The 112,156-nt window shown below is 63.8% G+C and carries 101 protein-coding genes, 4 tRNA genes and 3 pseudogenes (1 of these 108 cut by a window edge); 59 read left to right on the top strand and 49 right to left on the bottom strand.

Annotation, left to right across the window (positions count from 1 at the left end):
- The 4 genes in view from ACIGKL_RS21125 to ACIGKL_RS21110 are tightly spaced (at most 43 nt apart) and all read left to right on the top strand, a layout consistent with a single transcriptional unit that may run on beyond the window.
- On the top strand, window positions 1-1,094 hold the 3' portion of the coding sequence (locus ACIGKL_RS21125; RefSeq protein ID WP_397488386.1) for an MFS transporter. Its footprint begins 70 nt before the window's first position; 1,094 of the gene's 1,164 nt are visible here — the last part of the coding sequence; its start codon lies off the left edge, out of view; it ends in the stop codon at window positions 1,092-1,094.
- Window positions 1,091-1,630, top strand: a complete 540-nt coding sequence (locus tag ACIGKL_RS21120; protein ID WP_397488385.1) for an acireductone dioxygenase — start codon at window positions 1,091-1,093, stop codon at window positions 1,628-1,630. Before ACIGKL_RS21125 ends, ACIGKL_RS21120 begins: the two co-directional genes overlap by 4 nt.
- A 43-nt stretch (window positions 1,631-1,673) precedes the next feature.
- Window positions 1,674-1,865: a PLDc N-terminal domain-containing protein gene (locus tag ACIGKL_RS21115; protein ID WP_397488384.1), complete on the top strand. Its 192-nt coding sequence runs from the start codon at window positions 1,674-1,676 to the stop codon at window positions 1,863-1,865.
- Entirely contained in the window at window positions 1,862-2,425 is a 564-nt protein-coding gene (locus tag ACIGKL_RS21110; RefSeq protein WP_397488383.1) for a histidine phosphatase family protein, read from the top strand. The genes ACIGKL_RS21115 and ACIGKL_RS21110 overlap by 4 nt, the downstream gene beginning before the upstream one ends.
- A gap of 41 nt (window positions 2,426-2,466) precedes the next feature.
- Here the strand turns inward: ACIGKL_RS21110 and ACIGKL_RS21105 are convergent, their stop codons facing one another.
- From ACIGKL_RS21105 to ACIGKL_RS21095, 3 genes are all read right to left on the bottom strand, one after another.
- On the bottom strand, window positions 2,467-2,964 hold the full coding sequence (locus ACIGKL_RS21105; RefSeq protein WP_397488382.1) for a methylated-DNA--[protein]-cysteine S-methyltransferase: 498 nt from the start codon (window positions 2,962-2,964) through the stop codon (window positions 2,467-2,469).
- A 5-nt stretch (window positions 2,965-2,969) separates the two neighbouring features.
- Window positions 2,970-3,848, bottom strand: coding sequence for a DNA-3-methyladenine glycosylase family protein (locus tag ACIGKL_RS21100; RefSeq protein WP_397488381.1), 879 nt, complete (start codon window positions 3,846-3,848; stop codon window positions 2,970-2,972).
- Window positions 3,849-4,060: 212 nt separating this feature from the next.
- Window positions 4,061-5,101 carry an AraC family transcriptional regulator gene (locus ACIGKL_RS21095; protein WP_397488380.1) on the bottom strand — a complete coding sequence of 347 codons (1,041 nt, stop codon included), beginning with the start codon at window positions 5,099-5,101 and terminating at the stop codon, window positions 4,061-4,063.
- 104 nt (window positions 5,102-5,205) lie between these two features.
- Between ACIGKL_RS21095 and ACIGKL_RS21090 the strand changes: the two genes are divergently transcribed.
- The 5 genes from ACIGKL_RS21090 to ACIGKL_RS21070 all read left to right on the top strand — a co-directional run bounded on the left by ACIGKL_RS21090 (window position 5,206) and on the right by ACIGKL_RS21070 (window position 9,875).
- On the top strand, window positions 5,206-6,681 hold the full coding sequence (locus ACIGKL_RS21090; RefSeq protein WP_397488379.1) for a flavin-containing monooxygenase: 1,476 nt from the start codon (window positions 5,206-5,208) through the stop codon (window positions 6,679-6,681).
- A complete protein-coding gene (locus ACIGKL_RS21085) occupies window positions 6,665-7,594 on the top strand; it encodes an alpha/beta hydrolase (RefSeq protein ID WP_397488378.1) in 930 nt (309 codons plus the stop codon). The genes ACIGKL_RS21090 and ACIGKL_RS21085 overlap by 17 nt, the downstream gene beginning before the upstream one ends.
- Window positions 7,594-8,355, top strand: coding sequence for an SDR family oxidoreductase (locus ACIGKL_RS21080; protein ID WP_397488377.1), 762 nt, complete (start codon window positions 7,594-7,596; stop codon window positions 8,353-8,355). Before ACIGKL_RS21085 ends, ACIGKL_RS21080 begins: the two co-directional genes overlap by 1 nt.
- 364 nt (window positions 8,356-8,719) lie before the next feature.
- Window positions 8,720-9,064, top strand: a complete 345-nt coding sequence (locus tag ACIGKL_RS21075) for a ribonuclease E inhibitor RraB (RefSeq protein ID WP_397488376.1) — start codon at window positions 8,720-8,722, stop codon at window positions 9,062-9,064.
- A gap of 103 nt (window positions 9,065-9,167) precedes the next feature.
- A complete protein-coding gene (locus tag ACIGKL_RS21070) occupies window positions 9,168-9,875 on the top strand; it encodes a type 1 glutamine amidotransferase (RefSeq protein WP_397488375.1) in 708 nt (235 codons plus the stop codon).
- Between the two features lie 294 nt (window positions 9,876-10,169).
- Here ACIGKL_RS21070 and ACIGKL_RS21065 read toward each other — a convergent pair.
- A pseudogene (locus ACIGKL_RS21065) lies at window positions 10,170-10,334 on the bottom strand (DinB family protein); the annotation flags it as partial.
- 86 nt (window positions 10,335-10,420) lie between these two features.
- Here ACIGKL_RS21065 and ACIGKL_RS21060 point away from each other — a divergent pair.
- On the top strand, window positions 10,421-10,726 hold the full coding sequence (locus tag ACIGKL_RS21060) for a hypothetical protein (protein WP_397488374.1): 306 nt from the start codon (window positions 10,421-10,423) through the stop codon (window positions 10,724-10,726).
- A gap of 448 nt (window positions 10,727-11,174) precedes the next feature.
- Here ACIGKL_RS21060 and ACIGKL_RS21055 read toward each other — a convergent pair whose 3' ends face one another.
- Together ACIGKL_RS21055 and acnA are read right to left on the bottom strand one after the other, a co-directional pair.
- On the bottom strand, window positions 11,175-12,740 hold the full coding sequence (locus ACIGKL_RS21055; protein ID WP_397488373.1) for a methyl-accepting chemotaxis protein: 1,566 nt from the start codon (window positions 12,738-12,740) through the stop codon (window positions 11,175-11,177).
- A gap of 143 nt (window positions 12,741-12,883) precedes the next feature.
- Window positions 12,884-15,625 carry an aconitate hydratase AcnA gene (gene acnA / locus ACIGKL_RS21050; protein WP_397488372.1) on the bottom strand — a complete coding sequence of 914 codons (2,742 nt, stop codon included), beginning with the start codon at window positions 15,623-15,625 and terminating at the stop codon, window positions 12,884-12,886.
- 192 nt (window positions 15,626-15,817) lie between these two features.
- Between acnA and rlmM the strand changes: the two genes are divergently transcribed.
- Entirely contained in the window at window positions 15,818-16,873 is a 1,056-nt protein-coding gene (gene rlmM / locus ACIGKL_RS21045; protein WP_397488371.1) for a 23S rRNA (cytidine(2498)-2'-O)-methyltransferase RlmM, read from the top strand.
- 110 nt (window positions 16,874-16,983) lie between these two features.
- Here the strand turns inward: rlmM and ACIGKL_RS21040 are convergent, their stop codons facing one another.
- Complete coding sequence (locus ACIGKL_RS21040) at window positions 16,984-17,181, bottom strand: hypothetical protein (RefSeq protein WP_397488370.1); 198 nt, start codon at window positions 17,179-17,181, stop codon at window positions 16,984-16,986.
- Window positions 17,182-17,462: 281 nt separating this feature from the next.
- On the opposite strand from ACIGKL_RS21040, the gene tusA reads away from it, so the two are divergent.
- The gene (gene tusA, locus ACIGKL_RS21035; RefSeq protein ID WP_397488540.1) at window positions 17,463-17,702 is read left to right on the top strand and encodes a sulfurtransferase TusA; all 240 of its coding nucleotides are present in this window, start codon (window positions 17,463-17,465) and stop codon (window positions 17,700-17,702) included.
- 110 nt (window positions 17,703-17,812) lie between these two features.
- Here tusA and ACIGKL_RS21030 read toward each other — a convergent pair whose 3' ends face one another.
- Both ACIGKL_RS21030 and ACIGKL_RS21025 read right to left on the bottom strand, forming a co-directional pair.
- Complete coding sequence (locus ACIGKL_RS21030; protein ID WP_397488369.1) at window positions 17,813-18,880, bottom strand: DUF3080 domain-containing protein; 1,068 nt, start codon at window positions 18,878-18,880, stop codon at window positions 17,813-17,815.
- A gap of 36 nt (window positions 18,881-18,916) precedes the next feature.
- The gene (locus tag ACIGKL_RS21025; protein WP_397488368.1) at window positions 18,917-20,290 is read right to left on the bottom strand and encodes an MATE family efflux transporter; all 1,374 of its coding nucleotides are present in this window, start codon (window positions 20,288-20,290) and stop codon (window positions 18,917-18,919) included.
- 149 nt (window positions 20,291-20,439) lie between these two features.
- Here ACIGKL_RS21025 and pdxB point away from each other — a divergent pair, with 149 nt between their 5' ends.
- The 3 genes from pdxB (at window position 20,440) to ACIGKL_RS21010 (ending at window position 22,955) form a co-directional block, all read left to right on the top strand.
- Entirely contained in the window at window positions 20,440-21,573 is a 1,134-nt protein-coding gene (gene pdxB / locus ACIGKL_RS21020) for a 4-phosphoerythronate dehydrogenase PdxB (RefSeq protein WP_397488367.1), read from the top strand.
- 441 nt (window positions 21,574-22,014) lie between these two features.
- A complete protein-coding gene (locus tag ACIGKL_RS21015; RefSeq protein ID WP_397488366.1) occupies window positions 22,015-22,500 on the top strand; it encodes a glutathione peroxidase in 486 nt (161 codons plus the stop codon).
- Entirely contained in the window at window positions 22,497-22,955 is a 459-nt protein-coding gene (locus ACIGKL_RS21010) for a MarR family winged helix-turn-helix transcriptional regulator (protein WP_021444510.1), read from the top strand. The genes ACIGKL_RS21015 and ACIGKL_RS21010 overlap by 4 nt, the downstream gene beginning before the upstream one ends.
- A 205-nt stretch (window positions 22,956-23,160) precedes the next feature.
- On the opposite strand, the gene ACIGKL_RS21005 is transcribed toward ACIGKL_RS21010, so the two are convergent.
- Complete coding sequence (locus ACIGKL_RS21005) at window positions 23,161-25,482, bottom strand: response regulator (RefSeq protein ID WP_397488365.1); 2,322 nt, start codon at window positions 25,480-25,482, stop codon at window positions 23,161-23,163.
- Window positions 25,483-25,588: 106 nt separating this feature from the next.
- Here ACIGKL_RS21005 and ACIGKL_RS21000 point away from each other — a divergent pair, with 106 nt between their 5' ends.
- Window positions 25,589-26,479: an ATP-binding protein gene (locus tag ACIGKL_RS21000; RefSeq protein WP_397488364.1), complete on the top strand. Its 891-nt coding sequence runs from the start codon at window positions 25,589-25,591 to the stop codon at window positions 26,477-26,479.
- Window positions 26,476-26,958: a GAF domain-containing protein gene (locus ACIGKL_RS20995; RefSeq protein WP_397488363.1), complete on the top strand. Its 483-nt coding sequence runs from the start codon at window positions 26,476-26,478 to the stop codon at window positions 26,956-26,958. The genes ACIGKL_RS21000 and ACIGKL_RS20995 overlap by 4 nt, the downstream gene beginning before the upstream one ends.
- A 158-nt stretch (window positions 26,959-27,116) precedes the next feature.
- Here ACIGKL_RS20995 and ACIGKL_RS20990 read toward each other — a convergent pair whose 3' ends face one another.
- Together ACIGKL_RS20990 and ACIGKL_RS20985 are read right to left on the bottom strand one after the other, a co-directional pair.
- On the bottom strand, window positions 27,117-27,776 hold the full coding sequence (locus ACIGKL_RS20990; RefSeq protein WP_397488362.1) for a glutathione S-transferase family protein: 660 nt from the start codon (window positions 27,774-27,776) through the stop codon (window positions 27,117-27,119).
- Between the two features lie 40 nt (window positions 27,777-27,816).
- On the bottom strand, window positions 27,817-28,584 hold the full coding sequence (locus ACIGKL_RS20985; RefSeq protein ID WP_397488360.1) for a hypothetical protein: 768 nt from the start codon (window positions 28,582-28,584) through the stop codon (window positions 27,817-27,819).
- Window positions 28,585-28,806: 222 nt separating this feature from the next.
- Here ACIGKL_RS20985 and ACIGKL_RS20980 point away from each other — a divergent pair.
- The 5 genes from ACIGKL_RS20980 (at window position 28,807) to ACIGKL_RS20960 (ending at window position 31,264) form a co-directional block, all read left to right on the top strand.
- Window positions 28,807-28,882: transfer RNA gene (locus tag ACIGKL_RS20980), tRNA-Glu, on the top strand.
- 26 nt (window positions 28,883-28,908) lie between these two features.
- Window positions 28,909-28,984 (top strand) — tRNA-Gly (locus ACIGKL_RS20975).
- 43 nt (window positions 28,985-29,027) lie between these two features.
- A tRNA-Glu gene (locus ACIGKL_RS20970) sits at window positions 29,028-29,103 on the top strand.
- 21 nt (window positions 29,104-29,124) lie between these two features.
- Window positions 29,125-29,200 (top strand) — tRNA-Gly (locus tag ACIGKL_RS20965).
- Between the two features lie 225 nt (window positions 29,201-29,425).
- Window positions 29,426-31,264 carry a tyrosine-type recombinase/integrase gene (locus tag ACIGKL_RS20960; protein WP_397488359.1) on the top strand — a complete coding sequence of 613 codons (1,839 nt, stop codon included), beginning with the start codon at window positions 29,426-29,428 and terminating at the stop codon, window positions 31,262-31,264.
- Window positions 31,265-31,423: 159 nt separating this feature from the next.
- On the opposite strand, the gene ACIGKL_RS20955 is transcribed toward ACIGKL_RS20960, so the two are convergent.
- Window positions 31,424-31,903 carry a hypothetical protein gene (locus ACIGKL_RS20955; RefSeq protein ID WP_397488358.1) on the bottom strand — a complete coding sequence of 160 codons (480 nt, stop codon included), beginning with the start codon at window positions 31,901-31,903 and terminating at the stop codon, window positions 31,424-31,426.
- A gap of 432 nt (window positions 31,904-32,335) precedes the next feature.
- On the opposite strand from ACIGKL_RS20955, the gene ACIGKL_RS20950 reads away from it, so the two are divergent.
- On the top strand, window positions 32,336-32,530 hold the full coding sequence (locus ACIGKL_RS20950) for a hypothetical protein (RefSeq protein WP_397488357.1): 195 nt from the start codon (window positions 32,336-32,338) through the stop codon (window positions 32,528-32,530).
- Between the two features lie 56 nt (window positions 32,531-32,586).
- Here the strand turns inward: ACIGKL_RS20950 and ACIGKL_RS20945 are convergent.
- The 12 genes and pseudogenes from ACIGKL_RS20945 to ACIGKL_RS20890 all read right to left on the bottom strand — a co-directional run.
- Window positions 32,587-32,733, bottom strand: a pseudogene (locus tag ACIGKL_RS20945) (conjugal transfer nickase/helicase domain-containing protein); the annotation flags it as partial.
- Window positions 32,734-32,859: 126 nt separating this feature from the next.
- Window positions 32,860-34,296 (bottom strand): NAD(P)(+) transhydrogenase (Re/Si-specific) subunit beta, encoded by a 1,437-nt coding sequence (locus ACIGKL_RS20940; protein ID WP_397488356.1) that lies wholly within the window; start codon window positions 34,294-34,296, stop codon window positions 32,860-32,862.
- A 1-nt stretch (window position 34,297) separates the two neighbouring features.
- On the bottom strand, window positions 34,298-34,612 hold the full coding sequence (locus ACIGKL_RS20935; RefSeq protein ID WP_397488355.1) for an NAD(P) transhydrogenase subunit alpha: 315 nt from the start codon (window positions 34,610-34,612) through the stop codon (window positions 34,298-34,300).
- A 14-nt stretch (window positions 34,613-34,626) separates the two neighbouring features.
- Window positions 34,627-35,748, bottom strand: a complete 1,122-nt coding sequence (locus tag ACIGKL_RS20930) for a Re/Si-specific NAD(P)(+) transhydrogenase subunit alpha (protein ID WP_397488354.1) — start codon at window positions 35,746-35,748, stop codon at window positions 34,627-34,629.
- A gap of 112 nt (window positions 35,749-35,860) precedes the next feature.
- Entirely contained in the window at window positions 35,861-36,790 is a 930-nt protein-coding gene (locus tag ACIGKL_RS20925) for an electron transfer flavoprotein subunit alpha/FixB family protein (RefSeq protein WP_397488353.1), read from the bottom strand.
- On the bottom strand, window positions 36,791-37,540 hold the full coding sequence (locus ACIGKL_RS20920) for an electron transfer flavoprotein subunit beta/FixA family protein (RefSeq protein WP_397488352.1): 750 nt from the start codon (window positions 37,538-37,540) through the stop codon (window positions 36,791-36,793).
- Window positions 37,541-37,568: 28 nt separating this feature from the next.
- Complete coding sequence (locus ACIGKL_RS20915; protein ID WP_397488351.1) at window positions 37,569-38,720, bottom strand: acyl-CoA dehydrogenase; 1,152 nt, start codon at window positions 38,718-38,720, stop codon at window positions 37,569-37,571.
- Between the two features lie 30 nt (window positions 38,721-38,750).
- Window positions 38,751-39,848 carry an enoyl-CoA hydratase/isomerase family protein gene (locus ACIGKL_RS20910; protein WP_397488350.1) on the bottom strand — a complete coding sequence of 366 codons (1,098 nt, stop codon included), beginning with the start codon at window positions 39,846-39,848 and terminating at the stop codon, window positions 38,751-38,753.
- A gap of 2 nt (window positions 39,849-39,850) precedes the next feature.
- Window positions 39,851-40,744 (bottom strand): 3-hydroxyisobutyrate dehydrogenase, encoded by an 894-nt coding sequence (gene mmsB, locus ACIGKL_RS20905; RefSeq protein WP_397488349.1) that lies wholly within the window; start codon window positions 40,742-40,744, stop codon window positions 39,851-39,853.
- Between the two features lie 28 nt (window positions 40,745-40,772).
- Window positions 40,773-41,546, bottom strand: coding sequence for an enoyl-CoA hydratase (locus tag ACIGKL_RS20900; protein ID WP_397488348.1), 774 nt, complete (start codon window positions 41,544-41,546; stop codon window positions 40,773-40,775).
- A gap of 50 nt (window positions 41,547-41,596) precedes the next feature.
- Window positions 41,597-43,120: a CoA-acylating methylmalonate-semialdehyde dehydrogenase gene (locus ACIGKL_RS20895; protein ID WP_397488347.1), complete on the bottom strand. Its 1,524-nt coding sequence runs from the start codon at window positions 43,118-43,120 to the stop codon at window positions 41,597-41,599.
- A gap of 86 nt (window positions 43,121-43,206) precedes the next feature.
- A complete protein-coding gene (locus ACIGKL_RS20890) occupies window positions 43,207-44,850 on the bottom strand; it encodes an electron transfer flavoprotein-ubiquinone oxidoreductase (RefSeq protein ID WP_397488346.1) in 1,644 nt (547 codons plus the stop codon).
- A 372-nt stretch (window positions 44,851-45,222) separates the two neighbouring features.
- Here ACIGKL_RS20890 and ACIGKL_RS20885 point away from each other — a divergent pair, with 372 nt between their 5' ends.
- The 6 genes from ACIGKL_RS20885 to ACIGKL_RS20860 all read left to right on the top strand — a co-directional run bounded on the left by ACIGKL_RS20885 (window position 45,223) and on the right by ACIGKL_RS20860 (window position 53,764).
- Window positions 45,223-46,002: a tyrosine-protein phosphatase gene (locus tag ACIGKL_RS20885; protein WP_397488345.1), complete on the top strand. Its 780-nt coding sequence runs from the start codon at window positions 45,223-45,225 to the stop codon at window positions 46,000-46,002.
- Window positions 46,003-46,264: 262 nt separating this feature from the next.
- Window positions 46,265-48,103 carry a DUF1302 domain-containing protein gene (locus tag ACIGKL_RS20880; protein WP_397488344.1) on the top strand — a complete coding sequence of 613 codons (1,839 nt, stop codon included), beginning with the start codon at window positions 46,265-46,267 and terminating at the stop codon, window positions 48,101-48,103.
- Between the two features lie 54 nt (window positions 48,104-48,157).
- On the top strand, window positions 48,158-49,498 hold the full coding sequence (locus tag ACIGKL_RS20875) for a DUF1329 domain-containing protein (RefSeq protein WP_397488343.1): 1,341 nt from the start codon (window positions 48,158-48,160) through the stop codon (window positions 49,496-49,498).
- Between the two features lie 147 nt (window positions 49,499-49,645).
- The gene (locus ACIGKL_RS20870; protein WP_397488342.1) at window positions 49,646-50,797 is read left to right on the top strand and encodes a WD40/YVTN/BNR-like repeat-containing protein; all 1,152 of its coding nucleotides are present in this window, start codon (window positions 49,646-49,648) and stop codon (window positions 50,795-50,797) included.
- A gap of 1 nt (window position 50,798) precedes the next feature.
- Window positions 50,799-53,210: an RND family transporter gene (locus ACIGKL_RS20865; RefSeq protein ID WP_397488341.1), complete on the top strand. Its 2,412-nt coding sequence runs from the start codon at window positions 50,799-50,801 to the stop codon at window positions 53,208-53,210.
- Window positions 53,211-53,299: 89 nt separating this feature from the next.
- A complete protein-coding gene (locus ACIGKL_RS20860) occupies window positions 53,300-53,764 on the top strand; it encodes a VOC family protein (protein WP_397488340.1) in 465 nt (154 codons plus the stop codon).
- A 198-nt stretch (window positions 53,765-53,962) separates the two neighbouring features.
- Here ACIGKL_RS20860 and ACIGKL_RS20855 read toward each other — a convergent pair whose 3' ends face one another.
- The 7 genes from ACIGKL_RS20855 to ACIGKL_RS20825 form a co-directional block, all read right to left on the bottom strand.
- Window positions 53,963-54,412 carry a DUF3237 domain-containing protein gene (locus ACIGKL_RS20855; protein WP_397488339.1) on the bottom strand — a complete coding sequence of 150 codons (450 nt, stop codon included), beginning with the start codon at window positions 54,410-54,412 and terminating at the stop codon, window positions 53,963-53,965.
- Between the two features lie 24 nt (window positions 54,413-54,436).
- On the bottom strand, window positions 54,437-55,615 hold the full coding sequence (locus ACIGKL_RS20850; RefSeq protein WP_397488338.1) for an acetyl-CoA C-acetyltransferase: 1,179 nt from the start codon (window positions 55,613-55,615) through the stop codon (window positions 54,437-54,439).
- Window positions 55,616-55,659: 44 nt separating this feature from the next.
- Complete coding sequence (locus tag ACIGKL_RS20845; protein WP_397488337.1) at window positions 55,660-56,442, bottom strand: SDR family NAD(P)-dependent oxidoreductase; 783 nt, start codon at window positions 56,440-56,442, stop codon at window positions 55,660-55,662.
- A 41-nt stretch (window positions 56,443-56,483) separates the two neighbouring features.
- A complete protein-coding gene (gene fadB, locus ACIGKL_RS20840; RefSeq protein WP_397488336.1) occupies window positions 56,484-58,634 on the bottom strand; it encodes a fatty acid oxidation complex subunit alpha FadB in 2,151 nt (716 codons plus the stop codon).
- A gap of 93 nt (window positions 58,635-58,727) precedes the next feature.
- Window positions 58,728-59,984 carry an acetyl-CoA hydrolase/transferase family protein gene (locus ACIGKL_RS20835; RefSeq protein ID WP_397488334.1) on the bottom strand — a complete coding sequence of 419 codons (1,257 nt, stop codon included), beginning with the start codon at window positions 59,982-59,984 and terminating at the stop codon, window positions 58,728-58,730.
- A 28-nt stretch (window positions 59,985-60,012) separates the two neighbouring features.
- Window positions 60,013-61,218, bottom strand: coding sequence for an acetyl-CoA acetyltransferase (locus ACIGKL_RS20830; RefSeq protein ID WP_058171422.1), 1,206 nt, complete (start codon window positions 61,216-61,218; stop codon window positions 60,013-60,015).
- 12 nt (window positions 61,219-61,230) lie between these two features.
- The gene (locus tag ACIGKL_RS20825; protein ID WP_058171423.1) at window positions 61,231-62,688 is read right to left on the bottom strand and encodes a 3-oxoacyl-[acyl-carrier-protein] synthase III C-terminal domain-containing protein; all 1,458 of its coding nucleotides are present in this window, start codon (window positions 62,686-62,688) and stop codon (window positions 61,231-61,233) included.
- Here ACIGKL_RS20825 and ACIGKL_RS20820 point away from each other — a divergent pair.
- From ACIGKL_RS20820 to ACIGKL_RS20705, 24 genes and pseudogenes are all read left to right on the top strand, one after another.
- Window positions 62,670-63,344 (top strand): annotated as a pseudogene (locus tag ACIGKL_RS20820) (Tar ligand binding domain-containing protein); the annotation flags it as partial. The gene ACIGKL_RS20825 and the pseudogene ACIGKL_RS20820 overlap by 19 nt on opposite strands.
- A gap of 252 nt (window positions 63,345-63,596) precedes the next feature.
- Window positions 63,597-64,652: a methyl-accepting chemotaxis protein gene (locus ACIGKL_RS20815; RefSeq protein WP_375139537.1), complete on the top strand. Its 1,056-nt coding sequence runs from the start codon at window positions 63,597-63,599 to the stop codon at window positions 64,650-64,652.
- Between the two features lie 263 nt (window positions 64,653-64,915).
- Complete coding sequence (locus ACIGKL_RS20810) at window positions 64,916-65,665, top strand: SDR family NAD(P)-dependent oxidoreductase (RefSeq protein ID WP_058171425.1); 750 nt, start codon at window positions 64,916-64,918, stop codon at window positions 65,663-65,665.
- A gap of 19 nt (window positions 65,666-65,684) precedes the next feature.
- Window positions 65,685-66,494, top strand: a complete 810-nt coding sequence (locus tag ACIGKL_RS20805; RefSeq protein WP_058171426.1) for an enoyl-CoA hydratase/isomerase family protein — start codon at window positions 65,685-65,687, stop codon at window positions 66,492-66,494.
- A gap of 159 nt (window positions 66,495-66,653) precedes the next feature.
- On the top strand, window positions 66,654-67,538 hold the full coding sequence (locus ACIGKL_RS20800) for an SDR family oxidoreductase (RefSeq protein ID WP_058171427.1): 885 nt from the start codon (window positions 66,654-66,656) through the stop codon (window positions 67,536-67,538).
- A 31-nt stretch (window positions 67,539-67,569) separates the two neighbouring features.
- Complete coding sequence (locus tag ACIGKL_RS20795; protein ID WP_058171428.1) at window positions 67,570-68,343, top strand: SDR family NAD(P)-dependent oxidoreductase; 774 nt, start codon at window positions 67,570-67,572, stop codon at window positions 68,341-68,343.
- A 13-nt stretch (window positions 68,344-68,356) separates the two neighbouring features.
- Window positions 68,357-69,208: a MaoC/PaaZ C-terminal domain-containing protein gene (locus tag ACIGKL_RS20790; RefSeq protein ID WP_227788646.1), complete on the top strand. Its 852-nt coding sequence runs from the start codon at window positions 68,357-68,359 to the stop codon at window positions 69,206-69,208.
- A gap of 36 nt (window positions 69,209-69,244) precedes the next feature.
- Window positions 69,245-71,050, top strand: coding sequence for an acyclic terpene utilization AtuA family protein (locus ACIGKL_RS20785; RefSeq protein ID WP_397488333.1), 1,806 nt, complete (start codon window positions 69,245-69,247; stop codon window positions 71,048-71,050).
- Window positions 71,051-71,091: 41 nt separating this feature from the next.
- On the top strand, window positions 71,092-72,252 hold the full coding sequence (locus ACIGKL_RS20780) for an acyl-CoA dehydrogenase family protein (RefSeq protein ID WP_058171431.1): 1,161 nt from the start codon (window positions 71,092-71,094) through the stop codon (window positions 72,250-72,252).
- A gap of 25 nt (window positions 72,253-72,277) precedes the next feature.
- The gene (locus tag ACIGKL_RS20775) at window positions 72,278-72,844 is read left to right on the top strand and encodes a DUF2889 domain-containing protein (protein WP_071557744.1); all 567 of its coding nucleotides are present in this window, start codon (window positions 72,278-72,280) and stop codon (window positions 72,842-72,844) included.
- Window positions 72,845-72,968: 124 nt separating this feature from the next.
- A complete protein-coding gene (locus ACIGKL_RS20770; RefSeq protein WP_397488332.1) occupies window positions 72,969-73,757 on the top strand; it encodes a crotonase/enoyl-CoA hydratase family protein in 789 nt (262 codons plus the stop codon).
- 2 nt (window positions 73,758-73,759) lie between these two features.
- Entirely contained in the window at window positions 73,760-74,932 is a 1,173-nt protein-coding gene (locus ACIGKL_RS20765) for an acyl-CoA dehydrogenase family protein (RefSeq protein ID WP_058171433.1), read from the top strand.
- Between the two features lie 12 nt (window positions 74,933-74,944).
- Window positions 74,945-76,024, top strand: a complete 1,080-nt coding sequence (locus ACIGKL_RS20760) for an acyl-CoA dehydrogenase family protein (protein ID WP_058171434.1) — start codon at window positions 74,945-74,947, stop codon at window positions 76,022-76,024.
- A 75-nt stretch (window positions 76,025-76,099) separates the two neighbouring features.
- Window positions 76,100-76,900, top strand: coding sequence for an enoyl-CoA hydratase-related protein (locus tag ACIGKL_RS20755; RefSeq protein ID WP_058171435.1), 801 nt, complete (start codon window positions 76,100-76,102; stop codon window positions 76,898-76,900).
- A gap of 126 nt (window positions 76,901-77,026) precedes the next feature.
- Window positions 77,027-78,853 carry an AMP-dependent synthetase/ligase gene (locus tag ACIGKL_RS20750; protein WP_397488331.1) on the top strand — a complete coding sequence of 609 codons (1,827 nt, stop codon included), beginning with the start codon at window positions 77,027-77,029 and terminating at the stop codon, window positions 78,851-78,853.
- The gene (locus ACIGKL_RS20745; RefSeq protein WP_397488330.1) at window positions 78,854-80,032 is read left to right on the top strand and encodes an acyl-CoA dehydrogenase family protein; all 1,179 of its coding nucleotides are present in this window, start codon (window positions 78,854-78,856) and stop codon (window positions 80,030-80,032) included.
- Window positions 80,033-80,109: 77 nt separating this feature from the next.
- Window positions 80,110-81,126: an NADP-dependent oxidoreductase gene (locus tag ACIGKL_RS20740; RefSeq protein WP_397488329.1), complete on the top strand. Its 1,017-nt coding sequence runs from the start codon at window positions 80,110-80,112 to the stop codon at window positions 81,124-81,126.
- A 54-nt stretch (window positions 81,127-81,180) separates the two neighbouring features.
- Window positions 81,181-82,593 carry an MmgE/PrpD family protein gene (locus tag ACIGKL_RS20735; protein WP_397488328.1) on the top strand — a complete coding sequence of 471 codons (1,413 nt, stop codon included), beginning with the start codon at window positions 81,181-81,183 and terminating at the stop codon, window positions 82,591-82,593.
- Between the two features lie 28 nt (window positions 82,594-82,621).
- On the top strand, window positions 82,622-83,236 hold the full coding sequence (locus ACIGKL_RS20730) for an enoyl-CoA hydratase-related protein (protein ID WP_397488327.1): 615 nt from the start codon (window positions 82,622-82,624) through the stop codon (window positions 83,234-83,236).
- A 220-nt stretch (window positions 83,237-83,456) separates the two neighbouring features.
- Window positions 83,457-84,347: an SDR family oxidoreductase gene (locus ACIGKL_RS20725; protein ID WP_397488326.1), complete on the top strand. Its 891-nt coding sequence runs from the start codon at window positions 83,457-83,459 to the stop codon at window positions 84,345-84,347.
- A gap of 29 nt (window positions 84,348-84,376) precedes the next feature.
- Window positions 84,377-85,177 carry an enoyl-CoA hydratase/isomerase family protein gene (locus ACIGKL_RS20720; RefSeq protein WP_397488325.1) on the top strand — a complete coding sequence of 267 codons (801 nt, stop codon included), beginning with the start codon at window positions 84,377-84,379 and terminating at the stop codon, window positions 85,175-85,177.
- Between the two features lie 30 nt (window positions 85,178-85,207).
- Complete coding sequence (locus tag ACIGKL_RS20715; protein ID WP_397488324.1) at window positions 85,208-86,227, top strand: VOC family protein; 1,020 nt, start codon at window positions 85,208-85,210, stop codon at window positions 86,225-86,227.
- On the top strand, window positions 86,209-86,664 hold the full coding sequence (locus ACIGKL_RS20710; protein ID WP_397488323.1) for a MaoC family dehydratase N-terminal domain-containing protein: 456 nt from the start codon (window positions 86,209-86,211) through the stop codon (window positions 86,662-86,664). The genes ACIGKL_RS20715 and ACIGKL_RS20710 overlap by 19 nt, the downstream gene beginning before the upstream one ends.
- 59 nt (window positions 86,665-86,723) lie before the next feature.
- The gene (locus tag ACIGKL_RS20705) at window positions 86,724-87,089 is read left to right on the top strand and encodes a MaoC/PaaZ C-terminal domain-containing protein (RefSeq protein ID WP_235583925.1); all 366 of its coding nucleotides are present in this window, start codon (window positions 86,724-86,726) and stop codon (window positions 87,087-87,089) included.
- A 3-nt stretch (window positions 87,090-87,092) separates the two neighbouring features.
- Here the strand turns inward: ACIGKL_RS20705 and ACIGKL_RS20700 are convergent, their stop codons facing one another.
- From ACIGKL_RS20700 to ACIGKL_RS20640, 13 genes are all read right to left on the bottom strand, one after another.
- Window positions 87,093-87,869, bottom strand: coding sequence for a hypothetical protein (locus tag ACIGKL_RS20700; protein ID WP_058171446.1), 777 nt, complete (start codon window positions 87,867-87,869; stop codon window positions 87,093-87,095).
- A 70-nt stretch (window positions 87,870-87,939) separates the two neighbouring features.
- Window positions 87,940-88,638, bottom strand: coding sequence for a nitroreductase (locus ACIGKL_RS20695; protein ID WP_397488322.1), 699 nt, complete (start codon window positions 88,636-88,638; stop codon window positions 87,940-87,942).
- A gap of 40 nt (window positions 88,639-88,678) precedes the next feature.
- Complete coding sequence (locus tag ACIGKL_RS20690; protein WP_397488321.1) at window positions 88,679-89,737, bottom strand: phosphotransferase family protein; 1,059 nt, start codon at window positions 89,735-89,737, stop codon at window positions 88,679-88,681.
- A 38-nt stretch (window positions 89,738-89,775) separates the two neighbouring features.
- The gene (locus ACIGKL_RS20685; RefSeq protein ID WP_058171448.1) at window positions 89,776-90,936 is read right to left on the bottom strand and encodes a CaiB/BaiF CoA-transferase family protein; all 1,161 of its coding nucleotides are present in this window, start codon (window positions 90,934-90,936) and stop codon (window positions 89,776-89,778) included.
- Window positions 90,933-92,201, bottom strand: coding sequence for an acyl-CoA dehydrogenase family protein (locus ACIGKL_RS20680; protein ID WP_058171449.1), 1,269 nt, complete (start codon window positions 92,199-92,201; stop codon window positions 90,933-90,935). Before ACIGKL_RS20680 ends, ACIGKL_RS20685 begins: the two co-directional genes overlap by 4 nt.
- A 41-nt stretch (window positions 92,202-92,242) precedes the next feature.
- Window positions 92,243-93,028 (bottom strand): SDR family NAD(P)-dependent oxidoreductase, encoded by a 786-nt coding sequence (locus ACIGKL_RS20675; protein WP_058171450.1) that lies wholly within the window; start codon window positions 93,026-93,028, stop codon window positions 92,243-92,245.
- Window positions 93,029-93,057: 29 nt separating this feature from the next.
- On the bottom strand, window positions 93,058-93,828 hold the full coding sequence (locus tag ACIGKL_RS20670) for an SDR family NAD(P)-dependent oxidoreductase (RefSeq protein WP_058171451.1): 771 nt from the start codon (window positions 93,826-93,828) through the stop codon (window positions 93,058-93,060).
- A gap of 12 nt (window positions 93,829-93,840) precedes the next feature.
- Window positions 93,841-95,121 (bottom strand): MFS transporter, encoded by a 1,281-nt coding sequence (locus ACIGKL_RS20665; protein ID WP_058171452.1) that lies wholly within the window; start codon window positions 95,119-95,121, stop codon window positions 93,841-93,843.
- 85 nt (window positions 95,122-95,206) lie between these two features.
- Window positions 95,207-96,082 carry an enoyl-CoA hydratase/isomerase family protein gene (locus ACIGKL_RS20660; RefSeq protein ID WP_058171453.1) on the bottom strand — a complete coding sequence of 292 codons (876 nt, stop codon included), beginning with the start codon at window positions 96,080-96,082 and terminating at the stop codon, window positions 95,207-95,209.
- Window positions 96,083-96,160: 78 nt separating this feature from the next.
- Window positions 96,161-97,381: an acyl-CoA dehydrogenase family protein gene (locus ACIGKL_RS20655; protein ID WP_058171454.1), complete on the bottom strand. Its 1,221-nt coding sequence runs from the start codon at window positions 97,379-97,381 to the stop codon at window positions 96,161-96,163.
- Window positions 97,382-97,419: 38 nt separating this feature from the next.
- Window positions 97,420-98,463: an alcohol dehydrogenase catalytic domain-containing protein gene (locus ACIGKL_RS20650; RefSeq protein WP_058171455.1), complete on the bottom strand. Its 1,044-nt coding sequence runs from the start codon at window positions 98,461-98,463 to the stop codon at window positions 97,420-97,422.
- 45 nt (window positions 98,464-98,508) lie between these two features.
- Window positions 98,509-99,558 (bottom strand): phosphotransferase family protein, encoded by a 1,050-nt coding sequence (locus ACIGKL_RS20645; protein WP_397488320.1) that lies wholly within the window; start codon window positions 99,556-99,558, stop codon window positions 98,509-98,511.
- Window positions 99,559-99,575: 17 nt separating this feature from the next.
- Window positions 99,576-100,316 carry an SDR family NAD(P)-dependent oxidoreductase gene (locus ACIGKL_RS20640; protein WP_058171521.1) on the bottom strand — a complete coding sequence of 247 codons (741 nt, stop codon included), beginning with the start codon at window positions 100,314-100,316 and terminating at the stop codon, window positions 99,576-99,578.
- A gap of 354 nt (window positions 100,317-100,670) precedes the next feature.
- On the opposite strand from ACIGKL_RS20640, the gene ACIGKL_RS20635 reads away from it, so the two are divergent.
- Window positions 100,671-103,427, top strand: a complete 2,757-nt coding sequence (locus ACIGKL_RS20635; protein ID WP_397488319.1) for a LuxR C-terminal-related transcriptional regulator — start codon at window positions 100,671-100,673, stop codon at window positions 103,425-103,427.
- Window positions 103,428-103,523: 96 nt separating this feature from the next.
- Here ACIGKL_RS20635 and ACIGKL_RS20630 read toward each other — a convergent pair whose 3' ends face one another.
- Both ACIGKL_RS20630 and ACIGKL_RS20625 read right to left on the bottom strand, forming a co-directional pair.
- Window positions 103,524-104,399, bottom strand: coding sequence for an SDR family NAD(P)-dependent oxidoreductase (locus ACIGKL_RS20630; RefSeq protein WP_397488318.1), 876 nt, complete (start codon window positions 104,397-104,399; stop codon window positions 103,524-103,526).
- Window positions 104,400-104,467: 68 nt separating this feature from the next.
- Window positions 104,468-105,610, bottom strand: coding sequence for a CaiB/BaiF CoA-transferase family protein (locus tag ACIGKL_RS20625; protein WP_058171459.1), 1,143 nt, complete (start codon window positions 105,608-105,610; stop codon window positions 104,468-104,470).
- 426 nt (window positions 105,611-106,036) lie between these two features.
- Between ACIGKL_RS20625 and ACIGKL_RS20620 the strand changes: the two genes are divergently transcribed.
- Window positions 106,037-107,815, top strand: a complete 1,779-nt coding sequence (locus tag ACIGKL_RS20620; protein WP_058171460.1) for an acyl-CoA dehydrogenase C-terminal domain-containing protein — start codon at window positions 106,037-106,039, stop codon at window positions 107,813-107,815.
- A 271-nt stretch (window positions 107,816-108,086) separates the two neighbouring features.
- Window positions 108,087-108,248 (top strand): hypothetical protein, encoded by a 162-nt coding sequence (locus ACIGKL_RS20615; protein WP_181128918.1) that lies wholly within the window; start codon window positions 108,087-108,089, stop codon window positions 108,246-108,248.
- 97 nt (window positions 108,249-108,345) lie between these two features.
- Here ACIGKL_RS20615 and mobH read toward each other — a convergent pair whose 3' ends face one another.
- Window positions 108,346-110,142 carry a MobH family relaxase gene (gene mobH / locus ACIGKL_RS20610; RefSeq protein ID WP_058171461.1) on the bottom strand — a complete coding sequence of 599 codons (1,797 nt, stop codon included), beginning with the start codon at window positions 110,140-110,142 and terminating at the stop codon, window positions 108,346-108,348.
- Window positions 110,143-110,453: 311 nt separating this feature from the next.
- Here mobH and ACIGKL_RS20605 point away from each other — a divergent pair, with 311 nt between their 5' ends.
- From ACIGKL_RS20605 to ACIGKL_RS20595, 3 genes are all read left to right on the top strand, one after another.
- Window positions 110,454-110,771 carry a type II toxin-antitoxin system PrlF family antitoxin gene (locus tag ACIGKL_RS20605; RefSeq protein ID WP_058171523.1) on the top strand — a complete coding sequence of 106 codons (318 nt, stop codon included), beginning with the start codon at window positions 110,454-110,456 and terminating at the stop codon, window positions 110,769-110,771.
- Window positions 110,771-111,226, top strand: coding sequence for a type II toxin-antitoxin system YhaV family toxin (locus ACIGKL_RS20600; protein ID WP_103091622.1), 456 nt, complete (start codon window positions 110,771-110,773; stop codon window positions 111,224-111,226). The genes ACIGKL_RS20605 and ACIGKL_RS20600 overlap by 1 nt, the downstream gene beginning before the upstream one ends.
- Before the next feature lie 215 nt (window positions 111,227-111,441).
- Window positions 111,442-111,822, top strand: coding sequence for a DUF3742 family protein (locus ACIGKL_RS20595; protein ID WP_058171463.1), 381 nt, complete (start codon window positions 111,442-111,444; stop codon window positions 111,820-111,822).
- Window positions 111,823-111,847: 25 nt separating this feature from the next.
- On the opposite strand, the gene ACIGKL_RS20590 is transcribed toward ACIGKL_RS20595, so the two are convergent.
- The coding region (locus ACIGKL_RS20590; protein WP_397488317.1) for a conjugal transfer protein TraG N-terminal domain-containing protein at window positions 111,848-112,156 on the bottom strand (309 nt) is incomplete at its 5' end.

Raw genomic sequence — 112,156 nt, 5'->3', positions numbered from 1 at the left:
CGGCGCCGTTCCTGGCGCTGTACTTCGACCACCTGGGCTTCTCGTCGGCACGTATCGGCGAGCTGATCGCCATCCCCATGCTGATGCGCTGCCTGGCGCCGAACCTGTGGGGCTGGCTGGGTGACCATACTGGCCAGCGTCTGCTGATCGTGCGCCTCGGCGCGCTGTGCACCCTGGTCTGCTTCGCCGGCATCTTCGTCAGCCACAGCTACGCCTGGCTGGCGCTGATCATGGCCGCGCACGCCTTCTTCTGGCATGCGGTGCTGCCGCAGTTCGAGGTCATCACTCTGGCCCACCTGCGCGAACAGGCCGCGCGCTACAGCCAGATCCGCCTGTGGGGCAGCATCGGTTTCATCGTCGCGGTGGTCGGCTTGGGCCGCCTGTTCGAGTGGCTGAGCCTGGACGCCTATCCCTGGGCGCTGGTGCTGATCATGGCCGGCATAGTCGCCGGCAGCTTCTGGGTGCCCAACGCCCAGCCGCTAGCGCGACCCGGCAGCGCCGAGCAGGGCGGGTTCCTGCGCCAACTGCGTCGCCCCGGCATCCTCGCCTTCTACGCCAGCGTCGGTCTGATGCAACTGAGCAACGGGCCCTACTACACCTTTTTGACCCTGCACCTGGAGGCGCTCGGCTACGGCCGCGGTGTCATCGGCATGCTCTGGGCCCTGGGCGTGGTGGCGGAGATTCTGCTGTTTCTGGTCATGGCGCGCCTGCTGCAGCGCTACTCGCTGCGCGCGGTGCTGCTGGCCAGCTTCCTGATCACCGCGGTGCGCTGGCTGCTGCTGGGCAACCTGGCCGACCAGCTGGTTATCCTGCTGCTGGCGCAGTGCATGCACGCCGCCACCTTCGGCGCCTTCCACGCCGCCAGCATCCACTTCATCCAGCGCAGTTTTGCCGACCGCCAGCAGGGCCAGGGCCAGGCGCTGTACGCCACCCTGGCCGGCATCGGCGGCGCCCTTGGCGCGCTGTATGCCGGCTACAGCTGGAACAGCATCGGCCCGGCCTGGACCTTCGCCCTGGCCAGCCTGGCGGCGCTGGCCGCAGCCGTTATCATTGCCACCCGTCTGCCCCCGGAGTCCGAGCGAGAATCCCCATGACCAGCCTCAGCGTTCACCTGCAAACCTCCCCGCAGCTGCCGAACAAGGTGCTGACCCACGCCGAGGACATCGCCAGCACCCTGGCCGAGGTCGGCGTGCGCTATCGCCAGTGCCCGCCGCCGGCGGCGCTGCGCCCCGGCTCCAGCGAGCAGGAGTTCGACGCCGCCTGCGGCGCCTGGCTGCAGGATTTGCGTGGCGAGGGTGGCTACTCTCATCACGAACTGCTCAGCCTGGAGCGCAACCACCCGCGCAAGCTCGAGCTGCGCGCGCGCCACCTCGACGAGCAGACGCAGCCGGCCGCCTGCGCCTGGCTGTTCGTCGGCGGCTTCGCCCAGCTCAGCCTGCACCTGGGCGAGTACGTCTATGTGCTGCAGGGCGAGCGCGGCGATCTGCTGGAGCTGCCGGCGGATACCCGTCACTGGTTCGACCTGGGCGAGGAGCCGCACCTGCTGCTGGTGCGCCTGAGCGCCACGGCGGAGGCGCCAAGCCTGACCGGCGACGAGATCGCCAGCCGTTTTCCGCGTCTGGGCGACTGAGTGGCTATCCTCTGAGGGCAACCCTTCACACAGGAGTGTCGTCATGGGTTCCACCCTCAATGGGCTGATCGGCCTGATCATTCTGGCCCTGGATATCTGGGCCATCGTCAACGTGGTGAAAAGCAGCGCCGAAACCGGGATCAAGATTCTCTGGGTGTTGCTGATCATCTTCCTGCCCGTGCTGGGGCTGATCATCTGGGCGCTGGCCGGGCCGCGCGGCAACGTCAGGTTGTGAGGCGCATCTGGCTGCTGGTGCTGCTGGTGCTGCTGGCGCCGCTGTGGGCCTCGGCAGCGCAGCCGGCCGACGCCTGGCAGGCGCTGCGCGAGGGGCGGGCGCTGCTGATCCTGCGCCATGCCACGGCGCCGGGCGTCGGCGATCCGGCGCATTTCCAGCTGGGCAACTGCAGCAGCCAGCGCAACCTCAGCCAGCAGGGTCGCGAGGAGTCGCGGCGTTGGGGCGAACTGCTGCGCCGCCAGGGCATCGAGCGGCCGCGGCTGCTCAGCAGCCGCTGGTGCAGGGCACTGGATACTGCCAGGGGCATGGGCCTGGGGCCGGTGCAGCCGCTGCCGGCGCTGGACTCCTTCTTCGCGCAACGCGACGCCGCCGAGGCGCAGACTGCCGAACTGATTCGCGCGGTCAACCTGCTGCCGCCCGGCGAGCCGCTGGTGCTGGTCTCGCACCAGGTCAATATCACCGCGCTGGCGCGGGTGTATACGGCCTCCGGCGAGGGCCTGATCCTGGCCTTGCCGCTGCGCGCGGCGCCGCAAGTGCTGGCGCGTATCGCGCCGCCCTGAGCGTCGGTGCGCACGGCGCACCCTACCTGCGCGTGCCGCGCCTAAAGCGCCAGCTGCGCCTGTTGCGACGGCAGCGCGCCTTCCAGTTCCAGCAGCAGTTGCTTGCGCGGCAGGCCGCCGGCGTAGCCGGTAAGGCTGCCGTCGCGGCCGATCACCCGGTGGCAGGGGATGACAATGGACAGCGGGTTGGCGCCGTTGGCGGTGCCCACCGCGCGCACCGCCTGCGGCCGCGCGATGGCGGCGGCCAGGTCGCTGTAGCTGCAGGTGCGACCGTAGGGAATGCGTTGCAGGGCCTGCCATACCGCCTGCTGGAAGGGCGTGCCGCGTGGCGCCAGGCGCAGCTCGAACTGGCGGCGACGGCCGGCGAAATACTCGTCCAGCTGCCGACACACTTCATCCAGCTCGCCGTCGGCCTGTCGCCAGTCTTCGCCGATGTGCCAGGGGCGGCTGTCGAGCTCCATCAGCAGCAGCTGCAAGCCGCTTGCGTCGCCGGCGAGCAACAGCGGGCCGAGGGGGCTGTCGTGGTAGCGGTAGTGCATGGCGTTCAGCCTCCCGAATAGTTGTGCCACAGGTGCGCGGCGGCGTAGGCGCGCCAGGGCCGCCAGGCCTCGGCGCGGGCCTTGAGGCGGCGCGCGTCGATGCCGCCGGCGCCCCACAGCGGCGCCTTGAGCAGGCCCAGGTCGCTGGCGGGGAAGGCGTCGGCCTCGCCGAAGGCGCGCAGGGCGATGTACTCGGCGGTCCAGGGGCCGATGCCGGGCAGGGCGCACAGGCGCTCGATCAGCGCCGCGCTGCCGTCGTCGAGATTCAGCTGCAAGCTGCCGTCGGCGATGCGCGCGGCGAACTGCTGCAGGCTCTGCACCCGCTTGCCGGGCATGCCGATGCCGCTCAGGTCGGCGGTGGCGATGGCCTGCGGGTTGGGGAACAGTGCGGCGACGCCGGGGCAGCCGGGCAGGTGCAACGGCGTGCCGAGGCGCTGCACCAGGCGGCCGACTATAGTCACCGCCGCCTTGACCGTGACCTGCTGGCCGACGATGGCGCGCACCGCCTGCTCGAACGGGTCGAAGGCCACCGGCAGGCGCAGGCCGGGGTTGCGCTGCAGCAGCGGCGCGAGCAGGGCGTCGCCGCTGAGGTGCGCGGCAATCGCCTGTGGCTCGGCGTCGAGATCGAACATGCGCCGCACGCGCTGCTGCAAGGTCTCCAGGGCGACGGGCGCGGCGCTGCAGCAGCGCAGTTCGAGGGCGTTCTGCCCGGGCAGCGGTGTCACCCGCAGCCAGCCGCTGGCGCCGGCCAGCTGGAAGCTGCGGCTGTAGCTGTCCGGCGTCAGGCACTCCAGCCCCGGCACCGCGCGCAGGGCGAAGTGGGCGTGGAATTGCGGCCAGTGCCAGGGCGGCAGGTAGGGCAGGAGCAGGCTGATATTGTGCATGGGGTGCACCTTAGCCCCGCAGCAGGCCTGCTGTCAGCGTGAAGATGACTTTCAAATTGCGGCAGCCTGGCCTGTGTGCGGAGGGTGGTGCGCGCGGCGCACCCTAGGTGATTCGCGAAGGCTCAGGCACAACGCGTACGGGCGGGCTTCTCGTAGGGTGCGCCGCGCGCACCAGGGAACCCAAAGGCGATACGCGTGGCAGTCGGGGGGCGTCAATTGGTGCGCACAGCGTACGGAGCGATTTCGCCGCGCTGGTAGCGCCCCGGCGTGGTGCCTTTCCAGCGCTTGAAGGCATGGATGAAGTTGGACAGCTCGCCATAACCCAGGCGTTCGGCGATTTCCTCCAGACTCAGGCCGCCGGCGGCCAGCAGTTCTTCGGCCAGAGCCTGGCGCACCTCGTCCTGCAGGGCGCGGAAACTGGTGCCTTCGTCGATCAGGCGGCGGCGCAGGGTGCGGCTGCTCAGGTGCATGCGGGCGGCGACTCTTTCCATGTCGCTCATCTGCCCCGGCGCCTGCAGCAGCAACTGGCGCACGCGGCCGGCCAGGCCCTGGTGCCACTGGTGGCGGGCGAGGATCGCCTGGCATTGCTGCTCGCAGGCACTGACCAGCTGCGAATTGGCTCGCGGCAGCGGAATATCCAGCTGCCCGGCGGCCAGGCCGATGCGGTTGGCGCTGGCGGCGAACTGCGGTGTCAGGCCGAAGGTTTCGACGAAGGGCGCGAGCTCGGCCGGCGGCTGTTGACGCAGTTCGAGGCAGGTCAGCGGCAGCGGGGCGCCGAGCAGTTCGCGCACGATCAGCTGGGCACCGAGCATATCGCGCTGGACGATAAAGGGCCGCAGCTCCTCGGGCAGCGCGCCGTCGTCGAAGCGCAGGCTGGCGCTGACGCCGTCCTCGTCCAGGCCGATGCGGGTGAAGGCGTAGGTCAGACCCTGGTAGCGCAGGCCCAACGCGGCCGCCTGGCGCACGCTGGCGCTGCTGAGTATGGCGTAGCCCCAGGCGCCGTAGCTGGTCAGGTGGTAGCGGCGGCCGGCCTGCAGGCCGAGGTCGGCTACGTCGGGCAGGGCCTGCACCAGGTTGGCGATCAGCTGCAGTTCGCGGCCGGCGTCGATCTCGCCGTGCGGAACGGCGAGCTGCATCGCGCTGAGGCCGGTATCGCGCAGGCAGGTGTCCAGGTCCAGGCCGAGTTCGAGCCCCAGCTGGGTGAGCAACTGCATGCTGAGGATGCTGCGGCGCGCGGGCCAGGGTGGCGACATGGGTTTGTCCGAAAATCACAATCGATTGACCGACTATGCCATAACCGGCGGTGCTCGGCGCAAGTAGCATCCATTCATCGCCATCACTGGTCGGGGAGACCACAATGCATAACAACCCCCGTACGAACGCGCCCTGGCGCGTGCTGATTATCGGCAGCGGTTTCGCCGGCCTGGGCCTGGCCATGCAGCTGCGCAAGGCCGGCCAGGACGACTTCCTGATCCTGGAAAAGGCCGAGGAGGTCGGCGGCACCTGGCGCGACAACCATTACCCCGGCGCCGCCTGCGACGTGCCTTCGCACCTCTATTCCTTTTCCTTCGAGGCCAAGCACGACTGGTCGCGCAAGTACCCGCCGCAGGCGGAAATCCATGCCTATATCCTGCAGTGCGTGGACAAGTACCGGCTGCGCCCGCAGATCCGCCTCAACGCCGAGGTGCAGGGCGCCGAGTTCGACGCCGCGCGCGGGCTGTGGCGGGTCGAGCTGGTCGGCGGCGAATGCCTGGAGACCCAGGCGCTGGTCAGCGCCTGCGGCCAGCTCAACCGCCCGGCCTATCCGCAGTTGCCGGGGCTGGAGCGCTTTCGCGGCGAGTCCTTCCATTCGGCGCGCTGGCGGCATGACCTGGACCTGACCGGCAAGCGCGTGGCGGTGATCGGCACCGGCGCCTCGGCGATCCAGTTCGTCCCGCAGATCCAGCCGCAAGTGGCGCAGCTGAGCCTGTTCCAGCGCTCGGCGGCCTACGTGCTGGCCAAGCCGGATCGCGCCTACCGCGCCTGGGAAATCGCCCTGATGCGCCGCGTGCCGCTGCTGCAGCGGGTCGACCGCCTGCTCAAGTACCTGCACCACGAGGTGCGCGCGTTGGCTTTCGTCAGCCTGCCCTGGCTGATGCGCCTGCTGCGCGGCCGCTTCACCCGCCACCTGGCGCGGCAGATGCCCGATGCCGGCAAGCGCGCGCAGTTGCAGCCGGACTACCCCATGGGCTGCAAGCGCATCCTGATCAGCAACGACTACTACCCGGCGCTGGCCCAGGCCAACGTCGAGATCGTCGACTCGCCGATCCGCGCGGTGCGCGAGCATGCGCTGGTCAGCGCCGATGGCCGCGAGCATCCCTGCGACGTGCTGATCTACGGCACCGGCTTCACCGCCAGCGATTTCCTCGCGCCGATGCGCATTCGCGGCCTGGGCGGGGTGGAGCTGAACCAGGTCTGGAAGGATGGCGCCGAGGCCTACAAGGGCATCAGCGTCAGCGGCTTTCCCAACCTGTTCCTGCTCTACGGGCCCAATACCAACCTGGGGCACAACTCCATCCTCTATATGCTGGAGAGCCAGTACCCCTACGTGCTCGGTTGCCTGCAGGCGCTGCGCGAGCAGGGGCTACGCTACCTGGACCTGCGGCCCGAGGTGCAGCGGCGCTATAACCAGCGCCTGCAGCACCTCACCCGCCGAACGATATGGGCGCAGGGCTGCAGCAGCTGGTATCAGAACGCCTCCGGCAAGCACACCAACAACTGGCCGGGCTACACCTTCACCTACCGCCACCTGACCCGCACCCCGGAGCTTGCCGACTATGACTGCGTCCGCTGATTTCACCGCACCAGCCGCCGAGCAGATAATTTTGCGCCGCGTGCTGCGCGGCTTCCTGCGCCTGCTGTTTCGCGGCCTGGTGCGCCCGCCGATGCCGATAGCCGGGCAGCGCCTGGTGTTGCGCCTGCTCACCGCCACCACCCTGACCCCGCGCGGAGTCACGCGCAGCGCCGCGACCCTCGGCGGGCGGCCCTGCGAATGGCATCGGCCGCCGGCCAGCAGCGGCAACGTGCTGCTCTACCTGCACGGCGGCGCCTTCATGATCGGCGGGCCGGCGACCCATCGCGGCATCTGCGCGAGCCTGGCCAAGCGCGGCGGCCTGGACGTCTGCGCGCTGGACTACCGCCTGGCGCCGGAGCATCCCTATCCGGCGGCGCGCGACGACGTGGTGGCGGCCTACCGCGCGTTGCTGGACGCCGGTTACCGGCCCGAGCAGGTCGCCATCGGCGGCGATTCGGCCGGCGGTAACCTGAGCCTGGTCGGCAGCCTGCGCATCGATGAGCTGGGCCTGCCGGCGCCGGCGGCGCTGGTGTGCTTCTCGCCGGCCACCGATTTCACCGGCGAACGGATGCACCAGCCGCCGGCCGGCGACCCGCTGATCCATCCCCGCTGGATCGAACAGGCCGCCGAGCTGTATTGCCCGGCCGATCTGCCGCGCGGCGACCCCGGCCTGTCGCCGCTGTTCGCCGATCTCAGCCGCCTGCCGCCGACGCTGATCCAGGTCGGCGAGGACGAGCTGTTGCTGGGTGACAGCCTGCGCCTGGCCGAGCGCGCCCAGGCCGCCGGCGCCAGTGTGCGCCTGGAGCGTTATCCGGGGCTGTGGCACGTGTTCCAGGCCCATGTCGGCATGCTGCGCGCGGCGGACTACGCCATCGCCCGGGTGGCGGCCTTCCTCCGCGAACGGGGGCTGTGATGGATAACATCCTCATCAGCGGCGCCGCCTCGGGCATCGGCGCGGCCACCGCGCGGCTGTTCCACGCCCGCGGCTGGCGGGTCGGCCTGATCGACGTCGACGCCAAGGCCCTGGCCGCGCTGGCGGCCGAACTGGGCGGGGTCTGGCACGCCGAGCTGGACGTGGTCGACGCCGGCGCGGTCAAGGCCGCCCTGGCCGACTTCTGCGCCCTGCACGACGGCCAGCTGCGCCTGCTGTTCAACGGCGCCGGCATCCTGCGTACCGGCGCCTTCGAGACCATCGAACTGGAGCAGCACACGCGCCTGCTGCAGATCAACCTGCTCGGCGTGCTCAACCTCAGCCATGCCGCCTTCGCCTACCTCAAGGCCACGCCCGGCGCGCAGGTGATCAACATGGGCTCGGCCTCGGCGGTGTACGGCGTGCCGCAGCTGGCCAGCTACTCGGCCAGCAAGTTCGCCGTGCGCGGCCTGACCGAGGCGCTGGAGCTGGAATGGCGCGCCCATGGCATCCGCGTCGGCGACCTGATGCCGCCGTTCGTCAACACGCCGATGGTCGCCAGCCAGGGCGAACCGCCGCCGGTGATGCGCCGCCTCGGCGTGCGTCTGCAGGCCGAGCAGATCGCCGAGGCGGCCTGGCAACAAGCCCAGGGCGCCGCGGTGCACCGCCCGGTGGGCCTGCAGTTCCGCCTGCTCTACGCATTGGGGCAGATCACCCCGGGCTGGATCAATAGAGCGATCATGGCCTGGCTCAGCCGTTCTTAGCGCAGAATCATTGGCGCTCTAGCGGGCGCCGTGCGCACCGCCAGCGTTGACAATGGTGCGCACGGCGGGCCAGCCGCCGCTTGAGACGGCTCGCCGACGCCCGGGCTGGCCAATGGCCGCCGGTCGCCGGCTTTGTCACAAGGCCTTTCCGTTGCAGGCGAATCCGGCGGCCAGCGGCTACCCTGCAAAGGACGGTTTTCAGCCTGGTGTCCTGCCGGGCAGTCGTCGATGCGCGTCAACAGACACATCAAGCAGCCTGCTTGATTCTCGGGGCGGCGCCGCCAAGGTGCCGCGACACCGCCGCAGTTGGGCGGTCGCAATGGGAAAGCGGTCAATCCATCCATCGCCTGAGAGGAGGTCGTTTATGAGCACAGCCTTCCACGAAGACGCCAGCACCTCGGTGCTGCGCCGGATGAAAGAAGGGGGGTTCGACTTCGCCCAGTTTCACCCGATCGAGTTCTACGCCATCTTTCCCGATGAGGAGCGGGCCCGCATGGCAGCCAGGAATTTTCGCGGCGAGTCGCTCAACGCCCAGGTTTCCGCCCGCGAGGACGGCGCCTGGCACCTGCAGATCAGCAAAGTGATGTACGCCACCCATGCCGGTATCGGCGCGTTCGAACATGACCTGGAGTCCATCGTCCTGCCCCTGGGCGGCACGCTGGACGGCTGGGGCGTTACCCAGGAGGTGAAGGCGTCCGCTGCCCGTTAGGGCATTGTCTCGACAGTCCATCGGCCGGCCCGCGTGGCCGGTCGATGGCGCCAACCGTCAGCGCGCCTCGACTTGCCCGAGGCCATCGCGCAGACTGCGCGGCATGGCCGACATCCTGATCCTCACCCATATCGACTATTGCCCGCCTGCTCACCTGGCGCGGGTGCTGCAAGCGCGTGGCTGCGCCTTCGAGGTGCTGCGCGCCGACCTCGGCGAGCTGCGTGGCTACGACCTGGAGCGGCCCAGGGCGGTCGCGGTGATGGGCGGGCCGATGAGCGTCAACGACCCGCTGCCCTGGATCGCCGAGGAAGTGGCGGCGCTGCAGCGCTTTATCGCCCGCGACATTCCCATCGTCGGCCACTGCCTGGGCGGCCAACTGCTGGCCAAGGCCCTGGGCGCCGGTATCAGCCGCATGCCTTACACCGAAGCCGGCTGGCAGGCCATGCAGCGCCGCAGCGCGGCGGCGGACAGCCCCTGGCTGGCGCACCTACCCGAGCACTTCAGCATCTTCCAGTGGCACGGCGACACCTTTGCCCTGCCAGCGGGGGCGCAACCGCTGCTGGGCAGCCGCTGGTGCGACAACCAGGCCTTCGCCTGGGGCGACAAGGTGCTGGCCCTGCAGGGCCACCCGGAAATGACCGAAGAGCTGGTCGAGCTCTGGCTCGACGACTGGGCCCACCTGCTCGACGCCAGCCAGCCCAGCCAGCAGAGCATCGCCGCGATGCGCGACAACCTGGGCGACAAGGTGCGGGCGCTGAACCAGGTGGCCGAGGGCTTCTACGCGCACTGGCTGAAGCTGGCCGGGCTCTGAGTTCGAACCCTCTGCAGAGCGGATCGCGAGCCGCTGGGCGATGCTCCGATCCCGCTGGTGTAGGTGCGAATTTATTGGCTATGTCTGCGTTAAGTGCAAAGGCTCGTAGGGTGGGCTTTAGCCCACCAATGGCGGAAAAGCGGATCGCCGCCCGGCCCACCTTGCAAGGCGCCCGAGCCTTGCCTGGCGCACCTGGCCACAGCTAACAGGGACATGGCCAATTTGTTCGCGATAAATCGACTTGCCCTCCGCTGCTCATCGCGTGCGAACGACCGTTGAGCCCAGACAAGATCTCTATTCCGGCTCATCTGCAATCAAGGCCAGCAGATCGGTCACCCCGATATCCACGCCCGCCTGCGACAGCAGCGTGCTGGCCTGGCAGCGGTGGTGGGGCTGGTGGTTGAACAGGTGCATCAGCAGGGCGAAGAACTTCTTCCGCGACTCGACGCCCTTCATATGCACGCCAGGTGCATTCGGCGAGGTCGTGCTATACCCAACGACTGGGTGACATCCTATGGACCTGCCTGTCAGAGGGAGCGACGCAAATGCCATATTTCGTATACAACTTGGACGGTACTTCATCGCGAAAGTGTCAGTGCTCAAGCCTGCCAAAGACCTGGCTCGGTCACTGGCAGAGAGGAACCAACAAACCACTGCCGGCCAAGTGCGTGGCCAAGGGCTGCGGAAGGCTCGTCGAGGTCGGGGCGCATGTTCGCGATGACGATGACAAGCGCATCGTCTGGATCGTGCCGTTCTGCCAATACCACAACAAACGCCCAAGCAGCGAGCCCATCGAACTTAAAGATGATGTAACGCTTTGTGGCGGCTCGATGTCGATCGATTGCGCATAGCCCGGATATGCAAGGCGTCGGCTGGGGCGATTCAATATCGATTGTTCGGCCCCCGCTGCGCGAGTTACAGAATGGCCAGGACAAGGCCCGACGCAAGGCCGGACAGGGACACGCTGAGATAGTCGTCATTCCCGCGCAGGCGGGACAGCAGCTTTATCGCTGAACAGCGTTTGCGCTGGCCCGAAGGGGGATAATCCAGTACCTCCGTCGCACCTGGGCTCCCGCCTTCGCGGGAGTGACGGTAAATGCTCTGTGCAGAACTTCCACAGATGAATGCGGCCGCGCTGGCGGCGGGATTGAAAAAGCTATTGCTCACTACTTGTGGGGCGATTCAGGGCGCGGGAAGCAGGGAGGCGAGGCGGGGAGGATCGCGAGCAAGCTCGCTTCTACGGGGGGCGGCGGGACGGCAAGGAAGGCGCAACGGTTGGCCCGCCGCGCCTTTTGCGTTTTAGCGGTTGAAGCGTTCGACCAGGGCGTACTGGCCCTGGGCGGTGCCGGTGAGGGCTTCGCTGAGTTTGGCGGTGCTTTGCGCTTCGCCCGCGGTCTGGTCGGCCAGTTGGGCGATGGTGGTGATGTTCTGGTTGATCTCGTCGGCCACGGCGCTCTGTTCCTCGGCGGCGGCGGCGATCTGGTTGGCCATGTCGGCGATATTGGCCACCGCGTCGCTGATGCCGGCCAGGGCCTGGTCGGCCTGGAGCACGCGCTCGACGCCTTCGTCGGCCTGTTTGCGGCCGATTTCCATGGTCATCACCGCTTCTTCGGCGGTGCGCTGCAGTTTGGCGATCAGGGCGTGGATCTGACCGGTGGATTCGGCGGTGCGCTGGGCCAGCGAGCGTACTTCGTCGGCCACCACGGCGAAGCCGCGGCCCATTTCGCCGGCGCGGGCGGCTTCGATGGCGGCGTTGAGGGCGAGCAGGTTGGTCTGGTCGGCGATGCCCTTGATCACGTCGACCACGCCGCCGATCTCGTTGCTGTCCTGGGCCAGGCGGGTGACGGTTTCGCCGGTGTCGCCCACCGATTGCGACAGGCGCTGGATGGCTTCGCGGGTTTCCGCGGCGATGCCGCGGCCTTCGCCGGTGAGGCGGTTGGCCTCTTGGGTGGCGATGGCGGTGCGCGCCACGTTGCTGGCCACCTCCAGGGTGGTGGCGGCCATTTCGTTGACCGCGGTGGCGACCTGTTCGGTTTCCTGGCGCTGGCGCTCCAGGCCGGCGGAGCTGTTGTGCGCCAGCTTGTCGGCCTCGCGGGCCTGCTGGGTGAGCTGTTCGGCGGTGTCCTGCAGGCGCGTCAGGCAGGTCTTCAGGCGCGCTTCCTGGCTGAGCATGGCCATTTCCAGGCGCGCTTCGGCGCCGCGGCTGTCGGTGTACATCTGCGCGATCAGTGGGTCGGAGGTGGTCTGCTCGGCCAGGCGCAGCAGGCGCTTGACGCCGCGGGTCTGCCAGGCGATGCCGGCCAGGCCCAGGGGGATGGAGAGCAGGGCGGCGAGGGCGAAGCCCCAACCGCTGCCGAGCCAGTGACCGATCAGGAAACCGATCTGGCTGACCAGGATGAACGGCAGCCAGGCCTGCATCACCGGCAGCCAGGCATCGCGTTTGGGAATGGCGGTCTTGCCGGCATTGACCCGCGCGTAGAGGGCTTCGGCGCGGCGCACCTGTTCGGCGCTGGGTTTGACCCGCACCGATTCGTAGCCGACCACCTGGTTGTTCTCGGTCATCGGCGTGACGTAGGCGTTGACCCAGTAATGGTCGCCGTTCTTGCTGCGGTTCTTGACGATGCCCATCCACGGCCGGCCCTTTTTCAGGGTGCTCCACATGTGCTCGAACACCGCCGACGGCACGTCGGGGTGGCGCACGATGTTGTGCGGCGCGCGCAGCAGTTCCTCGCGGGAGAAACCGCTGATCTCGACGAAGGCGTCGTTGCAGTAGGTGATCTGGCCCTTGAGGTCGGTGGTGGAGATCAGGCGCTGCTGCGCAGGAAAGGTGCGCTCGCGCTGAGTGACCGGTTGGTTATTACGCATGGCAGGTATCCGTCGTTGTAATGCCCTCTGCATCGGCCGCGAAGCGGCGAAGTTGAGGGAGAAAACCGTGGCGCGCAGTGTAAACGGATTTTGCCTGGCGTCACGGTTTCGTCGCGACTCGGGCCGTCCCTGGCCCGCTCGTTTCAGTTGGCGATCATCTGCCGCAGCACATGATGCAGGATGCCGCCGGCCTTGAAGTATTCCACCTCGTTCAAGGTGTCGATGCGGCACAGCAGTTCGACCTCCTCGCGCTGGCCGTTTTCGCGGACGATGGCCAGCGACAGCGGCATGTGCGGGTGCAGTTCGACGCCGTCGAGGCCGTGGATACCGAGCTTTTCGCGGCCGGTCAGGCCCAGGGTCTTGCGGTCGCAGCCGGGCTTGAACTGCAGCGGCAGCACGCCCATGCCCACCAGGTTGGAGCGGTGGATGCGCTCGAAGCTTTCGGCGATCACCGCCTTGACCCCTAGCAGGTTGGTGCCCTTGGCCGCCCAGTCGCGGCTCGAGCCGGTGCCGTATTCCTTGCCGGCGATCACCACCAGCGGGGTGCCCGCTTCCTGGTAGCGCATGGCCGCGTCATAGATCGACAGCTTGTCGCCACTGGGAATATGCAGGGTGTTGCCGCCTTCCTCGCCACCGAGCATCTCGTTCCTGATGCGGATATTGGCGAAGGTGCCGCGCATCATCACCTCATGGTTGCCGCGGCGCGAGCCGTAGGAGTTGAAGTCCGCGGGCGCCACGCCTTGTTCGCGCAGGTAGCGCCCGGCCGGGCTGTCGGCCTTGATGTTGCCGGCCGGCGAGATGTGGTCGGTGGTCACCGAGTCGCCGAGCAGGGCGAGGATGCGCGCCTCATGGATATCGCCGATATGCGGCGGATCGCCGGCGATGTCCTCGAAGAACGGCGGGTGCTGGATATAGGTGGAGTCCGCCTGCCAGACATAGGTGTCGGCCTGCGGCACCTCGATGGCCTGCCACTGCGCGTCGCCGGCGAACACCTCGGCGTATTCCTTGCGGAACATGGCGGTGTCGACCTTGGCGATGGCCTCGGCGATCTCGGCCTGGCTCGGCCAGATGTCCCTGAGGTAGACCGGCGCGCCGTCTTTGCCGGTGCCCAGCGGCTCCTGGCTGAGGTCGAGACGCACGCTGCCGGCCAGGGCGTAGGCCACCACCAGCGGCGGCGAGGCCAGCCAGTTGGTCTTCACCAGCGGGTGCACGCGGCCCTCGAAGTTGCGGTTGCCGGACAGCACCGAGGCGACGCTCAGGTCGGCCTGGGCGATGGCCTGTTCGATCGGCTCGCGCAGCGGCCCGGAGTTGCCGATGCAGGTGGTGCAGCCATAGCCGACCAGGTCGAAGCCGAGTTTTTCCAGATAGGGCGTCAGGCCCGCGGCGGCGAAGTATTCGGTGACCACCTTGGAGCCGGGTGCCAGCGAACTCTTGACCCAGGGCTTGCGCTGCAGGCCTTTGTCCACGGCCTTCTTGGCCAGCAGGCCGGCGGCCATCATCACGCTGGGGTTGGAGGTGTTGGTGCAGGAGGTGATGGCGGCGATCACCACCGCGCCGTTCTTCAGGCGGTAGGTCTGGCCGTCGTCTTCATAATCCACCTCGTCGCCGTGCTGGCCACTGCCGACGGCCGTGCCGCCACCGCCTTCGTTGAGTAGGCGGCCGTTCTCCTTGGCCGTGGGTTTGAGCTGTAGGCCGAGGAAATCGTCGAAGGCCTGGGCGACCTGACCGAGGGCGACGCGGTCCTGCGGGCGTTTCGGCCCGGCCAGACTGGCTTCGACGCTGCCCAGATCCAGGCTCAGGCTGCCTGAGAACAGCGGCTCGGCGCCGGGCTCGCGCCACAGACCCTGGGCCTTGCAGTAGGCCTCCACCAGTTGCACGGTGGCCTCCGGGCGGCCGGACAGGCGCAGGTAGCCGAGGGTGATGGCGTCCACCGGGAAGAAACCGCAGGTCGCGCCGTATTCCGGCGCCATGTTGGCGATGGTGGCGCGGTCGGCCAGCGGCAGGTCGGCCAGGCCGTCGCCGTAGAACTCGACGAATTTGCCCACCACGCCCTTGCTGCGCAGCATCTGGGTGACGGTGAGCACCAGATCGGTGGCGGTGATGCCTTCCTTGAGCTTGCCGCTGAGCTTGAAGCCGATCACCTCGGGAATCAGCATCGACACCGGCTGGCCGAGCATGGCGGCTTCCGCCTCGATGCCGCCGACGCCCCAGCCGAGCACGCCGAGGCCGTTGATCATGGTGGTGTGCGAGTCGGTGCCGACCAGGGTGTCGGGGAAGGCGAGGGTGACGCCGTCTTCCTCCTTGGTCCATACGGTGCGCGCCAGGTATTCGAGGTTGACCTGGTGGCAGATGCCGGTGCCCGGCGGCACCACGCTGAAGTTGGCGAAGGCGTGCTGGCCCCAGCGCAGGAAGGCGTAGCGCTCGCCGTTGCGCTGCATCTCCAGCTCGACGTTGGCGTGGAAGGCGCTGGCGGAGGCGTAGCGGTCGACCATCACCGAGTGGTCGATGACCAGGTCCACCGGCGACAGCGGGTTGATCCGTTGCGGGTTGCCGCCGGCCTTGGCCATGGCGTCGCGCATGGCGGCGAGGTCGACCACCGCCGGCACGCCGGTGAAGTCCTGCATCAGCACCCGCGCCGGGCGGAACTGGATCTCGCGCTCGGAGCCGCGCTTGTCCAGCCAGTCGGCCATCGCCTGCAGGTCGGCGGCGCTGACGGTGTGGCCGTCTTCGCAGCGCAGCAGGTTTTCCAGCAGCACCTTGAGCGACTTGGGCAGGCGGTCGATGTTGCCGAGGCGCTGGGCCGCCTCGGGCAGGCTGAAGTAGTGGTAGGTGGCGCCGCCGACTTTCAGTTCGCGGCGGCAGTTCAGGCTGTCGAGGGAGGGCATTGCACTTCTCCTTGAGGCCCGCACGGTCGGGCCGTTTCTGATGACTGCAGAGGGTTCAAGCTAGTTGCGCTTGGGCGGTCTGGCCAGCGCCGTTGGGGGATTGGCTGCTGGCGATCTGCCTAGCACTGGACAGGAAGGTGGCGTCCGCGGTTCCCGCCTCGGGTATCATGCGCGGCCCAAGGAGACGTCCCGATGAATACCCTGTTTTTCCATTGCCGCCCCGGTTTCGAAGGCGAGGTCTGCGCCGAGATCGCCGAGCTGGCCGCGCGTCTGGACGTGGCCGGCTACTCCAAGGCCAAGCCCGGCGGCGCCTGCGCCGAATTTATCTGCCACGAGGCGCAAGACAGCGCGCGCTTGATGCGCAGCGTGCGCTTCAACAGCCTGATCTTTCCGCGCCAGTGGGCCCGCGGCGCCTTCGTCAGCCTGCCGGAGAGCGAGCGCATCGGCGTGCTGCTCAAGGCCCTGGCCGACTACCCGCAGTGCGGCAGCCTGTGGCTGGAAGTGGTGGACACCAACGAGGGCAAGGAGCTGTCGACCTTCTGCAAGAAGTTCGAGGCGCCGCTGCGCAAGGCCCTGCGGGGCGCCGGCAAGCTGGTGGACGACGCCAGCAAGCCGCGCCTGCTGCTGACCTTCAAGAGCGGCCGCGAGGTGTTCGCCGGCATCGCCGAGGCGGACAACCAGGCGATGTGGCCGATGGGTATTCCGCGGCTTAAGTTCCCCCGCGAGGCACCGAGCCGCTCGACGCTCAAACTGGAGGAGGCCTGGCACCACTTCATCCCGCGCCAGCAGTGGGATCAGCGCCTGGCCCCGGGCATGACCGCGGTGGACCTGGGTGCCGCGCCGGGAGGCTGGACCTGGCAGCTGGTCAACCGGGAAATCCGTGTCACCGCGGTGGACAACGGGCCGATGGCCGAGAGCTTGATGTATTCGGGGTTCGTCGTGCACCAGCGCGCCGATGGTTTCCTGTTCCGCCCGCGCCATCCGGTGCACTGGATGGTCTGCGACATAGTCGAGAAGCCGGCGCGCACGGCGGCGTTGATCGAGACCTGGCTGGGCGAGGGGCTGTGCCGCGAGGCGGTGGTCAACCTCAAGTTGCCGATGAAGCAGCGCTACGCCGAGGTGCGCCGCCTGCTCGAGCGCATCGAGGCGGGGCTGGCGGAGCGCGGCATGAAGGTCGGCATCGGTTGCAAGCAGCTGTATCACGATCGCGAGGAAGTCACCTGCCATCTGCGCCGGTTGGGCAAGTAGCGGCGGTATCCCGCTGGGCCTCGTAGGCTGCGCCCTGCGTACCAGGGGCGCGCGACCTGGGCAGCCCTGCGGCATCCTTGGATCAGGCGGTGATTCCCAGGCTGCAGCCATCACTCGGCTTCCGGGGGCTTTTCGGCCTCCGGCCCTTGCGCCCTGATCCAGTAGCTCTGCTTGTGCCCGCGTGCCTCGAAGGTGCGCGCCAGCGCTTCGGCAGCGGCGCGCTCGAGGCCGTCGCGGACGACGAACTCGTTGCCGTTGTCGTCCAGGCGGATCAGACACCAGAGCTGCGACAGTTGGCGATCGGGCATGGGCGGGGCCTCGGCTGCTTCCCCATAGGTTAGCCCGGCGCCGCGGCGTCGGGCCGGTATTCAACCGAGCCCGGGCAAACGCCCGGCTCGGGCTCCCGCGGCGCTCCGGGCTCCGCCCGGAACTGGCGTGCGGGCTGTCCCTAACCCGCCGGAGCGCAGGCACTGTGCCGCAGATGCCGGGCAGGCGCCGCCCATCCAAGGTTGTGCGGGCAAGGTGACCTGGAGGTCAGCTTTGCGCGACAATGCGCGCCTACCAGTGGAGCCCCCTTATGTCCGATGCCTTGACCCTGTCCCACGACGATCTGCTCGATGCCAGCGGCTTGAACTGCCCCGAGCCGGTGATGATGCTGCACAACAAGGTGCGCGACCTGCAACCCGGCGGCCTGCTCAAGGTGGTGGCCACCGACCCCTCGACCCGTCGCGACATTCCCAAGTTCTGCGTGTTCCTCGGCCACGAGCTGCTCGGCCAGGCCGAGGAGGACGGCACCTACCTGTACTGGATCCGCAAGAAGGCGCAATAGCTAGCGTCCGCGGACATTCGTAGGTGTCGCGGGGCCGTCCAGGCCGTACACAGCATCTGTTGCCCGGGTTTGTGATCGGTGATCCTCGGTGCGCACGGCGTACGAAGCCGCTACCTGTCGTCTGGCGTTCCGCTCCAGCCCGCTTGCCCCGGCGCCAGTCCGCAGCTGTTCAGCAGCGTCTGCCAGGCCTTGACGTGTCGCGTGGTGGCGGCGCGGAAATCCATCCACAGCGAGTCCCGTTCGCCGGCCAGGCGCTCCAGATAGGTGCCTGTCGCCGGCGGTATGCCTTCGATGCCCTGCAACTGGCGCAGCGCCGCCTGCCATTGCTGGCCGCGCTGGTCGACGGCGGCCAGGTAGGGCTGCAGGCCGCCGGCGTAGAACTTGACGAAGATGTTCTGCAGGATGCGCCCGCGCGGCGTCGCCTGGCCCAGCGGGCATAGCGGCCGGCGTTGCTGGCGTTGCTCGAGCAGCTCGCTGGCGGCGTCGAGGCTGTGGCGCAGGCTGGCCAGGCTGGTGATCAGCTGGCCGCCCTGGTCGCTGGCGTAGAGCGCGAAGAACAGCGGCTCCAGCCGTTCGGCAGGCGGCGGCAGGCGCTGCGGCAGGCCGGCGCCGATGACCGCCAGTTGCTCCAGGGCATCCAGCGCGGCGCCGTCCTCGGCGAAGGCGACGGGCAGCGCCTGGTCGGCGAAGCGCAGGTAGCGTTCGACCTCGCGGCTGCCGTTGAGGGCATTCCAGAATACCGCCGGCAGTTGGCCGCGCTTGTCGGCGGCCAGGCGCTGCAGGGTGGTCTTCAGGCCGGCGTCGTCTTGCAGGTGCGGCAGGCAGTCGTCGATGGCGCGCAGCAGGTCACCCTCGTAACCCAGGCGCTGGCTGGGCACCAGCTGCTTGCCCAGGCTGCTGTTGCGCTGGCTGATCAGCTGCTGCAGGTGCGGGCAGCGCCGCGCGTCGAGCACCAGATCGAGCAGGCCGATACGCAGCTCGGGCAGCGCCAGCAGGCGTTCGCGTCGCGGCGGCAGGCGGTACTGGCTGGCGCTGCGGCTGTCGAAGGCGACGAAACCGTCGCTCTCCAGCGCCCGATCCAGGCGCTGGAGGTAGTCGGCCTGCAGCGCCAGGCCGTTATCGGCCGGACCGCAGGCGGCGAGCAGCAGTGGGCAGAGGAGCAGGGCGAGTCGCTTCATGCCGCCAGTGTATGGCCTCGGCGCGCCGGGTTCGACTCAGGCCGTCGCACGAATCCGTTTGCGCGCGCTGCGTGCCAGGCGCACCGCCAGCATCAGCGCGGCGCAGGTCAGGCCGACCACCAGGCCCTGCCACAGCCCGCTGGGACCGCTGGGTTCGCCCAGCCAGTCGGAGAGCCCCAGCGCATAGCCCACCGGCAGGCCGATGCCCCAGTAGGCGAACAGCGTCAGCAACATGGTGATGCGCGTGTCCTGGTAGCCGCGCAGGGCGCCGGCGGCGGTGACCTGAATGGCGTCGGAGAACTGGAACAGCGCCGAATAGACGATCAGCGTCGCCGCCACCGCGATCACCGCCTGGTCCGGGGTGTAGATCTGCGCGATCTGCTCGCGTAGCAGGAGCATCAGGCTGGCCGACAGGCAGGCATAGCCCAGCGCCGCGCCCATGCTCACCCCGGCGGTGAAGCGCGCCTCGCGCGGCTGGCCGCGGCCCAGCGCCTGGCCGACCCGCACGGTGGCGGCCATGCCCAGCGAGTAGGGGATCATGAACACCATGGAGCTGAAGTTCAGGGCGATCTGGTGGCCGGCGACCACGGTGGCGCCGAGGCCGCCGATCAGCAGGGCGATCACCGCGAAGATGCTCGATTCGGCGAATACCGCCACGCCGATCGGCACGCCGATGGCCAGCAGGCGCTTGATCACCGCCCACTGCGGCCGCTCGAAGCGGGCGAACAGCGCGCTGGGGCGGTAGTAGGGCGCCCACTTCACCCAGACCAGCATGCCGATCAGCATAAAGCCCATCACCAGCGCCGTGGCCCAGCCGCAGCCGACGCCGCCCATGGCCGGCAGGCCGAACTTGCCGTAGATGAAGATGTAGTTGGCCGGGATGTTCAGCAGCAGGCCGAGGATGCCCAGCACCATGCTCGGCCGGGTGTGGCCGAGGCCGTCGCTGAAGCAGCGCAGCACGTGGTACAGCGCCACCGCCGGGAAACCGCAGGCCACCGCGCGCAGGTAGCCCATGGCCGGGGTGATCAGCGCCGGCTCGATGCCCATGTAGCGCAGGATGAACTCGGCGTTCCACAACAGCGCCGCGGCGCCGCCGCCGACCACCAGGGCCAGCCATAGCGCCTGGCGCACCAGCGGGCCGATGGCTGCCTCCTCGCCGGCACCGAAGCGCTGCGCCACCTTGGGCGTGGTGGCCAGGAGGATGCCGGTCATCAGCAGGAACACCGGTACCCAGATGGAGTTGCCCAGCGCCACGGCGGCCAGGTCCTGCGGGCTGACCCGCCCGGCCATCAGGGTGTCGACGAAGCCCATGGCGGTGTGCGCCAGCTGGGCGATGATGATCGGCGTGGCCAGGACGAGCAGGCTGCGCAGCTCCGTGCGCACGCGCCCCAGGCGGTTCTCGGCAGACATGAGGGTTCTTCGGTTGGGCGGAAAACCGCGTAGTCTACGCCCTGACGCCTTGGTCAGGAAAGCGCGCCGTGCCGCTCTGCGCGGCGGCATGCGGGGCGACGCTGGCGCCGCGCTGGCATAGAATGGCGGCCTGACCCGCGGAGCCCGCCATGCATATAGTCGCCGACGAAAACATCCCCCTGCTCGACGAGTTCTTCGCCGCCTTCGGCAGCATCCGCCGGCTGCCCGGCCGGGCCATCGCGGCGGCCGATGTGCGCGACGCCGACCTGCTGCTGGTGCGCTCGGTGACCCGCGTCGACCGCGCGCTGCTGGAAGGCAGTCGCGTGCGTTTCGTCGGTACCTGCACCATCGGCACCGATCACCTGGATCTCGACTACTTCGCCGCAGCCGGCATCGCCTGGAGCAGCGCGCCGGGCTGCAACGCCCGCGGCGTGGTGGACTACGTGCTGGGCAGCGTGCTGTGCCTGGCCGAGCGCGAAGGCGTCGACCCGGCCGCGCGGGTCTATGGCGTGGTTGGCGCCGGGCAGGTCGGCGGGCGCCTGGTCGAGCTGCTGCGCGGCCTGGGCTGGCAGGTGTTGGTGTGCGACCCGCCGCGGCAGGCCGCCGAGGGCGGCGATTTCGTCGACCTCGAGCGGATCGTCGCCGAGTGCGAGGTGATCAGCCTGCATACGCCGCTGGACGCCGGCACCCGCCATCTGTTCGATGCCGCGCGTCTGGCGGCGCTCAAGCCCGGCGCCTGGCTGATCAACGCCAGCCGCGGCGCGGTGGTGGACAACGCCGCGCTGCGTCAGCTGCTGCCGCAGCGGCCGGATCTCAAGGCGGTGCTCGACGTCTGGGAAGGCGAGCCGCAGGCCGACGTCGAACTGGCCGCGCTGTGTCAGCTGGCCACCCCGCATATCGCCGGCTACAGCCTGGACGGCAAGCTGCGCGGCACGGCGCAGATCTACCAGGCCTGCTGCCGCGCCCTCGGCCTGCCCGAACAGGTGCGTCTGGCCGACTTGCTGCCGGCGCCCTGGCTGAGCGAGGTGACGCTGGACGGCACTGCCGACCCGGCCTGGGCGCTGGCTGCCCTGTGCCGCGCGGTGTACGACCCGCGCCGCGACGATGCGGATTTCCGCCGCAGCCTTATCGGCGACGCCGAGGCACGCCGCGCCGGCTTCGACCGCCTGCGCAAGCACTACCCGATGCGCCGCGAACTCGACGGCCTGCGCGTACGCCTGCAGGGGGCTGAAGCCCCGCAGTTGGCCGGATTGGTGCGGGCGTTGGGGGCGACGGTGGCGTAGGGTGGGTGAGCCGCCTGACGCGTTTGTGGATCAGTCATCTGTGCTTGATGCGGCGTAACCCACCATTGGAGTAACGCGATCCATCGCCCGGTGGGCTACGCGGCGCGCTGAGTTCATCTGCGTATGGCAGTCTGGCATTCGGCGCCGCTAACCCACCCTACGGGATTGCGTGTATCCCTCTACCTTTGTGCGCATCGACGCCACCGTCTTGTAGGGTGGGTTAGCCGCTTGTCACACTTGTCGATCAGTTCGCTAAGCCAGGTGCGGCGTAACCCAGCATCGATCCAGCGCAACCCATCGCCTGTTGGGTTACGCGGCGCCGCTAGCCGCCTTACGGATAGTGCGATATCTGCATGACTTATTCTTCGTCAATTGAATTGCATGCAATTTAATTGCTCGCTACTTTGTTCGTCACTTCAAGCCCATTCAGGACGATTCCCCATGAGCAACGCGCTTTTCGATATCCCGGTCACCACCATCAAGGGCGAGCAGAAGACCCTGGCCGATTTCGGCGGCAAGGCCGTGCTGGTGGTCAACACCGCCAGCAAGTGCGGCTTCACCCCGCAGTACAAGGGCCTGGAAAGCATCTGGCAGCAGTACAAGGACCAGGGCCTGGTGGTGCTGGGCTTTCCCTGCAACCAGTTCGGCAAGCAGGAGCCGGGCGACGAGGGGGCGATCTCCGAGTTCTGCGAGCTGAACTTCGGCGTCAGCTTCCCGCTGTTCAAGAAGGTCGACGTCAATGGCGCCGATGCCCATCCGCTGTTCGTCCAGCTGAAGCAGCGTGCCCCCGGCCTGCTCGGCAGTCAGGGCATCAAGTGGAACTTCACCAAGTTCCTGATCGGCCAGGACGGTCAGGTGATCAAGCGCTTCGCCCCGACCACCAAGCCGGAGGAGCTCTCCAGCGAAATCGAAGCCCTGCTCAAATGACCGCTTTCGATAGCGCCCAACTGCAGCTGGACAACCAGCTGTGCTTCAAGCTCTACGCCGCCTCGCGTGCGGTGATCCGCGCCTACAAGCCGATGCTCGACGCGCTGGGCCTGACCTACCCGCAGTACCTGGCGATGCTGGTGCTCTGGGAATGGCAGGCGCAGGCGCCCGAGCAGCCGACGCTGAAGGCCCTGGGCCAGCGCCTGCAGCTGGACTCCGGCACCCTCACGCCGCTGCTCAAGCGTCTGGAGCAGATGGGCCTGGTGCAGCGCCGCCGCGCTGCACACGACGAGCGCGAGGTGCACCTGGCGTTGAGCGAGGCGGGCAGGGCGTTGCAGGCGCGGGTGGCGCCGCTCAAGGCGCAGCTGCTGTGCCAGTTCGGCGGCGAGGAGCTGGCCGAGCTGGACGGCTTGCGCCAGCGCCTGGATCGTCTGCTGAGCCGGCTCGGCACCTAGGGTGTGGCGGGGCCTCCCAGGTCGTGCGCACCGGGATTGCCCCGGTTTCGGCGGTGCGCGCGGCGCACCCTACGGGATGTCGGCGCGTCCTCGTGTAGGGTGCGCCGTGCGCACCGGGATTGCCTCGGTTTCGGCGGTGCGCGCGGCGCACCCTACGGGATGTCGGCGCGTCCTCGTGTAGGGTGCGCCGTGCGCACCAGCCGGTTTAACGGCTGACCGCGGCCGGCAACCAGGTATCGAGCAGGGCGGCCAGCTCCTCGCGGCGGAAGGGCTTGGCCAGGTAGTCGCTCATGCCGGCGGCGCGGCAGCGTTCGCGCTCGTCGGACAGCGCATTGGCGGTCAGCGCGACGATCGGCAGGTCCGGCCAGCGGCCGTTGCGGCGAATCCGCCGGCTGGCCTCATAGCCGTCCATCACCGGCATGTTGCAGTCCATCAGCACCAGGTCGACGGCCTCGCGCTCCAATAGGTCCAGCGCTTCGCCGCCATGCCCGGCGACCAGCACCTGGCAGCCCAGCTTGGCCAGCATGCCCTTGGCCACCAGCTGGTTGACCGGGTTGTCCTCCACCAGCAGCACCCGCGCCGAGCGCTCGCTCGGCGCCTGGATATGGGGCGTATCACCGACGTTCGGCGCATCGCTGTGGAGGATATGGCGGAGCATCTGCAGCAGGCCGGCGCGCGCCAGCGGGCGGGCGATCTGCTGCAGTGGGGCGAGGCGCTGGGCCTGATCGCCGGGCAGGAAGTTGCCGTAGGCGGTGACCAGCAGCACCGGGGTGTTCACGGCCTGACGCAGGCCGAGCAGGCATTCCGGGCAGTCGCTGATCAGCAGGTCGGCGTCCTCGCCGAGCAGGCTGGCGTCGGTGTCCAGACGCCGGTAGTGCAGGCCCCAGACCGGCAGCCACTGGGCGAGCAGCTGCTGCAGGCCGCTGCTGGCCGGGGTCAGGGCGACGATGCGGCCACGCAGGGGCGGTGACGCCGCCGCCTCGGCATGCGCCGGCAGCGGCAGCTCGGCGCAGAACTCGCTGCCGAAACCTTCCTTCGATTGCAGGTCGAGGCTGCCGTGCATGGCCTCGCACAGGCGGCGGGTCAGCGCCAGGCCGAGGCCGGTGCCGCCGTATTCGCGGGTGATGCCCACTTCGGCCTGGGCGAAGGGCTGGAAGATGCGCGCCTGGGCGTCCTCGGCGATGCCGATGCCGGTGTCGCGCACGCGGATGCGCACGCCGTCCATAGTGCGCGCCACCTGCAGGTCGACGCGGCCGAAGCGGGTGAACTTCAGCGCGTTGGACAGCAGGTTGCTGACGATCTGCCGTACCCGGGTCGGGTCGCCGATGACCTGGGCGGGCAGTGCGGGATCGATCAGGCAGGTCAGCTCCACCGCGCCGGCGGCGTTCTGCGACAGCAGGCTGGCGGTCTCCTCGACCAGCACGCCGAGGTCGAAGGGAATCTGCTCCAGTTCAAGCTGGCCGGCCTCGAACTTGGACAGGTCGAGGATGTCGTTGAGCAGTTCCACCAGCACCTTGCCGGAATCGTGGGCGATGCCCAGCTGCTGGCGCTGCTCGGCGCTGAGCGGGCCGTCCAGGGCCAGGGCGAGCATGCCCAGCAGGCCGTTGAGCGGGGTGCGGATCTCGTGGCTCATGTTGGCGAGGAAGGCCGAGCGGGCCTGGGCCATGTTCAGCGCGGTGGTGCGCGCCTGCTCCAGCTCGCGGTTGGACTGGCTGAGGCGGGCGTTGGTGGCCTTGAGCTCGGCGGTGCGCGCCGAGACGATGTTCTCCAGTTCGGCCAGGTACTGGGTCAGACGGTCCTCGGCGTTGCGTCGCTGCTCGATCTCCTGGGCGATGCTCGACAGCTGGCGGTTGGTCACCTCGACCAGGGTGCCGATCTCGTCGCGTTCGTGGCCCTTGGGGCAGGGCACCGGTCGATGCTGCGGGGCCTGCGGGTTGCGCTCGCTGAGCGCGCGGATGACCCCCACCAGCGGTTTGGTCAACATGAAGTAGAACAGCACCAGGAGGATCAGCGACAGCAGCAGGCTGCGGGCGAAGCCGGTCAGCAGGGTCAGCAGCGAGCGACGCAGGAAGTGGCTGCCGAAGGCGTAGGTGTCCACTTCCAGGCGCAGCACGCCGAGTGCTTCGTTGGGCGCGTGGGCGACATGGAGCGGATCCTGGAACTGGCGCTGGGCGCCGAACAGGCTGTCGCTGAACACCCGGTAGCGGCTCTCGCTGCGCGGACGGCTGACGCTGGCCAGCACCAGGCCGCTGTTGTCGATCAGTTCGGCGCGGGTCACCGCCGGCGAGCGCAGCAGGCCGAGTACCAGTTCCTGGGCCAGTTCGGCGTCGATGTTGTAGGCAATACGGGCGGCGGGGTTGTGGCTGATTTCCAGCAGTGCGCGAATCTCGCGGTTGATGGAGGCGTCTTCGCTGGCATAATCGATCGCCACCTGGGTGACGCTGAGCAACGTGCCGAGGATAAACGCCACCAGCACGGTCAGGCCGGCCTGTCGGAACGACAGGCGATGGGTGAGCGAGATATCCATGGCGGCGGGCGTGGTCTCTGATCCGTGGCGCCTGCCAAGCATAGCCGATAGCGGCACCGGACCGGCAGAGCCCGCAGCGTGCGGCCCTGCGCAAAAGGAGTAGAGCGTGGATTCCCGATTGCAGAGCTTTCTGGCGCGTGCCGAGCAGGTACTGGCGCGCCTCGAACCGCTGTTGCCCGCGGTGCGGGCGGAACTGGACTGGAACCGGAGCCTGGCCGCGCGCTGGCAGCGCGACGGCCGCAGCGGTTTCCTGCAGCCCCTCGCGGTCAGCCTCGACCTCGGCCTGCACGACCTGATCGGCATCGACGCCCAGCGCGAGCAGCTGGCGCGCAACACTCGCCAGTTCGTCGCCGGCCTGCCGGCCAACCACGCGCTGCTGTGGGGCGCGCGCGGCACCGGCAAGTCGTCGCTGGTGCGCGCGCTGCTGGCCGAGCACGCGGCGGCCGGCCTGCGCCTGATCGAGATTGAGCGCGATCACCTGGCCGACCTGCCGCGGGTGGTGGAGCAGCTGGCACGCCTGCCGCAGCGTTTCGTGCTGTTCTGCGACGACCTCTCGTTCGAGGCCGGCGAGGGCGATTACCGGGTGCTCAAGAGCGTGCTCGACGGCTCGCTGGAGCGCGCGCCGGACAACGTGCTGCTGTACGCCACCTCCAACCGCCGGCACCTGATGCCGGAGAAGCAGAGCGACAACGAGAACTGGCAGATGGTCGACGGCGAGCTGCACCCCAACGAGGCGGTGGAGGACAAGATCGCCCTGTCCGACCGTTTCGGCCTGTGGCTGTCGTTCTACCCCTTCAGCCAGGAACACTACTTAGGCGTGGTGCGCCACTGGGTCGAAGTGCAGGCGGCGTCGGCCGGCCTGCGCTGGCAATGGAGCGAGGCGCTGGAGAAGGCTGCGATCCGCTGGGCCCTGGGTCGCGGCAACCGCAACGGCCGCTGCGCCTTTCAATTCGCCCGGCATTGGGTCGGGCTGCAACTCTTGGAGCAAGACGCATGATCGACCTTTCCCAGACCGGCTCCGGACTGGACGGCTACCCCCTGTTGGCGGCGCAGCTCGAAGCGCTGCTCGCCGGCGAGCGCGACTTCATCGCCAACGCCGCGCAGTTTTCCGCCTTCCTGTTCCACGAACTGGCCGACCTGAACTGGGCCGGGTTCTACCTGGCCCAGGGCGAGCAACTGGTGCTTGGCCCCTTCCAGGGCAAGGTGGCCTGCGTGCGCATTCCCTTCGGGCGCGGCGTGTGCGGCGCGGCGGCGGCGAGCCGGCAGACCCAGCGGGTGGAGGACGTGCACGCCTTCGCCGGGCATATCGCCTGCGACAGCGCGTCGAACAGCGAGTTGGTGGTGCCGCTGCTCAAGGACGGCCGGCTGATCGGCGTGCTGGATCTGGACAGCCCGCTGACCGGGCGTTTCAGCGAGGTCGATCAGGCCGGCATCGAGGCGCTGGCGGCGATCTTTCTGGCGGCGAGCGACTGCTGAGCCGTTCGTCCGTCGTCTCGTAATTGTCGGCGATAGCGGTGCGCACGGCGTACGGGTCTTGCGAATCTCGATAGTCGTGCGGCGTAGGGTGCGCCGTGCGCACCAGCGATAGACCTTGCGGGAGTCGTAGGGTGGACAAGGCGAAGCTTCTTCGCCGATCAACGAGCGCCGATCTTCTCCAGGGTGCGCAGTTCACGCGGCAGCAGCTGCTGCACCGAGGCGCGCGCCTTGATCCGTGCGTAGTGCGCCGCCAGGTGCGGCCAGCGCGCGGCATCCAGCGTCTCGCCGCCGTGCTGCATATTGATCAGCTGGCAGGCGAGGGCGAGGTCGGCCATCGACAGGCGCTCGCCGACGAAGAACTCGGCCTTGCCCAGAACCCCTTCCAGGTAGTCGAAATGCCCCGGCAACTTGTCGTGCAGCGCGGCCTGCACCTTGGCCTCGTCGCAGGGCTGGCCCAGGCTGGGTTTCAGCGTGCGGTTGCGGAACACGCCGAAGGTGCACTGCGGGGCGAGTTCGTAGTCGGCGTACTTTTCCAGCCAGCGCACCTGGGCGCGCTGCGCCGCGCCTTCGCCGTACAGAGCCAGGCGTTCGGGGTAACGCTCCTCCAGGTACTGGCAGATCACGCTGGAGTCGGCCAGGGTCAGCTCGCCGTCGCGAAACGCCGGGATGCGCCCCAGTGGATTGAGTTCGCGGTACCAGTCGGGCTGGCCGAACGGGGTGACGATCTCCAGCTGGTAGTCCAGGCCCTTTTCCAGCAGGCACAGGCAGAGTTTGCGGACGAAGGGGGAGAGCGGCGCTCCGTAGACGGTCAGGCTCATCGAAGTTCCTTATGGGCTGTGGCGGATCGCTTGGCGGACGCTAGTCGTAGATATTCTTCTTCTTCCAGTCGTCGTCATCCAGGCTCTTCAACCCTTCGGTCAGCTCGCTGGGCGCATCGGCCGAGGGCTGCACCTTGTCCAGCACCAGGGCGTTGGCGCTCGCCAGTTGCTGCTCGAAGTGCTTGAGCTGGGTCTGGTACAGCGCCGGTTCCGGTTGTTTGCGCAGGTACTGCACGCCGCGCTCGAAGGCCAGGCGCGCCTGGCCGGGCTGGTTCTGTTGCAGGGCCTGCTGGCCGAGGTTGCCGAAGAACTCGATATGCAGCTGCACCAGCATCTGGCGGATCTGCTGGAGCCAGTGCTTGCCTTCATTGGCCGGTAGCAGACCGATCTGCGCCGAGCCGGTGATCAGGGCGTGCAGGTTTTCCAGAAGGTAACGCACGTCCTTGGCCTTGGCTTCGTTGAGGATGGGTTGCGGGGCGTTGTTCACCGGGATCGACTCGCCCCGGGCCACCAGCGCCTTGAGTTCGTCGATGCTGCCCTTGAGGCCGGCGTTGCCCTTGTCCAGCGGCAGCAGGCGTTCGCTCAGTTGCAGTTGCAGGCGGCTGAGCAGCAGTTTCAGCGCTGCGCTCATCAACTGGCCGGGCATCTTTTCCGAGACATCCAGGCAGCGGCGGATACGGTCGTTGAGATCGGCTTTCTGCCGGGCTTTTTCCAGCTTGCTGTTTTCGACCATGTGATTGACGTAGGCGATCACGATCAGCAGCGCGATGCCTCCGACTATCAGCAGGGTAATCACGAGTGGGGACACTGCTTGAACCTCTCGAGTGCTGGTTTTTCGTCCGAGTGTAGTGGCTTGGCTGCGAGGCTCCTAGTGCCACGTCAATTTATGGCCTGAAGTCTTTGATTTTGAAAAATTTTTAGAGAGAGGTTGACGACCTCCGAAAGCCTCCCTAGAATGCGCGCCACTTCCAGCGCAATGCTCGAAACAGAGCGAGGGAAGCCGGAAAAGCTGTTGTAAGTTCCGGGCTGCGTCCCCTTCGTCTAGTGGCCTAGGACACCGCCCTTTCACGGCGGTAACAGGGGTTCGAGTCCCCTAGGGGACGCCACTTTATTTATGAAGTGGGTTGTATTTGCGGGAATAGCTCAGTTGGTAGAGCACGACCTTGCCAAGGTCGGGGTCGCGAGTTCGAGTCTCGTTTCCCGCTCCAGATCTTGAAGTGACGCTCAGGCGGCGCTTCGCAAAGTTCCAAGGTCCCCTTCGTCTAGTGGCCTAGGACACCGCCCTTTCACGGCGGTAACAGGGGTTCGAGTCCCCTAGGGGACGCCATTTTAAGTACCAAGTTGTATTGCGGGAATAGCTCAGTTGGTAGAGCACGACCTTGCCAAGGTCGGGGTCGCGAGTTCGAGTCTCGTTTCCCGCTCCAGATTATGATCTATAGACGTCCACTGAAGTCTGTAATTCATTGAAATAAGGGCCGCAAGGCCTTTTTTTCGTTCCAGTGAAATCCACTGGAAACCACTCCAAGCCAGGACTTTTAAGTCCATTTTTAAGTCCATCTTTACGGGTGGTGTGGTTACCGGATTGTTGCTGGAGGAGCGTGGCCTGCGAGATAAGCATCTAGCCCTGACCCATGTTCAGGAGCTATACCATGGCACTCACAGACCTCTCCGTCCGGCGGGCCCGAACCACTGGCAAAGACTATACCCTCCCTGACTTCAATAGCCTCTCGCTGGCGGTTTCCGCCACGGGTGGCAAGTCCTGGCACTTCAGATACTACTGGGCTGCCAAACAGAAACGGATGTCCTTGGGCTCCTATCCGGAGGTCAGCCTTCGCGACGCGCGTGCGTTGCGTGATGAAGCCCGCGCTCTGTTAGCGAAGGGTATCAACCCCAAGATCGACCGCAAGCAGAAGCTGCGAGCTGTGCGTTTGGCGACGGAGCACAGTTTCAAGGCGGTCTATCTGCAGTGGCTCGCTCACCGCAGGCTTGAACTCAAGGAGGGGCGGCAGAGCACGCTCTCGCAGATCCAGCGCATCTTCGATAAAGACGTACTGCCTACCTTGGGCACCATGTCTGTCTATGACATCCGTCGTCTCGATCTACTAGCAGTGCTTGATCGTATCGAGCAGCGTAGGGCATTCACGACTGCGGAGAAGGTGCGCACCTGGTTCAAGCAGTTGTTCCGCTATGCCATGGTGAAAGTCGAAGGGTTGGTGGGCAATCCAGCATCGGATCTGGATGTAGTGGCTGTTCCCAAGCCGCCTGTGGCCAATAATCCCTTCTTGCGCCTACCTGAACTACCCGACCTGCTGCACAAGCTGCGCCGTTATAGGGGGCTGATTACCACGCAACTCGGTATTCGCCTGTTGTTACTGACGGGTGTGCGCACGGGTGAGCTGCGCTTGGCGACCCCTGATCAGTTCGATCTTGAGCGCGGTTTGTGGGTCATTCCTCCCGAGGTGGTCAAGCAACTGCAGGATGGCATGCGCAAGCGCGGGCAGCGCCCACAGGATATTCCGCCCTACATTGTGCCGTTATCGGTCCAAGCCATCGAGGTCGTTCGCTACCTGCTGGAGCAGGTCAAGCCTGCACAGCGTTACCTGTTGGCTCACCGTAGCGAACTCAAGAAACGCATCAGCGAGAACACGCTGAATGAAGCACTCAAGCGCATGGGCTACAAAGACCTGCTCACCGGTCATGGCATCCGTGGCACGCTCTCCACAGCGCTTAACGAAGTCGGATACCTCAAGATTTGGGTAGATGCCCAGCTCTCGCACGCAGACCCCAACAAGGTCAGTGCCACCTACAACCATGCCCTGTATGTGGAGCCCCGCCGGAAAATGATGCAGGACTGGGCTGATCGCCTCGATCTCTTGGAGCAGGGTGAGGTAGAGGCTGCGAGTGCGCACCTGACTATCCGCATTGATGGCGTGCCGATGTTGGACGAAGGTGCAGGGGTATCTGTGGATTTGATGGGATCAGGGGAGGCACCTTCAATCCCCCTGCCGCCGGTACTGGCGACGCCTGTCAAACGCCTGTCGGCAGTATCTGTGCCGCCTGAACTGGAGTTACCAGCACAGGTGGTGGTTTCGGACTTCCAGCGTGAGCGGATGGACATGCTCGAAACCTACGAGGCTCCCCACAATCTGCCGGTGACTCAGTTCGCCAGGCTGGCAGGCAAATCCCGCGACCAGATCAATCGGGAGATCAAGGCTGGCAAGCTGCTGACGCTGAGCATGGGCAACCGTGGTCAGCGGATTCCAGAATGGCAACTTGATCCACTCAAGAGCGAGCTGGTGCAGGCGGTGTTACAGCAGGTGAAGGACATCGATTCGTGGCAGCTTTACCGCTCGCTATTGCAGTCCCGCGAAGCGTTGGGTGGGCAGTCCGCCATCGACGCTATCTCGCCCACCAATCTCCATGAGGTGGCCAGAATGGTTGGCGGTGATCTCACAAGCGGTGAGGCGTGTGTCGGGGAGGTGGCGTAGTTGCCCGGCATGCAGGGCCGATCCGACGGAGTGTCCCTGCATGCCGGGTGCGGGAATGTAGCTATATGGCCATGTATTGATCAATCAGAGGACGCAGTTCGTGACTGCGTTCCCCATGGACCTAAACCTCTTCGCTGATCAGTCGTGATAAGCGCCCGTTCACTGGGGCGCGGGACAGCTTTTAGCCGCGTTCTGGAGTGCCTTGGCGTAGTCCACATAGGTTGCCGGGTCGTAAGGCTCGACAGTTATCTTGAAACTCGACTCGCCCCGGTAGCCAAGCCTTTGCCGAACTTTCAATGCCCACTGCCGGCCATCATGCTTGGCGAGCAAATCAAAAACGTGTGAGTTGAGATCGCTAGATTCATTCAGACTTGAGTAGCGATAACGTAGGTTTCTGTACCAGCCGTCAATTCCGGTCACAGCTCTGATCGCCGCCTTTGCCTGCTCTCTGTCGGCATCTTTCACCGAGTACATATCGCCAATAGCAAGCCTGCCGGTTCCTTCAAGCTCCGATATAGGCGCTGCCAGTGGCTCGCGGCTGATCAGGCGCGAGTTGTTGCAGTCGAACACCCATTTACCGGTCTTCACAAAATCGTCTGCATAGACAACCACGCCATTGCCAAAGTCTTGCTTATACAATTGGAATCATGCCATTCCTTGGTATTGGTAATTCTGACCTTGCGATGCTAACCGAACGAAATTGTGCAATATCTTGCGCAGTTGGCCTCTAGCCCAGGAGTGGTGCGGTTTAGAAAATTTTCATGGCATCCAGAAATGGATGAGGTTCTTTTCACAATTGCTTCGGTGTTTACTGAAAATCTCGGCTGCGCACATTCAGGTCGGGCAGCAGTGGAGTTAGGTCGCTCAACTGCAGCGCTGCCCAACTTGTGGCAGATACTGAGAGCAATCTGAAGAATCTACGGCAGCAGGTCGATTCAACTTCTGTCCCCGGACAATTAACTTAGAAGGTCTGGCCATCACCCTGTTTGCGATCCATTTCAGGGACTTTCGTAGTGCATCGATGGCGGTAGTGGCAGTAAACTGCAGGCGTTATTTACCTTAGATCCTTTCATGACTCTCTCTGATGCCACGCTCGCGTTGTTGTTGTCGGCGCGGATACATGGAACCGATGCCGCAGTCAGGGCGACGGCGAAGCGTTGCGTGAAATTGTTGCCGCGCAGCAAACGCGACCTGCTTTACAAGGTGATCGAGAGTCGGAGCCCGCTCGAGTTTGTGGATCTCATGGCCTGTGGCCTTGATCTGTAACTGCCTGAAACTGATATCTCTAGATCCACGTTCCCAGAGCGCGAATTACTGTGGTGCTAATAGGGGTTATTTGGTGGCAGGACGTCGAATAGATGTCTCGAGGTAGTCAGCAAATAGCCATGCAGCCGCCGCGACTTATGCGGCCCCGTCACCTAACACGTCCAGATGTTCAGGCCGTTGTCTTGCTTGCGGTGTAGTTGCAGCGTTTACAGGGCTAGGGCGCATCTTCGGTAGAATAGCGCCCGGCTGGCTCCTTGAACGCCGTACTTCTCGCTTCCAGAACCTGGGGCCCCCGGATGAACAATCTACCGAGAGCTCATAATCAGGGGTTAGTCGACGGCCTTGACCATATCCTCGATGACCTTCTTGGCGTCGCCGAAGACCATCATGGTCTTGTCCAGGTAGAACAGTTCGTTGTCCAGGCCGGCGTAGCCGCTGGCCATCGAGCGCTTGTTGACGATCACGGTCTTGGCCTTGTAGGCCTCGAGGATCGGCATGCCGGCGATCGGCGACTTCGGGTCGTTCTTCGCCGCCGGGTTGACCACGTCGTTGGCGCCGAGCACCAGCACCACGTCGGCCTGGCCGAACTCGGAGTTGATGTCTTCCATCTCGAACACCTGCTCGTACGGCACTTCGGCCTCGGCCAGCAGGACGTTCATGTGGCCCGGCATACGCCCGGCAACCGGGTGGATCGCGTACTTCACGGTCACCCCGCGATGGCTCAGCTTCTCGGCCAGTTCCATCAGCGCGTGCTGGGCACGGGCCACCGCCAGGCCGTAGCCCGGGACGATGATCACGGTGTCGGCGTTGGTCAGCAGGAAGGCGGCGTCGTCGCTCGAGCCGGATTTCACCGGACGGGCTTCCTTGGCGCCAGCCGGGCCGGCGTCTTCAGCCGCGCCACCGAAACCACCGAGGATGACGTTGAAGAACGAGCGGTTCATCGCCTTGCACATGATGTAGGAGAGGATCGCGCCCGAAGAACCCACCAGGGAACCGGCGATGATCAGCATCGAGTTGTTCAGCGAGAAGCCGATACCGGCCGCCGCCCAGCCCGAGTAGCTGTTGAGCATCGACACCACGACCGGCATGTCCGCGCCGCCGATCGGGATGATGATCAGCACGCCGATGATGAAGGCCAGGGCCACCAGCAGGGCGAAGGCGCGGATGTCACCGGTGAGGGTGAAATACAGGCCGAGGCCGATGATGGCCAGGCCTACCACCAGGTTGACCAGGTGCTGGCCCTTGAACTGCACGGGCGCGCCCTGGAACAGGCGGAACTTGTACTTGCCCGAGAGCTTGCCGAAGGCGATCACCGAACCGGAGAAGGTGATGGCGCCGATGGCCGCACCGAGGAACAGCTCCAGGCGGTTGCCGGCCGGGATCGCATCGCCCAGGGCGGCGACGATGCCCAGCGATTGCGGCTCGACGACGGCGGCGATGGCGATGAACACCGCGGCCAGGCCGATCATGCTGTGCATGAAGGCGACCAGTTCCGGCATCTTGGTCATCTCGACGCGCTTGGCCATGATCGAACCGGCGGTACCACCGACCAGCAGGCCGACGATGACGTAGCCGATGCCTTGCAGGGCCAGTTCGCTGCCGAGCTTGTGGATCAGGCCCAGGGTGGTCAGTACGGCGATGGCCATGCCGATCATGCCGAAGGCGTTGCCACGACGGGAGGTGGTCGGGTGCGACAGACCCTTGAGTGCCTGGATGAAGCAGATCGAGGCAACGAGGTAGAGAACAGTGATCAGGTTCATGCTCATGTTAGTGCTTCTCCACCGAAGCCTTCGGGGCCTTCTTCTTGAACATTTCCAGCATGCGTCGGGTGACCAGGAAGCCACCGAACACGTTGACCGCGGCCAGGGCCACGGCCAGGGTGCCCATGGCCTTGCCCAGCGGGGTCACGGTCAGGGCGGCGGCCAGCATGGCGCCAACGATGACGATCGCGGAAATCGCGTTGGTCACCGCCATCAGCGGGGTGTGCAGGGCCGGGGTGACGTTCCATACCACGTGGTAACCCACGTAGATGGCCAGTGCGAAGATGATCAGGTTGTAGATGCCGTCGGAAATCATATCCATGTCCGGTACTCCCCTTAGCCGTTGGTGCGGACGACTTGACCGTCGCGGCACATCAGGCACGCGGCGACGATGTCGTCTTCGAGGTTGAGGTGGAACTTGCCTTCGCTGTCGATGACCAGCTTGAGGAAGTCGAGCAGGTTGCGCGCATACAGGGCCGAGGCGTCTGCCGGCACCAGGGCCGCCAGGTTGCTGTGGCCGACGATGGTCACGCCGTGCTTGACCACCACCTGCTCGGCTTCGGTCAGCGGGCAGTTGCCGCCTTGTGCCGCGGCGAGGTCGATGACCACCGAGCCCGGCTTCATCTCGGCGACGGTCGCTTCATGCAGCAGGGTCGGCGCCTTGCGGCCCGGGATCAGCGCGGTGGTGATGACGATGTCGGCCTGCTTGGCCTTCTCGTGCACCGCCTTGGCCTGGCGCTCCATCCACGAGGCCGGCATCGGCCGGGCGTAACCGCCGACACCCTGGGCGCACTCGCGCTCTTCGTCGGTCTCGAACGGCACGTCGACGAACTTGGCGCCGAGCGACTCGATCTGTTCTTTAACCGCCGGACGCACGTCGGAGGCTTCGATCACCGCACCCAGGCGCTTGGCCGTGGCGATGGCCTGCAGGCCGGCGACACCGGCGCCGAGGATCAGCACGCGGGCAGCCTTCACGGTACCGGCGGCGGTCATCAGCATCGGCATGAAGCGCGGATAGTGGTGGGCGGCCAGCAGCACGGCCTTGTAGCCGGCGATGTTGGCCTGCGACGACAGCACGTCCAGGCTCTGCGCACGGGAGGTACGCGGCGCGGCCTCCAGAGCGAAGGCGGTGACGCCACGGGCATTCATGCGCGCGATGGTGTCGTTGCTGAACGGGTTGAGCATGCCCACCAGCACGGCGCCGGTCTGCATATGGGCCAGTTCGGCCTCGCTCGGGGCGAGCACTTTCAGCACCAGGTCGGCAGCGAAGGCGGCGGCCTCGTTGCCGATGCTGGCGCCGACAGTTTCATAAGCGCTGTCCGGGATGCTGGCGCTGACGCCCGCACCGCTCTGCACGGTGACCTGGTGGCCCTGGCCGATCAGCTTCTTGATGGTTTCGGGAGTCGCGGCAACCCGCGTCTCACCGGCATGAGTCTCGAGAGGAACACCGATGTGCACTTGTTGTTCTCCGGTGAAGTCTGCCTAGGCAAACCGCTTCCCGCGGATGAGCAAAAACGCATCCGCTGGGAAGGTTGGGGACTTGTGCCTGGCTACTCCACCAGGCCTTGTTTCAGAGGGCTTGTTCCAGTTCCGGAACGAGTTCGAAGAGGTCGCCTACCAGGCCATAGTCGGCCACCTGGAAGATCGGCGCCTCCTCGTCCTTGTTGATCGCCACGATCACCTTGGAGTCCTTCATACCGGCCAGGTGCTGGATCGCGCCGGAGATACCGACGGCGATGTACAGCTGCGGTGCAACGATCTTGCCGGTCTGGCCGACCTGCATGTCGTTCGGCACGAAACCGGCATCGACCGCGGCTCGCGAGGCACCGACAGCAGCGCCCAGCTTGTCGGCCAGGGCGTAGAGGATCTTGAAGTTGTCACCGTTCTGCATGCCGCGACCGCCGGAAACGACGATCTTGGCAGCGGTCAGCTCGGGACGATCGGACTTGGCCAGTTCCTCACCCACGAAGGCGGACTTGCCCGCATCGGTCGGGCCACTGACGGCTTCAACGGCAGCGGAACCACCTTCGGCGGCAACCGGGTCGAAACCGGTGGCACGCACGGTGATGACCTTGACCGCAGCCGAGGACTGCACGGTAGCGATGGCGTTACCGGCATAGATCGGGCGCTTGAAGGTATCGGCACTCTCGACGGCGATGATCTCGGAGATCTGGTCGACGTCCAACTGAGCGGCTACGCGCGGCAGGATGTTCTTGCCGTTGCTGGTGGCGGCAGCCAGGATGTGGCTGTAACCCTTGCCCAGCTCGGCTACCAGCGGCGCGACGTTTTCCGGCAGTTGGTTGGCATAGGCCGCGTTGTCGGCGACCAGCACCTTGCTGACACCGGCGATCTTGGCGGCGGCTTCAGCAACGGTACCCGCGTTCTGGCCAGCGACCAGGACGTGAATGTCGCCACCGATCTTCGCGGCAGCGGCAACGGTGTTCAGGGTGGCAGGCGCCAAAGCGGCATTGGTGTGTTCAGCGATAACCAGGATAGTCATTTAGATTACCTTCGCCTCGTTCTTCAGTTTCTCGACCAGTTCAGCCACGGACTTGACCTTGATGCCGGCGCTGCGGGCAGCAGGCGCTTCGACTTTCAGGGTCTTGACGGTGGAGGCGGTGGAAACGCCCAGCGCGTCCGGAGTCACAGTCTCCAGCGGCTTCTTCTTGGCCTTCATGATGTTCGGCAGCGACGCGTAACGCGGCTCGTTCAGGCGCAGGTCGGTGGTCACGATGGCCGGCAGGCTGAGTTCGACGGTTTGCGAACCGCCATCGATCTCACGGGCAACCTGAACCTTGTCACCGGACACTTCGACCTTGGAGGCGAAGGTGCCCTGGGCGTAGCCGCAAAGCGCCGCCAGCATCTGGCCGGTCTGGTTGTTGTCGCTGTCGATAGCCTGCTTGCCGAGGATCACCAGTTGTGGCTGTTCCTTATCGACAACGGCCTTGAGCAGCTTGGCAACCGCCAGGGAATTCAGCTCGTCGGCGGACTCGACCAGGATGGCACGGTCGGCGCCCAGGGCCAGGGCGGTGCGTAGTTGTTCCTGGGCAGCGGCCGGGCCGACGGTAACGGCGACGATCTCGGTGGCGACGCCCTTTTCCTTCAGGCGTACGGCTTCTTCCACGGCGATTTCGCAGAAGGGGTTCATGGACATCTTGACGTTGGCGAGGTCGACGCCGGAGTTGTCCGCTTTGACGCGAACCTTGACGTTGTAGTCGACCACTCGTTTGATCGGAACCAGTACTTTCATGGGGTTCTCTCTTCGGGCAATAAAAAGGTTAGAGGTCGTAGTGGGCCAGTTCGCGGGCGATCAGCAGGCGCTGGATTTCGCTGGAGCCTTCGTAGATCTGGGTGATGCGGGCGTCGCGGTAGTATTTTTCCACCGGGTAGTCCTCCAGGTAGCCGTAGCCGCCGTGGATCTGCACGGCGTGGGAGCAGACGCGCTCGGCCATTTCCGAGGCGAACAGCTTGGCTTGCGAGGCTTCCGACAGGCAGGGCAGGCCGGCACTCTTCAGCCGAGCCGCGTGGAGGACCAGTAGGCGTGTGGCGTTGAGCCGGGTGTGCATGTCGGCGAGCATGTTGGCCACGCTTTGGTGCTCGATGATCGGCTTGCCGAACTGGATGCGTTCGCGGGCATAGCCGAGGGCTGCTTCGAACGCCGCACGGGCGATGCCCAGGGCCTGAGCGGCTATGCCGATACGGCCGCCTTCGAGATTGGACAGGGCGATGGCTAGGCCCTTGCCGCGCTCGCCGAGCAGGTTGGCCTCAGGGATCACACAGTCGTTCAGGGTTACCGCACAGGTGTCGGAAGCCTTGATACCCATCTTGTGTTCGCTGCGGTCGACCACGAAACCGGGGTTGTCGGTGGGCACCAGGAATGCCGACAGGCCCTTCTTGCCCAGTTCCGGGTCGGTAACGGCAAAGACGATGGCCAGTTGCGCGCGCCTGCCGTTGCTGACGAACTGCTTGGCGCCGTTGAGCACCCAGTGCTCGCCGTCCAGCACCGCGCGGGTGCGCAGGTTGTGCGCCTCGGAGCCGGCGTGTGGTTCGGTCAGGCAGAAGCAGCCAATGGCCTGACCGCTGGCTAGGCTGGGCAGCCACCGTTCCTTCTGCTTCTGGCTGCCGTAGCGCAGGATCGGTCCGCAGCCCACCGAGTTGTGGATGCTCATCAGCGCGCCGGTGGCACCGTCGCCGGCGGAGACTTCTTCCACCGCCAGGGCGTAGGCCACGTAGTCGATGTAGGAGCCGCCCCATTCCTCGGGAACCACCATGCCAAGCAGGCCCAGCTCGCCCATCTGTGTAACCAGGGTGTCATCGATCCAGCCGGCTTTTTCCCAGGACTGGGCCTTGGGCGCGATCTCGCGGCGGGCGAAATCGCGGGCCATGTCGCGGATCATGCGTTGTTCTTCGCTCAATTCGAGGTCATGCATTGGGGGCTCTCTTGTACCTGTGGCATCCGTTCATGCGGAAACGCTGCTGTCGCGGGGCTTGCCCCTGACAAGCCGGAATCCGGCGAAGAATGCCTGCACCCGCTCGGGGACAAGTTCTGCCAGAGTGGACGGGTTCCAGTGCGGCGTCTTGTCCTTGTCGACGATCAGTGCGCGCACGCCTTCCATGATGTCGCCCTTGGCAAACCATTGGCGATCCAGATGCAGTTCCAGCTCGAAGCATTCGCCCAGCGCCATGGCGCGGCCTCGACGCAGCAATTCCAGGGTGACCCCCATGGCCAGCGGAGAACGACTGTCGATCAGCTTGACGGTTTCTTCAGCCCAGTCCTGATATTCCGGGCGGCTTTCCGCCATAAGCGAGGCGCGGATCGCCGGCAGGTCGGGCAGGGCGAAGTACTCGTCGATGGCTGGACGCAGCGCCTTGAGTTCGGCCCCCGGAAGCCTGTTGCTGGCCAGGGTGGAGAGGAGGTCACGCAGGTCTTCGTGTGGATGACTGGTCCAGTCTATCCGCTCAAGGCCTTGATCAAACTCGGCGATCCGTTCGCTGGGCAGGCACCAGTCGGCCAGACGAGCGTAAAGTGCGTCAGCAGCACGAACCTGACTGCCGGTAATACCGAGGTAGAGGCCCAGCTCACCTGGCAGACGCGGAAGGAAATAGCTACCGCCGACGTCCGGGAAATAGCCGATGCCGGTTTCCGGCATGCCCATCTTCACCCGCTCGGTGACCACCCGTAGTGCCGCACCCTGGACCAGGCCCATGCCGCCGCCGAGGACGAAGCCGTCCATCAGTGCGACGATGGGTTTGGGGTAGCCGTGTATGTACTGGTCGAGGGCGTATTCTTCCTCGAAGAAGATGCGGTGCAGGTCGTCTCCGGCCCGGTAGCTGTCATACAGCGCGCGGATATCACCTCCGGCGCAGAAGGCCTTTTCGCCGTTGGCGCGCAGCACCACGGCGAGGATCGCGGGGTCGTCCTCCCAGACCTGTAGCTGTTGCCACATGATCCTGATCATCGGCAGGGTCAGGGCATTCAGGCCGGTCGGGCGGTTCAGCGTCAGATGGCCGACTCGGTTGCGTACTTCGGCCAATACGGGCGCTTCGGCGTCGCTCATGCTCAGGCCTCCTGCTTGCGATACAGGTTGATGATGGCGGAGAAGTCCAAGGTGCCGTTCCCTTGCTGGCTGAGGCTCTGGTAAAGCTGCTGAGCCACCGCACCGAGCAGCACCGGCTGGCGAGCCTGTTTGGCCGCCTCGGTGGCGAGACCCAGATCCTTGAGCATCAGATTGGTACCGAAACCACCGCTGTAGCCGCGCGCAGATGGCACATTGTCCATCACGCCGGGAAAGGGATTGTAGGTATCCGAGCTCCAGCAGCGGCCGCTGGAGGTGTTGATCACTCCGGCCAGCACGCTGGCATCCATACCCAGCGCAACGCCGAGGGCCATGGCCTCGGCGACGCCGATCATCGAGATGCCGAGCAGCATGTTGTTGGCAACCTTGGCCACCTGGCCATTACCGGTGCCGCCGCAGTGGACGATGTTCTTGCCCATGGCGGCAAGGATTAGCTGGGCACGCTCGAAGGCGCTTGGAGCGCCGCCGACCATGAAGGTCAGGGTACCGGCCGATGCGCCACCGGTGCCGCCGGACACCGGCGCATCGAGCATCGGGTTGCCTTGGGCGAGGGCGGCCTTGGCCACTTCGCGGGCACTGTGCGGATCAATGGTCGAGGAGTCGATCAGCAGCACATCGGGACGGACGTTGGCCAGCAGGCCATCGGCACCGAGGTAGACTCCCTTCACATGAGGGGCTGCCGGCAGCATGGTGATGATTACCTCGACATCGGTTTGCGCCAGCGCGGCGGGAGAGGCGACGGCTGTGGCGCCAGCCTCGACCAGACCGGCGACGGCAGCGGCGGACAGGTCGAACACGCTCAGCCTGTGGCCGGCCTTGAGCAGGTTGCAGGCCATGGGCGCGCCCATGTTGCCGAGACCGAGAAAACCGATATGCATGGTGGAGACCTCTTGCTCATGTGGGGTTTCAGTGGTGCTGGAACTGCGCCGGGCGTTTCTCGACGAAAGCGGCCATGCCTTCCTTCTGGTCGGTCGTGGCGAACAATGCATGGAACGCGCGGCGTTCGAAGCGTAGACCTTCGCTTAGGCTGCCCTCGAAGGCGCGGTTGACGCACTCCTTGACCAGCATGGTGGCCGGTAGAGATTTGGCGGCGATACCCTGGGCGACCTTGAGTGTTTCCTCCAGCAGGCTGTCCAGCGGCAGGACGCGCGCCACCAAGCCGGCGCGCTCGGCTTCCTGAGCGTCCATCTGGCGTCCGGTCAGGCACAGTTCCATGGCCTTGGCTTTGCCCAGGGCCTGGGTCAGCCGTTGGGTACCGCCAAGAGCCGGTAGTACGCCGAGACCGAGCTCCGGTAGGCCGAAACGGGCATTGTCGGCGGCGTAGATGAAGTCGCACATCAGCGCCAGTTCGCAACCACCGCCCAGGGCATAGCCGGCCACTGCAGCGATGATCGGCTTGCGCCGGTTGCCGATGCGGTCGGCGGCGGCGAAGAAGTCGTCCAAGTAGATCTGCGGGAAGCTCAGATCGGCCATTTCCTTGATGTCTGCGCCGGCGGCGAACGCTTTTGCCGAACCTGTGATGACGATGCAGCCGATGGCCGGATCTTGTTCAAAATGATCCAGCGCTTTGTTCAGTTTGCTGATCAGTTGTTCGTTCAGCGCGTTGAGCGCCTTGGGACGATTGAGTGTGATCACTCCCACACGTCCTTGAGTGTCGAGCAACAGAGTTTCATGTTCCATGGCAATACCTCCTGCGCAATAACCGACGCAATGGCGCCGGCCCGACTGGGTCATTTCAGGGTGATGGTGGTGTTCACCGGGCTGTCGACTTCGTCCTCGTCGAACCAGCGCTGGGTGACGGTCTTGGTCTGGGTGTAGAACAGGATCACCTGCTTGCCGTAGGGACCGAGGTCACCCAGCTTGGATGCACGCGCGCCGGAGAAGGAGAACAGCGGCACCGGTACCGGGATCGGCACGTTGATGCCCACCTGGCCGACATCAATCTCTTCTTGGAAGTGGCGGGCGGCGGCACCGGAACGGGTGAAGATGGCGGTACCGTTGCCGTTGGGGTTGCTGTTGATCAGCTTGATGGCGTCGTCCAGGGTCGCCGCATTGAGGATGCACAGCACCGGGCCGAAGATTTCTTCGCGGTAGATGGTCATCTCGGTGGTGACGTCGGTGAAGATGGTCGGGCCGACGAAGTTGCCTTTCTCGTAGCCGGCGACCTGCGGGTTGCGGCCGTCGAGCACCAGGCGTGCGCCTTCCGATTCGCCCTTGGCGATCAGGCCGCTGATGCGATCCAGCGCGGCGCAGGACACTACCGGGCCGATGTCCGCACCGGCTTCGGTGCCGCCGCTGATTTTCAGGGTCTTGGTCTTTTCGACCAGCTCCGGCAGCCACTGTTGAGCTTCACCGACCAGGATCACCACCGGCAGCGCCATGCAGCGCTGGCCGGCGGCGCCGAACGAGGCGCCGAGCAGGTTGTTGAGGGTCTGCTGCTTGTTGGCGTCGGGCAGGACGATGGCGTGGTTCTTCGCGCCCATCATGCATTGCGCGCGCTTGCCGTTTTGCGTGGCGCGGTTGTAGACGTGGGTGCCGACCTTGGTCGAACCGACGAAGGACACCGCCTTGATGTCCGGGTGATCGCAGATCAGGTTGACCGCGTCTACCCCGCCGTGGATGACGTTGAGCACGCCCGGCGGCACGCCAGCTTCCAGGGCCAGTTCTACCAGGCGCATGGTTACCATCGGGTCCTGTTCGGAGGGCTTGAGGACGAAGGTGTTGCCGGTGGCGATGGCCATCGGGAACATCCACAGCGGGATCATCGCCGGGAAGTTGAACGGGGTGATGCCGGCGCACACGCCCAGCGGTTGCAGCAGGGTGTAGGTGTCGACGCCGTTGGCTACGTTGTTGGCCAACTCGCCCAGTTGCAGGTTGCCGATGCTGGCCGCATGTTCGACCACTTCCAGGCCACGGAACACGTCACCTTCAGCATCCGGCAGGGTCTTGCCTTGCTCGGCGGTGAGGATGGCGGCAAGCTCCTTGATGTTTTCACGGATCAGTTGCTGGTACTTGAGGAATATCCGTGCGCGGGCACCGATCGGGGTCTTGCGCCAGGTCTTGAAGGCTTCCTTGGCGCTGGCCACGGCGGCGTTCATTTCCTCGGTGGTGGCGAAGGGCACGCGGGCAAGAACTTCCTGGGTGGCCGGGTTGACGACGTCGCGCCACTGGTCGGTCTTCGATTCAACGAACTCGCCGTTGATCAGCAGCTTGACGGCAGGGATGGCGCTTTGTTGGGAGGTTTGGACTGTCATTGTGGACACCAGACTTTAAGTGCTAATGAGAGGAACGCTCTCGACGCCCGGGCATCGAGTCGCATGTTTAATCACAGGCCAGGCTGTCACAGGCCTTGATAGATCGGACCTTCGCCACCCTGGGGAGTCACCCAGTCGATGTTCTGGGTCGGATCTTTGATATCGCAGGTCTTACAATGCACGCAGTTCTGCGCGTTGATCTGCAGCCGGGGGGCGTTGGCTTCCTCATCCCGGACGATCTCGTACACTCCGGCCGGGCAGTAGCGCTGCTCGGGGGCGTCGTAGATAGCCAGGTTCACCGTAATCGGTACGGCCTGATCCTTCAGGGTCAGATGGCAAGGCTGCTCTTCTTCGTGGTTGGTATTCGACAGGAACACCGACGAGAGACGGTCGAAGCTGATCTTGCCATCCGGCTTGGGGTAGTCGATTTTTGGGCAGTCAGCGGCAGGTTTGAGTTTGTCGTGATCGGCGCTGTTGTGCAGTGTCCACGGTGCTTTACCGCCGAAGAGCTTCTGGTCGATACCGAAAAGCAGCGAGCCCAACCATAGGCCGCGTTTCATATAGGGTTTGAAGTTGCGTGTCTTGTGCAACTCCGCGTACAGCCAGGACTCTCGAAAAGCCACTGGGAAGGACGTGAGCGTGTCGCGCTGGCGCCCGGCGACCAGGGCGTCGAAGGTGGCCTCGGCGGCGAGCATGCCGGACTTGATCGCGGCATGGCTGCCTTTGATCCGCGCGGCGTTGAGGAAGCCGGCGTCGTCACCGATCAGCGCGCCACCGGGAAAGACCAGACGAGGCTGGCTCTGCAAGCCGCCAGCGGTGATGGCGCGGGCACCGTAGGCGAGGCGTTTGCCGCCTTCGAGATACGTCCGTATCTCCGGGTGCGTCTTGTAGCGTTGGAACTCTTCGAACGGCGACAGGTGAGGGTTGGTGTAGTTGAGGCCGACCACGTAGCCGACCGAGACCAGATTGTCTTCCAGGTGATAGACGAAGCCTCCCCCGTAAGTGCTGCTGTCCATCGGCCAGCCGGCGGTGTGTACCACCAGGCCGGGGTGGTGGTTCTCGACCGGTACTTCCCACAGTTCCTTGATACCGATGCCGTAGGTCTGTGGATCGACCCCGTCGCGCAGGTTGTATCTGGCCTCGAGTCGCTTGCCGAGATGGCCTCGGCAGCCTTCGGCGAACAGCGTGTATTTGGCGTGCAACTCCATGCCTAGCTGGTGGTTGGGACCTGGCTTGCCTGCTCGGGTAAGTCCCATGTCGCCAGTGACTACGCCCTTCACCGCCCCCGATTCGTCGTACAGGATCTCGTTGGCGGCGAAGCCGGGATAGATTTCCACACCCAGTGCTTCGGCCTGCTCGCCCAGCCACCTGGCGACGTTGCCCAGGCGGACGATGTAGTTGCCGTGGTTGATGAAACACTCCGGCAGCAGGTTGTTCGGGATGGTGGTACCTCCGCTCTCGCTAAGAAAGACAACACGGTCTGCGGTGACGGCGGTATCGAGTGGTGCGCCGCGCTCCTTCCAATCGGGAAAGAGTTCGGTCAACGCCCGTGGGTCCATCACCGCGCCGGACAGGATATGGGCACCAATTTCTCCACCTTTTTCGATCAGGCACACCGAAACGTCGTGGTTGTTTTTGGCAGCGAGTTGCTTCACGCGTATCGCCGCTGCCAATCCGGCCGGTCCACCGCCCACGATCAGCACGTCAAACACCATGAATTCTCGCTCCATTTCCCCTCCTTTCTTTGGTAGCAGAGCAACCTTCCTAGGACTTGAGGCCTGAGAGGTGCATCAGGTAGCAGTCCGCTTGCAGGTGTTTGCAGCGGTTATGAGATGGGCCCCCAGGCGCTTCGATGCATCGACTGATTCCCGTCCGGAATTCTGTGGCTGTTTTCTTCGCTCGGCATCAGCGGAAAAGACGATTTTGAGGAGGTATGGGCTTTGTGTGGGAAGGCGTTCAAACATAGGGCTGATGTCGTTTACGACGTCGGAGGATATGGCTCGTTCCTATTAGGCTGTGCTCATGGTGGCGGGGCATAACGTGGTTTTGCTGCCTGCGGATCAATTTCAGTCAAGACACCAGAGTGCGTCGAAGTAGGTCTTATGAGTACTTTCGAGGAGCTGCCCAATTTTCGTGATCTGGGCGGCATTGCCAGCGCCGATGGGCGTGTCGTCGAGTGGGGGCGGTTGTTTCGCTCGGGCCTTATTTCGCGGACGACGCCGAGCGTTGGTAATTGGGCGGAGAAACTGGAGGTGGTGTTTGACTTGCGCAGCGCTTCGGAGCGCGCGGGGGATGCGGGCATATTTTCCGCGTTGGGCCGTATCCGTAAGGTGGCGCCCGAAAGCCAGGTGGGATTGCAGGATGCCAAGCCCATCGACTGGGTGCAGCGCCTGCAGGCGCCGGACTTCGATGATGAGCGTGCGCGGCGGATGATGCATGGCGTCTACAGGCAAATGCCTCGCACCCTGGCTGGGGTATTCCCGGCCCTGTTCGAGCACTGTCTTTCAGCGAGCGCGGGGCGATTGCTCATTCATTGCCAGGCAGGCAAGGATCGCACCGGATTCGTCTGTGCAATCTTGCTGTGGGCGCTGGGTGTGCCAATGGCAGAAATTCGCCGGGACTACTTGCGGAGCTCGGGGGAATTCGTCCGGACGGGGTACATGGCAGCCATGCTGCGGCAGGCTTTTCACGACGGCATACCTGCTCGGGTGGCGGATGCCGCCGCTGTCCTGGGTGATGTCAGTGCCGAGTTTCTGGATGCCTCCTTCGATCAGATCGTGCGTGATCACGGTTCTCTCGACGCCTATCTGGTCGCGGTTGCGGGGCTGGACGAGAGGCGCAGACAGCAACTGCGGCAGGTGCTGCTTTCGGATGCTGGGTAAGCGCCGAATCGACCCCGGAGTGCGCGGAGCTGACTGAGGGCTTATCCTGCGTCGCGGTACCTCTCCCAGAACTGTCGTTTCGGACGATGACCCGGTGGATAGCCTGGCGTTTCATGTGAGCGGCTTCTGCCGAAACGACAGTGTCTGCCTTCAAGCTCGTCAGGTATGAAGTGACCCAGTGGATTGTGAAGTGGGCGATTCGCAGGCTGCACTCAAGAGCGAGCCGGCTTGAACAGAACAACAATAAAAGAGGTGCTATGTGATGTCAGTGAAATCCGAACTGAGGTGGGTTGCGCCATATCGACAACTCAAGTTGTGTGTCGCCATAGTGGCTACAGCATGCGCATCGGAGGGCGTGCAGGCAGGTCCATTCGAGTTTGACAATGGTGTGACCGGGCGCTGGGGGCTCGATATGTCGCTTGGTTCATCCTGGCGCACCCGGGATGCGGATACGGCGCTAATCGGCAGGCAGAATGGTGGGTCGATGCCGTCCTCATCCACCGACGACGGTAATCTGAACTACAAGAACAAGGGCGACAACTTCTCGACTATTGCCAAGGTCATTGGCGAACTCCAGGTCGAAAAGAATGGTTTCGGTGTATTCCTGCGCGGGAAGGGCTGGTACGACTATACCCAGAAGGATCGCAAGGTTTCCCATGGCAGCAATGCCAATGGTTACGCTGCCGACAGCCGTCTTGAAGACAGCGAGTACAATGACCGCCTGTCCAAGTTCAGTGGTATCGAACTGCTGGATTGGTACGGCTTTGGCGGTTTTGCGCCAACGGACAATTCCTATTTGAGCTTCAAACTCGGCAGCCATGCGGTGAACTGGGGCGAGAGCCTGTTCATTAGCGGCGGCATCAACCAGTACAACCCGGTCGATGTTTCAGCGGCGCGCCGCGCTGGGGCGCAAGTGAAGGAAATCATTCTGCCGACGCAACAGATTTCACTCAACCTGGGGGTAGGGGAGTGGAGTTTCGAAACCTTCTATAAATTGAAGGTTCAGCGCACTGTGCTGGAGGGCTGCGGTACCTACTGGAGCGTCAGCGACAGCATGAACTGCCAGGACTCGACCTATGCACTGGTGAATCTGACCGGCATGCCCGATGGCGATGCCCTGGCCGCCAACCTGGGGAGAATCACGGGGGTCAACCAGTACCCAAGGGATTCCGGCTCCTATGGATTCTCGGTCAAGAGAATGATCGGGGACGTCGATGTGGGGGCCTATTTCGTCAACTACACGACAACTTCGCCACGCATCAGCCTGCGCAATAGCCCTTCCACGGCAGGAGGTCCGCTGTCCAGTGGCCCAACTGCAATACAGGGCTTCTGGGACTGGAGCGCTAACAACATCAAGGTCTACGGACTCAGTGCCGCCACTGAACTGGGCGGCTGGTCGGTGTTTGGCGAAATCAGTCATACCAAGGATTTCCCGGTACAGATCAACGGGGCTGATCTGGTTGGCGGCTACGGCATCCAGAAGGGGGGCATTCTTGGCCAGACCAAGGGACCGTTCGCCAATATCCCGGTTGGCGGGATATTCCGCGGCTACGATGTCAAGGACAAGACTCAGATCCAGGTTTCGACGATCCAGTCGTTTGCCTACCTCGGGCGGATGGTCGGTGCGGACACTCTCTCGCTGATGGGTGAAGTGGCCTATCAGCATTGGAGCGGCATTGGTGACCCCTTGTCATCGACCCGTTACGGTCGTGGCTTCGAGTATGGCTCGGCACGCTGGGCGGCCAATGGACTGGCAGGCAACTGTGTCTCCAATGGTTCTTCCTCGCAAAACGCAGGCTGTGATACCGATGGTTTCGCGACTAGCAACGCCTGGGGTTATCGGGCACAGGCAACTCTGCAATACAACAACGTTCTCGGCGTCAACCTGACCCCCCGGGCATTCTTCTCCCATGACGTGAAGGGCTACTCTGCCGACAATATTTTCCTCGAAGGGCGCAAGAGCCTGGGCCTGGGTGTACGTGCCGACTATCGGCAGCGCTATTACGCGGATCTCAGCTACACGACCTACGATCACGACACCAAGTACGACTCATTTCGCGATCGTGACTTCATTTCCTTGGTCATTGGTATGAACCTGTAGGGCAACAGGTTAAAAACCAGATGCATTTTTTGAATAAGAATTCGAGGAAAATTCATGAGACTTACTAAATCCATCATGATGTGTGAGCTGTTCACTGTCTTTGCTCTAACTGGGGCGGTAGCTGTTGCCGATGACTTTTCACAACTTGGCAAGGAACTTACTCCCTGGGGCGCTCCCAAGGCTGGAAATGCCGATGGCAGTATTCCTGCCTGGGATGGCGGCATCACGTCCCCGCCCGCAGGTTTTGACCCGAAGAGCGGCTATATATCGCCGTTCCCCGATGAAAAGCCGCTGTATACCATCACGGCGGGTAATTACAGCCAATATGCGTCGCGCCTGCCTGAGGGCAGTATCGAACTGTTGAAACGGAATGCGGATTACAAGATCAATGTATATCCCAGTCATCGTACCCATGCATTGACCCAGGCCCAGTACGATGCAATTACCAAGGAGGCGCCTGGAGTAAAATTAACGCAAGATGGAAACGGCTATAGCGGTACGACGAAATCTGTTGTGCCTTTCCCGCTGCCCAAGGTTGGTCTGGAAATCTACCATAATGTCTTGGTGCGTTCCCGGGGTGGGAGCTACAAGCGGCGCCTGGCGAGCTTTCCGGTACAGGCCGATGGTAATTTCACCCCTTCCGTCTGGCAGGAAGACCTTCAGTTCTACTGGAATATGGACAATCCACCGGCAAACTTGCTGTACGAGGCTACCTACAACTACCTGTCGCCTTCCAGTATCGCGGGAGGCGTGACATTGGTTCGTGAGCCGATCGACAAGAGTGCCGAGTCGCGCAAGGCCTGGGCATACAATCCGGGCACCCGACGTGTGCTGCGGGCTCCGGAGGTTGGATATGACAGTCCGGCCACGGGTACCGACGGTCTGCTCACTCAAGACAGCTTCGATGGCATCAATGGCTCGCCGGAGCGCTTCGAATGGAAGCTGGTTGGCAAGGAAGAGATGATTGTTCCATACAACAACTTCAAACTGACGGACAAGAGTTTGAGATATACCGATATCGTCGGTAAGAAAAACATCAATCCGGATTTGCTGCGCTATGAGCTGCATCGCGTCTATGTACTTGAGGGTACGCTGAAGTCGGGTGCGCGGCATATCTACAGCAAACGTAGACTGTTGGTGGATGAGGACAGTTTCCAGCCCGTGCATGTGGATAACTATGATGGGCGTGGTGAACTTTGGCGTGTCCAGGAAATTTTCCCCACCTATTACTACGATTGCCCCTGCACCTGGACCGCTGCTGAAGTGTCGTACGACCTCCAGTCCGGACGCTACTTTGTTGCGGGCCTGGCCAATCAGGAGCAACCAGTGGTATTCAATCAAACTTACAGGCCTGGATATTTCGATCCCTCCAACATGAAGCGACTGGCGCGCTAGTTCCAGAAATTCCCTATGCCGATTCAGCAGCGCCAGCGCGTCGATGACGCCTGGTACAAGTGCTGATCGGCGTAGCGGCAGATCGTTGGGGGAACTGGAAAGCAATGCTGGCCGGTTCCCCTCAACGCTCACACTAGAGGGATAGCAGTGATCTTTTTTTCGTCGTATTTCAAACGCACCTGGATGTTGGCCGTGTTGCTGGCAGCAACTGGTGCCTCGGCGCAGGATCGGACTTTCATTGATCCGCTGCTTTTGCCAGCCCGGTTGTCGGACAGGCCGGCAGAGAAGCTGCTGGTGGATGTAGCAGCCTTGGGCGATGGGCGCCTAGTGGCGGTTGGCGAGCAGGGCACCATCATCCTGTCCGATGACAAAGGCCATGGCTGGCGGCAGGCCGAAGTGCCCGTTTCGGTCAATCTGACCGCTGTGTTTTTTTTCGATACCAGAACCGGCTGGGCAGCAGGCCACGGCGGGGTGATTCTCGGCACGCGGGACGGTGGGCAGACTTGGATCAGGCTGTTCGACGGCAATGCGGCCAACGCGCAGATTCTGGCGGCTGCCCAAAGCCGACTCAAGAAAGTGCGGGAGCGCGCTCAAGGCATGGATGAGGCGGCGGATTCTCTGCAGGACGAACTGGAGCTGGCCGAGGAGGCATTGGCGGATGCCGAGGCGGGTTCCCGCTTCGGTCCATCCCGGCCCTTGTTCGACCTCTGGTTCAAGGATGCCCGGCAGGGCTTTGTCGTCGGCTCCTTCGGCCAATTGTTCCGTACCGACGATGGCGGCGACACCTGGCGCTATATCGGCGACCGCCTGGATAACCCGGAAGGCTTCCATTACAACGCCATCGCCCATACGCCCTCGGGCAAGCTGGCGGTGGTGGGCGAGGGGGGCGCGGTGCATATCTCGGCCGATGGCGGGGATAGCTGGCAACGTCGGGAGACCGGCTACAACGGCCAGTTGTACGGGCTGCTGGCTTTTCACGATGCGAGGGGCGATGAGATTCTGCTCGTCTACGGTTTCGGCGGTCGCGTCTTCGTGTCGCGGGATGGCGGCGCTAGTTGGGCCGAGGGCAACAGCGGGGTGAAGACGAATATCGTGGCCGGTTTCGTGGCCGCTGATGGTTCGTTGCGCCTGATCGATGCTGGTGGCCAGCTCCTGCGTAGCGATGACGAGGGCGTGCGTTTCGTATCCGTGATCGCCGCCACGCCGGGGCGCATCGCCGCCGCCATCCCCCTTACCGACGGCTCGCTGGTGCTGACAGGCAGCGGGGGCGTCCAGCTTGTTACCGGGAACGGGAAGTGAAATGACAGACCTGATGACTCAAAAAGGCAAGGAAGTACTGCCGCTATCCGATGTCGATATCGAAACGCACAAGGGCGTGCGCGCCCTCGCGGATTTCGCCGAGGGCGTTCTGTTCCATCACCGCGGCTGGGTGCTGGCGGTTTTCTGCCTCCTGTCGATATTCCTCGGTTGGCACGCGTCGAAGATCGATATGGAGGCGAGCTTCCAGAAGATGATCCCGGCCAGCCACCCGTATATCGAAAACTACCTGGCCTACGAGGACGATCTGCGCAAGATGGGCAACGTGTTGCGGATCGTCGTCGAGCACACCGGAGGCGACATCTACGATAAGGACTTCCTGTTCACGCTGAAGAAGATCAACGACGAGGTGTTCTACATCCCCGGCGTGGATCGCGGCAACATGAAGTCCCTGTGGACACCCAACGTATTCTGGCGTGAGGTGACCGAGGACGGGATCGTTGGCGGCCTGGTGATTCCCGATGACTTCGACGGAGCTTCCGAGAGCGTCGCGCGGGTGAGACACAATGTGGCACGTTCGGGCACCATTGGCAGTCTGGTGGCCAACGACTACCGCTCCACCGTGATCCTGGTGCCCCTGCTCGAAATAGACCCGCAGACCGGCGACCAACTCGACTATGGCCTGCTGTCCGAGCGCCTGGAGCATCTGGTGCGCGACAAGTATGCCGGCGAAGGGGTACGCATCCACATCACCGGCTTCGCCAAGATCATGGGTGATCTGATCGAGGGTGTGCGCAATATGGCGCTATTCTTCGCCATCACTTTCGTGTTGACGATCGGCTTGCTGTACTTTTACTCGCGCTGTTGGCGCAGCACCCTGTCGGTGATCTTCTGTTGCAGCCTAGCGGTGTTGTGGCAATTGGGTGTCGTGCGCCTGATGGGCTACGCGCTCGATCCTTATTCGACCCTGGTGCCGTTCCTGACTTTCGCCATCGGCGTCAGCCATGCGATCCAGAATATCAATACCATGGTGGCGGAGCGTCTCCAGGGTTTTTCCAGCATGGAGGCGGCGAAGGCGACCTTCCGCCTGCTGTTCGTGCCCGGTTCCATCGCCCTGCTGTGCAACGTGGTCGGTTTTTCCACCCTGCTGGTGATAGATATCGGCGTTATCCGGGAACTGGCGATCAGCGCTTGCGTCGGTGTGCTGGTGATCATCTTCACCAAGATCTTCCTGCTGCCGGTGATCATGTCCTACACCGACATTTCGCAGAGAGGATTGCGCCACCGTGCGCTCAAGGTGAGCGAGCAGGACAAGTCTCTGGTGCGACGCGTGACCGGCGCTTTCCTGTCGCGGCTGACCGAGCGGCGCTGGGCGGTCGGGGTCGTGCTGGTCGGCCTGGCAGTGCTTGGCGTATCGCTGTACATGGCGCGGGACCTGCGCATCGGCGATCTTGATCCGGGGGCGCCGGAGTTGCGGGCGGATTCGCGCTACAACAGGGACGTCGCCTTCCTGAGCGCCAACTATGCCAACAGCGCCGATCTGTTCGTGGTCATGGTCAAAACCCAGCCGGGCAGTTGTGGTACCTACCCGGTGATCTCGGCGGTGGATCGCTTCCAGGCGGTAATGAGCGATGTCGATGGTGTGGTCGGAATCCAGTCTCTGGCCATGGACATGAAAGCCCTGATCGCCGCCACCCAGGGCGGCAGTCTGAAATGGTACGGACTGTCCAGGGACGAGTACGTTTCCAGCAATATCATGCGCATGACACGGCAGGATTTCTATAAATACGACTGCTCGATGCTGTCGATCCTGCTGTTTCTCGAAGACCACAAGGCAGACACCCTGGCGCGGGTGGTTGCCGCGGTCGAGGGCTTCGCCGCCGAGAACAACAACGAGCATGCCGAATTTCTCCTCGCCGCGGGCAATGCGGGTATCGAGGCAGTGACCAATATCGTGGTCAAGCAGGCCGAGCGCCTGATGCTGTTGCTGGTCTATGCAGTGGTCGCGCTGCTGGTGTTCTGGGAGTTCAAGTCATGGCGGGTGACCATCGCCCTGATCCTGCCGCTGCTCATCACCTCGATACTGTGCGAGGCGATCATGGCCAGGCTCGGGCTCGGCGTCAAAGTGGCGACCTTGCCGGTGATCGTGCTGGGGGTGGGAATAGGCGTCGATTACGGCATCTACCTCTACAATCGCCTCGAAAACTACCTGCGGATGGGTATGAGCCTGAAGGAGGCCTATGGCGAAACGCTCAAGACCACGGGGGCAGCCATTGCGGTGACCGCCGTTACCTTGGCCCTGGGGGTGGCGACCTGGCTGCTCTCCGACATCAAGTTCCAGGCCGACATGGGCTTGCTGCTGGCGATCATGTTCCTGTGGAACATGGTGGGGGCGATCTTGATCATCCCGGCCGTGCTGAGCCTGCTGCCACCCAAGCTGCATGTGCATGGCTGAGACCTGAGAGCGTGGCGCCGGGGGCAATACCCGGCGTCCGCTGCGCCAGACTCTGACGAGAAAATCCAACAAGAACGAGGAGCACTGCAATGGACTTCCATCACATGTGCCTGGTGGTCAGCGATATGGAGCTGGCGCTCAGGCTTTACCGGGACACCCTGGGTTTTTCAGTCTATATCGATACGCTGATTCCGGACGAGGAGGGCGCGTTCTTCGCCCAGGGCACCCTGGATGACATTTTCCATGTACGCGGTGCAAGATCGCGCATGGTCATGCTGGTCTCCACCACGGGGGCCAAGCTCGAACTGCAGCAGCCGGAGAATCCACAGGTGCAGCGGACGCCGAGGGAGTATCTCGGCTACGGCCATACCGGCATTACCGAACTGGCCTTGCGTGTGAGTGATATCGACCAATGGTTCCAGACCATCCGTGCGGCGGGTTACCAGACCCAGACCGAGTACGTATGGGCTGTGGGTGGTGGTCGGCTGAAGTCGTTCCTGTTCCACGATCATGACGGCAATCTGGTGCAACTGGTCGAGGAATTTACGCTGTAAGGACGACGCGGGAGCCGTTCAGGTACGCTCCCTGGTTCAGTCGTAGAATGGATTAGTCGCGCAGCGGCGTAATCCGTCATCCCACCGAACAAAAAACACCCGGCACAAGGCCAGGTGTTTGCTGGTGATGGCTTAGTCGTTTCGCGGTAACTGGTGGAAGCACTCTCGGCAATTCCACCCATCCTCGATCCCAGTGGTTCAGGTGACCCGGTAGATCTCCCAGCAGATGGAAAATCCGGGCAGGAGGCGACCCCGCCCGACGAAGACCGATTGGGTCAGCCAGGCATATTGGGGGGCATCCGTTTCAAAGCGGGGAGTGCTACGGAAGTAGTGATCCTCGAAGGCGGTCTCGCCGCCATTGCGAACCGCCACCCGGTATTTCTCGTTGTATTCGAGAACCCCGAGATACTGAGCGTAAATCACGCTGCCGTCGTGGGTGTGGAACTGTGCACGCACGTCGATCCGGCCCCAACCGTCGGGGCCGTCGAGTATCCAGTCGTGCGCGCCGTCCAGCACCTCGCCGTTGAGCTTGGGGCCGCTGATCGTGCCGGCTCCGCAGCGGGCAATCCTGCGCTTGCCGAAGGGGCCGCCCACAGCATAAACGTCGATTATCGGGGCGCTGTAGCCGAAGACATATTCGAGATTCATTGTGGCCGTGCTCCCTGATGGCAATCAGCAGCGTTCGATGATGGTGACGTTGGCCATGCCGCCGCCTTCGCACATCGTCTGCAGGCCATAACGTTTTCCGCGCTGCTCAAGAGCGTTGATCAGCGTTGTCATCAGCTTGGTGCCGGAGGCGCCGAGGGGATGACCCAGGGCGATGGCGCCGCCGTTAACGTTCAGCCGCTCGGGGTCGGCTCCGGTTGTCTTCAGCCAGGCCAGGGGAACCGGCGCGAAGGCTTCGTTGACTTCGTACAGGTCGATGTCGTCGATCTTCATACCGGCCTTGCGCAGCGCCGCCTCGGTAGCCGCCAGCGGCACGTCGAGCATCACCCAGGGATCGCCACCCAGCACGCTCATGTGGTGCACCCGCGCCAGTGGTGTCAGGCCCAGGGTCTTGAGGGCTCGCTCGCTGACTACCATGACGCCGCTGGCGCCGTCGCAGATCTGGCTGGCGGTGGCGGCGGAAATGCTGCCACCTTCGTTCAGCAGCTTGACCGCCTGGATGCTTTCCAGCGTCGCGTCGAAACGGATGCCTTCGTCCACGATATGCATCTCGCCGGGGCGCGTCCCATCGGCGAGGCGTACTTCGACGGGGAGGATTTCTTTGCTGAAGCGCCCCGCTTGGGTGGCTTTGATTGCCCGCTGTGTGGTGGCGAGGGCAAAGCGTTCCAGATCCCCGCGGGAGAAACCGAAGCGCTGGGCGATGAGTTCCGCACCAACGAACTGGCTGAAGTCACCGGCAGGATAGCGACGACGGATTTCCGGACTCATGTATTCGCCAAGCCCATTCTCCTGGGCGAGCTTCTGCGGCACGAACATCGGTACGCGGCTCATGGCTTCCACGCCCGCCGCGATCACCACGTCCATGCTACCGGACATCACCGCCTGGGCAGCGAAATGCAGGGCCTGCTGCGACGATCCGCACTGCCGGTCCAGGGTCGTGCCGGGCACCGACTCCGGCAGGCGCGAAGCGAGCACCGCGTTGCGGCCAATATTGTTGGACTGCTCGCCGGCCTGCTGCACGCAGCCCATGATGACGTCTTCGACGACGGCCGGGTCGATACCGCTGCGCTCGAGCAGGGCATCGAGAACCTGTGCCGCCAGCTCGACCGGGTGCCATCCGGACAGGCGTCCTCCGCGGCGGCCGCCGGCGGTGCGTACCGCGGCGACGATATATGCTTCAGCCATGTGTGTTTCTCCTGTGGGTGGAAAGAAGGGGGGCGAGGGCCGACTCAACGAGGCGGCATGCGAATCGCGCCGTCGAGGCGCACCGATTCGCCGTTGAAATAAGTGGTGGTGATCATGGTTTCGGCGAGCGCGGCAAACTCGTCGGGGTGGCCGAAGCGCCGGGGGAACGGCACCGATGCCGCCAGAGCGGCCTTCACGTTGTCCGGGGCGCCCTGCATCAATGGCGTGTCGAAAATCCCCGGCATGATGGTGTTGATGCGAATGCCGTCGCCCATCAGGTCGCGAGCGACCGGCAGGGTGATGCCGACGATGGCTGCCTTCGAGGCGGCGTAGGCGGCCTGGCCGACCTGCCCGTCCTGGGCCGCTACCGAGGCAGTGTTGATGATCACGCCGCGCTCGTCGTCTACACCGGGCTGCAGTTGCAGCATGCCGGCGGAGGCCTTGGCGATGCAGCGGAACGCGCCAATCAGGTTGACCTGGATCACTCGTTCGAAGAGCTCCAGGGGGAAGTGCTTGCTCTCGCCGCTGGTTTTGTCCCGGCTGGCGGTTTTCGCCGCGGCACCGATACCGGCGCAGTTGACCAGTATGCGCTCCTGGCCATGGGCCGCGCGGGCTCTGGCGAAGGCCGCATCCACTTGCGCCTCGTCGGTGACGTTGACCTTGCAGAAAACGCCGCCGATTTCCCAGGCCAGCGTTTCACCGAGGGTTTCGTTGAGGTCGAACAGGGCGACCTTGACGCCATGGGCGGCGAGCCGCCGGGCCACGGCGGCGCCGAGACCGGAGGCGCCGCCGGTGACGACGGCCGATACGCTGGAGTCGAGTTTCATGCGGGAGTCCTTCTGAGTGAGGGCCTGCTGCGCTTAGGGCGTCAGGCCGGGTGGAATGTATGCCGCGTGGCGGCCAGTGCGTGCATGGTGTCGGTGGCCATGTAGTGCCGGCCGAGGGCCGCATGGCGCTCGCATTGCTTCACCACATGATCGAGGCCGAGCCAGTCGGCATACTTCAGGGGGCCGCCGAGATAGGCGGGGAAGCCCAGGCCGAGCAGCAGGGCCACATCCAGTTCGGCGGCGCTGGCCACCACACCATCCTCGAGGGCGTGGGCGGCTTCGACGATCATGGGCAGCATCATGCGTTCGATGATCTCGCTGTCGCTGAACGTACCGGGGCGGTCTGGCTGGAGTGCCGCGAGCAATGCGTAGGTCTCATCCGCCGGAGTTTTGTGTGGCTTGCCGCTGGCAGCCATGTCGTAGCGATAAAAGCCGACGCCGCTCTTTTGTCCGTAGCGTTTGTGTTGCACTAGCAGGTTCACCGCGTCGCGTTCCGGCAAGACCATACGCTGGGGATAGCCGGCGCTGATGATCCGCCAGACGTGAGCACCGGTATCCATACCGATCACGTCCTGCAGCCAGGCTGGTCCCATGGGCCAACCGAACGCTTCCATTGCTCGATCTACCTGGGCGAAATCGGCGCCTTCGGCGACCAGTTGCAGGAAGGCGATGACATAGGGGGTCAGGATCCGGTTGACCAGGAAGCCCGGGCAATCCTTGACCACGATGGGGGTCTTGCCCATTGCCAGGGCATGGGCAACGGCAGTGGAAACCGTTGTGGCCCGGGTCTGGCGGCCCTGCACCACTTCTACCAGAGCCATGGCGGGCACCGGGTTGAAGAAGTGCATGCCGACGAAGTTCTCTGGGCGGGCCAGGGCCAGGGCGATATCGTCGATCAGCAGGCTGGAGGTGTTGCTGGCGATAACCGCATCGCTGGGCAAGTGCCGTTCCAGTTCAGCCAGCACCGTGCGCTTGGTATCGAGGCGCTCGACGATGGCTTCGACCACCAGATTCACGGTATCGAAGCCGCTGTCATCCAGTTGTGGGACGAGCCTGTCGCGCACGCCTTGTGCTCGTTCCGCATCCAGGCGGCCACTCTTGACCTGGCGTGTCAATTGCCGCTGCACCTCGTGCATGCCGAGCTCGAGCTGGGCCGGGGCGAGGTCTTTGAGGCGGGTCGGTACGCCATGCAGGGCGCTGGTGAAGGCGATACCGCCGCCCATGATGCCGGCACCCAGCACTGCCATCTGCCTGACCGGGCGTCCGTCGCGGCCATGCTGGCGAAACAGCTTCTTCAGTGCCTGTTCATTGTGAAAGGCCTGAATCAGCGCATGCGCGGCCTGGGTTTGCGCCACCCGGGCGAAGCATTTGGCCTCCAGGGCCAGTGCGACGTCGCGGGAGTGTGCCGTGGCCCGCGCCATCAGGTCGAGGGCGGCCAGGGCCGCTGGCTGGTGTTTCGCCGCGCGCGCGGCCACGGCCTCCCGGCTGGCCTGGAAGGCGGTCTGTTGCTGGATGATTTCATCGGCGGGCAACTGGCGTTTGCGCGCCTGGCGCTGTCGCCAGTCGATGTCGCCTTCGCAGGCCAGGCGCAGTAGGTCGAGCGCCGTCGCGCGCAGGGTTTGCGCAGGACAGATCGCATCGACCAGGCCCAGGGAGCGGGCCGTGGAGGCGTTGAGCGGCGCACCGCCGGTGATGAGCCTGAGCGCTACCTCGGCACCGGCAATGCGCGGTGTGCGCAGGGTTCCGCCGAGGCCGGGGATCAGCCCCAGCTTGACTTCCGGCAGGCCGATCTGGGCTTCTTCCGCCATCACTCGCAGCGCGGCCGCCAGTGTCAGTTCCAAGCCACCGCCCAGGGCGATGCCATTGATCGCCACCGCACTGGGAATTGCCAGGTCTTCCAGGCCGCTGACGCCCCGATTGAGCTTCAGGTTGCGCGCGGCGAGGTCGGCCTCCGAGAGGCGGAAGGCGCTGGCGAATTCGTTGATGTCGGCACCGACAATGAACACTTTTTTCGCACTGCTGATCAGCACTCCCCGGACGTGGCCGTCACGGGCGATCGATTCGACTGCTTGCGACAACTCCAGCAGGGTGTGCTCGTCGAGTTTGTTGATAGAGTCTTCATGTCGGTCGAAGCACAACTCGGCGAAGCCGTCTTCGATTTTCCGCACCTGGATGTTGTGGCCCTGAAACACTGCAACTCTCCTCGTCAAGGGCAATGCCCCGGCATTGCTCCCGGAGGCAATGTAGGGCGGCAGGGGTGGGCTGGCACCGTCGAAAACGACAATTCACAGGCGCTGGCAGATCTTTTCCCAGGCTTCCTGTAGCGCCGGACGGAAGTCCGGCGCAGCGATTCCGATCAGTGCCTGGGCGCGCTGCTGGACGCTGGCGCCACGCAGGTCGGCGACACCGAACTCGGTGACCACCAGGTCGACGTCGATGCGCGACAGGGAGGTAATGGACAGGTCATCCAGGCAGGGCACGATGCGTGAGACGCTGCCGCGTTTGTAGGTGGCGTTGAGGGCGATGATGCTGCGGCCAGCAGGGGCCAGGCGGGCCGCGCGAGCGAAGTCCGGGGCGCCGCCGGCACCGCTGACCGCCCGGCCTTCGGCATGTTCCAGGTTGCACTGGCCGAACAGGTCCACTTCGAGGGCCGAGTTGACGGCGACGAAGCGCTCCAGGCCGACCAGGGTGCGTGCGTCGTGGGTCACCTCACAGCCGAGTACCCGCAACGGTGTGAATTCGCTGGACCAGGCGTACAACTCGCGGCTGCCGGCGACCACGCAGCCGGTGTGGGCAAAATCCAGGTCCAGTGCCCCAGCTTCGGCGAGTTCGCGCAGACCATCGGAGAGCATTCCGGAAAACAGTCGCAGGCCACGATGGCCACGCAGGGCTCTGGCCAGTGCGCTGGGCACCTTGCCCAGCCCCATCTGCAGGGTACTGCCGTCGGCGATCAGTCCGGCGATATGGCCGGCGATGGCGCGGGTCGGCTCGTCGCTATCGGTGCGGTACTCCGGCAGTGGCGTGTCGATCTCGCAGATGTGGTCGAAGCGCTCGTAGGGCAGGCTGACCGCTCCGGGGATGCGCGGCAGGGATGGGTTGATCAGGGCCAGCAGGCGTCGGCTCCGGCGCACGGCCAGTGGCAGGAACTCCACCGAGGGGCCAAGGGAACATTGGCCGTTGGCGTCCGGTGGGCTGACCTGCAGCACGCTCAGGTCGAACTCCGCGCATTCCCGCAGGTGACGCACGAAGCCGCCGTAGCTCATGGGCAGCAGTCGGTAGCGTCCTGCGCGTTGCGCGTTGCGCAGCGACGGCTGCATGAACAACCCGCTGACGATGGCGCTGGGGTCTAGTCGCTCAACATCGAACGGGGTATCGATACCGGGCGCGATGCTGGTCAGCAGGCGCAGGTCGCGGCTGTGCTCCGGGCGTGCCTGCAGATCGGCGAGGAAGGCGAGGGGAACCGCGATCCCGCCCGGTACGTAGACGGATTCTCCGGGGGAGAGGATGTCGGCCAACTGCTCTGCGCGGATATGACGCTTCATGACGGTTTCCGATAAAGGGCTGGACGGCTCATTTGCCGGTATGCAGACCGAGGATGGATATCGCCGCGATGCCGAGGTAGGGTACGCCGCCCAGGTTATGGGTCAGGCCAATGCTCGGGTCGCCCAGTTGCCGCTCTCCGGCCCGCCCCTGCAACTGGTTGTAGACCTCATAGGCCATGCGCAGGCCGGAGGCGGCAATCGGGTGGCCGAAGCATTTGAGCCCGCCATCCACCTGGCAGGGCAGTCCACCGTCGCGGTCGAAGAAGCCGTCGAGGATGTCATGCACCGCACGACCGTCGGGGGAGACGAACAGGTCTTCCATGGTCGACAGTTCGGTGATGGAGAAGCAGTCGTGCACTTCCATCAGGCTCAGTTCGGCGCGCGGGTCCTGGATGCCGGCTTCGGCATAGGCGCGCTGCGCCGCCGCCCGGGTGGTACGCACATAGCTGCCGTCCCACTGCGAGGTGCCGGATTCGACGCCGGAACCGATAGCCAGTTGGATGGACTTGATGGTGACCATGTCCTTGCGTCCCAGGGCGCGGGCGATCTCCGGGGTGGTGACGATGGCCGCCGCGGCGCCGTCGCTGACCCCGCAGCAATCGTAGAGGCCGAGCGGGTCGGCGATCATCGGCGCGTCGAGTATCTGCTCCATGCTCACGGCCTTGCGCAGGTGGGCTTTGGGACTGAGCAGCCCGTTCTGGTGGCTTTTCCATGAAACGTGCGCCATCGCCCGCTTCAGGTCTTCCTTGCTGGTGCCATGCTTGGCCCGGTAACCGGCGGCCAGTTGCGCGAAGCCCGCCGGTGTCGAACCCAGTGGCAGCCACAGGTCGTTGAAGGTGCCCTTGTAGACGAAGGGCAGGCCGCCGTAGCCGGTGTCCTTGAGTTTTTCCGCGCCGATCGCCAGGGCGAAGTCCACCGCACCGCTGGCCACCGCATAGGCGGCGGCGCGCAGCACTTCGCTGCCGGTGGCGCACATGTTTTCCATGTGGCTCACCGGAATGCCGTCCAGGCGTAGTGCCATGGAGGCTGGGATAGCCGAGTTGCCGACGCTGATCGGATCGGAGCAGGAGCCGTACCAGGCAGCCTCGATCTGCTTGCGTTCAATACCTGCATCGAGCAGGGCCTCTTCGAAGGCCTCCGCCAGCAGTTCGGAGGGACCGACGTCCCAGCGCTCGCCGAATTTCGAGCAGCCCATGCCAATGATGGCGACCTTGTCCTTGATTCCCGTTGCCATGAAACGATCTCCTCAAGCCTGAAGTGGCGTGGCCTTCCAGAAATAGCGCGGGTAGCCGCGCGCCTTGTCCACGTCCTTGATACGCAGCACCATCCGCAATGGGGTGCCGACGTCCAGGCCGGCGGCGCCGACATCGACCATCTCCATCAGCAGGCGCGCGCCCTGTTCGAACTGCACGAAGCCTACGTATAGCGGCGGTGCCGGGTGGTAACTGAGCCAGTCGCCGGTGTGGGTCAGCACCTCGGCGGGTTCGTCGAACAGCGGGTAGGCGTCGAAATTTTCCCGTGGCGCATTGCAGGCTGGGTTCACGCAGTAGGGCAGTTGCGGGAACTGGATGGTGTTGCAGCAGCGGCAGCGACCGGCGACGAAACTGGCGAGCTGGCCGCTGGAGCGGTACTGCTCGGTAAGGGCGGTCTTGATCGATTTCTCCGCGCGCATACCCCATTCCAGCTCAATGGCGTTCTCGTAGGAGGCCAGGCGCAGATAGGCGTCATGGTCCTGTCCGTCGGCCAGCGCACCGCTGACCCCGCGGCGTGGTGAGAAGGTGGCGAGGGCTTCGGTGGTGCGCAGCACCAGCACGTCGACGCCCTGGCCGAAGCCGACCAGTACCAGGGTCTGGTTGGGTGTCGCACGCTCCAGCACACGGGCAAGCATGAGCAGGCCGTGGGCCGCGCCGCTATAGCCGCAGTCGGCTTCCAGGGAATCGGCTTGCGCTTCGGTTGCGATACCGAGCTTCCTGGCCACCGCCGTGGCGACACCCTTGAACGGCGCGGGGAGAATGAAGTGGTCGACCTCGTTCGGCGCGACACCGGCCTTCTGCAGGGTGGACTTGAGCGCCTCGACGACCAGCTTCATATAGCCTTCGTCACGGACCCAGCGTTCTTCCCACCAGTAGTCGTAGCGTGCGCCCTCGGCTCGGAAGTGGTCGACGAACGGCGCGGTGCGGCTACTGGCGGCAAGCAGGGTGGCGAGCACCGCGTCGCTGCCGAGGGTAAAGGCGGCGGCACCGGCACCAAAGGCGATTTCCTGGACGCTGGCCGGCTTGCCGCGCGGGCGGTCGCTGGCGATCAGCAGCGCTGGCGAGCCGCCTTGCTGGAGGGTGGCGATCAGGGCGCTGGTAGCGGCCCGTTGCGAATGGCCCACGTCAAGGGTGCGCAGCGTCGGCGAGAGTCCCAGGGCGCCGGCCACTATCCCGGCGTTCTGCAGGTCGGCGAACGGCAGCGTGGTCGAGGCCAGAGTGAGCGAGGTGATGCCATCGCGTGGGCGGTTTGCCAGCGCGTCGCGGGCCGCTTCGACGGCCAGGGTGATGCTGTCTTCATCCCAGCTGCAGAAGGCCCGTCGGCCCTTGGCCTGGGCGCGCAGGCCGGGGGCCATCCATTGGTGCGCGGCGGCGATTGCCGCGCGCTGCATGCGCAAGCGCGGAATGTAGCCGCCGAAGCCGGTGATGCCGAATGCTTGGAATGTGGCCATCGTGTACCTGTTTGTCTTGTTGCGTGCCGTGGTTGTCTTTCAGTCTCGTCTGTCGATTCGTGACTGCGCATCGTCCGATCCGACACTTGCGCAGGATTTGCGCGCCTGGCTGTCGACCTGTCCGGGTAATCCGTGGCTTGCTGCGGGGGGAACTGTCCTTTCCGACGATGTTGTGCGCGGAGAGCTGGCCGATGATCGGAGGTCGTTATCGGGACGGGAATCGAGAGGCTGTCATGCTGGACCTGCGCAAACGCATTGCCATGAGGGGGCTGACGATCAAGGCCAAGCTCTATCTTTTGGTCTTTTTCTTCGTCACGGTGATTGCGCTGGTCGGCCTGGCTGGCTGGTTCGCCACCTGGACGGTCGGTCATGCCCTGCGCGAGCTGGGGGATCGCAACCTGCCGGCGATGATGGCCCTGGGCGATGTGCGTCAGGCCCGCTTGCGACTCGCCGAGGCGATGCAGGGCGCGGCGAGCTGGCGTTTCGAGGCCTTCGAGTTGGAGGCCGACAAGACGGATGCACTGTTCGAGGCGCGCGAGGTCTTCGAGGATCTGCTGGCGCGTCAGCAGGAGTTCCAGCAACTGGGGCAATCCGCGTTTCGCAGCTATGACGCGTTACCCAGATCGGACGAGGAGGAGGCGTTGTGGGTCGAGTTCAAGACGCTGTGGGAGGGTTTCCAGAAACTCGACGGGTACCAGACCAGGCTGGCCGGCGATGTGGTGGCTGCAGCCGATGACTGGGATGCATTAAAGCAGGGCGTTCATCATTTCCAGGTAGCTACCGGCCGCTGGTCCAGCACCCTCTATAAGGTCGACGCGCCGCTGGATCAGTTAGTGGCGCTGAACCAGGAGGCAGCGCGAGCGGCGAAGGCCTCGGGCGATGAACTGGTCGGACGGTTGGGGGGCGGTATGCTTGCTCTCTTCGTCGTGGTTGCGGTACTGGCCTTTGGCCTTGCCTGGGCGGTGATGCGCAGCGTGGTCGGCTCCCTGCATGGTATGCGAGAGGTGATCCTGGGAGTGGCCGAGTCCAAGGATTTCACCTTGCGCGCCAAGGTGCGTGGGGCGGATGAAGTGGCGCAGACCACTCGTTCGTTCAATCACTTGCTGGAGAGTATGCAGACCTCTCTGCTCGAAGTGATGGAGGGCGCGCATGGCATTGGGGACGCCTCGCAGCAGATTTCTGCAGTGGGTGCTGAGGTCACCGATGGAGCCAGTGCCCAGGCCGAAGCCTCGACGTCCATGACTGACGCCATTGAGCAGATGATCACGGGCATTGGCCATATCGCGGGCAAGGCCCGAGATGTACTGGCCCAGGCGCAAGAGGCGAGCGCCTCGGCGAATTCCGGGGCGGCGGCCATCGAGCAAGCGGCCCGGGCCATGGAGAAGATCAGCACCCAGGTGGAGCGGAGTGGACAAACCATCGCGACTCTGGGGGTGGAGTCCGCGCGGATTTCCAGCATTGTCGAGGTGATCCGCGAGGTGGCGGCACAGACCAACCTGCTGGCACTCAATGCGGCCATCGAGGCGGCCCGTGCTGGAGAGCAGGGGCGCGGTTTCTCCGTGGTGGCGGACGAGGTGCGCAGGCTGGCCGAGCGCACCACCGGCTCGGTGCAGGAGATCGGTGCGATGATTGCGGCGATGCAGAGTTCGGTGGCCAATGCCGTCGGCGACATGGACGGCGTCGTGACCCATACCGGGCAGAGCAAGGCTACCTCGGAGGAGGCGGCCCAGCGCATGGTCGAGATCCGCTCGAGCGCCAGCGAAGTGTCGGCAGCCATCACCGAAGTCACCACCGCCCTTGGCCAGCAGGAGCAGGCCGCCCAGGCAATCGCCGCCCATGTTCACCAGGTGGCTCGGCTCAGTGAGCGGAACAATGCCGCCGCTGGTCATGTCGCGGCTCTGTCCGGCACCCTCAATCAGGCCACTGATGCCCTGCATCAAGTCGTGGAGCGTTTCAGGCTTTAGGGCTCGTCAGCTTCAGGCTCCATCGCTTTCATGCAAAGGGATGGATCCCAAAGTCACCCTGCTGTCACGCCATCCATGAAATGCCGGAAAGCTGCAGGAGCTGCTGGCAGACGGCTTCCGTCATTCTGCGGATCTGCTGGGCGTATGAAAGGCTGGTCTTCAAGTCCCGTTTATTGTCGTTTCAGACGATTCCAAGTGTCAGTCGATTACATACCCTGAGTTTGCAGTGTTTTTAGCCATCAGATTCGGGGATGTAGAGAAAAATGACTCAGAAAGTAGCCTTTGTAAGCGGTTCCGGGCGTGGCATCGGTCGTGCCATCGCGATTGCCCTGGCGGAAAGCGGTTATGCCGTCGCGGTGGGTGATCTGCGCGAGCTGGAGGGCAATGAGACGGCTGAGCTGATCCGCAATGCCGGTGGCAAGGCGCTGTTCGTGTCGCTCGATGTGGCCGACTCGGCGTCGGTGAATGTGGCGGTGGCGCGTACCGTGGCCGAGTTGGGGTCTGTCGATGTGCTGGTGAACAATGCCGGCTGGGATGAGCTGAAGCCCTTTATCGCTACCGACGAAGCCTTCTGGCAGAAGGTGGTGGACATCAACTACCTGGGCACTCTGCGGCTGATCCATGCGGTGCTGCCTGGCATGCTGGAGCGCAAGTGGGGGCGGATCATCAGTATCAGCTCCGATGCCGCTCGTGTGGGCTCCTCGCTGGAGGCGGTCTACTCCGGTGCCAAAGGCGCAATCATTTCCTTCACCAAGACGCTGGCGCGCGAAGTGGCGCGCAAGGGTGTGACCGCCAACTCGGTATGCCCCGGCCCGACCCGCACGCCGGGCTTCGAGTCGGTGATGGATCCGACCAACGTCAAGGTGCTCGACGCCATGCTCAAGGCCGTTCCCCTGGGGCGCCTGGGTGAGCCGGAGGACATCGCTGCCGCCGTAGCCTACCTGGCTTCGGAGCGGGCGGGCTATGTGACGGGGCAGACGCTGTCCGTCAGTGGCGGACTGACGATGGCCTGATTGCCGAAGGAGGCCATCGATGTCTGGACAACAGGTTTCCCGCTGCGGCGGGGATGCGGTTCTGTACGCCCTGGATAGCCATGGGGTGGTGACTGTTTCCCTCAATCGCCCGGAATCGCGCAATGCCATCGACGATGTGATGATCGATGGTCTCCTGGAGGCGCTGGCGTGGGTCGATAACGAGCCGGCGGCGCGTTGCGTGGTGCTCACCTCGACCCATGAGGCCGTCTTCTCCGCCGGTGGCAATCTCAAGGGATTCGCCGCCGAGGAGAGCATCATCGACAAGCATGCCCGCAATGGACGCCTTCCCGGCGTTATTGCCGCCATGATGCGGCTCAAGGTGCCGATCCTCTGTGCCTTGAACGGCCATGCCCTGGCCGGTGGCCTGGGCCTGGTGCTGGCCTGCGACCTGGTGCTGGCCAGGGAAGGTATTCGCGTCGGTACGCCGGAAATCAATGTCGGCGTTTTCCCTTTCATGATCTCCACACTGATGCTGCGCAATATCCCGCGCAAGCGGGTTTGCGAACTGGTTTTCCTCGGCGAGCAACTGAGCGCCGAAGAGGCGCTGGAGCTTGGCATCGTCAACCGGGTGGTCGACACCGAGCGTTTCGCCGAAACGGTGGCGGACTGGTCGCAACGGCTGGCGAGCAAATCTCCGCTGATGCTCAAGTTGGGCAAGCGGGCCTTGTTCGAGACCCAGGATCTGCCCCTGGACGGTGCGCTGGCGCTGTTGCAGCACTACCTGACGCTGGCCCAGGGCACGGACGATGTGAAGGAGGGCGTGGCCGCCTTCATGGAGAAGCGTCCGCCGGTCTGGCGCGGCGCGTGAAGAAGTCGCTGAAGAAGTCGCTGAAGATTGTCGTTTTCGACGGCGGTCTTCCCAGGGGTTGTCGGCAATATGGTTCCAGATCATGGCGTCGCGCTGTTGCGCGGTAAGGACGCCAGGTTGAATGCCACCGTCATGCGGTTCAAGTGAGAGGAAGGCTAGATGAGCAAGGGTTCGTATCGTTCGATTTTCCGCCCCGAGCTGTTTGCGGGGCAGGTGGCCATCGTCACTGGCGGCGGTAGTGGCATCGGCCGCTGCACTGCCCATGAGCTGGCGTCGTTGGGGGCGAAGATCGCCATTGTCGGGCGTGACAAGGAGAAGTTGCAGAGTGTTCGTAATGAACTGCTGGAGGGCGGTGCGGAGGCGGAAAGCTATGTCTGTGACATCCGCGACGAAGAGGGCGTGCGCAGTCTGGTCGCCGAGGTCATCGCACGTTTCGGTCGTATCGATCATCTGGTCAACAATGCTGGTGGGCAGTATGCGACGCCGGTGGAGCGCATTTCGAAGAAGGGCTGGGAAGCGGTCATCAGCGCCAACCTGACCGGCGGCTTCCTGGTGGCCCGTGAATGCTACCTGCAATGGATGAGCGAACACGGCGGGGCGATCGTCAACATGACCGCCGACATGTGGAACGGCATGCCGCACATGGCCCATTCCGGTGCGGCCCGCGCGGGCATGGTCAACTTCACCATGACCGCCGCGCTGGAGTGGGGGGCCGCCAACGTGCGGGTCAACGCGGTGGCACCTGGGCTGGTGTTCTCCTCCGGGGTGGATACCTATCCGCCGGAGGTTCAGGAGCGACTGCTGCGCTTCAAGAACGACGTGCCGCTGGGACGTACCGGTACCGAGGCGGAGGTCTCGTCGGCCATCGTCTTCCTGCTCTCCGAAGGGGCTGCCTACATATCAGGCGCGACCATCTGCATCGACGGTGCCTTCGCCATGGCCACGCCCAACTACACGTTGCCGCAGAGAAAGGCGGAGTCGCCCGTATACGACGGCTTCCATCTGTCCGTCCCACCTGCCTTGGTGAGGGTTGACGCTCAATGATCAGTGTTAACCCATATGTACAGGAGGCTTCATGATCAATCCCATGAGTCTGGATGGTGAAACCATCGTCATTACCGGTGCCGCCCAGGGTATAGGAAAGGCAGTCGCGGACCTGGCCTATACCCTGGGTGCCTCGGTGGTGCTGATTGATCTGCAGGATGAGGCCCTGCAGGCGGCTGCCGGCGACTATGCCGCCGAGCGGGTGCTGACCTGCGCCGGCAGTGTCAGCGATTCTGCCTTCGTCAATGCTGCCTTCGAGCGTGCCGTCGAGCGTTTCGGCACCCTAAACGGCCTGGTCAACAGCGCCGGTATCATCCGTCCGGCGATGATCGAGAAGATGACCGACGAGCAATGGCGGCAGGTCATCGAGGTCAATCTCAGCGGTAGCTACTACTGTGTGCAGGCCTTCGGTCGTGCCGCCCTGGAGCGGATCAAGGCCGGGCAAGTGGCGCGGCGTTCGATCGTCAACATCTCATCCGACGCCGGGCGCATGGGTACCATCGGCCAGATCAACTACAGCGCCGCCAAGTCGGGTCTGTTCGGCATCACCATGAGTGCGGCCCGCGAGTGGGCCAAGCATGACATCCGTTCCAACGCCATCTGCTTCGGCGTGGTCGAAACGGCGATGACCGAGACGGTGCGCGGCGAGAAATTCCGCGAGGGCCTGCTGGCGCGTATCCCGATGGCGCGCTGGTCCTCGGTGGAGGAAGCCGCGCAGCCGATCTGTTTCTTCCTGTCCCAGGCTTCTTCGTACATCACCGGTCAGGTGATCTCCGCCGATGGCGGCGGATTCATGAGCGCATGAGCGGAGGATGGGCATGAACGTCGATCGCCTGCTCGAGTGGCCGTTCCAGGATGTGTGGCAGACCTATACGGTGCGGGACAGCCTGCTGTACGCCCTCAGTGTCGGTTTCGGCAGCGACCCGACCGACGCGGAGCAATTGCGCTATGTGTTCGAAAAGGATCAGCGGGTGGTGCCCAGCATGGCTGTGGTGCTGGGGCATCCCGGACCCTATGTGACCGATCCCGCCGCGGGCATCGACTTTCGCAAGATCGTCTATGCCGAGCAGTCGATGGAACTGCTGCGGCCTCTGCCGCCAGCGGCGACCGTACGGGCACGTGAACGCGTCGTCGCGGTCCTCGACAAGGGCGCGGACAAGGGCACCCTGCTGCGCACTGAACGGCGCATTCTCGACGACGCCAGTGGCGAACTGCTGGCGGTGTTGAACGCCACTCTGATGTGCCGCGGCGATGGCGGCAACGGTGCATCCCACGGAGAAGCCAGCCCGTTGCATCGCATGCCGGATGGCGAACCGCAGCGAATAGTCGAGATGGCGACATTGCCCCAGGCGGCGTTGCTCTACCGCCTCAACGGCGACACCAATCCGCTGCATGCCGATCCCGAACTGGCCCGCCGTGCCGGTTTCGAGCGGCCAATCCTGCATGGGCTGTGCAGCTACGGCCTGGCAGTCAATGTGCTGCTCAAGACCTGGTGCGATTACGACGCGGCGCGCATCGCCAGCGTCCGCTCCCGCTTTTCGGCCCCCGTATACCCGGGGGAGACGCTGATTTTCGAGACCTGGCGTGATGGGCAGACGCTGTCCTTCCGGGCCTTGAGCAAGGAGCGTGGGGTGAAGGTCCTGGACAACGGCTGTGCCCTGCTGCGCTGACAACGGCGCGCAATTGAATTGATGGAGAACTGACTGATGAACGATCGCATCGTGCGAATCGGCGGCGCCTCGGGTTTCTGGGGCGATAGTGCGGAAGCCGCGCCGCAGCTGGTCAAGAGTGGCAATCTGGATTACCTGACCTTCGATTACCTGGCTGAACTGACCATGTCTATCCTGTCGCGCGCGCGCGCCCAGGACCCGGAGGCGGGCTATGCCCGGGATTTCGTCGAGGTGGCCATGGCCAGCGTGCTGCGCGAGGTGGTCGACAAGGGCATCAAGGTGTTGAGCAATGCCGGCGGCGTCAATCCGCGTGCCTGTGCCGAGGCGCTGCAACGGTTGGCGCAAGCGCAGGGGCTGACGTTGAAGATCGCGGTGGTGGAGGGTGACGATGCCCTCTCCAGGCTCGACGAGTTCCGCGCCGAGGATGTCCGCGACATCCACTCGGGTCAGCCATTGCCGGTCAGGGTAATGAGCGCCAATGCCTATCTGGGCGCTTTGCCGATCGTCGAGGCACTGCAACAGGGTGCCCAGGTGGTGATCACCGGCCGCTGCGTGGACAGCGCCCTGCCGCTGGCGGCATTGATGCACGAGTTCGGCTGGTCGGCACAGGAGTATGACCTGCTCGCCGCCGGTAGCCTGGCCGGGCACCTGATCGAGTGCGGCCCCCAGGCCACCGGCGGGCTGTTCACCGACTGGGAGACGGTGGAAGGCTGGGACAACATAGGTTATCCGATCGTCGAATGCCGCGCCGACGGCAGTTTCGTGCTGACCAAGCCGGCTGGCAGCGGCGGCCTGGTCACACCGGCCACCGTCGGCGAGCAGATGCTCTATGAGATTGGCGACCCGGCGAACTATCTGCTGCCGGACGTACGCTGTGACTTCACTGCCGTGCGCATGACCGCCGTCGGCCCCGATCGGGTGCTGGTCGAAGGGGCCAGGGGGCAGGCACCCAGTCCCAGCTACAAGGTCTCCGCCACCTATGCCGACGGCTGGCGCTGCGTCGCCAATATCACCCTGATCGGCGGGCGTGCGGAGCGCAAGGCGCAGCGGGTCAGCGAGGCGATCCTGGCGCGTACGCGGCGCATGCTCGGCGAGCGCGGGCTGGGCGACTACAGCCTGGTGTATTCCGAGGTGCTCGGCACCGAAGCCAGCTTCGGGCCGCACTCGCGGGTTGCCGTCAATCGTGAGGTGGTGCTGCGTCTGGTGGTCGAGCACAAGGATCGCAACGCGCTGGAGCTGTTCGCCGCCGAACTTGCGCCCGGTGGTGTTTCCTGGGCACCGGGCATGACCAGCATCGGCGGTGGCCGGCCACGGCCTTCGCCGATCGTCAAACTGTTTTCCTTCCTGGCGCCAAAAACGCAATTCCAGGCCCAAGTGTGGATGAACGACGAGCACTGGCCGGTGGCGATTCCTGTGGCGCCGCAGCAGGCGGCTGACGTTGGGCCGGCCGCGAACTATGCCGAGCTCCCGTCGCCGACGACGGTGGAGCCCGTGGTCGAGGTGCCGCTGCTGCGTATCGCCCATGGCCGCAGCGGCGACAAGGGCAACAGCGTGAACATCGGCATTATCGCCCGCGAGCCGAAGTGGCTCGGGGTGTTGCGCGACGAGCTGACGGCGGAGCGGGTGCGCGAGTATTTCGGCCACTTCGTCGAGGGCCAGGTAAGTCGCTTCGACGTGCCGGGCATCGGCGCCTTCAACTTCCTCCTGCAAGGCGCGCTGGCCGGTGGCGGCATGGCTTCGCCGCGCAGCGACCCATTGGGCAAGGCCTTCGCCCAGATGCTGCTGGATATGCCGATTCGGGTTCCGGCGAAGCTTCTGGAACCGTCGCCAGCCGCTGAATGACGGTGGCTGGAAAACAACAATCACTTATCGAGGAACACACAATGGATTTTTCGCTGAACGATGACCAACGGGCCATCGAAGAAGCCATCGGCACTATCTGCGATGCCTATGACGACAACTACTGGTTGCGTGCCGAGAACGAAAAGCGCTTTCCCCAGGAGTTCGTCGACGATCTGGTGAAAGCCGGCTGGATGGGCGTGACCATGCCCCAGGAGTATGGCGGTGCCGGCCTGGGCATCACCGAGGCGGCGATCATCATCAAGCGTATTTCCCGGCTCGGCGCCAATGCCTCCTCGGCGGTGCACATCAACATGTTCGGACCGCATCCGGTGGTGGTGTTCGGTACGCCGGAGCAGAAGGCGCGATTCCTGCCGCCGCTGATTGCAGGCAAGGATCGCACCTGCTTCGGCGTCACCGAACCCAACGTCGGGCTCGACACCACCCATATCAAGACCTTCGCCGAGCGCAAGGGTGACCGCTATGTGGTCCATGGTTCCAAGGTATGGATCTCCACCGCGCAGATCGCCAACAAGATCCTGCTGGTCACCCGCACCACCAAGTTCGAGGACGCGAAGCGGCCCACCGACGGCCTGACCCTGTTCTACACCGATCTGGACCGCAGCAAGGTCACGGTGCGGGAGATTCCCAAGATGGGCCGCAATGCCGTCGACTCCAACGAGCTGTTCATCGATGGCCTGGAGATTCCGGTCGAGGATCGCATCGGTGAGGAGGGCAAGGGCTTCGAGTACCTGCTGCATGGCTTGAATCCGGAGCGGGTACTGATCGCCGGGACCAATATCGGCGCCGGCCAGGCGGTGATCGACAAGGCGGCCCAGTACGCCAAGGATCGTATCGTGTTCGGCCGGCCGATCGGCAAGAACCAGGGTATCCAGCATCCGCTGGCGGATTGCTGGATTCGCTTGCAGGCGGCGGAAACCATGATGTTCAAGGCGGCGAGCCTGTACGACCAGGGCAAGCCCTGCGGCCTCGAGGCCAATATGGCGAAGTACCTGGGCGGCGACGCCTACTTCGAGTCGGCGGCTCGCGCGGTGCGTACTCACGGTGGATTCGGTTATGCCAAGGAGTTCCATGTCGAGCGCTACTACCGCGAAGCGATCATGGGGCTGATCGGTCCGGTCAGCCACGAGTTGGTGCTGTGCCATATCGCCGAACGGGCGCTGGGCCTACCGAAATCCTATTGAACTGGCCATGGGCGAGGAGTGGGGCATGGACTTCAGTCATCCGGTGATGAGGACGTTGTTGCACCGCCGTGACATTCGTTGCGAAGGCTACGAGCGCGAAGATGGCCTGTGGGATATCGAGGCGAGTCTGCTCGATACCCGCACCTCACCCGTGCCGCTGCCCTTCGGTTCCACCCTTACCCCCGGTGAGCCCCTGCACCAGATGGGACTGCGCATCACGGTGGACCGGGATGCGGTCATCCACGCGATCGAAGCGCTGACCGCTCAGGGTCCTTCGCCGGAATGCCGGGATATCGCCGGGACTTACCGGCAACTGCTTGGCCTGCGCATAGGTACGGGCTTTACCGCCGAGGTGAAGCGGCTGTTCGCCGGACGTCTGGGCTGTACGCACCTGAGCGACCTGCTTGGTCCCCTGGCGACCACGGCGATGCAGACCCTGTGGGCGGCGCAGATCCGCAATGCGACGAAGGGTGTCGAGGTGCCGATCAGTATCCGCAAGCCGGAAAAGCTGATCGACAGCTGTCATGCCTTTCGTAGCGATGGCGACATCGCTCGCGTGCACTGGCCCGATTCTTACACTGGCGACGCATGAGTGCGGCATGTCACCGGCAAGTGTGTCGCTTTGGACGATTGCGGGCCGTGGGGCGTGACGCAGAATGATTTGCAAGTTGGCGGCCCAGGCTACAGAGGCCGCTGCGGATACCACACAAGAGGAAATGCTGAAGATGGGTGCTCCTGTACTTGATGATGCTCCGGTCTGCGTGACGCGTGACAACGGCATCCTGATCATCCGCCTCAACCGACCGGCGGAAAGCAACGCGGTGAACGGGGCGCTGGCCCGCGCCGTTTCCGCCGCCATGGATGAGCTCGATGGCGATCCGGAGCTGCGTATCGGCATCATTACCGGCAGCCACAAGGCATTCTGCGCCGGAATGGACCTCAAGGCCTACCTGCAAAACGACGTACCGGCCACCGAGCGCGGTTTCGCCGGTATCACGCGCAAGCCTGCGGAAAAGCCGTTGATCGCGGCAATCGAAGGTTTCGCGGTTGCAGGTGGTCTGGAGATTGCCCTGTCCTGTGACCTGATCGTTGCCGCTCGCGGGGCCAAGCTGGGCGTGCCGGAACCCAAGCGCGGGCTGGTGGCGGCGGCAGGCGGGCTGATTCGTCTGCCCAAGCGCATTCCCTATCAGGTGGCGATGTACCTGGCCATTACCGGCGACTACATCGACGCCGAACGCGCCTACGAGATCGGCCTGGTGAACGAGCTGTGCGAGCCCGGCCAGGCGCTGGAGCGAGCGCTACTGCTGGCGCGGCGGGTGGCGGACAACGCGCCGCTGGCCGTCCAGGCGTCCAAGGCCATCGTGCGTGGGGCGCTGGATCTGGATGAAGAGGGCGGCTGGGAGCTACAGGATCGTCTTGGTCTGCCTGCCCTCGGCACCGAGGATGCCCGCGAGGGTGCCAGCGCCTTCGCCGAAAAGCGCCAGCCAGTCTGGAAGGGGCGCTGATCATGGATTTCCGTGATGCGCCGGAGGACGCCACCTTTCGTGAAAGGGTGCGGGCCTGGCTGGAAAGGGAAGTGCCTGCCCTCGGGCAGGCACCGGACAGACTGGAGGAGCGCGTCGAATGGTGGCGGCCCTGGCAGCGTCGCCTGCACGATGCCGGCTATGCGGGCCTGGCCTGGCCGCGCGAGTATGGCGGGCGCGGTGCGAGCGTGTTGCAGCAAGCCATCTTCTATGAGGAGTGCGACCGCGCCGGGGCACCCGACCGGCTCGATGTGATCAGTGCCGGCTTCGCCGGGCCGACCCTGATCGAGCATGGCAGCAATGCCCAGAAGAACCGTTTTCTCGACCGCATCCTGACCGGCGAAGATCTCTGGTGCCAGCTCTTTTCCGAGCCGGGGGCCGGTTCCGACCTTGCTTCGCTGACCACTCGCGCCGTGCGTGATGGCGATGGCTGGCGCATCCACGGCCAGAAGGTGTGGACCAGCGCCGCCCAGGTGGCCGAGTACGCGATCCTGCTGGCGCGTACCGGCGAAGGCGAACGGCACCGCGGGATCAGCTTTTTCATCCTGCCCATGCGGCAATCCGGCGTAGAGGTGCGGCCGTTACGGCAGATGCTCGGCGGAGCCGAGTTCAACGAGGTGTTCCTCGACGGTGCCTATGTGCCGGACGAGCTCCTGGTCGGCCCGTTGGGTGGAGGCTGGAAGGTCGCGATGTCGACGCTGGGTTACGAGCGTGCGGCGATCGCCACCGGTCGGGTTAACACCTTGCGTCTGCTCGACGAGTTGATCGCCCTGGTGAATAACACCAAGGGCACCGATGGACGCGCGCTGGGCCAGGACGCCTTCATACGGCAAAAGGTGGCTGAGCTTTACGGGCGGATGACGCTGCAGCGTATCACCGGCAAGCGCATCCTCAGCACGCTCGCCGAAGGTGGGGCGCCTGGCCCGGAGGCTTCCACCGCCAAGCTGTTCATCACGCCGCTGGTCGAGGAGATCTGTGATTTCGCGCTTTCGTTGATCGGGATCGAGGGTCAGGAGGAACCCGGCGATGCCGATCCGGCCAGGGCCAGATGGCTGCGGCTGGCCTACCAGGCCCGTGGCACCAGCATTGCCGGTGGAACCACGTTCATCCAGCGCAACATCCTGGCCGAACGTGTTCTTGGAATGAAGCGCGACTGAGTGGGGCGAACGATGCGATTTGCATTCAGTGAAGAACAGGAAATGCTGCGCGACATGATCCATGCCGCCTTGCAGCGCGAGGTCGGACTGGACAAGGTCCGACGTTGGGTCGATGGCGAGGACCTGTCGCCATTCGACGCATTCTTGGTACGCAACGCCTGGCTGGGTATCGGTGTTGCCGAGGACGCGGGTGGACAAGGTGGCGGCCTGATCGAACAGGCCCTGATGTTCGAGGCCTTGGGCCGCAGCGCCGCGCCGAGTGGCGTGCTGCTGGCCAGCGTGGGAACGCTGGGATTCGCCTCGCGGGTTCCCGGTGCTGCCGAACAGCTGCGCGGGTTGCTCGAAGGCGATGCCACGGGTGCCCTGTGCGTGAGCGCCGGCCTGCCTGCCGACCAGGGCGTGAGCCAGGTGCAGATAAACGGCGAGCGCTTGTCCGGCGTCGTGCCGATGGTGTTGGAAGCCCCTGGCGCCAGCCATCTGCTGGTACCCATCCCGGCCGACGAGGGCCTGGAACTCTGGCTGTTGCAGGCGGATGCGCCTGGGGTCGAGATCCAGCCGCGACGCCTGATCGACCGCACCCGCCGCTTCGGCGACGTACACCTGCAGGATGCCCAGGCCAGGTACCTGGGGCGTTTGCCACGGGATGCCGCGCGGGAAGTCAACGCCATCATGGCGCTGCTGATCGCTGCGGAGTCCCTTGGCGCGGCGCGGCGCATGCTCGACATGACCGTCGAGTATGTCGGCCAGCGGGTCCAGTTCGGCGTGCCGGTCGGCTCCTTCCAGGCGGTCAAGCATGCGGCCGCCGAGATACTGGTCGATCTCGAGGCCGCCCATTCGGGCATCTATTACGCCGCCTGGGCATTGTCGGAGGGGCAGGCCGACGGCGTGCCGCAGGCCTGGATCGCCAAGGCGTTCACCACGGAGGCCGCGGTGCGTACGGCGGACCGGGCGCTGATGCTGCACGGGGCCATTGGCTACACCTGGGAGCACGACCTGCAACTGTTCTACAAGCGCGCCAAGCTCAATCAGGAATTACTGGGTTCTCCACGCACTTATCGGGAACGCCTGGCCGAATCGCTGGAGCTGCACTGAGCGGCTTTGCCATTGAGCCGTTCGGCCCAGCGCCGGCCGGCATTTACTAGACCAATGCATGAAAGAGGAAACACCATGGAACTCCAGGACGTCAGTTACGAAGTCGAGAGCGGTTTGGCCACCATTACCATTTGCCGCGAAAAACGCATGAATGCGTTTCGCGCCGAGACGGTGGATGAGCTGGTCAAGTGCTTCAAGCGCGCGTGGGCCGATCCCGAGGTCGGTGTCGTCTGCCTGACCGGCGCCGGCGAGCGCGCCTTCTGCGCCGGCGGCGATCAGAAGGAGCGCGCCGAAACCGGCAGCTACGGCCAGTCGGAAAGCGGGCTGTTCGAGATTCTCGCTCTGCAGCGGGTGATCCGTGACATTCCCAAGCCGGTGATCGCCGCGGTCAACGGCCTGGCCATCGGTGGCGGCCATGTATTGCATGTGCTGTGCGACCTGTCCATCGCCGCCGAGCACGCACGCTTCGGCCAGAACGGCCCGCGCGTCGGCTCCTTCGACGCTGGCTGGGGCACCGGGATCCTGGCGCGTATCGTCGGCGAGAAGCGTGCCCGGGAAATCTGGTTCATGTGCCGCCAGTACGACGCCGCCACTGCGGAGCGCTGGGGCCTGGTCAATGCCGTGGTGCCCGCCGATCAGCTGAAGGCGGAAGTGCGCAAGTGGGCCGACGAAATGCTGGTGATGTCGCCCACCGCGCTGCGTTTCCTCAAGCAATCGCTGAACACCGATACCGAGCATTTCGTCGCTACCGGCAGCGTGGCTTCCACCGGCCTGCTCAACTTCGGCGACACGCCGGAAGCCAAGGAAGGTGTAACGGCCTTCGCCGAGAAGCGCGCCCCGAATTTCGGCCAGTATCGTAGCCGGGTTTCGGTATAACGGAGTCTGCCGCTCGGAAGTGCCTTGAGCGGCCGCTCCGGCCTGGGTCGGTTCCTGGACCTAGGCGGGTGGGGCGCGCCGCTCATATCGGTGAAAGACAATCAGACAAGAATAAGAGGATAGGTCATGGGATCCACCGCTACGCAGCATGAGAAGTCTGCCATATCCACCTTGCCCCGGCACCCGGAGACGGTGGTCAAGGGATTTCTTCGTACCGTCGAGCAGTATGGCGACCGCCTGGCCGTCAACAGCCTCGATGGCAAGACCCGCCTGACCTGGCGACAGGTGCGTGAGCACGTCGAGGCCCTGGCGGCGGGTTTGAGCCGGATTGGCGTTCGCCATGGTGACACCGTGGCGCTGATGTTGAAGAACCGGCCTGAATTCCTCTTCGCCGATCTGGCCATAATGTGCCTCGGCGCTACACCTTTCTCGATCTACGCCACCTTGCCGGCGGCGCAGATCGTGCCCTTGCTGGATAACTCCGATGCTCGCATCGTCCTCTGCGAGCGCGCTTTCCTCGAGCAGATACAGGGCGCGCAACGTGAATGGCCGGCACTGTCCACCGTGGTGTTGCTTGAAGGGGGCGGCGGTGCGGGCACCATGGACTGGGCCGAGCTGGAGAAAAACGGTGCGCAGGGCTTCGACTTCGAGGCTTCGGTAGCCTCGGTACGGCCTGACGACCTGGCGACCATCGTCTACACCTCGGGTACCACCGGACCGGCCAAGGGGGTGGAGTTGCCGCACTCCAGCGTGATTGCCTTCGCCACCATCGTCGAGTACTGGCTGACGTACTTCCCTGAGCAGCGGATATTGTCGTGGCTGCCTGCGGCCCACACCACCGAGCGGGTCGCCGGGCATTACCTGCCTCTGCTCAACGGCTGCACCATCACCTATTGCGACGACACCGCGAACATCATGGCGGCGGTCAAACAGGTGCATCCGCATATATTCTTCTCCCCGCCACGGCTCTGGGAGAAGGTCAAACAGGGCATCGAGTCCCGATGGGCTACCTTGCCCGAGGATGACCGCCTGGAGCTACGGCAGGCGCTGCAGCAGTCGCTGGAAAAGGTACGCCTGGAGCAGGCGGACCAACCGGTACCGGCAGCGCTGGCGCAGGCCTGTGCGGAGGCCGATGCCAGGTTCTTCGCACCGGTGCGCCAGTCACTGGGCCTGGATGCGGAGGGACTGTTCGTCGGTTCCGGTGGTGCCATGGCCCCGACGGCCCTGGTGGAGTTCTTCCATGCCATCGGCCTGCCGCTGGACGAAGCCTACGGCATGACCGAATCGGCGGCCCTGGGCACGCGCAGTCCGAAGGGCGGCAAGATCCGCATCGGCACGGTGGGCAAGGCGCAGCCGGGGGTCGAGGTGAAACTGGCCGCGGACGGCGAAGTGCTTATCCGCCACGCCGGGATCATGCGCGGCTACCGCAAGCAGCCGGAGGCCACTGCCGAGGTCATGGATGCCGATGGCTGGTTGCACACCGGCGACATCGGCACCGTGGATGCCGATGGCTACTTCCGCATCGTCGATCGCAAGAAGGACATCATCATCAACTCCTTCGGCAAGAACATGTCGCCATCGAGCATCGAAGGCGCCTTGACCAATGCGGGCAGCCTGATTTCCCAGGCGGTGGTGGTGGGCGATGCCCGCAACTACAACACAGCCCTGCTCACCCTCGACTCCGTGCACGTATGGGCCTGGGCCATGGAGCACCTGCCGCTGGCAGCCCTGTGTCGGCTCCCGGAAGTGCGCAAGGCAGTGGAGGAAGAAGTGGCGCAGGCCAACCTGCAATTGGCGCGAGTCGAGCAGATCAAGAAGTTTCACATCGTCGGCGGCGAATGGGCGCCTGGCTCCGAGGCCGTGACGGCGACCATGAAGATCCGCCGTCAGGCGATCCTGAAGAAATATGCCGACGACATCGAGACGATGTACGGTGAGGAAGGGAAGAACTGAATGTCCAGAGAAGCCAACAACCGTTTCAAGCGCGAGCTTTTCGACGAGGATCACGATGCGGTTCGGGACGGCTTCCGCCGTTTCCTGCTCAAGGAAGTCCAGCCACACTACGCGCAATGGGAGCGTGATGGCATCGTCCCCCATGAAGTGTTCGAGGCGCTGGGCGACAACGGCTACCTGTGCATGGCGGTGCCGGAGGAATACGGCGGCCAGGGCCTGGACGACTTCCGCTTCAGCCTGGTGCTGACCGAGGAGTGCCTGGCTCTGGGAATGACCTCTCTGGCTTCAGGCATCGCCCTGATCAACGACGTCGCACTGCCTTATTTTCTCGACTACTCCAGCGAGGAGCAGAAACGCCGCTGGTTCCCCGACATGGTTGCCGGCAAGCTGGTCACCGCCATTGCCATGACCGAGCCCTGTGGTGGTTCCGACCTGGCGGCCCTGCGCACCACGGCGCGGCTGGACGGCGACGCCTATGTGGTGAACGGCTCGAAGACTTTCATCACCAACGGCATCAATGCCGACTTGGTGCTGACCGCGGTCAAGACCGATCCAGCGAACCGCCATGGCGGTATCAGCTTGCTCGGCATCGAGCGTGGCGTTGCGGGGTTCGAGCGCGGACGCAATCTGGACAAGCTCGGTCAGCATGCCCAAGACACCGCCGAACTGTTCTTCAACGACGTGCGGGTGCCTTGCGCCAACCTGATCGGTACGGAGAACCAGGGCTTCGTACACATGATGACGAACCTGCCCCAGGAGCGCCTGAGCATTGCCAACTCCGCTGTGGCTTCGTCCCGTGCGGCGCTGGAATGGACGCTCACTTATGTCAAGGAGCGCACTGCCTTTGGCAAGCCGATCGGCACCTTCCAGCTCTCGCGCCAGGTTCTGGCGGGCCTGCGTACGGAAATTGAGATCGCCCAGGTCTTCATCGATCGATGCACCGGCCTCCATCTGAAACACGAACTGACCGCTGAGCAGGCGGCCATGGCCAAGTGGTGGTGTACCGACCTGCAGGGGCGGGTCATGGACCAGTGTCTGCAATTGTTCGGCGGCTACGGCTACATGACCGAGTTCCCCATCGCACGGGCCTGGGCGGATGCTCGGATCATGCGGATCTTCGGCGGCACCAACGAAATCATGAAGGAGATCATCGGCAAAGCCGAAGGGCTATCCGGCTGAAGCTATTTTTCTTGCCAAACGTTCTTTGCGAACCGTTTTTCTCTACAGCTTTTATACGAATAACAAGGAGGCAGAAGATGCCTACGGCTGATCTCAATCGCCAATGGATCTACGCACAGCGCCCGAGCGGGGCGGTCGGGCTTGAACACTTCCGTTTGCAGGAGACACCAGTCCCGGTTCCCGGACCTGGCCAGGCGCTGGTTCGTCTGCGCGGGCTGTCGGTCGATCCGGCGCAACGCGCCTGGATGATGACCCGCACCTACCGACCCCAGTTGCAGCCTGGCGAGGTCATGGCGGCCTTCGGCATCGGTGAGGTCATGGAGTCCAATGTCCCTGGTCTGGTGCCTGGTGACCTGGTGGACGGTGATCTGGGTTGGCAGGATTTTGCCCTGGTCACGCCGGAAAGCGTGCGGGTGAGGAATAGAAACGAGTCGCTGGAGCACCTGATCGGTGTACTGGGTATCACTGGTCTTACCGCTTACTTCGGGTTGCTCGACGTGGGCAGGCCGCGACCGGGGGAAACCGTGCTGGTTTCGGGCGCGGCGGGTGCGGTGGGTTGTATTGCAGTACAGATTGCCAGGATCGCCGGTTGCCGGGTAGTGGCCGTTGCCGGGGGGGCGGAGAAGTGCCGCTGGTTGGTGGAGGAACTGGGAGTCGACGCCGCCGTCGACTACAAGGCCGGCAACCTGCGCGAGGCCTTGAAGGCAGCCTGCCCCAGGGGGGTGGATGTGTACTTCGACAACACCGGCGGCGAGATTCTGGAAATCACCTTGAGTCTGATGAACGCCCATGGCCGCGTGGCTTGTTGCGGCGCCGTGTCGCAGTACAACCAGGCAGACTGGGGCGGTGGCCCAGGCGGTGTGCCCGGTGTGCTGGTGGCCAAGCGCATCCGTATGGAAGGTTTTCTGGTGATGGATTTCTACAAGCAGCGCAAGGCTGCCGAGAGAACGCTGTCGGACTGGATCCGCCAGGGGCAGCTCAAGCCCTGCATGGATATCGTCGAAGGACTGGAGAACGCACCTCTGGCCCTGATCGATCTGCTCCGGGGAGCGAACCGGGGCAAGATGATGGTGCGTGTCGGTGCGCAGGAATAGAGCTGTGCTTGTTGCATGGCGGAGTGACCTTCAGAGCTAATTGCGGAGATTGCAATGAACGCGTTCGAACCGATCAGGCCGGAGCAGGATCCTGCAGGCAAGCTTGCCGCAATGGTGGTCACCACGGCATTCGAGGATATTCCCGCCGAGGTGATCGAACTGGCGAAAAAGGCCATCCTCGACACCTTGGCCGTCACCATCGCCGGTTCCAACTGGGAGGTCAGCCCGCAGATCGTGCGGCAGGTGGTGGAGTGGGGCGGCGCACCGCAAAGCCCTATCCTTGTCCATGGCCAGCGGGTACCGGCACCATTGGCGGCGTTCGCCAACGGTGTCATGGCGCGTGGTATCGATATGGGCGACGTGCATGTGACCGGTGGCCATGTCACCGAATGGAATATCCCCGCCATGCTGGCCGCACTGGGTATCGCCGACAAGCCGGTAACGGGCAAGGAGTTCCTCGCCGCCTATGTGACGGGTGGTGAACTGGGTGTCCGGGTCAACACGGCAATGAATGGTACTTCTCATGCTTCTTTTGGCGTGCCTGGCGAGTACATGGGGCCTCTCTGCGCCACGGCTTCGGTAGCGCGGCTGCTGGGCTTGAGTGTCGAGGAAACCTGGAATGCCCTGGGGATCGCCTACTCGAACCACGGCATGTCGGAAATGCAGAAGTATGCCGAAGGCACGCAGATGGCGCGGGTTCAGCATAGCTTTGCCGGCGAGACCGCGATCAAGGCGGCATTGCTGTCGCGTCAGGGCGTGACTGGACCGAAGGGGATTTTCCTCGGCGTGCCGGGTGGCTCGTTCCGGCACATCGGCTGGAGCGACGTGTATCCAGAGATCCTGACCGAGGGGCTGGGCAGGCGCTGGATCTACGCCGAGGGGCTGTCGATGAAGCCCTATTCGGCCTGCAAGTTCACCCATTCGTTCATCGCCGGAGCGATCGAGATCATGCGCCGCGATCAGCTCGATTACCGAGAAATCGCCAGCGTGCGCTGCATCGGCAGCGAGGGTGCGCGGATGACCATCGAGCCAAAAGAAGCGAAATGGAACCCAAAGACCGTTGGCGAGGCGCTGTACAGCACACCCTATACGGTAGCGACTGCGATCATCGGCGGCGATGTTTTCCTCGGCGACTTCACTGTTGAGGAAGTCAACCGGGCGGACAAGCGCGAGCTGATGCAGAAAATCATCGTGGAGACCGATCCGGCGATTACGGACCAGTTCGAAGGCTTCAGCGTCGAGATCACACTGCAGGACGGCCGCGTGTTTCGGCAGTGCACGCCCTATGTCCTGGGGCACACCCGCAACCCGATGAGTTGGGACGACCTGCAGCAAAAGCTCGACAAATGCGCCGCCTATGCCGCCGTGCCCCTGGCGCAAGCGAAGCTGAGCAGGATCGTCGGGCTGTGTAAGGACCTCGACAAGGTCGAGAACGTATCGGAACTGCTCGGTGCGCTCACCCCCTGAAAGCTGTCGTGATTGAGGAGATGCCGCTATGCGCTTTTCGACGATCCATATGGATATTTCGGATCACATCGCCACGCTTACACTGAGCCAGCCCGGCAGCCGAAACAGTCTCTCGGAGACTAGCCTGCGGGAAATGATCGAGGCACTGGATTGGCTGCGCACACGGGATGAGGTGCGGGCATTGATTCTCACCGGCGCGGGGCAGGCGTTCTGCTCCGGTGCTGATCTCGGGAAAATGGATGCCGTCGATATCGATGGCTTGTCCCTCGGTGAGCGGGCTGCGGCGACCATGGATGCACTCGCCAATCCGCTCATTCTGGCATTGCAGCAGTTTCCTCTGCCGGTGGTGGCTGCCGTGAATGGCGTTGCAGCAGGCGGGGGCGTGGCGCTGGCGTTGGCGGCGGACATTGTGATTGCCGCGCGCTCGAGCTATTTCCTCACGCCGTTTCTACCACGTTTGGGCATTGTGCCGGACATGGGTGCAACCTGGTTTCTGCCGCAACGGATCGGGCGTGCACGGAGTCTGGGGTTGTTGCTGCTGGGCGATCGCCTATCGGCGGAGAAGGCGCAGGAGTGGGGATTGATCTGGGCTTGTGTCGAGGATGATGCGCTGTTGGACGAGGCGAGAAATATCGCTAGATGATTGGCCCAGGTACCGCCGCATAGCGCCCTCGAAGCGCGTCGCGCACTGGATGCGGCGGGCAGACAGGACCTGTTGGCCCAGCTTGGCTATGAGCGCGATCGGCAACGCGAGCTGCTGGACTCACCTGCCTTCAGGGAGGGTGTGAAGGCATTCTTCGAGAAGCGCGCGCCCGTCTTTGAGCGTTGATCCTGAACGCCCGCATATATGAGCGGAAATACCGATGCAACTTGACGATTTGATGTTCAAGCCGGGTCTGATGCGCGAGCAGCGCATCCTGATTACCGGTGGCGGGACGGGACTGGGACGGGTTATGGCCGAAGCCTTTCTAATGTTGGGCAGCGAGGTCTATATCTGCGGACGGCGTGCTGCCGTGGTCGAACTGGCCGCCGCCGAGTTGATGGCACAGCATGGCGGTAAGGTCGTGGCACTGACCTGCGACATCCGCCAGCCCGAGGCCATCGCCACCATGCTCGACCGTATCTGGGACGATGGTGGCGCGCTGACCGGTCTGATCAACAATGCCGCCGGGAACTTCATCAGCCGCACCGAGGACTTGTCGCCCCGGGCCTTCGATGCGATTGCCAGCACCGTCTTCCACGGCTCCTTCTACATCACCCTGGAATGCGGAAAACGCTGGCTGGCGGCGGGTCAGAGAGCCAACGTCCTGTCCACGCTGGTCACCTGGGTTTGGAACGGCTCGGCGTTCACCGTACCCTCCGCCATGTCGAAAGCGGGTCTGAATGCGATGACGCAATCTCTGGCGGTGGAGTGGGGTGGGCGCGGTATCCGCATCAACGCCATCGCGCCGGGGGTCTTTCCAACCGAGAGTGCTGCCGCCAGGCTGGATCCCACTGGGGCCGCCAAACCCGGCGACGATGTGCCCATGCAACGCGCCGGGGAGATGTCCGAGCTGGCGAACCTGGCGGTCTACCTGATGGCGCCGGGCTCCGATTACATCAATGGCGAAACTATCGTGATCGACGGCGGGCTGTACCCGGCGACCGGCGGCAACTTCGCCAAGCTGACCAACTTGACCGACGAAGACTGGCGGCGTACCCGCCAACTGATCGACGAACGCAATGCCGCCGACAAAGCCAAGCGCACGACTTGAGCAGCAAACAGGGTATGGAGGCTGCAAATATGACATACAACTGTCTCGAACTGGACGAGCGGGGGCCCGTACTCTGGGTCACGCTGAACCGACCACAGGTCCTGAATGCGCTCAACCTCGAACTGGTCGACGAGTTGGGACGCCTCTTCACCGGCTTGTACGTGCGCGAGGATATCCGGGTCGTGGTCATGCGCGGTGCAGGCCGGGCTTTCTGTGCCGGACTCGATCTCACGGAACACACTGCGCAGACCTCGACGCTTTCGGTGTCGGAGGGGTTGGCGTCTACCCGCCGCTACCGCGATATCGTCATCGCCATGCGCCGTTGCCCGCAACCGATCATCGGCCTGCTCAACGGGCCCGCCTGCGGCGGCGGCTTTTCCCTGGCCCTGGCGACGGATGTGCGTATCGCCACATCGACCCTGCGCATGAACGCCGCGTTCATCCGTATCGGCTTCAGTGCCTGCGACATGGGTCTCAGCTATTTCCTGCTGCGCATGGTGGGCAGCTCGGTCGCGGCGGAATACATGCTGACTGGGCGCTTCATCGATGCACAACGCGCTTACGAACTGGGGCTGGTCAGTCGCGTGGTCGCGCCGGAGCAGCTCGAGGAGGAAGCCAGTGCCCTGGTAGAAGATATGCTCAGAACCGCGCCTTTGGGGCTGCGCCTGACCAAGGAGGTGCTGGGTCATGCCATCGATGGCCAGAGTTTGGAAGCGGTGATAGCCATGGAAGACCGCAACCAGACCCTGTGCGCCCATGGTGAGGATTTTCGCGAGGCCATGGCGGCGTTCATCGAAAAACGCCAGCCCTACTACCCTACGGCGGGGTAGGCGAATGCCTGGACCGAGAGAGGAGGATGTATGTCGATACGACTATCGGCCCTGAGCCATATCAGCGTGATCGTGGATGATGCGGCTGCGGCGGGCCGTTTGCTCGGCGATGTTTTCGACGCCCCGCTGCTGCAGCGGGCCTCTTCGTCCTCGCAACAGGAGAATGCGACGCGGATAGTGCATGCGGGACTCGGTGACGTCCGGCTGCAATTCATCCAGCCGGGCTCGGTGGATGGACGGCTTCACCGGCAACTCAGGGAACATGGGCCGCAGGTTCATAGCCTGGCGTTTTTCGTCGCGGACCTGGTCTCCGCGGAGACTGCATTTGCGCAGGAGGGGATTGCCGTCCTCGATCGCTCGGACATCGATCTGCAGACCGCCACGGGCCTGGTCAAGGCACCGGTCTGTGTGTTTGCGACGATGGCGCGTCTCGGTTTTAACATCGAGCTGATCGGGGCCACCACTAGTTCGAGGGTAGCGGGCGACGATGACCCGTCGGGAGACGTGCTGTTCGGCAATTTGTCTCCCCTTCTGCATGTCGAGCTCGCCGTTGATGACTTGGACGACCCTTGTGTTCTGCTACAGCGGCTGTTCGGCTCGGGGAAGGTCGAGAGTGGCTTTGCCGAGTTTCTCGGTAGTCTGGGTTCTCTTGATATCGTCCATGTGAATCTGGGCAATGTGGTTCTTCAGTACTGCCGCCCGAAGACCGAGGATTCCCCCTGGGCGCAACTGCTGGCGCGCCGAGGCCGCGCCATTCACAACATCACCTGGCTGGTGCGCGATATGTCCGCGACCGTGGCGGCGTTGGCGCGACAGGATGTGCGTGATCTACGCAGTTTCTCCCTCGATTTCGGCCAACTGGTTGGTCATGAGAACCTGCCGGAACATCTCGCTCCGCAGCGGATCGTCGATCTGATGTCGAGGCTCGGCTTTCATATGGAATTGACCGAGGCCTTTGCAAGCAATATCGACGACTTCATCTTCAATCCTTTCGGCGACTGGGAAGCGCGTCCGCAGCTGGGGAGCGCAGCATGCTCGACAGGACGCTGATTGATCATTGCCTGAGGCCGCACAGTGTCGAGGTGGAAAAGGGCCGTCTGCGCTTTTTTGCCAAGGCCACGGGGCAGCTCGATCCTGTCTATCTAGACGAGGCTGCGGCGCGGCAAGCTGGTTACCGCAATATTCCGGTGCCGCCGACATTCCTGTTCTGCCTGGAGAACGACTCCCTCGATCCCTGGGAACTGCAACGGCTGCTCGATCTGGATCTGGGGCGTCTGCTGCATGGTGAACAGTCGTTCGTCTATCACCGGATGGCCTGTGCCGGTGATGTACTGACCTTCGAACCGCGGCTGAGCGACATTTATAGCCGTCGCGACGGGGCTCTGGAGTTTTTCGTGCGTGAAACGCGAGTCACCGATGCCATGGGCGAGCATATTGCCGATCTTCGTTGTGTGGGGGTGCAGCAGCATGACGGGAGGCCGGTATGAGTCGGGGTGCTGATAATCTTGGTCCTCAGCCACTTCGTTTGGCACCTATTGATCGGACCATGCTGGCGCTCTACGCAGGGGCGTCCAGTGACCACAACCCGGTGCATATCGACAGCGACTTCGCTCGGCGGGCGGGCCTGCCTGACGTATTTGCCCACGGCATGCTGTCGATGGCCTACCTTGGCCGTTTTCTCACAGACTGGATACCGCAGTCGCGGATTCGCCGGTTTTCCGTGCGCTTCGTCAGCCGGGTGGAGCTGGGTGCGGCGCTGCTATGCAGTGGCGAGATCCTCGATATTAACGAGCATGACGGGGAGCGCCTGGCGCGCGTCGAGGTGCGGGTGACCGGCGAGGCTGGAGAGCTGAAAGTGATCGGCGAGGCCTGCGTGGCACTCGCGCCAGTGGCCGGCACCCGCCTGCGATGAGGTTCAGTGCCCGCGGGCTTGCGTATCCAGCGCCTGCATGGCCCGTATCAGATAGCGTCCAACCGCATTCGGGGCCCACTGTCCCGAGGTGAGCAGGCGCTGGCGCACGAAGCGATAATCTTGGATGGGGGCCTTCAGGGATTGGGCCAGATGGACATCCCGCGCGGATAGCATGGCGAACCGGTGTTCCACCGAAGTATCCAGCCTGATCATGGCCTGGCTGTCCGGAAGCCAGACGGAAGCCAGGTAGGGAAAGGATGCCTGCTGGTATTCCACTAGCAGTTGGCCGATCTCACGGCTGAGATCATGCAGCGCACGGCGGGTTTCCGATGCCGGCGGTAGTTCGTCATGGAGCGCGCCGAGCGCGCTGTCGAGCTGGGCATGCGCATCGAGGACGGGAGGGAGCCAGCGGGCATAGGCTGATAGTGTCGAACGCGCCGCAGTGGCGGACTGCGGCAGGTTCTTCAGCTCGGCGATCGCGGCGCCCAGATTCTGTACCTGCTCGGTGATATCGCCGTGGTCGAACTGCGTGGCCATCCCGAGCAAGCGCGCCATGTCGTTTCTGTAGGCTTCGTCGTTGCCGATGTGGTAGGGAGTGCCGTTGAGGTTGTAATAGATCAACACGTTCGCCGTCACCGAGCTGGCCAGCGTTCGCATCTCCTGGATCTCATCCTGGCGACTTGCCGCGCCGTCGGCCATGGCCAGTGCAGAGGACATGAGCAGGGCCAGGTATAGGCAGCCAGGCAGTCGATGCCATCCATTCTTCTTGTGGTGTGTCATCAGGGTTCCCTCGTGGGTGTTCGTCCATAAGAAATCGATGTTCCAGGGCAATCGCATGAAGCCTGGTCATTCATCGGTGAAACCGGACGGCCTGAGAGAGTGCGCCCCGGTCGACACGGGCTGCGTTCGCTTTCACTTCGGTATCCTCGTAGCCAAAGGAAATGCCCAACAGCAAGCGATGTTGCGCTGAAACGCCGAGCTGCTCGCGCACCAGGTCGGGATACAGGGTCAGGGCGCCCTGGGCACAGGAATCGATCCCCCGTGAGGTCATCGCCAGTAGCAGGGTTTGGGCATACATGCCGCAGTCCGCTGCCTGGCGGATGTCGAAGGGCAACGGCAGGAAAATGAAGGCCACATGGGGCGCATCGAAAAAGCTGAAGTTGCGCAGGAAGGCGTCGTTGCGTCCGGCCTTGTCCTGCCTTTCCACCCCCATGGCACCGTAGAGTTGGGCTGCGGCATCGAATTGCCGCTCGCGGAAGATGCCTTCGTAGCGGGTATCGACGGGCCAGTCCGGGTGCATGTTTTCGGGAAGCCTCGCCGCCGCGAGCAGCTTTTTCCGCAAGGTATTGCAAGCCTGGCCCGACAGTACATGGACGATCCAGGGTTGTACGTTGCAGTTGGACGGCGTTTGCTGGGCGAGGCTGAAGACTTCCTGCAACAGCTCGTCGGGCACTTCATCGTCAAGGAAGCCGCGAACCGAACGTCGCCTGAAGAGGACTTCATCGAACGAGCGGGTGTGTTGCTCAGGGAGCCGGGAGTGCATTTCCATTCGTCTTTCCATGTTATTGGCGGGTGTCTTTGTGGGGCTGTTACCAGTCGAGTGGCCGGACAGTCAGGTCGACGGCGTGGTCCAGGGTGGTGGCGAGGACGGTGGGCATGTCGAGGGTGCTGGCATTGGGCATGGGCTGCCGCTGGTAGAGGGCGATCAGTTGGGCCAGCGCGCCGACGTTGCGCAGCATCGCCAGCAGCCAGTAGAACTTCACCTGCGCCTCGGACATCTGGATACCGGTTTGCCGTTGGTAGGCCTGCAGCGCCTGCCGCCGGGTCCACCATCCGGGAGCACGGCAGGGCATGCAGCACTGCTGTGTATAGACCGGGCTGTCGTTCGGCTCACCCCAGACGACAAGCATCAGCATCAGGTCGTAGCAGGGGTCACCGATGGTCGCCATTTCCCAATCGACGATACCCTGTACGCTCAGGCTGTCCGTATCGACCAGCACGTTGTCCAGCTTGAAGTCCAGATGCACCAGGGTGCCCGGTCGTTCGGCAGGCTGGTGGGCCACGAGCCAGTCCCGCAGTCGCTCGACCTTGCGCATCGACTCGCCCGACATGACTCGCGAGGCGCGCTTGTGCCAGCCGTGGATTTGCCGCGCGATGAAACCTTCGGCCTTGCCCAGGTCGGCGAGCCCGGCCTCGGCGGGGTCGATGCGGTGCAGTTGCGCCAGGGCGTCGACGATCAGCGCGCCAAGTTTGCCGCCGATGTCATCCACTGCGGCGAGTTGCACTGGCAGCTCGCGGGAGATGGCGAGACCCTGGCGGAACTCGCTGATCAGAAAAGGCACGCCGATCACGCTGGGGTCATCGCAATACGCCAGTCCCAGCGGTATGGTCGGTAGGCATTTTCCAAGCCGCGAGAGGATCTTGTACTGGCGGGCGAAGTCGTAGGCACCGGGAGGCGCGTCATTGTCGGGCGGACGGCGGAACACCGCCGACTTGCCGTCGAGCGAGACGAGGTAGTTCAGATTGGCGATGCCGGAGGCAAACTGGCGAATCTCCCGCTCACGGTCGAAGGTCATGCCTTGCCCGGCGAGATAGTGGGCAACGGCGTCCCAGTCCTGTACCGCTGCGCGGCTATTGTCAATGAACATGCTGGCTCTTCCTCGTCGCTGTTGCTGGGTCAGGACGTTCAGTCGCCCGTTGCCGGCGGGATCGCTCCACTGGCGCGCAGCACCGCGATCCGGCCGGCAGCGAAGCCCCAGTCGCGCAATACGCTTTCGGTATCGGCACCAGGGGCGGAAGGGGCACCGGGGTGCGGCGGCGAGCTGCGGCTGAAACGTGGTGCCGGTGCCGGTTGGGTGACGCCGGCGATATCGATGAACAGGCCGCGTGCGCGGTTGTGCGGATGTTCCGGGGCCTCGTTCCAGTCGAGCACGGGGGCGAAGCAGACATCGCTGCCTTCCAGCAACGCGCACCACTCGGCACGAGCCCGGGTCTTGAATATTGCCGCGAGCCGTGCCTTGAGCTCCGGCCAGCGTCGATGGTCGTGTTGCGCATCGAAAACCGGGTCGTCCAGCCCCAGTTTCTGGCGCAGCAGGGCATAGAACTGCGGTTCGGCTGCGGCGATCGAAATGCAGTGACCATCGGCGCAGGCATAGGCGGCGTAAAAGTGGGCGCCCCCGTCATTGACGTTGGCACCGCGCGCGTTGCGCCACAGGCCGGCGGCCTTGAAGCCCCAGTTCATCGCGGCGAGCAGTGCCGAGCCTTCGCTCATGGCTGCGTCGACCACCTGGCCGTGGCCGGATTTCCCTGCCTCATGCAGCGCACAGAGGATGCCGAAGGCCAGCAGCATGCCGCCGCCACCGAAGTCGCCGATCAGGTTCATCGGCGGTACGGGCGCTGTATCCGGCGTGCCTATGGTATGCAGCACGCCAGCCAGGGCGATGTAGTTGATGTCGTGGCCGGCGGCCTGTGCCAACGGGCCCTCCTGGCCCCAACCAGTCATGCGCCCATAGACCAGCCTGGGGTTGCGCGCCAGGCAGGCCTCCGGGCCCAGCCCCATGCGCTCCATCACACCGGGACGGAAGCCTTCCAGGACAATATCGGCCTGTGCCACCAGGTCGAGCACCGCCTCGGTGGCACCCGGCTTTTTCAGGTCGATGGCCACCGAGCGCCGCCCACGAGCCATTACATCGAAGCGCGGCTCGACCCACTTCATGATCTCGCCGCCCCCCGGCCGGTCGATGCGGATCACTTCCGCGCCCATGTCGGCCAGCATCATGGCGCAGAACGGTGCCGCCCCCAGCCCGACGATCTCGACGACTTTCACTCCAGCCAGCGGCCCGCTCATGCCGCGCCCCCCAGTTGCATGAAGCCGAACATATAACCGGCGACACGGCGCATCTGGATTTCCTCGGTGCCTTCGGTGATGCGGTAGCGGCGATGATGGCGGTAGATGTGTTCGAAGGGCTTGTGCCGGGAATAGCCCAGGCCGCCGTGAATCTGCATGGCCCGGTCGGCCGCCTCGCAACACAGCCGGTTGGCCCAGAAGTTGAGCATGGATACCTTGTCGCCTTGCGAGGCCGCTCCGTACCTGTCCATCAGCCAGGCGGTCTTGTGGAGCAGCGCGCGGACCATTTCGCACTGGGTCTGCAACTCGACGAGCGGGAACTGGATGCCCTGGTTGTTCGCCAGCGGCTTGCCGAAGGGCGCCCGCTGTTTGGCGTAGCGGATCGATTCGTTGACGCAATATTGTGCCGCCCCGAGGCTCGCCGCCGCCTGGCGGATGCGGTTTTCGTTGAAGAAGCGCTGGGCGATCGTCAGGCCCTCGCCTTCGTGGCCGACGATATCGTCGTTATGAACCTTGACGTCGGTGAGGCTGACGCTGGCATGATCGGTGGGCATGACGAAGGTCCACAACAGCTCCTCCACCACATGCCCCGGTGTGGCCTCGGGTTTGAGCGGCACCAGGAAGGCAGTGATGCCTTTGGCGTCGCCGGCCTTGCCGCTGGTGCGGGCGAACACCATGTTGGTGTCGGCCCAATTGGCGCCCGAGTTCCAGGTCTTGCTACCGTTGATGATCCAGTGCTCGCCTTGGCGCCGGGCGACGGTTTCCATGTGGGTGGCATCCGAACCGTGGCCGGGCTCGGTGATCGCCATGGCCATGGCCGCGGAACTGTCGAGGAGCGCCGGTAGGTACTTGCGTTTTTGCCCTTCGCTGCCGAACTCGATCAGCAATTGAGCGGTGAGCACCTGTACGGAAACGATGGCGTGCTCGGTGGCTGCGTCGTTGTGCAGGCCCAGACCTCTCGCGTTCAGGTGCTCGCGAATCACCGCCATCTCCAGGTTGCTGCCATCCCGACCGCCATAGGCCTTGGGCAGGGCATAGCGGTAATGGCCGGCGGCGTCGGCGCGGCGCACCGCTTCGGCCAGCAGCGCTTTCCATTCCCTGGCGTGCTGGCCGCCGTTTTCCCAATCGGTCCGCGCATTTTCGCGGCGGTGATCAAAAAAACGGATGTTGTCGTTTTCATTTTCGAGCGGTTTGATTTCACGCTCGATGAAGTCATCCAGCTCGGCGAGGTAATCGGTCAGCTTCTTCGGTAGTTCCAGATCCACGGAATAGCTCCTTCATGATTGGCGAGGGGATTGACATGACCTCAACCGAGGCGGCCGAACGGATGCGTGCTGGATACCCCACCATCTACCGCAATGGCCTGGCCGTTGACGTAGGAGGCATCCTCGCTGGCGAGGAAAGCCGCCATGGCGGCGATTTCCTCGGGTTGTCCGGGGCGCTTGAGTGGATTGACCTGGCCGAGCCGGGAAGCTGCGCCGCGTGCCTTGGCCGCGTCGAACAGCGCCCGGGTGCCTTCCGTCTCGATGAGACCCGGCAGAATGGCATTGACCCGCACGCCGGTGCCGGACAGTTCGTTGGCGGCCACTTGCGCCAGGGAGTTGACGGCAGCTTTGCTGGCGCTGTAGGCCGCATCCCCGGCATTGGCGCGCAAGGCCGCCACCGAGGAGGTGAAGATGATCGAGCCGAAGCCCTGAGCCCGCATATGGCGACCGGCGTGCTTGGTGGCGAGGAAGGCGCCGATCAGGTTGACTCGCAGCACCTCCTGCCATTGGGCGACGGTCTGCTCGAATAGGGAGACGTTGCCGACCCAGGTCGCCGCATTGGCGAAGAATATCTCCAGGCCGCCGAATTCGGCGATGCAGCGGGCGACCATGGCCTCGACGTTGGCCTCGATCGATGCATCCGCCGCCATTGCAATGGCGCTGCCGCCAGCGGCGCGGATCAGCTCTGCGGTTTCCTCGACTCTAGCGACAGTGCGGCCGGCAACCAGCACCTGGGCGCCTTCCTGGGCGAAGCGCAGGGCGCTGGCCCGACCGATACCACTGCCGGCGCCGGTGATGATCGCGCGTTTGTTGTGTAGCCGTTGCATGTGCTTGTCCTCATGGGCCAATGAATGGCTCAGGTACCGGCGATGGTCAGGCCGCCATCGGCCATGATCAGCGCGCCATTGACGTAGCTGCTCTGTGCCGAAGCGAGGAAAGCCACTATCGAGGCAATTTCGCTGGCGTCGCCAAAACGGCCTATGGGTACGTTGCTCTCCCTGGCGCGCAGAGTGGCCTGGTCGAATTTCCCCAGTGAGGCAGGGGTGCCGATCATGCCGGGCGCAATCGCGTTCACCCGGATGCCATGGGGGCCTAGATCGAGCGCGGCAGCCCGCGTCAAACCCGCTACCGCTGCCTTGATGGCGCAGTAGGCGACGGAGTTCCTGAGCGCCAGGACAGCGGCTGCGGAGCTGAGGTTGATTACCGTGCCGGCACCGTGCCGCTTCATCTGCGCCGTCGCCGCCTGGGTTGTCCAGACGATGCCTTTAAGGCCCACGGCGAGCATTTTCTCCAGGGTCTCTTCGTCGATCTCTTCGATCGATTGATAGCTTGCCCAGACGGCGTTGTTTACGAGCGTCGCCAGCGGCCCGCTGAGGTCGGCTTCGATGCGCTGGAATACTTCATGCACCTCGCTGCGTCGAGCGACATTGAGCACATACGCGTGAACGTCCAGGCCATCGGCGCGCATTTGCGCGACGGACGCCTCGAGGCGCGCTGGGCTGATGTCGAGGCAGGCGACGCGGGCGCCGTCGCCGGCAAGGCGTTCGGCGATGGCGCGGCCGATTCCTCGAGCCGCTCCGGTCACGACCGCGACGGTTCCCTCCAGTCCTCGCTTGTTGTGCGCCATGTGAGACCTCCTTCAGCAATTGCTGGGTGCGATTGCGTCTGTTGTCTGGCTGGCGTTGGGCATGCGGTCGCTCAGACGTATGGCAAGAACGGTCAGTGCAGCGGAGATGGCGACGAAACCAAGGCCGATGAGCAGCATGGTGTCGTAGGAACCGGTCAGGTCGTAGGAAGTACCGAACAACGGTGGACCTATGGCGACACCGACGCAGGCGAGGGCATAGGCGACGCCGTAGATGGAGGCGAAGTCCTTGGTCGCGCCGAACATCCGCGATATCAAAAGTGGTGGGAAGATGCTGTTGTAGGCATAGCCGAAGGCATAGGCGATGAACAGCGTCACGCCGATGGTGGAGAAGACTGCCTGTCCGCTCATTCGGGTGAAAAGGAGCAGTGCGATGGCGCCGAAGAACAGACAGACAAGATTGGCGTTGACCGTCCCGATTCGGTCGTTCAGCCAGCCCAGGGTCACCTTGGCGCCGATCAGGGAAAGCATGCACAGGCCCATGAAGGTCCCGGCCTCGACCGGGCTGATACCCTTGCTGGTCAAATGGGCCGGAGCGTGCTGGATGAAACCGATGATGGAAGCATGCCCGAAGAACAACGCCATGCACACGAGCCAGAACGCCGGCGAGCGATAAACCGCCCTGGCGGATATGCCCGCTGGCGTGTCGGTAGGTCCGGATGGGGCACCCTCCTTGGCCCCATAGGGCTGTAGTCCGAGCTTCGACGGATGACTGTAGAGAAACGGAAGCACTGGCAGGGTGAGCGCCAGTATGACGGCTCCCAGCAGCTTGTAGGCAGGCTGCCAACCGGCTTCGATGATCATGCTGGGCAGGAAGGTGCTGCCAATCGCTGCATAGACCCCGGTAAAGGCCATCGCGACACCCATGGACATCCCCCTGCGCTGCTCGAACCAGTTGGTGATGATCACCGATGCTGGCAGGAACGAGCAGGCCGGCAGGGTAAAGCCGATGATGATGCCGGCGACATAGAACTGCCACAGGCTGGTGAAATAGGACATCGCTATATAGGAAAGGCCGGCGCCTGCCCCGGAGATGGCGACCATCGCCCGGATGCCGATCTTGGGCAGCATCCTGCCCCAGAACGGCATGGACACGATGACCATGAGGGACATGATGCTGGTGTAGAGGGTAAAGGCAGCCCGTGGAACCTCCAGTGTCGTGGAGACGGGCAAGGTAAAGAAAGACAGCAGGGTCGTGGTGCCCATGGTCGCCACCAGCAGGCAACAGAACGCCAGCAAAAGCCATGCTCTATGAATCTTTTCTTTTATCAACATGTGAAAGCCTCTATTTATTGTTGTGGCTGTTCTCGATCGAGAAACCGGGCCTGTGGCTCGGGCAACCCGCGATGAATAGGTGTGGTCAGTGTTGGTCAGAGTGTGGGGGCTCCGATTCTGCGGCTACCGCATCTGCGACCTCGATGAGCAAGCCCCCCATGCGTGCCTCGCCGTCGCGGGTATGCGCGCCCAGTCGCATGAATTTGCGCAGCAAGCGTTTTGTCGAGGGATCGCGTATGGCATGAGCGGCGAGCAACTGTTCGTCCAGCAATCCCTGCCGCCAGGGCAGGTCGATGTTGCCCACCGACTCCTTGGCCAGGGCCACCGCGTGGGGCGGCCATTTGGCGATGCGCAACGCTAGGGCATCGACGAAGCGGTTCATGTCGTCGACGCTGTCGAAGATGCGGTTGAGATAGCCCCAGCGTTCTGCCGTCTCGGCATCCAGGTCGTCACCGCCGAGGATGACTTCGAGCGCCCGCCCGCGACCTATCAGCCGGGGAAGGTTCTGCGATCCACAGGCAGCAGGCAGCAGGCCAAGCGGTACCTCCATCTGGTTTATCAAGGTCTTGCCGCGCACGCCGAAGCGCATGTCGCAGGAGGACGCCAGTTCGCTGCCACCACCACCGGCGCGGCCGGCGATTTTCACCAGACTGGGTTTCGGGTTGTCCCGAAGTCCTGCGCACATGGCCTGCAGTGGGCTCAATTCCCTCGGCCGCTTGGGCAGTCCCTCGATGGTTTTTTGTATAACGACGGAGGTATCGAAATGGGCGACAAAGAAATCCGGGTCCTGGCTTTGCAGCACCAGAACTCGCACACTGTCGTCCATGGCAATCCGCTGACCCAGCTCGGTCAGATCCGCCATCATCTGTACCGACATGATGTTGCAGGGCGGATTGTCGATGGTGGCGAACAGGACGCCGCGATCGAGTGTGCCGGTCAGGGTATCGAAGCGATAGGTCACCAGAACCTCCAGAAGAGCCCATCTGTCAGCCTGGGCTCAAATCTGTTTGTGGATGTACGGGCTACGAGCTGGATCGCTCTACGCGTCGTAGCGCGCCAACTCCAGTTTGGCGATGGCGTTGCGATGCACCTCGTCCGGCCCGTCGGTGAAGCGGATCGCGCGTTGCAGGGCATACATTTCGGCTAGCGGCGTGTCGTCACACAGGCCGGTGGCGCCATACATCTGGATGGCCCAGTCGACGATCCGGCTGGAGACGTTGGGCGCCAGTACCTTGATCATGGCGATTTCGCCACGCGCCTGCTTGTTGCCGACGGTGTCCATCATGTAGGCGGTCTTGAGCACCAACAGTCGGGCCTGTTCGATCATGATGCGCGCCTCGGCGATGCGCTCGCGCCAGACGCCCTGCTCGGATAGTGGGCGCCCGAATGCCACGCGGCTCTTGGCGCGTCGCACCAGGAGCTCCAGAGCGCGCTCGGCGACGCCGATGCAGCGCATGCAGTGGTGGATACGTCCTGGGCCGAGGCGGCCCTGGGCGATCTCGAAGCCGCGACCTTCGCCGAGCAGCAGGTTGCCCACCGGTACTCGCACGTTGACCAGTTCCACGGCCATGTGGCCCGAGGGGGCATGATCGAAACCGAGCACCCGCAGCGGGCGTACCACGGTAACGCCGGGGGTGTCGGCGGGAACCAGGATCATTGATTGTTGCAGGTGGCGGGGCGCCTCCGGGTCGGTCTTGCCCATGACGATGAATATCTTGGTGCGCGGATCGCCGGCGCCGGAGATCCAGGACTTGCTGCCATTGATAACGTAGTGGTCGCCGTCGCGCTCGATGCGGGTCTGTACGTTGGTGGCATCCGAACTGGCAACGTCCGGTTCGGTCATGACGAAGCTGGAGCGAATCTCGCCTCGCAGCAGCGGATCGAGCCAGGCGTCCTTCTGCGCCTCGCTGCCGTAGAGCTCCAGGGTCTCCATATTGCCGGTATCCGGCGCCGAACAGTTGAACACTTCGGGCGCCCAGTCCACCTTGCCCATGATTTCGCATAATGGTGCGTAGTCCAGGTTGGACAGCCCTTCCGGCGCCCGCGCCGAATGCGGCAGGAACAGGTTCCACAGGCCGTCCGCTTTTGCCTTGAGCTTGAGCTCTTCGATGATGGCGGTCGCCTGCCAGGCGTTGCCCGCGCGGCGATTGGCCTCTACTTCTTCATTGAAGCGGTGCTCGTTGGGATAGATGTGCTCGTCGAAAAAGCGCAGCAGCCGTTGCTGGAGTTCTTTGGACTTGGGGCTGTAATCGAAATCCATGGTGATTCTCTCTGGAGGTGGTAGCGGGTGTGGCGGAATCAGGGCGTCATCAGCATCTTCAGCACGCCGTCGGTGCGGGCGTCGAACATCCGGTAGGCGTCCGCGCCCTGGTTCAAGGGCAGGGTGTGAGTGACGAAACGTTCGGGGTGCAGCCGTCCTTGCTGGATGAAGTGGATCAGCTTTTCCCAGTGTTCCTGCACTGAGCACACGCCGGCGCGGAACGTGAGGTTGCGGATCAGCAGTTCACGGATGGGGAAATCCTGGCTGGTCGCGGTGCCTGCGCCGACCATCGAGACGGTGCCCTGCCTGGCGACCAGACTGATGGCAAGCTGGATGGTGGCGTCGAGGCCGACGGCCTCCACGGCGCAGTGCGCCATGCGCCCACCTGTGGCTTCGCGGATTTCATTGAGGGCGCTGGCCGGCTCCAGCGCGATCGCACCCAACTGCGTCGCGAGCTGGCGTCGTTCCGCAACCAGGTCGATGGCGAAGACACGGCTGGCACCGAGCACGAAGGCGCTTTCCACCGCCATCAGGCCGATAGGGCCGAGGCCGACCACCGCCACGGTATCGCCAGGTTGGATATCGGCATTCAGGCAGCCGAACCAGGCGGTGGGCAGGTTGTCGGTCAGCATGATGGCCTGCTCGACGCTGATGCCTTCCGGGATCAGGCTGGCATTGACATCGGCGGCTGGTACACGGATGGCCTCGGCCTGACAACCGGGCAACCCGCGGCCGATACCGTAGATGCGCATGGGCGCGTTGGTACAAGCCAGGACATTGCCTATCAGGCAGTTCCGACAGGCGCCGCAGCCCACCGAGGCGGATAGCATAACCCGGTCGCCGGGTCTGAAGCGGCGCACCGCCTTGCCGACTTCCATGACTTCGCCGACGGCTTCGTGACCGACGCTGAAGCAGGGCGTTTCGGTGCCTGGAAAGGGCTGGCCGTGGTAGATGTGCAGATCGCTACCGCAGATGCCGCACGCTTCCATGCGCAGCACGATGTCGCCATCGTCTTCCAGCCTGGCGTCCGCCACCGTTTCATAGTGGATAGTGCGTGGCCCTCGGTAGCAGAGTGCTTTCATCGATCGGTTCTCCTCATTGCAGGCTGGGTGAGCTCCCGGGTCCGTCTAACGTCTCTCCAGCCAGTCCTGGGCGCGTTCGAACAGCCGGAGCGTGGCGGTATGCAACGACAGGCCTACATCCATCGGTGCCTTGCCGGCGCAGGCACGGGCATGGCTGCCTTCCAGCAATATGCCGAGCTTGTAGCTGGCCAATACGGTGTACCAACGCAGGTTCGACAGGTCGCGCTGGCTGGTCTGCGCGTAGCATTCGATGAGCTCGTCGGCGCGGACGAAGTGGTCCCAGGGCGAGGCTTCGAGTTTGGGAACGATGCCGTTGCCGCTCTCGTCGGGCCAGGTGGCAATCAGCCAGCCCAGATCGATCAGCGGGTCGCCGATGGTGGCCAGCTCCCAGTCGATGATCGCCGCCAGTTCCGGACGCTCGTGCTGGAACATGACGTTGCCCAGGTGGTAGTCGCCATGCACGATGCCCGGCTGGAAATGCGCCGGTCTGTTGGCCTCCAGCCAGCTACCGACGGACTCGACGCCGGGGATGCTGGCCATTCCGGGCCAGCCCGGGTAGTCACGGTAGCCTTCGAGTTGCGAGCGCCAGCGGCCCACCTGTCGCTCGAGGTAACCGTCGAGCTTGCCGAAATCGGCCAGTCCCACCGCTACATGATCGACTGCGGCCAGTTCGGCGATGCCTTTTGCCATGGCCGGACCGATGCGCTGGCGGTAGCTGGCATGCTCGACGTAGGCGGCGGGCAACAGCCCGGTTGGGGTGAACCCGTCCACCGGCTCCATCAGGTAGAAGCCGGCGCCGAGCACGCCCTTGTCGTCGCAACTGGCGATCAGTCGTGCATGGGGCACTCGGGTTCCGGCCAGTGCGGCCAGTACCCGGGCTTCACGCTGCATCGTCGCGGTGCCATCGAGGCGCGGATGCTGCGGTGGACGACGCAGTACGAAATAGCGCTGGCCACGCCGAAAGTGCAGCAACAGGTTCTGGGTGCCGCCGGTCAGAGGGCTGGCCTCTTCGATTGGCCCTTGCTCCAATCCCCGCTCGTCCATCCAGGCGGTTATTCGATCGACATCCACCAGTTGTTTCCAGGCATCGCTCATCGTCTTGATCTCCCGGATCAGCGCAGGGTCAGGCCGCCATCGACCGGGATGGTCTGGCCGATCACATAGGCTGCGAGGGGGGAGGCCAGGAACAGGGCGACTCCGGCGACTTCTTCCGTTTGTCCCAGACGCCCCAGGGGAATCTGCGCGCACATCGCTTCGACACGCTTGGGATGGTCGGTGGTGACCTTGGTCATCTTGGTGGGCACCAGGCCGGGGGCGATGCCGTTGACCCGGATGCCCTCTGGTGCCCAGGCGTCAGCGAGGTTGCGGGTCAGGCCCATGGCTCCGGTTTTGGAGGCGCCGTAGGCCGGGTTGCCGCGGGTGGAGTGGAAGGCGGACGAAGAGCTGATGACGATGACCGAGCCAGCGCTGGCCTTGAGCATGTCGTGGAAGCGTGCACAACAGTCCATCAGGCTGTTGAGATTGACGTCGATCACTTTGCGGAAATTGCCTGGCTGGAATTCGGCCCGGTCGTAGAGCACGATGCCTTGGCTGAGTACCAGGACATCGAGGCTGGCGAAGGTCGGGGGGCAATTCTCGATCGCCTGGGGATCAGACAGGTCCACCTGCGCATAGTGCAGGCCGGCGAGGTTCGAGTCCGGGGACTCGGCATAGGCCTCGGCGTTGGCCCGGGTACCCCAGACGTGGACGCTGGCACCCTTGCCCCGGAAGGCCTGGGCGATGGCGTTGCCGATACCGCTCGATCCTCCTACCACCAGTACCGTCTTGCCGGAAAAGTCGAGTTCCTGTGTCATCTGCATGGTCTTCCCAATATGCGTCGGTCGTTGGCGATGCTCCGGAGGCGAGATACTCCCAAGATGCATACCGCTTGATTGCTTATTGAGTTCCAGTCTGGAGAAAAAGCCTGGGGTGGGCATCGTCGTATCGGACAGTTTCATTTGGCGCCATATATGGGACTATCTTGGGGACGCAACAGACTCCAGGTGACGCGGCGAGCGTTGCCGGTTTCCCTGTCGAAGGTCGTCTTGCGCTGCTGGAACGGGCTTTGACATGGTCGTTGCGCTTGAACGCCAGGGGCTTGGCTGCCTGATATCACGAGCCCTGGCGGAGTCGGCTGTCATCAGACAATAAGAAAAGGTGGGAAACGTATGTCGAATGACTCAGTGACCCAGTCGGTCGGGTTGCAGATGCAATTACCCAACTATGTCCGGCGGGCCAAGCTCATCGCACCGGCAGCGGCATCGCGGACCGTCGCACGAAGGGATATCGCCGAACTGGTAACGCGCGCCGCCGATGCCCGGCTAGTTCTGTTTCGGGCGCCTGCCGGGTTTGGCAAGACCACGGCGATGCGCCAATACCTCGGCCATCTGCAAGCCGTGGGGCGTCGGGTGGCCTGGCTGACCCTGGATTCACGGGACGATGATTTCCGCCGTTTCCTGGCCTACCTGATCGATGCGTTCGATCTGGTGTTGCGGCCGGAGGGGCATGCTGACGAACTGTGGGTCGCGTCTGGGGGGATGTCCGGCGTCGATCAGTTAGCGCTGAAACTCGTCGATAGCGTGGCCGATTGCGAACACCCGTTCACCCTCTTCATCGACGAGTTCGAGTCGGTTTCCAACCGCTCCATTGATGATCTGCTGCGGGTGATCATCAACCACCTGCCGGCTGGCGGACAGGTGGTGATCGCCTCGCGTGAAACACCCAACCTGCAGCTTGGTCGTTTGCGTGCGCAGGGACAACTGTTGGAGGTGGATCAGGCGTGGCTGCGTTTTTCACGAGAGGAAACCGAGTGCTTCTTTCATACCCAAAGAGGTCTGAAACTCTCCGATAAGGGCATTTCCAAGCTGTATGGTGATACCGAAGGCTGGCCCGCGGCGCTTTGGCTGGTGTCCATGGCGCTGGAAGTCCGCGAAGATCCGGAGGCCTTCATTTCCACCTTCTCGGGCTCGAACTCGGCGATGGCAGAGTATCTGGTCGAGGCGATTCTGAGCAGCCAGCCAGCGGATGTGCAGAGCTTTCTGCTCAAGAGCAGCGTTCTTGGCGAACTCAACAAATCACTGTGCGATGCCGTCTGTGGCCGGACCGACAGCGACGTGGTGTTGCAGCGCCTGGAGCGCTCCAACGTGTGCATCACCGCGCTGGATGGCGGCGAACGCAACCTCTACCGTTATCACGGTCTTTTCGCTGCCTTCCTGCGTGGCCAGCTCGAGCGTCTCCATCCGCAGGACATTCCCGGTCTGCATCTGGCCGCAGCCAAGTGGTATGAGTCCGAAGGACGACCCATTCCTGCGATTGAACACGCATTGGCATCGGGCATGAGTGGATACGCCCTGTCGCTGATTGCCTCGCACAGCAACAGCCTGCTGTTCGATGGCCGTTTCCGGCTGTTGGCGCGTTGGCTCGACGCCTTGCCGACCGAGTCGCTGCGGCTCAAACCACGCTTGCGTCTCGCCCATATCTGGGCGCTGACCTTCACCCGGCGCGGCATCGATGCGCTACGACGCCTGGAGGCGCTGGACGGCGACAAGGTGGGACTTGCGGATGACGATGAGCTGTTCAAGGAAGTCGATGCCCTGAGGCCCTACATCCTGGCCATTCTCGACCGCCATGAGGAGGGTTTCTGGCTGGCGGAGGAAGCCCTTCGCACGGTGGTCCGGCGGGACAGCTTCTACTACGCGATACTCACCACGACCCTGGCGACCTGGCGGGTGGCTGCCAACCGGTATTCGGACGCGATTGAGTTGCTCACCCATTCGAGCCCGGAAGGCGAGGGGCAGAGTACAACGTTCCCCACCGTCTACTCGATGTGCTTGCAAGGCCTGGTGAGTCTGGCGCAAGGTCGGGTGAGGGAGGCCATCGCACATTTTCGCGTAGCGCTCGGCGAGGCCGAAGTCGCATTTGGCAGCCGTAGCGTCGGACGGTCGATCGCGGCGGTATACCTCGCGGAAGCCCTGTATGACATCGATGACCTGGAAGAGGCGGAGCAACTGCTGGCGCTCTACATGCCCATTGTCAGGGAGTACGTGCTACCGGATCAGTTAATCATCAGCCATGTCATCTATGCGCGCATAGCCTATGAGCGCGGCGATCTCGATCATTGCTACCACTACCTGAGCGAGCTGGAATATTTTGGCAGGCACAACAACCTGCCGCGGGTCATCGCCTCGGCCCAGTTGGAGAGGGCCCGGATGGCTCTGCTGAAAGGCGACCCGATGGAGGCGGGGAGTCTGTGCGAATGGGCTGAACACCCGGCGGCGTGGGCCAGCCTGCACGGAATGATCATGCCGGCCAACGATGTGGAGACCACTGAACTCTGCCGCTTTCGTTTGTTCGTGCATGGTCATGGCGGTGAGGCGGTGATCGACTCGCTGAAGGCCGAAATCCGCTCTGCGCAGAATAACTCCCGCAACCGACGCGTCTTGAAGCTGAAGATTCTCTTCGCCAAGACCTTGCACATGTCCGGGCAGGTGAGAATGGCCATGCGGGCGATCCAGGAGTGCGCTGAGACTGCCTGTCGCGAGGGGGTGGTGCGTACTTTCCTGGAGGAGGGGCCGCCAATCATCGAATTGGTTCGTGAGTTACGCCTTGCCAGACAGGTGGAGGGCAAGGATCAGGGTGATGAGTTGACCTTATTCATCGACCGTATTCTGTTGCGGGCAGGATGCAGCCTGGATCTGGAAAACAGCGAAGGTAAGATGCCCGATGCGTCGATTTCACTGTCCACACGCGAACTGAACATACTCGAATTCGTGTCGTTCGGCCTGTCCAACAATGCCATTGCTGATAAGCTGTTCGTCACCGAAAGCACGGTCAGGTCGCATCTTCGCAAGATCAATGCCAAGCTCGGTGCCAGCAACCGGACCCAAGCCGTCAATATGGCCAGGCGTTTGGGCTGGATCCGCTGACTGCCATATTCGCCGGGAGAGCAACCGTTTGCCTGATCAGGCAAACGGTGCTTTTTACGGCGCCGCCGCTGGTTTCCCCTAGGATACAGCGTTTAGTCATTCATGCGCTTGGTTCTGGCTGGTGGCATTGCCGGCGCTGAAACTGTTGTCCTCACTATAGATGCCGCCAAAAGGATAGAGGCCGGGTCCCCAGGCCAGCAGGCCACCATCGACAAGCAGGGTTGTGCCGGTACAAAAGCGCGATTCGTCGCTGGCCAGGAACAGCGCAGCATTGGCGATATCCTCGGGAAGCCCGACTGCCGGCCACGGCAAACGCCCTTTCATGAAGGCATGCATCTCCTGTTCGTTTTTCGCTCCGCGAATCAGTGGCGTATAGATACCGCCAGGTGCGATGTTGTTGACCCGGATACGGGCCGGAGCGAGTTCGACGGCTGCGCTCTGGGTCAGATTGACCACACCTGCTTTGGCTGCCGAATAGGCTGCCGGTCCGCTGCCAGCATTGAGCCCGGCGGTGGAGGAGGTGTTGATGATCGAACCGCCGGATCCTTGCCGTTTCATGGCGTTGCCGGCGTACTTGATGCCGAGGAAGACGGACCGCAACAGCAAAGCGACGGTTCGGTCCCAGTCTTCAGTCGAGGTCTGGGTGATAGGTCCCATGGCGCCTCCAGCGCCGGCATTGCTGAAGAAACAGTCGAGACGAGTGAATTCTTTCAGGGCCAGAGCAACGACCGCTGCGATGTCTTCTTCGCACGAAACATCGGTACGCAGGAAGCGAATCGACGCGCTATGGCCTCTCTGGGCTGCCAGGGCCAAGGTCTCTTCGGCTGTGTCGTCGTTGAGATCGGCGATGACGACCTTGGCCCCCTGGTCAAGGAAAGACAACGCCGACGCCCGTCCGATGCCGCTCGCGCCGCCGGTGATGATCGCTACCTTGCCAGCCAGGCGGCCAAATGTGCTTGCTGCTGTTTCCATGCGGATATTCCTCTGTGGGTCTTGTTGTTGTGTCGTCGGTGGCTGTCTGCCTGGCATCTGGCAGTGCTTCAGATAACACCGGTGGTGGCCAGGTTTGCCAACTCGCTGGATGACAGGCCGGCCTCCAGCAGGATCTCCTGGGTGTGTTGGCCAGCGCTTTCCGGCAGACGACCCGCGCTGCCCGGGGTCCGGCTGAAGCGCGGGGCGGGGGCGGGCTGTGGTATGCCATCTATGCGGGTGAAGGTGTTGCGCGCCTGATGATGCGGATGCTCCAGGGCCTGGTCGAAGTCCAGGACGGGGGCGAAGCAGGCATCCGTTCCCTCGAACAGGGCGCACCATTCATCTTGGCGGCGCAGGCGGAACAGCTTGCGCAGTTTTTCTCGCAGTTCCGGCCAGGCTTGTTTGTGCCATTGTTCGGCAAACGCCGGATCATTGATGCCGCACAAGTCGAGCAGCAGTCGGTAGAACTGTGGTTCGATTGCACCAATGGCGATATGCCGGCCGTCTGCGCATTCATAACAGCCGTAGAACGGCGCTCCGCCGTCGAGGAGGTTGTCGGTGCGCTGCGTGCTCCATTGCTCCTTGGCGCGCATGCCGTAATACATGCTGGCGAGGGTAGCGGTGCCGTCCGAGATGGCGGCATCGATCACTTGTCCCTGCCCCGAGGTTTTCGCCTCAAGCAGGGCGCAGACGATTCCGAAGGCCAGCATCATGCCGCCACCGCCCATGTCTCCGACCAGGTGCAAGGGCGGCGTGGGGGGGCGATCGGCATAGCCCATGGCGCCAAGGGCGCCGCTGATGGCTATGTAGTTGATATCGTGCCCGGCGCTGTGAGCCAGCGGTCCATCCTGCCCCCAGCCCGTCATGCGTCCGTAGATGAGGCGTGGATTGCGCGCCAGGCATGTGTCGGGTCCCAATCCGAGGCGTTCCATCACGCCGGGGCGAAAGCCCTCGATCAGGGCGTCGGCGTTCTCGATCAGACGTAGGGCCAGCTCTGCAGCACCCTCCTTTTTCATGTCCAGCGCAATGGATCGCCGTCCTCTGTCGGTGACGGTTCTTTTCATCTTGTCGAATTCGCTTTGGGGCGCAGTTGGCTTGCGTTCGATGCAGATGACGTCAGCCCCCATGTCCGCCAGCATCATGCCGCAGAAGGGGCCGGGGCCCAGCCCGGCCATTTCGATGATACGAATTCCGTGTAAGGGACCAGCCATATGTACTCCGCTATATATCGTCTGGCTGATGTTTTATGTCGGATGTCCCGTGGTGGCATCGGCGGATGCGACACTTTTTGATCCGGCTGTCGCCTCGGACAGGGAAGATTTGTCGGTTCCGACGATGAAGGGAACGGGGAGGCTGGTTATCGTCTTGGTCACAGGCAAACGATACCGACTTAAGAGGGTTGGTCGGCAAATTGTTCGAAGTGAAGCCGGCAGTGCCAAAAGGCTTCGTGGCGCTGTCTGGCCCCCCCCGCTAATCCTCTCCGTTTGGAGATTATCCGGCTCATCGTCCGTTCGATGAGCCGGTTTTTTTACCCTATACAAGTTGCCTGTTACACACGGTAACTCGACTCAGGTGTGCAGGTTCGCCAAGCGGTGACAAGCGAGTTGCACGAATGTCTTTTTGCGAGGTCTTTCCATATGGCTGATTACCAGGCCCCCCTGCGTGACATGCATTTCGTTCTGAGTGAAGTCTTTGCGGCGCCGCGCCTCTGGCAAGCCCTGCCTGCGCTTGCGGATGTTGTCGACGCGCAAACCGCCGAGGCCATTCTTGAGGAAGCCGGCAAGGTAACCGGCAACAGCATCGCACCATTGAATCGCAGTGGTGACGAGGAGGGTTGTACCTGGAGTACCGAGGGGGTGCGAACCCCAAGCGGCTTCCCCGAGGCTTATCGCGTCTATGCCGAAGGCGGTTGGGTCGGCGTTGGCGGCGATTCTGCCTATGGCGGCATGGGTATGCCGAAAGCCATTTCCGCTCAGGTCGAAGAGATGATGCACGCGTCCAGCCTGTCGTTCGGGCTGTACCCGATGCTCACCGCTGGCGCCTGCATGGCCATCAACGCCCATGCCAGCGAGGAGCTGAAGCAGAAGTACCTGCCGAACATGTACGCTGGAGTCTGGGCAGGCTCAATGTGCCTGACCGAGGCGCATGCCGGCTCCGACCTGGGCATCATCCGCACGAGGGCCGTCCCTCATGCCGACGGTAGCTACAGAGTCAGTGGCAGCAAGATCTTCATCACCGGTGGTGAACACGACCTAACCGAGAACATCGTCCACCTGGTGCTGGCCAAGCTGCCCGACGCGCCAGCGGGCTCCAGAGGTATCTCGTTGTTTCTGGTGCCGAAAGTGCTGGTCAACGAAGACGGTTCCCTTGGCGTACGCAACGCTGTCTCCTGTGGCTCCATTGAGCACAAGATGGGCATCAAGGCCTCGGCCACCTGCGTGATGAACTTCGACGGTGCCACCGGCTGGATGGTCGGCGAGCCAAATAAGGGCTTGGCGGCAATGTTCACCATGATGAACTACGAACGCTTGGGTGTCGGCATTCAGGGGTTAGCGGCCGGCGAACGTTCCTACCAGAATGCCATCGCCTATGCGCGTGAGCGTTTGCAGGGACGTGCGCCGGGCGGCCCGGTGGAGAAGGAGAGGGTTGCTGACCCAATCATCGTGCACCCTGACGTGCGCCGCATGCTGCTGACCATGAAAGCACTCAATGAGGGCGGTCGTGCCTTCTCCAGCTATGTTGCCATACAGTTGGACACCGCCAAGTTCAGCGAGGAGGCTAGTGCGCGCAAGCGCGCCGAGGATCTGGTCGCCCTGCTGACCCCGGTAGCCAAGGCGTTTCTCACCGATATGGGCCTGGAAACTACGTTGCATGGCCAGCAGATATTCGGCGGTCACGGCTTCATCCGCGAATGGGGCCAGGAGCAGTTGGTGCGCGATTGCCGCATCACCCAGATCTATGAAGGCACAAACGGCATCCAGGCGCTGGACCTGGTCGGACGCAAAATCGTAGGTAGCGGCGGAGTGTTTTACAATCACTTCTCCGAAGAGGTGAAGACGTTTATTGCCAGCAGCAATAGCGAATTGGTTGAGTTCGTCGAGCCGCTGAAGGCGGCTATCGCCAACCTCGACGAATTGACCCACTGGGTGCTGGACAATACCAAACGGGGCTCTAATGAGATCGGCGCCGCTTCGGTAGAGTATTTACAGGTGTTCGGCTATACCGCTTATGCCTATATGTGGGCATTGATGGCGCAAGCGGCGTTGAGTAAGGCTACCGTGGATAGCTTTTACGGCAGCAAACTCGGTACTGCCCGTTTCTATTTCGCCCGTATCCTGCCACGTATTCAATCGCTAACCTGCACTGTACGTGCCGGGAGTACTACGCTCTATGAGTTGAGTGCTGAACAATTTTGACTCTCTTTAAACTTCGTTATGTGGTACTCCAACGTTGGGGTACCACATTTTTGTAGAGAGACTTAGTGTGCTATTTCCCCAACTTTAACTTGGTTCCTAAGAAAGTATGATTCATTCACCCATTCGCTCGCGGAGGTAGATTGTTGTTGATGAGCGGAAGAGCTCTCGCGGTTCTTGGGCGAGAGACTTAAGCCTTCCACTGCATTGGCCGAAAGGAGGGAGCCAGTGCAATACATGGTCAACCTGGGTCTACCATCTGTTCGATGTGGGCGTGATCCTCAACCTCATGGCCGCCTTGTACCGCACCACCCGCTACGACGAGCCGGACTACTTCCTCGGCCGGCTGCGCGAGGACAAGCAGCATATCTACATCGCCAACTTGGAGATGCCGCGCTTCGCACTGGGCGGGGTTCAAATACACGGACAACCGTAGCAGCATCGACTGGGCATACTCCTATCGCCAGACCGAAGCAGCGCTGAAGTTCGAGAAGAGTTTCTGATTGCCGCGTTTCCACGGGTAGGAAACTCCATCAACCGTCAACGCGCAGCTGTAGATAGGGGTTGTTGGGAGGCACTTCCTCGAACAGCTGCCGGAGTTCTTTCAGCAGATAGCCATGCAGCCGCCGTGACTTCCGCGGCCCCGTCACCTCGCAGGTCCAGATGTTCCGGCCGCTGTCCCGCTTGCGATGCAATTGCAACTGCTCGAAGCGTTTTTGTACCCATTGCCAGTCAGCTATCTGATCTTGCTTGGCGAGCACGGCCGTTTGCGGGTGCTCCTGTGCATAGCGCTGGAACACGCCCGGGCTGACCAGAAACGCCGTGTCGGCCACGGTATGCACCAAGGCCCTGGCGTCATTGATAATGAGTTTGCGGCTCTGGACGCGTTGCTGCAGCCAGGTCATGAAGTGTTCGCCGTCCACTGTGGTCGTATGCACAGGGACTGGCGGTGGCGTTGAATCGCTGGCCTGGTAAAGAACGGACACCTCATTGGTGCCAGTTGCCGGCGGTGGTTCAACTTCCTGCTCCTGCGGTGGCGGTTCGGTATCGGAGGTGCCGAGTAAGGCCAGCAGTGCGTCAACGCTATCGACCGCGGGAACAGGCCATACAGGTGGGGCGGTGGCCTCCAGGGGTGTATCACCGCTATCGGTGGATGGCGTCGAGGGTGCTTCGCTGGACTGCACCTCTACTATGACGGTGCCAGTGAACGGCGCTGGTCGATCGTCTCCTTCCCAGATCAGAGATGGCGCGAGTCGCAGCAGCGTGAAGGTGTGCGACCAGCCGGCGTCGCTCGTGACTGTTGCCCGCCATATCGCCTTGCCATCTGGTGTGGGCTGGAGCATGCCATGATCCTGCAGCACGTTGAAAACCGCCGTGTTGTTCGCGGGGATGCCGTCTATGCCCTGTGCCAGCAAGTGCGCGCGCAACTTGTCCGAAACCGTCTTGCTAACCAGCCACAGAGAGTCCTGTGTCAGCCAGCCGTCTGAAGCCTGGGGCTGGTTGAGTTTCAGCTCTTCCTTGAGCAAGTACCGCAGCCCGTTGAGCAGCTTGCGCTGCAGCGCGTGCTTCGGGGCCTCCATAGCGCGTGCAGGATCGCCGCCGAGTGACTGGGCGACCGAGGCACGGTCGGCCTGAACCACCAACTCGCCGAGCACGCCGGCGTGTTCGTACTGGCCGGCCAGGACGTACAGCAGTGCGGACCAGAGCGGAGGAAAGGTGCTGAGCCAGTCGAGCAGCTCGGCATCGAGCACCTGTCGATACAGCAAGCCCGTGGCCGCGCTGTGCAGGCGGTACTCGCGATCCTGTCGGTAGCGGAATCGGTAGGGGCGGGCCAGTGGGCCGTGCCAGGGGTGCCAAACGCTGCCGTCGGTATGTTCGACGTGCAGATCGACGGCGATCTTGCCGAGGTCATGCAGCAGCGCGGCGTAGGCGATGGCGGCGGTCCAGGCTTCTGCTTGCACGACTTGGTCTTCGGGTGTGGTGCCGGTGGGCAGCAGGTACGACTGCCGCAGCTTGAGTGCGTAGGCGACAATCTCCAGGCCATGATCCAGCATGCCCCCTGGGTACGCGTGGTGGTGGCTCTCGGATGCGGGGAATTGCTGAGCCAGCTCGGCGTAGCGTTGCAAGGGGGCCAGGTAGAGCGAGGCGAAATGCTTGCGTGAGAGTGAAGTGCGCTGCCAGATGTGTTCCAGCAGGCGTTGACGGCGTGGGGTGGACAGCAGGGAAGCGGCCGACTCCGGTCGCATCAGCCCTTTTGGAACGTCGCTGGCTGGAGTAGACGGCGCGCTGGTGGTTGGTGATGCCCGTTTGCGTTGGAGTAGCGAGAGCATGGCGTACCTCTATGACCGGCTGCTCGGGGGAGCCTTTTGACCTATTCGGGTAGGGCCTTTCCCCTTGACCCCATTCCCTTGCCCCTTTCCAACCCTTTGGCCTTTGCGGAAGCCTTTGGGTATAGGACATGGGATCCTGGCGAGCCACAACCAATGTGGCTTGGCCCAAGTCGGATTGAGGCGGGAAGGCGACCTGTGCTGAGCCTACGATGGCGCTTTCCTTCTCGAGCGAAGGAGGTGCCATGCTCAGTTGGGTTGACGGGGTAAGGAATAATACTTACCTTGTGGGCATTGCTATCGGGAGAGCTACGATGCCTGAAATCCATGAAATCGCCACGCTGACCTCCAAGGGCCAGATTACGCTGCCCAAATCCATCCGGCAGGTATTAGGTGTGGACACCGGCGCAAAGGTGGCCTTCGATCTGCGCGCAGGCGAGATCATCGTGTCCCGAGCGGACGCCGAGCACGAAGACCCGGCGATCGGAGCCTTCCTGGGCCTGCTGGAGGCGGACATCCGGGCCGGCCGACATGTTCAGGCCTTGCCGAATGATCTTGCCCTGTCCCTGTTGGCCAATGCAGGCCACGCGGTGAACCTCGACGAGGACATCGAAGGCGACGTGACGCTCTGATGCAGCGGCATGGCTGGACCCTGCTGTTCCACGAGGGTGTGATCGAGCAATTGCGCAAGCTGCAGGTGGCCGCGAAGCGGGCTGAGCAGAGCGACCCGCAAGGTTTCGAAGGTAACGCCAACGTCAAGCTGTTCCGGGCGTTGAGCCAGTTGATCATGGACGTCGTGCCGAGCGATCCCTCACGCGACGAGTTCCGCCAGGGCAATACCTTGGGGCCGGCGTACCGCCATTGGCGGCGCGCTAAGATCGGGCGGCGATTCCGTCTGTTGTTTCGCTACGACTCCAGGGCGAAGGCCATCGTGTTCGCCTGGGTCAACGACGAACAGACCCTGAGGTCGGCGGGCAGTAAATCCGATCCCTATGCCGTGTTCGAGAGGATGCTCGGACGGGGCAACCCGCCTGACGATTGGGCGGCGCTGGTAGCAGCGAGCCAGGCGGATTGGCGCGCATCCTAGAGGCGCGACGTGCCACTCAGTTTCGCTGCATTCGCCCTTGGACGTTTGATTCGATGCACTGAGAGATCGAATCGCAGAAGACATTGCTGAAATCGACGTGATAGCAGCGTCTGCATGGCATTCGTGCCTGATCAGAGAATCATCGCAGGATGAAATCAGGCGTACGATGGAGCAAATATTGAGAGAGCACACAGGACAACCATGAGGTAGCCACCATGAAACCCTCTGCACAGACCACTTTCGCGGAACGCGCAGGCCGAATCCTGGGCCTGATGTGGCGGGCGTATATGCGCCAGGAGTGGAAGGTGAGTGGTTGGGTGGTTGCTCAGGGCATGCCGACCAGTCTTGCCAAGGCAATGCTGGTGGTCGTCAAGCTGGTGGTGCTCGGTGCGCTGTTGTACGTCGTGTTCTGGTTGGCGCTGTTGCTGGTGTCTATAGTCGCTGCGGCATGGGCAGCCCGTGACTCCGATCATGAGTCAGAAGAATGGGCAGTTGGCGAGCAAGCTGAGTACAAGAACAATCCTGGCTACCATCCAATTCTCTATAACGATGCGCCTGATTCACGTTACGCCGATCCGCGGTATGACGATGACTGACATGCTTGGCTCTTCGGCTGGTGGTTTACCTGAGCTTGCTTGACACCGTTCCTGGCGCTTTGCCCCCAGCTTGACTGGCTGGTCGCGTGCCATCCGATAGCCCTTGTAGGAGGCCGCCGGTGCGAACTCCAACCCAGGACAAAGCAGCAACCCAGAAGGTTGGTAGTGCCAAGAACATCGTCGCCATCACGAAGTTCACCAGCATGTCCCCGAAGGTGTTGTTGAGCCCGATCAGCGGATCGAAGTTCGCATGCGGGCGATTCGATCCCCAGCCCCATCCATAGAGTGCATCCAGGATCGTCGAGTCGATCCAACGCGCGAGCTGGAACCAGAA

Origin of the sequence: Pseudomonas sp. NPDC077186 (assembly GCF_044543505.1) — a bacterium.
GTDB lineage: Bacteria > Pseudomonadota > Gammaproteobacteria > Pseudomonadales > Pseudomonadaceae > Aquipseudomonas.
This window is presented reverse-complemented; position numbering and strand designations above follow the sequence as displayed.

Excerpts from the sequence above, each read along its gene's own strand:
- ACIGKL_RS20655 (WP_058171454.1), bottom strand. The coding sequence starts at position 97,381 with ATGGATTTCGATTACAGCCCCAAGTCCAAAGAACTCCAGCAACGGCTG.
- ACIGKL_RS21010 (WP_021444510.1), top strand. The coding sequence starts at position 22,497 with ATGACCGCTTTCGATAGCGCCCAACTGCAGCTGGACAACCAGCTGTGC.
- ACIGKL_RS20915 (WP_397488351.1), bottom strand. The coding sequence starts at position 38,720 with ATGCATGACCTCGAATTGAGCGAAGAACAACGCATGATCCGCGACATG.
- pdxB (WP_397488367.1), top strand. The coding sequence starts at position 20,440 with ATGCATATAGTCGCCGACGAAAACATCCCCCTGCTCGACGAGTTCTTC.
- ACIGKL_RS20845 (WP_397488337.1), bottom strand. The coding sequence starts at position 56,442 with ATGAAACTCGACTCCAGCGTATCGGCCGTCGTCACCGGCGGCGCCTCC.
- ACIGKL_RS20780 (WP_058171431.1), top strand. The coding sequence starts at position 71,092 with ATGGATTTTTCGCTGAACGATGACCAACGGGCCATCGAAGAAGCCATC.
- ACIGKL_RS21060 (WP_397488374.1), top strand. The coding sequence starts at position 10,421 with ATGCCATATTTCGTATACAACTTGGACGGTACTTCATCGCGAAAGTGT.
- ACIGKL_RS20605 (WP_058171523.1), top strand. The coding sequence starts at position 110,454 with ATGCCTGAAATCCATGAAATCGCCACGCTGACCTCCAAGGGCCAGATT.
- ACIGKL_RS20625 (WP_058171459.1), bottom strand. The coding sequence starts at position 105,610 with ATGGCTGGTCCCTTACACGGAATTCGTATCATCGAAATGGCCGGGCTG.
- ACIGKL_RS20860 (WP_397488340.1), top strand. The coding sequence starts at position 53,300 with ATGGACTTCCATCACATGTGCCTGGTGGTCAGCGATATGGAGCTGGCG.
- ACIGKL_RS20750 (WP_397488331.1), top strand. The coding sequence starts at position 77,027 with ATGGGATCCACCGCTACGCAGCATGAGAAGTCTGCCATATCCACCTTG.
- ACIGKL_RS21120 (WP_397488385.1), top strand. The coding sequence starts at position 1,091 with ATGACCAGCCTCAGCGTTCACCTGCAAACCTCCCCGCAGCTGCCGAAC.
- ACIGKL_RS20800 (WP_058171427.1), top strand. The coding sequence starts at position 66,654 with ATGAGCAAGGGTTCGTATCGTTCGATTTTCCGCCCCGAGCTGTTTGCG.
- ACIGKL_RS20990 (WP_397488362.1), bottom strand. The coding sequence starts at position 27,776 with ATGAGCCTGACCGTCTACGGAGCGCCGCTCTCCCCCTTCGTCCGCAAA.
- ACIGKL_RS20620 (WP_058171460.1), top strand. The coding sequence starts at position 106,037 with ATGGCTGATTACCAGGCCCCCCTGCGTGACATGCATTTCGTTCTGAGT.
- ACIGKL_RS20760 (WP_058171434.1), top strand. The coding sequence starts at position 74,945 with ATGCGATTTGCATTCAGTGAAGAACAGGAAATGCTGCGCGACATGATC.
- ACIGKL_RS20635 (WP_397488319.1), top strand. The coding sequence starts at position 100,671 with ATGTCGAATGACTCAGTGACCCAGTCGGTCGGGTTGCAGATGCAATTA.
- ACIGKL_RS20810 (WP_058171425.1), top strand. The coding sequence starts at position 64,916 with ATGACTCAGAAAGTAGCCTTTGTAAGCGGTTCCGGGCGTGGCATCGGT.
- ACIGKL_RS20770 (WP_397488332.1), top strand. The coding sequence starts at position 72,969 with ATGCTGAAGATGGGTGCTCCTGTACTTGATGATGCTCCGGTCTGCGTG.
- ACIGKL_RS20755 (WP_058171435.1), top strand. The coding sequence starts at position 76,100 with ATGGAACTCCAGGACGTCAGTTACGAAGTCGAGAGCGGTTTGGCCACC.
- ACIGKL_RS20925 (WP_397488353.1), bottom strand. The coding sequence starts at position 36,790 with ATGACTATCCTGGTTATCGCTGAACACACCAATGCCGCTTTGGCGCCT.
- ACIGKL_RS20885 (WP_397488345.1), top strand. The coding sequence starts at position 45,223 with ATGAGTACTTTCGAGGAGCTGCCCAATTTTCGTGATCTGGGCGGCATT.
- ACIGKL_RS20645 (WP_397488320.1), bottom strand. The coding sequence starts at position 99,558 with ATGAGCGATGCCTGGAAACAACTGGTGGATGTCGATCGAATAACCGCC.
- ACIGKL_RS20880 (WP_397488344.1), top strand. The coding sequence starts at position 46,265 with ATGTCAGTGAAATCCGAACTGAGGTGGGTTGCGCCATATCGACAACTC.
- mmsB (WP_397488349.1), bottom strand. The coding sequence starts at position 40,744 with ATGCATATCGGTTTTCTCGGTCTCGGCAACATGGGCGCGCCCATGGCC.
- ACIGKL_RS20830 (WP_058171422.1), bottom strand. The coding sequence starts at position 61,218 with ATGGCAACGGGAATCAAGGACAAGGTCGCCATCATTGGCATGGGCTGC.
- ACIGKL_RS20850 (WP_397488338.1), bottom strand. The coding sequence starts at position 55,615 with ATGGCTGAAGCATATATCGTCGCCGCGGTACGCACCGCCGGCGGCCGC.
- ACIGKL_RS20805 (WP_058171426.1), top strand. The coding sequence starts at position 65,685 with ATGTCTGGACAACAGGTTTCCCGCTGCGGCGGGGATGCGGTTCTGTAC.
- ACIGKL_RS20940 (WP_397488356.1), bottom strand. The coding sequence starts at position 34,296 with ATGAGCATGAACCTGATCACTGTTCTCTACCTCGTTGCCTCGATCTGC.
- ACIGKL_RS20730 (WP_397488327.1), top strand. The coding sequence starts at position 82,622 with ATGCGCTTTTCGACGATCCATATGGATATTTCGGATCACATCGCCACG.
- ACIGKL_RS20825 (WP_058171423.1), bottom strand. The coding sequence starts at position 62,688 with ATGGCCACATTCCAAGCATTCGGCATCACCGGCTTCGGCGGCTACATT.
- ACIGKL_RS21085 (WP_397488378.1), top strand. The coding sequence starts at position 6,665 with ATGACTGCGTCCGCTGATTTCACCGCACCAGCCGCCGAGCAGATAATT.
- ACIGKL_RS20855 (WP_397488339.1), bottom strand. The coding sequence starts at position 54,412 with ATGAATCTCGAATATGTCTTCGGCTACAGCGCCCCGATAATCGACGTT.
- ACIGKL_RS21025 (WP_397488368.1), bottom strand. The coding sequence starts at position 20,290 with ATGTCTGCCGAGAACCGCCTGGGGCGCGTGCGCACGGAGCTGCGCAGC.
- rlmM (WP_397488371.1), top strand. The coding sequence starts at position 15,818 with ATGAATACCCTGTTTTTCCATTGCCGCCCCGGTTTCGAAGGCGAGGTC.
- ACIGKL_RS20835 (WP_397488334.1), bottom strand. The coding sequence starts at position 59,984 with ATGAAGCGTCATATCCGCGCAGAGCAGTTGGCCGACATCCTCTCCCCC.
- ACIGKL_RS20895 (WP_397488347.1), bottom strand. The coding sequence starts at position 43,120 with ATGACAGTCCAAACCTCCCAACAAAGCGCCATCCCTGCCGTCAAGCTG.
- ACIGKL_RS20995 (WP_397488363.1), top strand. The coding sequence starts at position 26,476 with ATGATCGACCTTTCCCAGACCGGCTCCGGACTGGACGGCTACCCCCTG.
- ACIGKL_RS20920 (WP_397488352.1), bottom strand. The coding sequence starts at position 37,540 with ATGAAAGTACTGGTTCCGATCAAACGAGTGGTCGACTACAACGTCAAG.
- ACIGKL_RS20710 (WP_397488323.1), top strand. The coding sequence starts at position 86,209 with ATGCTCGACAGGACGCTGATTGATCATTGCCTGAGGCCGCACAGTGTC.
- ACIGKL_RS20670 (WP_058171451.1), bottom strand. The coding sequence starts at position 93,828 with ATGGCGCACAACAAGCGAGGACTGGAGGGAACCGTCGCGGTCGTGACC.
- ACIGKL_RS20720 (WP_397488325.1), top strand. The coding sequence starts at position 84,377 with ATGACATACAACTGTCTCGAACTGGACGAGCGGGGGCCCGTACTCTGG.
- ACIGKL_RS20640 (WP_058171521.1), bottom strand. The coding sequence starts at position 100,316 with ATGACACAGGAACTCGACTTTTCCGGCAAGACGGTACTGGTGGTAGGA.
- ACIGKL_RS20765 (WP_058171433.1), top strand. The coding sequence starts at position 73,760 with ATGGATTTCCGTGATGCGCCGGAGGACGCCACCTTTCGTGAAAGGGTG.
- ACIGKL_RS21080 (WP_397488377.1), top strand. The coding sequence starts at position 7,594 with ATGGATAACATCCTCATCAGCGGCGCCGCCTCGGGCATCGGCGCGGCC.
- ACIGKL_RS20740 (WP_397488329.1), top strand. The coding sequence starts at position 80,110 with ATGCCTACGGCTGATCTCAATCGCCAATGGATCTACGCACAGCGCCCG.
- ACIGKL_RS21005 (WP_397488365.1), bottom strand. The coding sequence starts at position 25,482 with ATGGATATCTCGCTCACCCATCGCCTGTCGTTCCGACAGGCCGGCCTG.
- ACIGKL_RS21030 (WP_397488369.1), bottom strand. The coding sequence starts at position 18,880 with ATGAAGCGACTCGCCCTGCTCCTCTGCCCACTGCTGCTCGCCGCCTGC.
- ACIGKL_RS21070 (WP_397488375.1), top strand. The coding sequence starts at position 9,168 with ATGGCCGACATCCTGATCCTCACCCATATCGACTATTGCCCGCCTGCT.
- ACIGKL_RS20600 (WP_103091622.1), top strand. The coding sequence starts at position 110,771 with ATGCAGCGGCATGGCTGGACCCTGCTGTTCCACGAGGGTGTGATCGAG.
- ACIGKL_RS20950 (WP_397488357.1), top strand. The coding sequence starts at position 32,336 with ATGACTCTCTCTGATGCCACGCTCGCGTTGTTGTTGTCGGCGCGGATA.
- ACIGKL_RS20715 (WP_397488324.1), top strand. The coding sequence starts at position 85,208 with ATGTCGATACGACTATCGGCCCTGAGCCATATCAGCGTGATCGTGGAT.
- ACIGKL_RS21095 (WP_397488380.1), bottom strand. The coding sequence starts at position 5,101 with ATGTCGCCACCCTGGCCCGCGCGCCGCAGCATCCTCAGCATGCAGTTG.
- ACIGKL_RS20775 (WP_071557744.1), top strand. The coding sequence starts at position 72,278 with ATGGACTTCAGTCATCCGGTGATGAGGACGTTGTTGCACCGCCGTGAC.
- ACIGKL_RS20900 (WP_397488348.1), bottom strand. The coding sequence starts at position 41,546 with ATGGAACATGAAACTCTGTTGCTCGACACTCAAGGACGTGTGGGAGTG.
- ACIGKL_RS20890 (WP_397488346.1), bottom strand. The coding sequence starts at position 44,850 with ATGGAGCGAGAATTCATGGTGTTTGACGTGCTGATCGTGGGCGGTGGA.
- ACIGKL_RS21040 (WP_397488370.1), bottom strand. The coding sequence starts at position 17,181 with ATGCCCGATCGCCAACTGTCGCAGCTCTGGTGTCTGATCCGCCTGGAC.
- mobH (WP_058171461.1), bottom strand. The coding sequence starts at position 110,142 with ATGCTCTCGCTACTCCAACGCAAACGGGCATCACCAACCACCAGCGCG.
- ACIGKL_RS20700 (WP_058171446.1), bottom strand. The coding sequence starts at position 87,869 with ATGACACACCACAAGAAGAATGGATGGCATCGACTGCCTGGCTGCCTA.
- ACIGKL_RS20815 (WP_375139537.1), top strand. The coding sequence starts at position 63,597 with ATGCTTGCTCTCTTCGTCGTGGTTGCGGTACTGGCCTTTGGCCTTGCC.
- ACIGKL_RS21090 (WP_397488379.1), top strand. The coding sequence starts at position 5,206 with ATGCATAACAACCCCCGTACGAACGCGCCCTGGCGCGTGCTGATTATC.
- ACIGKL_RS20745 (WP_397488330.1), top strand. The coding sequence starts at position 78,854 with ATGTCCAGAGAAGCCAACAACCGTTTCAAGCGCGAGCTTTTCGACGAG.
- ACIGKL_RS21100 (WP_397488381.1), bottom strand. The coding sequence starts at position 3,848 with ATGCACAATATCAGCCTGCTCCTGCCCTACCTGCCGCCCTGGCACTGG.
- ACIGKL_RS20785 (WP_397488333.1), top strand. The coding sequence starts at position 69,245 with ATGAACGATCGCATCGTGCGAATCGGCGGCGCCTCGGGTTTCTGGGGC.
- ACIGKL_RS20790 (WP_227788646.1), top strand. The coding sequence starts at position 68,357 with ATGAACGTCGATCGCCTGCTCGAGTGGCCGTTCCAGGATGTGTGGCAG.
- ACIGKL_RS20865 (WP_397488341.1), top strand. The coding sequence starts at position 50,799 with ATGACAGACCTGATGACTCAAAAAGGCAAGGAAGTACTGCCGCTATCC.
- ACIGKL_RS20735 (WP_397488328.1), top strand. The coding sequence starts at position 81,181 with ATGAACGCGTTCGAACCGATCAGGCCGGAGCAGGATCCTGCAGGCAAG.
- ACIGKL_RS21055 (WP_397488373.1), bottom strand. The coding sequence starts at position 12,740 with ATGCGTAATAACCAACCGGTCACTCAGCGCGAGCGCACCTTTCCTGCG.
- ACIGKL_RS20685 (WP_058171448.1), bottom strand. The coding sequence starts at position 90,936 with ATGAGCGGGCCGCTGGCTGGAGTGAAAGTCGTCGAGATCGTCGGGCTG.
- acnA (WP_397488372.1), bottom strand. The coding sequence starts at position 15,625 with ATGCCCTCCCTCGACAGCCTGAACTGCCGCCGCGAACTGAAAGTCGGC.
- ACIGKL_RS20910 (WP_397488350.1), bottom strand. The coding sequence starts at position 39,848 with ATGAGCGACGCCGAAGCGCCCGTATTGGCCGAAGTACGCAACCGAGTC.
- ACIGKL_RS20665 (WP_058171452.1), bottom strand. The coding sequence starts at position 95,121 with ATGTTGATAAAAGAAAAGATTCATAGAGCATGGCTTTTGCTGGCGTTC.
- ACIGKL_RS20935 (WP_397488355.1), bottom strand. The coding sequence starts at position 34,612 with ATGGATATGATTTCCGACGGCATCTACAACCTGATCATCTTCGCACTG.
- ACIGKL_RS20725 (WP_397488326.1), top strand. The coding sequence starts at position 83,457 with ATGCAACTTGACGATTTGATGTTCAAGCCGGGTCTGATGCGCGAGCAG.
- ACIGKL_RS20960 (WP_397488359.1), top strand. The coding sequence starts at position 29,426 with ATGGCACTCACAGACCTCTCCGTCCGGCGGGCCCGAACCACTGGCAAA.
- ACIGKL_RS21015 (WP_397488366.1), top strand. The coding sequence starts at position 22,015 with ATGAGCAACGCGCTTTTCGATATCCCGGTCACCACCATCAAGGGCGAG.
- ACIGKL_RS20695 (WP_397488322.1), bottom strand. The coding sequence starts at position 88,638 with ATGGAAATGCACTCCCGGCTCCCTGAGCAACACACCCGCTCGTTCGAT.
- ACIGKL_RS20690 (WP_397488321.1), bottom strand. The coding sequence starts at position 89,737 with ATGTTCATTGACAATAGCCGCGCAGCGGTACAGGACTGGGACGCCGTT.
- ACIGKL_RS21075 (WP_397488376.1), top strand. The coding sequence starts at position 8,720 with ATGAGCACAGCCTTCCACGAAGACGCCAGCACCTCGGTGCTGCGCCGG.
- ACIGKL_RS20705 (WP_235583925.1), top strand. The coding sequence starts at position 86,724 with ATGCTGGCGCTCTACGCAGGGGCGTCCAGTGACCACAACCCGGTGCAT.
- ACIGKL_RS21105 (WP_397488382.1), bottom strand. The coding sequence starts at position 2,964 with ATGCACTACCGCTACCACGACAGCCCCCTCGGCCCGCTGTTGCTCGCC.
- ACIGKL_RS20795 (WP_058171428.1), top strand. The coding sequence starts at position 67,570 with ATGATCAATCCCATGAGTCTGGATGGTGAAACCATCGTCATTACCGGT.
- ACIGKL_RS20630 (WP_397488318.1), bottom strand. The coding sequence starts at position 104,399 with ATGGAAACAGCAGCAAGCACATTTGGCCGCCTGGCTGGCAAGGTAGCG.
- ACIGKL_RS20595 (WP_058171463.1), top strand. The coding sequence starts at position 111,442 with ATGAAACCCTCTGCACAGACCACTTTCGCGGAACGCGCAGGCCGAATC.
- ACIGKL_RS21115 (WP_397488384.1), top strand. The coding sequence starts at position 1,674 with ATGGGTTCCACCCTCAATGGGCTGATCGGCCTGATCATTCTGGCCCTG.
- ACIGKL_RS20650 (WP_058171455.1), bottom strand. The coding sequence starts at position 98,463 with ATGAAAGCACTCTGCTACCGAGGGCCACGCACTATCCACTATGAAACG.
- ACIGKL_RS20675 (WP_058171450.1), bottom strand. The coding sequence starts at position 93,028 with ATGCAACGGCTACACAACAAACGCGCGATCATCACCGGCGCCGGCAGT.
- ACIGKL_RS20875 (WP_397488343.1), top strand. The coding sequence starts at position 48,158 with ATGAGACTTACTAAATCCATCATGATGTGTGAGCTGTTCACTGTCTTT.